Annotated in this window: 86 protein-coding genes and 1 pseudogene (1 of these 87 running past the window's edge); 53 read left to right on the top strand and 34 right to left on the bottom strand. The window is 43.4% G+C overall.

The genetic code is table 11. From position 1 onward, the window contains the following. The first annotated feature begins 320 nt into the window (after positions 1-320). Positions 321-1,523 carry a glycosyltransferase family 4 protein gene (locus CSH93_RS10630; RefSeq protein ID WP_164078350.1) on the top strand — a complete coding sequence of 401 codons (1,203 nt, stop codon included), beginning with the start codon at positions 321-323 and terminating at the stop codon, positions 1,521-1,523. Between the two features lie 29 nt (positions 1,524-1,552). On the opposite strand, the gene CSH93_RS10625 is transcribed toward CSH93_RS10630, so the two are convergent. Together CSH93_RS10625 and CSH93_RS10620 are read right to left on the bottom strand one after the other, a co-directional pair. Beyond that, positions 1,553-2,137: an arsenate-mycothiol transferase ArsC gene (locus tag CSH93_RS10625; protein ID WP_100643213.1), complete on the bottom strand. Its 585-nt coding sequence runs from the start codon at positions 2,135-2,137 to the stop codon at positions 1,553-1,555. Then, positions 2,134-3,276, bottom strand: a complete 1,143-nt coding sequence (locus CSH93_RS10620) for a glycosyltransferase (RefSeq protein WP_100643212.1) — start codon at positions 3,274-3,276, stop codon at positions 2,134-2,136. Before CSH93_RS10620 ends, CSH93_RS10625 begins: the two co-directional genes overlap by 4 nt. 152 nt (positions 3,277-3,428) lie before the next feature. On the opposite strand from CSH93_RS10620, the gene CSH93_RS10615 reads away from it, so the two are divergent. From CSH93_RS10615 to CSH93_RS10595, 5 genes and pseudogenes are all read left to right on the top strand, one after another. After that, entirely contained in the window at positions 3,429-4,541 is a 1,113-nt protein-coding gene (locus CSH93_RS10615) for a carboxylate--amine ligase (protein ID WP_164078349.1), read from the top strand. A gap of 12 nt (positions 4,542-4,553) precedes the next feature. Further along, positions 4,554-5,540, top strand: coding sequence for a polysaccharide deacetylase family protein (locus CSH93_RS10610; RefSeq protein ID WP_100643210.1), 987 nt, complete (start codon positions 4,554-4,556; stop codon positions 5,538-5,540). A gap of 39 nt (positions 5,541-5,579) precedes the next feature. Further along, on the top strand, positions 5,580-7,040 hold the full coding sequence (locus tag CSH93_RS10605; RefSeq protein ID WP_100643209.1) for a lipopolysaccharide biosynthesis protein: 1,461 nt from the start codon (positions 5,580-5,582) through the stop codon (positions 7,038-7,040). A gap of 400 nt (positions 7,041-7,440) precedes the next feature. Continuing rightward, positions 7,441-8,700: a glycosyltransferase family 4 protein gene (locus CSH93_RS10600; protein WP_100643208.1), complete on the top strand. Its 1,260-nt coding sequence runs from the start codon at positions 7,441-7,443 to the stop codon at positions 8,698-8,700. Between the two features lie 39 nt (positions 8,701-8,739). Beyond that, positions 8,740-8,982, top strand: a pseudogene (locus CSH93_RS10595) (integrase core domain-containing protein); the annotation flags it as partial. A gap of 253 nt (positions 8,983-9,235) precedes the next feature. On the opposite strand, the gene CSH93_RS10590 reads toward CSH93_RS10595, so the two are convergent. Genes CSH93_RS10590 through CSH93_RS10580 form a run of 3 tightly spaced genes read right to left on the bottom strand, consistent with a single transcriptional unit; the run spans position 9,236 to position 12,381 of the window. Continuing rightward, a complete protein-coding gene (locus CSH93_RS10590; RefSeq protein ID WP_100643206.1) occupies positions 9,236-10,489 on the bottom strand; it encodes a glycosyltransferase family 4 protein in 1,254 nt (417 codons plus the stop codon). Next, positions 10,479-11,645, bottom strand: coding sequence for a glycosyltransferase family 4 protein (locus CSH93_RS10585; RefSeq protein WP_100643205.1), 1,167 nt, complete (start codon positions 11,643-11,645; stop codon positions 10,479-10,481). The genes CSH93_RS10590 and CSH93_RS10585 overlap by 11 nt, the downstream gene beginning before the upstream one ends. After that, complete coding sequence (locus CSH93_RS10580; protein ID WP_100643204.1) at positions 11,623-12,381, bottom strand: sulfotransferase family 2 domain-containing protein; 759 nt, start codon at positions 12,379-12,381, stop codon at positions 11,623-11,625. Before CSH93_RS10580 ends, CSH93_RS10585 begins: the two co-directional genes overlap by 23 nt. A 418-nt stretch (positions 12,382-12,799) precedes the next feature. Between CSH93_RS10580 and CSH93_RS10575 the strand changes: the two genes are divergently transcribed. Both CSH93_RS10575 and CSH93_RS10570 read left to right on the top strand, forming a co-directional pair. Next, entirely contained in the window at positions 12,800-13,039 is a 240-nt protein-coding gene (locus CSH93_RS10575) for a hypothetical protein (RefSeq protein ID WP_100643203.1), read from the top strand. An 83-nt stretch (positions 13,040-13,122) separates the two neighbouring features. Beyond that, the gene (locus CSH93_RS10570; RefSeq protein ID WP_100643202.1) at positions 13,123-13,962 is read left to right on the top strand and encodes a sulfotransferase family protein; all 840 of its coding nucleotides are present in this window, start codon (positions 13,123-13,125) and stop codon (positions 13,960-13,962) included. On the opposite strand, the gene CSH93_RS10565 is transcribed toward CSH93_RS10570, so the two are convergent. Together CSH93_RS10565 and xrt are read right to left on the bottom strand one after the other, a co-directional pair. Beyond that, positions 13,946-15,040, bottom strand: a complete 1,095-nt coding sequence (locus CSH93_RS10565) for a glycosyltransferase (protein WP_100643201.1) — start codon at positions 15,038-15,040, stop codon at positions 13,946-13,948. The genes CSH93_RS10570 and CSH93_RS10565 overlap by 17 nt on opposite strands. Beyond that, positions 15,037-16,506, bottom strand: a complete 1,470-nt coding sequence (xrt, locus tag CSH93_RS10560) for an exosortase (RefSeq protein ID WP_164078347.1) — start codon at positions 16,504-16,506, stop codon at positions 15,037-15,039. The genes CSH93_RS10565 and xrt overlap by 4 nt, the downstream gene beginning before the upstream one ends. A gap of 154 nt (positions 16,507-16,660) precedes the next feature. On the opposite strand from xrt, the gene CSH93_RS10555 reads away from it, so the two are divergent. From CSH93_RS10555 to CSH93_RS10540, 4 genes are read left to right on the top strand one after another with little or no spacing between them, the layout of a single operon-like run. Further along, positions 16,661-17,809: a glycosyltransferase family 2 protein gene (locus CSH93_RS10555; protein WP_100643199.1), complete on the top strand. Its 1,149-nt coding sequence runs from the start codon at positions 16,661-16,663 to the stop codon at positions 17,807-17,809. Continuing rightward, a complete protein-coding gene (locus CSH93_RS10550; protein ID WP_100643198.1) occupies positions 17,806-19,008 on the top strand; it encodes a DegT/DnrJ/EryC1/StrS family aminotransferase in 1,203 nt (400 codons plus the stop codon). The genes CSH93_RS10555 and CSH93_RS10550 overlap by 4 nt, the downstream gene beginning before the upstream one ends. Before the next feature lies 1 nt (position 19,009). Beyond that, positions 19,010-20,332, top strand: coding sequence for a FemAB family XrtA/PEP-CTERM system-associated protein (locus CSH93_RS10545; RefSeq protein ID WP_100643197.1), 1,323 nt, complete (start codon positions 19,010-19,012; stop codon positions 20,330-20,332). Then, a complete protein-coding gene (locus CSH93_RS10540; RefSeq protein WP_164078346.1) occupies positions 20,329-21,324 on the top strand; it encodes a polysaccharide deacetylase family protein in 996 nt (331 codons plus the stop codon). The genes CSH93_RS10545 and CSH93_RS10540 overlap by 4 nt, the downstream gene beginning before the upstream one ends. Before the next feature lie 15 nt (positions 21,325-21,339). On the opposite strand, the gene CSH93_RS10535 is transcribed toward CSH93_RS10540, so the two are convergent. Further along, positions 21,340-23,595 (bottom strand): GNAT family N-acetyltransferase, encoded by a 2,256-nt coding sequence (locus CSH93_RS10535; RefSeq protein ID WP_100643195.1) that lies wholly within the window; start codon positions 23,593-23,595, stop codon positions 21,340-21,342. 4 nt (positions 23,596-23,599) lie between these two features. Then, positions 23,600-24,484: an XrtA system polysaccharide deacetylase gene (locus CSH93_RS10530; RefSeq protein WP_205663283.1), complete on the bottom strand. Its 885-nt coding sequence runs from the start codon at positions 24,482-24,484 to the stop codon at positions 23,600-23,602. Between the two features lie 105 nt (positions 24,485-24,589). Here CSH93_RS10530 and prsT point away from each other — a divergent pair, with 105 nt between their 5' ends. Next, positions 24,590-27,346 (top strand): XrtA/PEP-CTERM system TPR-repeat protein PrsT, encoded by a 2,757-nt coding sequence (gene prsT, locus CSH93_RS10525; protein ID WP_100643193.1) that lies wholly within the window; start codon positions 24,590-24,592, stop codon positions 27,344-27,346. Between the two features lie 22 nt (positions 27,347-27,368). On the opposite strand, the gene CSH93_RS10520 is transcribed toward prsT, so the two are convergent. After that, entirely contained in the window at positions 27,369-28,781 is a 1,413-nt protein-coding gene (locus tag CSH93_RS10520; protein ID WP_100643192.1) for a TIGR03013 family XrtA/PEP-CTERM system glycosyltransferase, read from the bottom strand. 149 nt (positions 28,782-28,930) lie between these two features. On the opposite strand from CSH93_RS10520, the gene CSH93_RS10515 reads away from it, so the two are divergent. Genes CSH93_RS10515 through CSH93_RS10500 form a run of 4 tightly spaced genes read left to right on the top strand, consistent with a single transcriptional unit; the run spans position 28,931 to position 33,796 of the window. After that, positions 28,931-29,560: an XrtA/PEP-CTERM system exopolysaccharide export protein gene (locus CSH93_RS10515; protein ID WP_100643191.1), complete on the top strand. Its 630-nt coding sequence runs from the start codon at positions 28,931-28,933 to the stop codon at positions 29,558-29,560. A 27-nt stretch (positions 29,561-29,587) separates the two neighbouring features. Further along, the gene (locus CSH93_RS10510) at positions 29,588-31,177 is read left to right on the top strand and encodes an XrtA system polysaccharide chain length determinant (RefSeq protein ID WP_100643190.1); all 1,590 of its coding nucleotides are present in this window, start codon (positions 29,588-29,590) and stop codon (positions 31,175-31,177) included. After that, positions 31,174-32,163 carry an XrtA-associated tyrosine autokinase gene (locus CSH93_RS10505; RefSeq protein WP_100643189.1) on the top strand — a complete coding sequence of 330 codons (990 nt, stop codon included), beginning with the start codon at positions 31,174-31,176 and terminating at the stop codon, positions 32,161-32,163. Before CSH93_RS10510 ends, CSH93_RS10505 begins: the two co-directional genes overlap by 4 nt. Before the next feature lie 16 nt (positions 32,164-32,179). Then, positions 32,180-33,796, top strand: coding sequence for an oligogalacturonate-specific porin KdgM family protein (locus CSH93_RS10500; RefSeq protein ID WP_100643188.1), 1,617 nt, complete (start codon positions 32,180-32,182; stop codon positions 33,794-33,796). 199 nt (positions 33,797-33,995) lie between these two features. Here CSH93_RS10500 and CSH93_RS10495 read toward each other — a convergent pair whose 3' ends face one another. The 3 genes from CSH93_RS10495 to hldE all read right to left on the bottom strand — a co-directional run bounded on the left by CSH93_RS10495 (position 33,996) and on the right by hldE (position 37,734). Beyond that, complete coding sequence (locus tag CSH93_RS10495) at positions 33,996-35,033, bottom strand: XrtA/PEP-CTERM system-associated ATPase (protein ID WP_100643187.1); 1,038 nt, start codon at positions 35,031-35,033, stop codon at positions 33,996-33,998. Positions 35,034-35,124: 91 nt separating this feature from the next. Further along, positions 35,125-36,102 (bottom strand): PEP-CTERM sorting domain-containing protein, encoded by a 978-nt coding sequence (locus CSH93_RS10490; RefSeq protein ID WP_100643186.1) that lies wholly within the window; start codon positions 36,100-36,102, stop codon positions 35,125-35,127. Between the two features lie 210 nt (positions 36,103-36,312). Next, positions 36,313-37,734 (bottom strand): bifunctional D-glycero-beta-D-manno-heptose-7-phosphate kinase/D-glycero-beta-D-manno-heptose 1-phosphate adenylyltransferase HldE, encoded by a 1,422-nt coding sequence (gene hldE / locus CSH93_RS10485; protein WP_100643185.1) that lies wholly within the window; start codon positions 37,732-37,734, stop codon positions 36,313-36,315. 43 nt (positions 37,735-37,777) lie between these two features. Between hldE and CSH93_RS10480 the strand changes: the two genes are divergently transcribed. Then, on the top strand, positions 37,778-38,083 hold the full coding sequence (locus tag CSH93_RS10480; protein ID WP_240615573.1) for a GIY-YIG nuclease family protein: 306 nt from the start codon (positions 37,778-37,780) through the stop codon (positions 38,081-38,083). Between the two features lie 5 nt (positions 38,084-38,088). On the opposite strand, the gene CSH93_RS10475 is transcribed toward CSH93_RS10480, so the two are convergent. Continuing rightward, positions 38,089-38,997, bottom strand: coding sequence for a DUF350 domain-containing protein (locus tag CSH93_RS10475; protein WP_100643184.1), 909 nt, complete (start codon positions 38,995-38,997; stop codon positions 38,089-38,091). Positions 38,998-39,107: 110 nt separating this feature from the next. On the opposite strand from CSH93_RS10475, the gene glnE reads away from it, so the two are divergent. Beyond that, on the top strand, positions 39,108-41,993 hold the full coding sequence (gene glnE / locus CSH93_RS10470) for a bifunctional [glutamate--ammonia ligase]-adenylyl-L-tyrosine phosphorylase/[glutamate--ammonia-ligase] adenylyltransferase (RefSeq protein WP_100643183.1): 2,886 nt from the start codon (positions 39,108-39,110) through the stop codon (positions 41,991-41,993). Here glnE and CSH93_RS10465 read toward each other — a convergent pair whose 3' ends face one another. Both CSH93_RS10465 and lpxL read right to left on the bottom strand, forming a co-directional pair. Next, positions 41,994-42,602, bottom strand: a complete 609-nt coding sequence (locus CSH93_RS10465) for a TcpQ domain-containing protein (protein ID WP_100643182.1) — start codon at positions 42,600-42,602, stop codon at positions 41,994-41,996. It lies immediately after the preceding gene. A gap of 53 nt (positions 42,603-42,655) precedes the next feature. Next, complete coding sequence (gene lpxL, locus CSH93_RS10460) at positions 42,656-43,582, bottom strand: LpxL/LpxP family Kdo(2)-lipid IV(A) lauroyl/palmitoleoyl acyltransferase (protein ID WP_420807253.1); 927 nt, start codon at positions 43,580-43,582, stop codon at positions 42,656-42,658. Positions 43,583-43,921: 339 nt separating this feature from the next. Here lpxL and CSH93_RS10455 point away from each other — a divergent pair, with 339 nt between their 5' ends. Continuing rightward, positions 43,922-47,014, top strand: a complete 3,093-nt coding sequence (locus CSH93_RS10455; protein ID WP_100643180.1) for a PAS domain-containing hybrid sensor histidine kinase/response regulator — start codon at positions 43,922-43,924, stop codon at positions 47,012-47,014. Positions 47,015-47,050: 36 nt separating this feature from the next. On the opposite strand, the gene CSH93_RS10450 is transcribed toward CSH93_RS10455, so the two are convergent. Continuing rightward, on the bottom strand, positions 47,051-47,311 hold the full coding sequence (locus tag CSH93_RS10450; RefSeq protein WP_100643179.1) for a DUF3081 domain-containing protein: 261 nt from the start codon (positions 47,309-47,311) through the stop codon (positions 47,051-47,053). 279 nt (positions 47,312-47,590) lie between these two features. Then, on the bottom strand, positions 47,591-47,743 hold the full coding sequence (locus CSH93_RS18280; RefSeq protein WP_100643178.1) for a transposase: 153 nt from the start codon (positions 47,741-47,743) through the stop codon (positions 47,591-47,593). 68 nt (positions 47,744-47,811) lie between these two features. Here CSH93_RS18280 and CSH93_RS10440 point away from each other — a divergent pair, with 68 nt between their 5' ends. Further along, the gene (locus CSH93_RS10440) at positions 47,812-49,170 is read left to right on the top strand and encodes an RNA-guided endonuclease InsQ/TnpB family protein (RefSeq protein ID WP_100643177.1); all 1,359 of its coding nucleotides are present in this window, start codon (positions 47,812-47,814) and stop codon (positions 49,168-49,170) included. 268 nt (positions 49,171-49,438) lie between these two features. Here CSH93_RS10440 and CSH93_RS10435 read toward each other — a convergent pair whose 3' ends face one another. The 3 genes from CSH93_RS10435 to CSH93_RS10425 are packed head-to-tail and all read right to left on the bottom strand — an operon-like array spanning position 49,439 to position 52,056. Continuing rightward, positions 49,439-49,978: an outer membrane beta-barrel protein gene (locus CSH93_RS10435; RefSeq protein ID WP_100643176.1), complete on the bottom strand. Its 540-nt coding sequence runs from the start codon at positions 49,976-49,978 to the stop codon at positions 49,439-49,441. A gap of 11 nt (positions 49,979-49,989) precedes the next feature. Then, positions 49,990-51,231, bottom strand: coding sequence for a hypothetical protein (locus CSH93_RS10430; RefSeq protein WP_240615572.1), 1,242 nt, complete (start codon positions 51,229-51,231; stop codon positions 49,990-49,992). Positions 51,232-51,246: 15 nt separating this feature from the next. After that, the gene (locus tag CSH93_RS10425) at positions 51,247-52,056 is read right to left on the bottom strand and encodes an outer membrane lipoprotein-sorting protein (RefSeq protein WP_205663281.1); all 810 of its coding nucleotides are present in this window, start codon (positions 52,054-52,056) and stop codon (positions 51,247-51,249) included. Between the two features lie 365 nt (positions 52,057-52,421). On the opposite strand from CSH93_RS10425, the gene CSH93_RS10420 reads away from it, so the two are divergent. From CSH93_RS10420 to cysD, 22 genes are all read left to right on the top strand, one after another. Next, positions 52,422-54,665 carry an acyl-CoA dehydrogenase gene (locus CSH93_RS10420; protein WP_100643174.1) on the top strand — a complete coding sequence of 748 codons (2,244 nt, stop codon included), beginning with the start codon at positions 52,422-52,424 and terminating at the stop codon, positions 54,663-54,665. A 211-nt stretch (positions 54,666-54,876) separates the two neighbouring features. Continuing rightward, on the top strand, positions 54,877-55,455 hold the full coding sequence (locus tag CSH93_RS10415) for a thymidine kinase (RefSeq protein WP_100643173.1): 579 nt from the start codon (positions 54,877-54,879) through the stop codon (positions 55,453-55,455). Positions 55,456-55,652: 197 nt separating this feature from the next. Next, positions 55,653-56,258, top strand: coding sequence for a CCXG family PEP-CTERM protein (locus CSH93_RS10410; RefSeq protein ID WP_100643172.1), 606 nt, complete (start codon positions 55,653-55,655; stop codon positions 56,256-56,258). 550 nt (positions 56,259-56,808) lie between these two features. Then, complete coding sequence (locus CSH93_RS10405; RefSeq protein ID WP_100643171.1) at positions 56,809-58,029, top strand: acyl-CoA dehydrogenase family protein; 1,221 nt, start codon at positions 56,809-56,811, stop codon at positions 58,027-58,029. Further along, positions 58,022-59,089: a phosphotransferase family protein gene (locus tag CSH93_RS10400; protein ID WP_100643170.1), complete on the top strand. Its 1,068-nt coding sequence runs from the start codon at positions 58,022-58,024 to the stop codon at positions 59,087-59,089. The genes CSH93_RS10405 and CSH93_RS10400 overlap by 8 nt, the downstream gene beginning before the upstream one ends. A gap of 5 nt (positions 59,090-59,094) precedes the next feature. Next, complete coding sequence (locus CSH93_RS10395) at positions 59,095-59,844, top strand: SDR family oxidoreductase (RefSeq protein ID WP_100643169.1); 750 nt, start codon at positions 59,095-59,097, stop codon at positions 59,842-59,844. A gap of 334 nt (positions 59,845-60,178) precedes the next feature. Continuing rightward, positions 60,179-61,819, top strand: coding sequence for a serine hydrolase (locus tag CSH93_RS10390; RefSeq protein ID WP_164078344.1), 1,641 nt, complete (start codon positions 60,179-60,181; stop codon positions 61,817-61,819). Positions 61,820-61,962: 143 nt separating this feature from the next. Then, the gene (locus tag CSH93_RS10385) at positions 61,963-62,745 is read left to right on the top strand and encodes a PEP-CTERM sorting domain-containing protein (protein ID WP_100643167.1); all 783 of its coding nucleotides are present in this window, start codon (positions 61,963-61,965) and stop codon (positions 62,743-62,745) included. Between the two features lie 123 nt (positions 62,746-62,868). After that, positions 62,869-64,191 carry a nucleotide sugar dehydrogenase gene (locus CSH93_RS10380; RefSeq protein ID WP_240615571.1) on the top strand — a complete coding sequence of 441 codons (1,323 nt, stop codon included), beginning with the start codon at positions 62,869-62,871 and terminating at the stop codon, positions 64,189-64,191. Between the two features lie 4 nt (positions 64,192-64,195). Continuing rightward, positions 64,196-65,671 carry a glycosyltransferase family 2 protein gene (locus tag CSH93_RS10375; RefSeq protein ID WP_100643166.1) on the top strand — a complete coding sequence of 492 codons (1,476 nt, stop codon included), beginning with the start codon at positions 64,196-64,198 and terminating at the stop codon, positions 65,669-65,671. Positions 65,672-65,694: 23 nt separating this feature from the next. Then, positions 65,695-66,843, top strand: a complete 1,149-nt coding sequence (locus CSH93_RS10370) for a PilZ domain-containing protein (RefSeq protein ID WP_100643165.1) — start codon at positions 65,695-65,697, stop codon at positions 66,841-66,843. Positions 66,844-66,857: 14 nt separating this feature from the next. Continuing rightward, the gene (locus tag CSH93_RS10365; RefSeq protein ID WP_100643164.1) at positions 66,858-68,222 is read left to right on the top strand and encodes an alginate export family protein; all 1,365 of its coding nucleotides are present in this window, start codon (positions 66,858-66,860) and stop codon (positions 68,220-68,222) included. Between the two features lie 8 nt (positions 68,223-68,230). Beyond that, positions 68,231-69,703, top strand: a complete 1,473-nt coding sequence (locus CSH93_RS10360) for a right-handed parallel beta-helix repeat-containing protein (RefSeq protein WP_100643163.1) — start codon at positions 68,231-68,233, stop codon at positions 69,701-69,703. Continuing rightward, a complete protein-coding gene (locus CSH93_RS10355) occupies positions 69,703-71,097 on the top strand; it encodes an SEL1-like repeat protein (protein ID WP_100643162.1) in 1,395 nt (464 codons plus the stop codon). The genes CSH93_RS10360 and CSH93_RS10355 overlap by 1 nt, the downstream gene beginning before the upstream one ends. Before the next feature lie 40 nt (positions 71,098-71,137). Beyond that, positions 71,138-72,556, top strand: a complete 1,419-nt coding sequence (locus CSH93_RS10350) for an MBOAT family O-acyltransferase (protein ID WP_100643161.1) — start codon at positions 71,138-71,140, stop codon at positions 72,554-72,556. Positions 72,557-72,563: 7 nt separating this feature from the next. Beyond that, a complete protein-coding gene (locus CSH93_RS10345; RefSeq protein ID WP_100643160.1) occupies positions 72,564-73,640 on the top strand; it encodes an alginate O-acetyltransferase AlgX-related protein in 1,077 nt (358 codons plus the stop codon). Further along, positions 73,627-74,265, top strand: coding sequence for an alginate O-acetyltransferase AlgF (locus CSH93_RS10340; RefSeq protein ID WP_100643159.1), 639 nt, complete (start codon positions 73,627-73,629; stop codon positions 74,263-74,265). Before CSH93_RS10345 ends, CSH93_RS10340 begins: the two co-directional genes overlap by 14 nt. Continuing rightward, positions 74,262-75,668, top strand: a complete 1,407-nt coding sequence (locus CSH93_RS10335) for an alginate O-acetyltransferase AlgX-related protein (RefSeq protein WP_100643158.1) — start codon at positions 74,262-74,264, stop codon at positions 75,666-75,668. The genes CSH93_RS10340 and CSH93_RS10335 overlap by 4 nt, the downstream gene beginning before the upstream one ends. A 6-nt stretch (positions 75,669-75,674) precedes the next feature. Next, positions 75,675-76,814 (top strand): alginate lyase family protein, encoded by a 1,140-nt coding sequence (locus CSH93_RS10330; protein WP_100643157.1) that lies wholly within the window; start codon positions 75,675-75,677, stop codon positions 76,812-76,814. 327 nt (positions 76,815-77,141) lie between these two features. After that, on the top strand, positions 77,142-77,486 hold the full coding sequence (locus tag CSH93_RS10325; RefSeq protein ID WP_100643156.1) for a DUF3718 domain-containing protein: 345 nt from the start codon (positions 77,142-77,144) through the stop codon (positions 77,484-77,486). Between the two features lie 176 nt (positions 77,487-77,662). Continuing rightward, complete coding sequence (locus CSH93_RS10320; RefSeq protein WP_100643155.1) at positions 77,663-78,961, top strand: mechanosensitive ion channel family protein; 1,299 nt, start codon at positions 77,663-77,665, stop codon at positions 78,959-78,961. 166 nt (positions 78,962-79,127) lie between these two features. Next, a complete protein-coding gene (cysD, locus tag CSH93_RS10315) occupies positions 79,128-80,048 on the top strand; it encodes a sulfate adenylyltransferase subunit CysD (RefSeq protein WP_100643154.1) in 921 nt (306 codons plus the stop codon). A 165-nt stretch (positions 80,049-80,213) separates the two neighbouring features. Here the strand turns inward: cysD and CSH93_RS10310 are convergent, their stop codons facing one another. Together CSH93_RS10310 and CSH93_RS10305 are read right to left on the bottom strand one after the other, a co-directional pair. Further along, complete coding sequence (locus CSH93_RS10310) at positions 80,214-83,252, bottom strand: efflux RND transporter permease subunit (protein WP_100643153.1); 3,039 nt, start codon at positions 83,250-83,252, stop codon at positions 80,214-80,216. 4 nt (positions 83,253-83,256) lie between these two features. Then, positions 83,257-84,336 (bottom strand): efflux RND transporter periplasmic adaptor subunit, encoded by a 1,080-nt coding sequence (locus CSH93_RS10305; RefSeq protein WP_205663279.1) that lies wholly within the window; start codon positions 84,334-84,336, stop codon positions 83,257-83,259. A gap of 320 nt (positions 84,337-84,656) precedes the next feature. Between CSH93_RS10305 and CSH93_RS10300 the strand changes: the two genes are divergently transcribed. Further along, the gene (locus tag CSH93_RS10300; RefSeq protein WP_100643152.1) at positions 84,657-85,262 is read left to right on the top strand and encodes a TetR/AcrR family transcriptional regulator; all 606 of its coding nucleotides are present in this window, start codon (positions 84,657-84,659) and stop codon (positions 85,260-85,262) included. A 266-nt stretch (positions 85,263-85,528) separates the two neighbouring features. Further along, positions 85,529-86,962: a DUF1996 domain-containing protein gene (locus tag CSH93_RS10295; protein ID WP_100643151.1), complete on the top strand. Its 1,434-nt coding sequence runs from the start codon at positions 85,529-85,531 to the stop codon at positions 86,960-86,962. A gap of 59 nt (positions 86,963-87,021) precedes the next feature. Here CSH93_RS10295 and katG read toward each other — a convergent pair whose 3' ends face one another. From katG to CSH93_RS10275, 4 genes are all read right to left on the bottom strand, one after another. Continuing rightward, complete coding sequence (katG, locus tag CSH93_RS10290; RefSeq protein ID WP_100643150.1) at positions 87,022-89,271, bottom strand: catalase/peroxidase HPI; 2,250 nt, start codon at positions 89,269-89,271, stop codon at positions 87,022-87,024. Positions 89,272-89,496: 225 nt separating this feature from the next. After that, positions 89,497-90,885 (bottom strand): MFS transporter, encoded by a 1,389-nt coding sequence (locus CSH93_RS10285; protein WP_100643149.1) that lies wholly within the window; start codon positions 90,883-90,885, stop codon positions 89,497-89,499. 69 nt (positions 90,886-90,954) lie between these two features. Then, positions 90,955-91,947 (bottom strand): LysM peptidoglycan-binding domain-containing protein, encoded by a 993-nt coding sequence (locus tag CSH93_RS10280; RefSeq protein ID WP_164078343.1) that lies wholly within the window; start codon positions 91,945-91,947, stop codon positions 90,955-90,957. Positions 91,948-92,065: 118 nt separating this feature from the next. Continuing rightward, entirely contained in the window at positions 92,066-92,548 is a 483-nt protein-coding gene (locus tag CSH93_RS10275) for a CreA family protein (protein ID WP_100643147.1), read from the bottom strand. Positions 92,549-92,739: 191 nt separating this feature from the next. Between CSH93_RS10275 and CSH93_RS10270 the strand changes: the two genes are divergently transcribed. Continuing rightward, positions 92,740-94,431, top strand: coding sequence for an ATP-binding protein (locus CSH93_RS10270; RefSeq protein WP_100643146.1), 1,692 nt, complete (start codon positions 92,740-92,742; stop codon positions 94,429-94,431). A 43-nt stretch (positions 94,432-94,474) separates the two neighbouring features. Here CSH93_RS10270 and hutH read toward each other — a convergent pair whose 3' ends face one another. From hutH to hutC, 3 genes are read right to left on the bottom strand one after another with little or no spacing between them, the layout of a single operon-like run. Continuing rightward, positions 94,475-96,001: a histidine ammonia-lyase gene (gene hutH / locus CSH93_RS10265; protein ID WP_100643145.1), complete on the bottom strand. Its 1,527-nt coding sequence runs from the start codon at positions 95,999-96,001 to the stop codon at positions 94,475-94,477. Then, positions 96,001-97,677, bottom strand: a complete 1,677-nt coding sequence (gene hutU, locus CSH93_RS10260; protein ID WP_100643144.1) for a urocanate hydratase — start codon at positions 97,675-97,677, stop codon at positions 96,001-96,003. The genes hutH and hutU overlap by 1 nt, the downstream gene beginning before the upstream one ends. Beyond that, positions 97,674-98,405, bottom strand: a complete 732-nt coding sequence (gene hutC, locus CSH93_RS10255; protein WP_100643143.1) for a histidine utilization repressor — start codon at positions 98,403-98,405, stop codon at positions 97,674-97,676. Before hutC ends, hutU begins: the two co-directional genes overlap by 4 nt. A gap of 103 nt (positions 98,406-98,508) precedes the next feature. Here hutC and hutI point away from each other — a divergent pair, with 103 nt between their 5' ends. Both hutI and hutG read left to right on the top strand, forming a co-directional pair. Continuing rightward, entirely contained in the window at positions 98,509-99,720 is a 1,212-nt protein-coding gene (gene hutI, locus CSH93_RS10250) for an imidazolonepropionase (RefSeq protein WP_100643142.1), read from the top strand. Further along, positions 99,713-100,654, top strand: coding sequence for a formimidoylglutamase (hutG, locus tag CSH93_RS10245; RefSeq protein WP_205663277.1), 942 nt, complete (start codon positions 99,713-99,715; stop codon positions 100,652-100,654). Before hutI ends, hutG begins: the two co-directional genes overlap by 8 nt. Before the next feature lie 10 nt (positions 100,655-100,664). Here hutG and CSH93_RS10240 read toward each other — a convergent pair whose 3' ends face one another. Further along, positions 100,665-101,369: a PepSY domain-containing protein gene (locus CSH93_RS10240; RefSeq protein WP_100643140.1), complete on the bottom strand. Its 705-nt coding sequence runs from the start codon at positions 101,367-101,369 to the stop codon at positions 100,665-100,667. A gap of 182 nt (positions 101,370-101,551) precedes the next feature. Here CSH93_RS10240 and CSH93_RS10235 point away from each other — a divergent pair, with 182 nt between their 5' ends. Then, positions 101,552-103,663: a methyl-accepting chemotaxis protein gene (locus CSH93_RS10235; protein WP_100643139.1), complete on the top strand. Its 2,112-nt coding sequence runs from the start codon at positions 101,552-101,554 to the stop codon at positions 103,661-103,663. Positions 103,664-103,854: 191 nt separating this feature from the next. Here CSH93_RS10235 and CSH93_RS10230 read toward each other — a convergent pair whose 3' ends face one another. Further along, the gene (locus tag CSH93_RS10230) at positions 103,855-105,294 is read right to left on the bottom strand and encodes a sensor domain-containing diguanylate cyclase (RefSeq protein ID WP_100643138.1); all 1,440 of its coding nucleotides are present in this window, start codon (positions 105,292-105,294) and stop codon (positions 103,855-103,857) included. Positions 105,295-105,664: 370 nt separating this feature from the next. Between CSH93_RS10230 and CSH93_RS10225 the strand changes: the two genes are divergently transcribed. The 3 genes from CSH93_RS10225 (at position 105,665) to CSH93_RS10215 (ending at position 109,898) form a co-directional block, all read left to right on the top strand. Beyond that, on the top strand, positions 105,665-106,936 hold the full coding sequence (locus tag CSH93_RS10225) for an APC family permease (protein ID WP_240615569.1): 1,272 nt from the start codon (positions 105,665-105,667) through the stop codon (positions 106,934-106,936). Positions 106,937-107,014: 78 nt separating this feature from the next. Next, positions 107,015-108,781 carry a PAS domain-containing hybrid sensor histidine kinase/response regulator gene (locus CSH93_RS10220; protein WP_124748964.1) on the top strand — a complete coding sequence of 589 codons (1,767 nt, stop codon included), beginning with the start codon at positions 107,015-107,017 and terminating at the stop codon, positions 108,779-108,781. A 67-nt stretch (positions 108,782-108,848) separates the two neighbouring features. Continuing rightward, the gene (locus CSH93_RS10215; RefSeq protein ID WP_420807252.1) at positions 108,849-109,898 is read left to right on the top strand and encodes a serine hydrolase domain-containing protein; all 1,050 of its coding nucleotides are present in this window, start codon (positions 108,849-108,851) and stop codon (positions 109,896-109,898) included. Positions 109,899-109,947: 49 nt separating this feature from the next. Here the strand turns inward: CSH93_RS10215 and CSH93_RS10210 are convergent, their stop codons facing one another. Then, a complete protein-coding gene (locus tag CSH93_RS10210; protein WP_100643136.1) occupies positions 109,948-110,646 on the bottom strand; it encodes a hypothetical protein in 699 nt (232 codons plus the stop codon). A gap of 376 nt (positions 110,647-111,022) precedes the next feature. Between CSH93_RS10210 and CSH93_RS10205 the strand changes: the two genes are divergently transcribed. After that, the gene (locus tag CSH93_RS10205) at positions 111,023-112,375 is read left to right on the top strand and encodes a serine hydrolase domain-containing protein (RefSeq protein WP_100643135.1); all 1,353 of its coding nucleotides are present in this window, start codon (positions 111,023-111,025) and stop codon (positions 112,373-112,375) included. Positions 112,376-112,483: 108 nt separating this feature from the next. On the opposite strand, the gene gcvP is transcribed toward CSH93_RS10205, so the two are convergent. After that, positions 112,484-115,343: the 3' portion of an aminomethyl-transferring glycine dehydrogenase gene (gcvP, locus tag CSH93_RS10200; RefSeq protein ID WP_100643134.1), read on the bottom strand. 44 nt of this gene lie beyond the right edge of the window; only the last 2,860 of its 2,904 coding nucleotides appear in the window; the start codon falls outside the window, past its right edge; the stop codon is at positions 112,484-112,486.

The following is a 115,343-nucleotide window of genomic DNA, read 5'->3' as shown; positions in this document are numbered from 1 at the left end:
TCCGAGCAATATACAAACCTCAACATATTTGTAATTTATTAAAAGTGAGAGTGAATGGTAATAAAACGAACGGTTACTTTATGGATTTTTTGTGCCGAATGCCCGTTAACTCTCCGCGACAATTTATAGAGAAAATCCTAGCGCTAAATTTTCCTATACGCGATGGTTTTTTTCCCCTACGATAAAATTGCAAACATATTGTAAATTAGTAACGGCTTGACATTAGCGCTTTCTTTTTGTAACTGATTCTCTGGATTCGGTCATAACATAGAAGCGTTGACTAAACATCAAGTCTCATGGAAACCAACGGAACGCTCGGTATGACGGAAACATTAAAAGCCAGTCAAAACAAAACTGAAAAGGTAACTGTTTTATTTATAGAAAACGGGATGAGCTTTGGCGGCGCGATGGTTAGTCTGTCTGAATTACTCAAGGGTAGTAACGTTCCGATTACTCCTGTGGTCGTATCTTTCGCGAAACGCTCTATAACTAAGCCGTTGTTTGAAAATAATCATTTCAGTTTACTCTCTCTCTTTAACTATAAAACGAAAGCAGTTTTCAATGAATGGGCTGAGAATCGCTTTAGGCTTTCGAAGATTCCGGGAATAAAAATAATCTCATTACTGGAAGTAGTAAACGACCTTATAAACATCAGCCTAGTTTACGCAATCGGAAAATGGAAAGGGGCCCAAATCGTTCATTGCAACAATAATATCAGCTCTTTCTGTTACAAAGTGTCTCGTTTACTAAAAGTCCCGCTAGTTTATCATTTTAGGGGACCTGATGACTTCTCTAATCTCCCCAGATCAGTAAAGCAGAATGCTGAATGTTATCTATCGGTATCCAAACATCTCGCCGATAAATTTTCAGAAAACATTGGTGTGCCGCGTGACCAATTTAAAGTACTACCCGATCCAGTTATAAGAGTCGGAAACACAAGGCATGAAAAGAAAGAAAGCAATTACCCTATTTTGATTCCAGCACGAATCGTCCCCTTTAAAGGACAGCTCGAGTTTATAGAATCGATTGCATCATTACTGAAAGAAGATAAGAGAATTAAAGTATGGCTAGTAGGTGACAGCGCTGACGGAGGTAATTACTATTTGTTTAAACTCCAGCAATTAGTTCAAAAGCTAAACCTTAAGGATCAAGTTGTTTTTTTTGGCTATCAACAAAATGTAAGCTCTTTTTATACCAAGGCGTTCCTCGTAGCGAACTGTAGTCTTGGGCCTGAGGGTTTTGGACGAACAATTATCGAAGGATTTGCTCATGGAATTCCAGCCATTTCTACGAACATAGGAGGCCCAAAAGAAATAATAATGCATGGGCGAAACGGATTCTTATACGAGGCCAACGATAAAAAAGGACTATGCTCAATAATCAGGGAACTGATAGATAACAAGTCATTACATTCCAGGCTATCGCAAAATGCCATAGCAGACAGTAAATTATACTCTGCGGAATCTCTCGGAGAAGAGATGTATAATATCTATATATCCCTATTGAAAAAAAATGCAAACTAAAATATCCATTCGTGAAAACTACCCTATGGCTAATTTGAACACCTTGCTCTTTTTGCTTTTTCAAATTTGAACCTTATCAAGCGCAGCGTTGCCTTTTCAATTTCCTTCATACATCGGTCGAAAAAAACCACATTAGTGTTGAATGGATCATGAATATAAACATTCTCCCAATCGGTCAAAAACCCCAACAACAGCTTGGGTGTTTCGGGAAATTGCGTTTCCAAATCTTCTAAATGGTTTGGCTCCATCACAATCAATAAATCCCCCTTTCGAGGCTCATAATGACTGATATTTTGCGACCGATGCTCTTCTATGGGTAAGCTCTGCTGCAACCCATATTGAAGTGTTTTTTCGAAAGCCTCATCCCCACCACGACAATGCAAACCAAAAGAAACGCTCTCAAAGCCTAATGAGCGCGCATAAACATCTCCAAGCGGGCTGCGGCAAATATTTCCGCTGCATATGTAAACCAGTCGATTTATCTCATTGTGGGTATTGAGGCGGTATTTAGAGTAAATTCCCAAACGCTGCAGTAATCCGTACCAATAGTAGCGCAGCAATCCCTTTTTTGATCCGTACCTATTGGCTATAAATAGAGAGGCTTTCTCCATCATAGAGTAGACTCCGTTTTATTTTCTGGAAATCGTTCACTTAACTTTTTGTAAATCATCAGATATTTATTCAACATTACCTCAATTGAAAAGGAATCATTTACACGTCTCTGAGCTTCTTGATTAACCAAATCACTTGATAGCGAGAAGGAGTTAACAAAAGATGCAACCGCGCCTGCAATTCCCTCTGCCGAGATATCAACAAGTAGGCCTTGCGACTGATTTTCAATTATCTCTTCGGGACCACCGCATTTAGTGGCAATCACCGGTAATCCAGACGCCATTGCTTCTATTGTACTGATTGAAAACCCCTCAGCATCTGACGTAAGAATAAAAGCATCGATATTGTGTAAGTATTCCGGCGTGTTTTTTACAAACCCCACAAAGTGTATATTGTGTAACCCTTTTTCATCAATCATTTGATCTAGCTTAGCTCTCAAACTGGCTTTTGGGTCACCTGCAATACAAAAAGCAACATCAATACCCCGATCTTGCAACAAAGCAGCAGCTTCAACCAAGAGATCGTAACGCTTAGCAGACCGAATATTACCAAGTGCCCCTATCAACGGAACTGAATTTTCTACACCTAACTGCGCTTTTAATTTAGAACTTTTAGGAAGGTCATATAGCGTTGTGTCAATTCCGTTGTAAACAATACTGGTTCTATCGGAAACAAGTAGCTGGTTTTTATCGATTGCTTTTTTTAACGCATTACTGACCGACACAAAATGAGAAATGCCTTTACGCATAAACCATAGCTTGGCAGTTCTAAAGCGTTCATTGGGTGAAATGTCGACCATACCATGATAGGTTGCTACAACAGGCGTTCCAGTTAACCACCCTACAATAGCGGCGTACACATTAGAACCTAATAAATGGCTTTGGAGCAAATCTACTTTTTCACCTCTAACGAGCTTAATGAGCCCCTTCAGTAGCCCAACATTGAAGCTTCCTTTGGCATCAATAATAATAGGCTCTACCCCTTTATCACGCAGCGTATTGGCAACATATCCCTCCCCTCTTATAACAGCAATGCTCCTAAAGCTTTCGTTGTTCAAGCGAGTAGCAAGCGAGATGAATACGTCTTCTGCGCCACCAGGCCCTGTGGTATCGATTAAATGGAGGATTGTAAACTTAGACAATTGAACACCATTCCATGAGTTTTTAAAAAATTTGCTAAATTCAGCTTGTAGTCAAGCATAACAAGCAATAACCTTGCTGCATACTAAGAACTTTAGATTTAAAAATGGACAGTATTGTTGTTCTTGTATTTGATGCCTCACAAAGGAGTGCATTGGCTTCGACAAGATCGTTAGGAAAAAAAGAAAACGTTAAGGTCATAACATGTGATAGCGAACCCGCGGCTCTCGCAGGGGAATCCAAATACAGCTCTCATTATATCCAATGCCCTAGCCCCAAAAGCGCCCCTGAAGCATTTGTTGAATGGGTCAAGAATGCGATAGCGCAATACAAGATCACCTGTTTATTCCCTGTTACTGAAATCAGTAGCCGTACCCTACTTGCGCACCGAGCAGAGTTTCATTGTTTGTTGCCGTTTGCATCTCTCGAAACGGTTTTACAGTTGAGCGACAAAATCAGCTTGATGAAATTGGCTGATTCTATTGGCGTTCCAATCCCGCAGACTCAATACTACAACAACAGTAGTGAACTAAATTTTGATGACATTACGTACCCTTGTGTCATAAAGCCAAGCTTATCAAGAGTGTTAAAAGATAAACAATGGGTTGAAACTCAGGTAAGCGTTGCCAAAAACAAAGAGGCATTAGCCAAGATCTTGGCTAAGCATAAATACATAGAACATTCTCCCTTTATGCTTCAAGACTTTATTGAGGGTCATGGAGCAGGAATCTTCACGTATTACCAAAAGGGCAAAAGCAAGGCGTTTTTTGCTCACAAAAGGCTCCGCGAGAAACCGCCACAAGGCGGAGTAAGCGTACTCAGTGAAAGTGTGAGCGTGGATCCTCAGATGAAACAGTATGCAGAAAAATTGTTAAATCATGTATCATGGCATGGTGCAGCAATGATCGAGTACCGAGTCAGCGCAAATGGAACGCCATTTTTAATGGAAATTAATACCCGATTATGGGGCTCTTTGCAGTTAGCAATTGACTCTGGCGTTGATTTCCCCAGCCTTTTGCTAGATGGAGAACTGGGAGTAGAGGTTCATGATATTGAGCATTTTAAGCAAGGACAGCAACTTAGGTGGTTATTAGGTGATTTGGATAACTTATATTTAACATGGAAGAGTAAAGACTATTCCTTTGTTAAAAAGCTTATCCATACACTAAAATTTATGCTTCCCAAGTTCATACACAGAAAGCACGAAGTCAATCGCTTTGATGATATGAAGCCATTTTGGTTTGAACTTAAACATTACTTCCATTAATTAAGAGTTATCATGCGCCTGCTTAAAGACCTTTTAAAAATAATCCCCACGTGGCTCGCGGCTACCGTTGGGTGGCGTACTCTATTAGCGGGAGATAAAACGCTTGTTATCTTAATGTACCATCGCGTGCTACCCAAAGATGACCAACGTTATCAATTTGAAGAGCCGGGTATGGTTGTCACACCAAAGACATTCAGAATGCACGTTGAGACGCTAGTCGATTCTAAGGTTCCTGTAGTCAGTCTTAGAAGTTGGCTTGAGAAAGATGCATCAAAAAGGCCTCAATTTGCTGTAGCGATTACATTTGATGATGGGTGGCTGGACAATTACGAGTTTGCATTCCCAATACTCAGAGAATACGATTTGCCGTCAACCCTATTTGCAGTAAGCCGGTTCTTGGGCCAACCCGCCCCATTCTGGCCCAATAAACTTCTTAGAATTCTTCTATCTAATTCCAAATGGACGTCAGAACAAATAGCCTCTATGCAAAAATTAATGCCTAACTTTAGCGGAGGCTCAATGAATAGAGAGAGTGCAGCGTCAATTATTCAATATCTCAAGCAATACCCAGACACTCAAATCCATGATGTATTAAGCGTGTTCTCAGATGAAGAATTGGCGATTGAAATGATGGATCTTAAGCAACTTACTGATGCTAAACAAAACCTTAATGTCGATATCGGAAGCCATACTTGCAATCATTTGAGATTAAAAGACTATTTACCAACCGCCACCCTAAAAGAAGAAATCTCTGAATCTAAAAAAGAATTAGAAGCCTGTATTCAAGACAATATTAATGGCTTCTGTTTTCCTAATGGCGATTATTCAGAAGAGGCACTTGCTCTCGTTAAGACAACGTATTCTTATGCAGTAACAACAAACCGGGGGCATAACAATAACGCAGAAATGTCGCCCTACGAACTTGTAAGAATTGGATTGCATGAAGATGTCAGTAATACGCCGACAAAGTTCAAAGCTCGACTTGCAAATTGGTTTTAATACCCACTTTAACTGTTCAAAAAGTAAGCAAATATTAAAATGCTAAACAAGCTTAATCAGAAACCTGTTTTCTGGTACACATCAGGCACAATATTACGACAAATATCGGCATTCATTATGTTGCCGGTTTATACCAATTACCTTACGCCGGCCGAGTATGGGATCGTCGGACTCCTAGCATTATTCCTGAGTATTTATGAACTATTTCTTGGCGCTAGGTTTGGCGTAGCCATCCCTAAGTTTTTTTATGATCAGAACGACACCTGCTATAGAAGAACATTAATTTCAACGGCGTTAACATTTACTATTTCGGCCAGTTGTCTTGGTGCGTTGATATTTGCATTAACTGCTGAGCACTTGGCCATTTCATTTTTTGAGCGTTCTGATTTATCCAATGTTTTCGCTGTTTACGGTGTAATGCTAATTACCAGTTCGATTGAATCGTACGGCCTGATATACTTGCGACTTAGAAAAAAGCCGTTTTATTTCTTTATTCTGTCCGTACTGAAACTAGCCTTGCAGCTTTCCCTAAACATATACTTCTTAATTGAACTTGAAATGGGCGTAGTCGGTGTGATTTACAGCGGCTTGATAGCCTCTCTGATTTTGGCTGGCATACTGGGCTTTCACACCTTTTCTTATGCAGGAATTTCCTTTAATCAGCAAATAGCCAAACGTCTTTGGGAGTTTTCATGGCCACTGTGGCTAAGTGGATTCGCTACTCTCTACATTACGTTTATCACCAACTTTGTCCTGAAATATTTCACGTCTTTAACAGAAGTAGGCTTGTATCATTTTGCGATGAAATTTGCCATGTTGATTAGTCTATTGTTTTGGGAACCTTTTAACCAATGGTGGCAGGTTCAGAGATTTGAAGTAGCCAGCCAAAAAGAAAACCCACAAAAAATATTCTCTGCTGCATTTATAGTTATTTTATCAGTTCTTTGCTGTGCTTTAATGGGTGTTAGTCTATTTTCTGGTACGGTGATAGATATTATGGCGAGTGAGAGCTTTGCACAATCAAAACAGCTTATTCCGCTTCTATGCCTGTCTGCTGTATTTAACAGCCTAAAAATATTTGTTCGGTTTTCATTGCTTAAATCTGGGTTGACGAAACTAATACCCAAAATAACATTTATGACCGCAATCAATATAACTATTTCATGTTCATTGGGAACATTATATTTTGGTCTTATTGGTGCTATATGTGCCCTTGTTATGGCACAAATATTAGAGTTTTTCGTTACATACGCGGTGGGTCGTAAGGCCTACGACATGGGGCTACCAATCGTGCTTTCAATCTCAACCCCAACAATTACCGTTGGTTTTGTAATGGCTACTCTTTATTCAGTCGAGTTGGCGGGAAGCAACATACTGATGCAAATAGCTTATCTCACTCTTGCTTCAGCTCTGTTTTGTAGTGCCCTTTTAGGTTACTTTTGGTTATTTAGCCCTCACCGGAAGGATCTCACGCAATTTGTTAAATTAGGGGGAAATTAGTTATTTATACCAAATTTGGAGTACAGCAATGGGGGCATTAGCATACAAATGGAAATGTTCGCTGTTAAGTGCTGAAAGACTAAAACATCTTATGATGAGTCCAAATATTTAAAGACGCTTACCCTCTGAATGTAATGTTTACCTGACTATTACGCACAACTGCTTAGACGCAAATTCATCTATTGTTACTCCAAATAATCCGAACTATTTCACAGCGCGGTTAGGTTACGATTATTGCATAGAGCAACATGCTGTATTACTCTCTTAGACTCTGGTGTAGAGTTCTACGGCTGTATCAGTTAAATGTATACTAACAATAGAACGTACGAAATTTGGTAAAAAATATTAAGCCTAGCCATTAGCTGGCTGTAATATCCTATCGGTATTAACAAACTCATCTATGAAAATTTTATGGTTGTCTCATTTAGTTCCGTACCCCCCTAAAGGTGGGGTTCTTCAAAGAAGTTATAATTTATTGAAAGAAGCATCAAAGTATCACGAAGTACATTTGTTCGCCTTCATTCAGAGGGATCTAATCAACACACATTTCGATAACTATGATTCCGGTTTAGAAACAGCGAAAAATGAGCTGCTAAAATTTTGTGAAACTGTATCCTTTTTCGATATACCGTGTGAACGCTACAAGTACGGAAAACAATTACTTGCTATTAAAAGCATTTTCAGCTCGAACCCATATACAATAAATTGGCTTAATAGCGACACCTTCAGACTTGAGCTAACAGCATTCAAAGGTGCTCACAATATCGAATTGGTCCACTACGACACGATCAGCCTCGCCCCTTACCTTCGTCTATTTAAAGATACACTGGCCGTTTTGGACCACCATAACATCGAATCTCATATGCTGTTAAGACGAGCAGAAAAAAGCTCAAATATTTTTGTTAAATTTTATATGTGGCAAGAGGGAAAGAGACTCGGTAAGTTTGAATCAACTTGGTGTCCTGAGTTTTCGCTAAATATTACTTGTTCAAGACTGGACAGCGATAGGCTTCGAACATTTATTCCATCTGCGGAAGTTACAGAGGTTGAGAATGGGGTCGATATTTCGTACTTTAAGCCTGAATGTGAATCAAATGGTTTTTCAAACTTAGATTCACCTCGGTTCATCTTTGTAGGCCGTCTGAACGCTTATACAAACAGAGCGGCGGTTAGATGCCTAGTTCATGAGATCTGGCCACTAATTCATACAAAATATCCTAATGCTGAATTGGATATCGTTGGTGCACACCCCCCGGAAGACATAGTTCGGAAATCAATGGAAAAAGATAGTGGAATCGTTGTTCATGGTTTTGTCGATGACGTTCGACATTACATTGAAAAAGCAGATATTTATCTCTGTCCAATCAGTGATGGTGGTGGAACTAAATTAAAAATTTTGGATGCGTTGGCGATGGGAAAACCAATCATATCAAATCCAATAGCCTGTGAAGGAATCAATGTTAGCAATGGTAAAAACGTGCTGTTTGCTGATAAGCCCAAAGATTACGTTGAATGTGTTCAACATTTGATTGAAACCCCCGATAAGTTCAAGGAGATGAGTAATAACGCGATAAGTCTCGTTAAAGAACAGTACTCTTATCTATCTATAGGAAAAAGACTTTCGCAACTTTATGAAAAGCTATCTTTTAAAGAAAGATAAACGTAGATTTAAATGGCTTTCATACTTTTTTAGGCACTTTTAACTCCTTCCATGAGTCGTAGAGGAAACTGCCATGACAATGGTGTTGCTGAGAGATTTTTCGCTACGTTTAAAAAACGGGTGTTCAGAAAGAAGATATATTCGACAAGAGACGAAGCGAAGACAGAGATATTTAACTTTATAGAAATGTTTTACGACCCCCAAAAACGCCATTCGCATACAGGCGGTGAATCACCTGCTAAATTCGAAGAAACGTATTTTTTAGAACAACAAACTGTCTAGTGAAAGCTGGGAAGTCCAGAGGTTTACAATTGGGGGATATATTCATAGCAATCGACGTTATTCACTGTTCGGAATTTTGTAAATATAGAGTAGATTAGAGCCCAAAACATAGCTTTAAAAGTCTACATAATTAAGAAGCGTTCATCTTTTAGTTAGTAACACAAAACAGTTAACCAAACTTAAAAAACGTACGCGACAATTAACTCTTGAACTTGATAAAATGCTATATATATCTTAAGACCGCATATGATTTTTAATCTCTCATTCTTATTTCTTGATAATGTTCGTTGAATTTCTTTCCAATGATATTTATGTCGTAATTTTGTTCAACATGCAGCCTTGCTCGCTCAACCATTTTTGTAAATAAATCGTAATTCTCTGCCACTTCAGTAACCGCAAGAGCGAGCGAGCTTGCATCCCTATCAGGAACAAGGATTCCTGTTTGACGATCAATAATACATTCTGGAATCCCACCGGTATTAGTTGCTATCACGAGTAGCCCTGAAGCCTGTGCTTCTTGAATTACAACTCCTTGAGTTTCTTCCCAACCACCCTCTGTTGAACTCAAACTTGGTAATATAAAAACGTCAGATTCGGCATAAATTTTTTTTATATCCTGATTAACTAAAATCCCATGAAAAGTCACCTGTTTTTCTATCCCGATTTCCTTAGCATAGTCTTTTAACTTCATCTCGTAACTGCCAGCCCCCACCAAGTGATACTGTACTTGAACACCTTTTCTCAAAAGTTGGCGAACAGCATCAAAAGCAAATTTGTGTCCTTTTTCTTTATCTAGTCTTGCTACCGTTAATAATTTTAGAGACCTACCTTCAAGCTGGCTTCTTTTGGAGAAGTGCCAAAGGGACAAATCTGTGCCTTGCGGAATAATTATAAAGTTACTACATTGAGCTCCGATATCTTCATATTGCTTACGAGCGAACTCGGTATTCACGAAAATGGCTCTCGCTGCGGAAGTATACTTTGCTCTTTCTTCTGAAGTTATAGTAGGAACTCCAGAAGGAGTAAGGCCATGAAATGTATGAACGAAGGGCTTACCCGTGGCTTTTATTAGCCTAACAAATTTTGAGCCTACAGGTTCACTGTGTGAATGGATAACATCAACATTTACATTGAACGAGGGAGATGCCAAGAAATCGAAAATCAACTGCTTAGTAGTAGCCTCTTCTCTCTTATAATGCTTCCAAACATCATTTCGCCTAATGCTCTTAAAAGCAGAAAAGTAAGTATTCAGTAAGGCCCATTTGTCGTTAGGTACAATTTGAGTAATCTCTAACAAGCCTTGGCTAATAATCTCAGAAGGAATTAAGCGACCTTCTGCTTGAGTAGCGATGATTCTATTCTCCCCTCCGAACTTTGCAATTTGTCTTAAATGATTTATTAACCAAGGCTGTGTAGCGATGGGAAAAGCTCTAGTAACAGTAAGAATATTTACTGCGTCAGCTTTTGTACTTTTCTGCAATGGATTGTAGAACGCACTAATTGTCATTATTTTTAATCACCTTCATGAACCCATTAATCAAAGAGCTGTGAGAATTCGTTAATGTGAATTTATCCGCTACAACTTCCCTTGCACTCTCGGCATTAGATGCAAGCTCGCTATTACTCTGAATATAAAAGGATATCTGTTGAACTGCGTCTTGAATATCCAAATCTTTATATATACGTCCTGTTTTACTGTGCTCTGTGGCATCACATACAGAAGGGTTATCAGGAACAATTACGGGCAATCCTGCGGCCATATATTCGATAACAGACAAAGAATATCCCACCTCCCCTTGGCTTGGTTGAAACCCAATGCTGCAATAAGGAAACAAATTCCAAACCTCGTTTACTCTGCCAGGAAATAAGCAATTATCATCTATATCAAGTTCTTTCGCACGCGCTATAAACTCTTCCAAATGAGGCCCGTCGCCACAAAAAATATATCTAATATTTTGGTGACCATTCTGTATTAGCTCCGAAACAACATCGAGAGCAAACAATATCCCTTTGTATTTATTCGCTCTTGCTGCCGTAATGATGGTAAATTTACCATCTTGCGGAAACCAATCGGGTAGTTGCCAATCCTCAGGTTTTTCATGCATTTGGATCCCATTTTGCACCGTAAAACACTTATTGGCATTTAAGCAGTTGGTTTTTTGTAATCGCCGCGTGACAAAAGATGTCGCCCCAAATGCTGCGTCGACCGATATACCGGGAAAGTTCGCACGAATATATTTAAGCAGCTTACGTATACCTTTGGCTTCGGTCCTTAATCCAGGCGTATGATCATGCGTAATAATATACTTCACCCCCGCGATTCGGTAACAGAGGTAGGCAAAGCTACTTACGCCATAATCAGAAAGGTAAATAACACGAATATTGTGTTGTTTAATAAAGTCACAATTGCGCTTAATGTCAGACCAACTTGATACTTCAAACTTATATTCAATTGGTGTGATGGGACTTTGTTCGATAACCCTAGGAAGCTTATTAAGTTCAGGGAATACTAAGTAGCTATCATGAGTGGATTCAAAACTCGAAGCAATGGCAGCCCAATAGCTTTCCATCAACCACCAAGCATACCCTACATCAGAGGGCCAATTGGCGACTAATAGAATACCGTCTTTTTTACTTTTCCTAGTCACTGACAAATTGTCCATTTAACACTTGCTTGCGGTCGTAGGTATCAAATTGATATCCGAAGTTACTAATATCAGTTGCATACAGTTTCGAAACTTTATCTATCGCAGCTTGATTATACACATCTTTATAACCTGCTCTCTTTGATGCGTTCTTATGCACTAGTTTCCTATCGCAGCCAATACGCTTTGCAATTACGTCAAAATCATCTGCAATGGTTTCAAAGTACGCCATATAGTCTATGATAGGTTTGCCTTTGGCATCACAGATAAAGTCGCTCTGAGGCCAAAAATGAATATGCGATTGCAACCTGTCTGTATTTAACCACTCTAGGACAAATACGTTAAAATCATCAATTCCATTTAAGTTCTCTTCTGCCCAACCTTTGTCATCCTCATTCCAGCCTCCTCCCTTTAAATAAGAAAAAGCCGAATACAATCTATCCCACGGGTTTCTGACAAACGCGAATTTAAAAAAATCATTGTATGTCTTCCGACCATAAAAAACGCGATACTGCCAGGCCTGGTAGTGGTATGGCAACGCATCAAATAACGTTAATGCGACCGAAGTACCAGCCGTTTTAGTAATGTGAACAAACACACATTGATTCTGGTCAAAAGGGGCAAGCGAAAAATCACCTTTAGGAGAGGGAGTTACTTTTGTGCGCAATTCTGCAATTTCGGCTTGATGACGTAATTTATAAAACCACAGACGCCACTCTTTGGGAAAACACTTCTGGTATAACTTTGCTATCACAAACTTACTTCAAAAAAATTCCATTATCGAGTATGTTACCTCAGCGATTTTGGTTATGCTATGGAAAACAAAAGGAATTCATTATGCCATCATGTTAGTGCCTCAACATCTCTTATCCATAGCTAAATATAGTAGCGGTGCGCGGTAGTATTTATTAGATAAACAATCCTCCCGACACTAGTATGCCCTGAAGGGGACAAGGTATTCAAAGGCTGGGTTATTTGTATATGCAAACCATACAGAGAAGCTCAATTGGGTCTGACTCTATGTACTTTTAAAAAATAAGCCAACCACACTTCGAGTATAATTCCTTAAATCCTTTTAAATCATGGTAACATCGCACATCAAACCTATTCATAAATGGCAATCTGTGTGCTCCAATGCGGGGTATGTGAAAAATGCTATAAGCTAGATCACAATGATGTTCGGGCAAAAAAGGGAAATGGGCATTAGCGAGGACTGTGGCTTTTCGCCAGTAAGTCAGCAACTTGGTTTGTCGTGTTTTTTCTTTTTTACGCTATTGAGTGAGTTGGACCATCGACTTAATGATCAATCTCTCGACAAAGCGGGAAGAGAATATGGTTTTATCGACCAATTTATTTACCCAGAAGACTTCTTGAACGCCATCAACATCGCAGGTATTGTGCTTAATGATTAAGAAGCGGCAAATATTATCGCACGTGGCGAGCAATTTATAATTGATAAATTTAATTATTCTGTAGATAGAGTTTTAGGATAAACATGGCAGGCACACGATTCAGAGCAGTTACAAGAGAGGCATTAGGGAACATTTTTAGAGAAGTAAAAATTGCCCTTAAGCCAATGCCTAAACCTGAAAAATGGGTATTTATTGTCGGTTGTTACAATTCTGGTACAACTTTACTCTCTGAATTAATGGGAAGGCACCCTAAAATATCAGCACTGCCCACAGAAGGTCACTTTATAACTGACCAATTTCAAAAAGACTATGATCTGGGCATTCCACGAATGTGGGTTGACCGCGAAGATATTTTTAGATTGGATGAGAGTGACGAAGGTCCGGATGTCGCGAGAATAAAGAAAGAATGGGGGATGCGGCTTGATCTCTCAAAACCTGTATTGGTTGAAAAGTCGCCTCCCAATGCAGCGAGAACACGTTGGTTTCAAAAGTATTTCGAGAACGCTCACTTTATTGGCATTGTCAGAAATGGATATGCGGTAGCTGAAGGAATATCAAGAAAGGGAGATCCCACATCCATTAAAGAGGGATGGCCGATTGAGAAGTCAGCATGGCAATGGGCTAGAAGTAACCAGATCATGCTGGATGATGCAGAGCATCTAAAGCACTTCCATTTATTAAAGTATGAAGATCTTGCCACGGCACCGCAAGAATCGCTCGACAAAATTGCTGCATTTCTTGGATTAGAGCCCTTTCCTGACCTATCTCAGCAGACGTTTTCCATTCACGAGAGGAAGGAAGGCGTTAAAGATATGAACGCAAGCAGCATTGCCAAACTGTCTAAGGAAGAGATAAGAAAAATAAACGACAAAGCGGCCAATATTCTATCTCGCCTGAATTATGACGTTATTCAGCCAGATTAGTTACGAGAGATTCATACACTTCACATACACTTCTAGCGTTTTGATGAGCCGTGAATTCTTGCGGTAATTCAGGTGGTTTTGTATCTCTGATACTGCGAATAGTTGACAACACAGCCTCTGTATAACCTCTTGTGGTGTGCTCAGATACCAGCCCCTCAGGCCATGCCTTTTGTAGCAGGGGTATTAAACCCCCAACCGCATGAGCAACTAACGGTTTATTTAGTGCCAGAGCCTCAAGCGCAGTCATCGGTAAGCCCTCATGGTCAGATGTCATTACAACCACATCCATTTGACTCAGCCGAGCGCGAATATCATCACAGTGCCCATGAAATGTTACGCTTTCAAGTATACCTAACGACTTTGCAAGACGCTTATGCTGTTCAAGTAATGGCCCATCACCAAATACATGAAAAGCAAACGCTGGTTCAACAGATCCTAATTCAAGAAGACATTTCGCCATTTCAAGAAATAAATCAACGCGTTTTACCGAGACCATTCGTCCTGCAAGACATACGTGAATTTTACCTGATGCAATGGGTGTTACAGTTAGCTGACTATCCTTAATAACGCTAGCTACATCAATGCCATTCATTAAGGTGTGGATTTTGCCTTTTGAAAACGAATGGCAGAGCTCTTCAGTAAGTGTATCTGATACAGAAATGATGCCTTGCTGAAGAAATCGTCCAACAAAATGATCGATTCCACGCTGTATCTTCTGCTTCCAATTTAATGAAAATTCAGAGCTACCATGTACGGTACGAACACAAGCCGCCTTAGCACTAAGCGCATTTGCAATACCGCCTAAAATGTTTTCCTTTTGCCTGTGGGTATGCACAACGTCTGGTTTAATACGGGTAATTAACCCCCTTACGCCATTCAATATTGTGAAAAAGCTTAAGGTTGACTCGTCTAATACTGCCACCTCTACACCGGCAGATTTCAGATCCGATTCTAGTCGACCGTGGTTGAGCAAAATGGCATACACTTGATGCTCTTTTACTAATTCCTTTAGCAGAGTGGACATCTGTACTTCGGCTCCTGCCCACAAATCTCCCGACGCAATGTGCAGTATTTTCATGGCTCAAAGGTAATCGATGTAAGCTGTTGAATTACAGGGCTTTTAGTCCAATCATCTACAGTGTCGCACTCTTTTCCACACTCCACTATTAGTACGACTGCATGGGCGGGTTTTGGTGTTAATGCCTGCTTTAGCTGCAAAACTTTAGTTGCAACGCCAGTGTTAGCAGTTTCCCCACCGACACTATAAAACCAAAACACTCTACCTCGCCCTTCAAGAATCTCAGCGGTATTTACAGCGCCATTTACAGTTTCTATCACACGCTCGTTAAATATTCCGATTGCTGGCCTGTTGGCGTAATAAATCAATTCTTTTCCTTGGGCCTGGCTCAAATAAGACGCGACTATAAGGTATTCATTTTTATCTGTGGACTGATTTTCAAACCCACGCAGAAGATCATGACCAAGGAATTGTCCGCCCCAACGTTCAAAACTTACATTCGATGCTTCGAAGCGCTCATATGCAGGCGGCAAATAAACCTCAGCATCTGTAGTGTTGGGCGAGTTATTTAATTTGAGTTGCATCATTGTAGGAAATACGATCAATGCTATGCTGCTCGCCATGAGAATAGCGGCGGCCTTTCTAAATTGCTGTGGCGCTACAGCCTTTTTTACTTCAACATGATCAGAAGAGCCATTAATACGCTTTGTATACCATTCCATAAATATGAAATAGCCAATCATGAGGACTGCGAAAATAACCCAGCCGAAAAATCCGTGCTCATTGACTAAGCTACTCTGCATCTTTGAGTGATACCCAATCATGACCAAGGCGAAGACGCGGATCCAGTTGCCCACCAATGACAACAAGATAATTAGGCTGACGGCTAAGATTTTATCTCGCGCACGCGTTAAATTCAGATACGAGTAAAATAACCCAATACTTAGTCCTGCGAGCATGTAATTGAGGCCTGCGCAACCATCGGCAATTCGCAAAATCCCATACGGTATTTGAATATCATAATCTTGTATGAAGGCTGTTATCCCTGCCGTGCGCACACCCAATGTCACGGCCCATGTTGTCATATCTTGCAGAGGGCTCAAGAACACATCCATGATAGGAATTGCAAGATAAAGCCCCAATAACGGCACCCAAATCTTGATAATATTCTTAACCCCAACACACGCTAATAAGAGGGTTAGTACGATAACGGGGATTACCATTTGTTGGAGCAGTAACACCTGTACTGCACTCGCTGCGATCCAAACTGCTCCTACCAATAAACCCAGAGGAATTGCTAAATAGGACGGTGCTATTCTCGCCCAGCCCCGTTCAGTGTAGAGCGCGTAAATCACGAACAGTACTAGGACGTATCCGTGCGAATAAGCTTGATTATTCTTAACCCAAATACTGTGTAACGACAGCAGCGTAGATTGAAAAGCCCACCCAACAAGCAACAACGACAAAACGATCGCTGCCAATAAGACTGGGGAAAAAGGCTGCTTATTTTTATTAAGATCCGACATTCCTTTTCCATTACTCCCTTTGCAAAAGGTAAAAGACATGCACTAAGCCTATACCCTCTAACGATAACAGATCGTTTAAAGGAGGCGAAAGGATTTCTTTTTTAATGCCAAAAGGATAGAGTAAAGGCTAATTCTCAGTGTTTTAGGGACTTGCATGGAAAGCCTATTTTGGATCTTTTTGGTTCTATCGATTTTTAGTTATTTTATTTACCCAATGGTATTAAAGTTGGCTGCTGTTGTGAAAAGTCATCCATCACACAGCGATTCCATTGGCACATCGAAGGAACTTCCCCCATTGACACTTATTGTTACTGCTTACAATGAAGAAAAGCGTATACGAGAGAAGATAGAAAATACGTTATCGTTAGATTACCCAGCAGATAAATTAACGCTAATTGTCGCCTCTGACTGTTCAAGCGATTTCACAGACGACATCGTAAATGAATACAGTGATCGAAATGTAAAACTGGTTAGAGCAACAGAGCGGTTAGGCAAAGAAAATGCACAATGGACGGCAATTCAGACCGTTGAAGGCGGGATAATCGTTTTTTCTGATACCGCTACAAAAATTGAACCCGATGGTTTGCTGAAACTAGCGGCTTATTTCGATGACCCCATTGTAGGCGCAATTTCTAGCGAAGATCGCTTTATCAGCAAAGATGGAAGCGTGGCTGGTGAGGGCGCTTATGTAAAATATGAAATGTGGCTTCGGCAGCGTGAATCACAGATTGCAGGCTTAGTAGGATTAAGCGGTTCATTTTTCGCTGCCCGTCGTGAAGTATGTCAAGAGTGGGATATCCACTCTCCGAGTGATTTTAATACTGCGCTAAATTGTGCTCGTTTAGGCCTAAAAGCCGTAACCGCTCCCGACGTACTGGGGTTCTACAAAGATTTGGCCGACCCAACAAAAGAATATGCTAGAAAGATCCGTACCGTTATACGTGGCATGACAGCACTTGAAAGACACCCAGACGTTTTAAACCCCTTTAAATTTGGATTTTTTAGTTTTCAAGTAATCTGCCACAAACTGCTGCGCTGGACTGTACCCTGGACTCTGCTAGGGCTTTTCATCGTCACACCCTTTTGTATTCAAGAGTCCTTGGGTATTTATTCGCTCGCCATGCTTGGGCAATTAGCGTTTTATGGCATTGCCATAGCGGCTCACTTTGTTGAGTCTTTGCGCAACAACTCGATTGTCAAAATAATTTACTTCTTTACTCAGGTAAATATCGCATTATTTGATGCCAGTATTAAGTTTCTGACCGGCACTCGTATGACGGTGTGGCAGCCATCAGCACGATGAGTCTATCTTTAACACCGCCGGTTGGCACGCCTGCAACGCTTAAGCGCACAACTCATGAGTCATTTGATTGCCTTGTCGGCGGTACTCAATATACTTTAGTGCAATCTGGCACTGCTGCACTTGCGCTGGCGCTGTTGGTAGCAAAGCGTCACAAAGCCGATAAGAATGAGGTTATTATTCCTGCCTATGGGTGCCCTGACTTGGTTGCCGCAATAGAATATGCGGGATTGGTTGCGGTCGTCGTAGATGTCTTCGCCTGTCCTTATAGCTACTGCGAAGAAGCGCTTAACAGCAGTTTAAATGAAAACACATTGGCCATTGTATGCCCTACCCTGTTGGGTATTAGAATGCCGATTAATGCGCTGAGAAATACTGTTGGCAATGAGCTCATCATTATTGAAGACAATGCGCAATGGCTGCCAAGCTCAACGGCGAAACCGGTTATTGAAAATAGCGGCCAAACCCGCTTTTTTGATGACAGTTTTGAGCCCATCGACATGTCGATCGTGTCGTTTGGCAGAGGTAAACCGGTAAACCTTCTCGGTGGTGGTGCTCTGTTTTTACACAATAGTTCTTTAACTACTGTATTCGAATCGCTGACGGATGCTTTAGGTCATGTCCAAATTGCGAAAAAAGCTTCTACGGACAATATCAGTCTAAAGTATCGACTAAAAGCTTCGCTGTTCAACTTCCTCTGTAGTCCATTAATATACGGTGCAGTGGCCAGATTACCGTTTTTATCTATAGGTGAAACAAAATTTCATCCGTTAATGTCTATAGAGGCTCTCGGAAATGACCAAAAGCAATTACTAGTCAGTGCTATCAAGGCGTACTTAGCCCATGAGCCGAAAGCTGAAGTTAAATTGAGAAAGTTAAAGCCCGACAATAAAATGGCAGAGCAAACACACAATCGACTATTGCGTTACCCGTTATTGTGCTTCTCAAAAACAGAGCGGGATGCATTGATACGAAAGTTAAGTCTGGCAGGAATTGGAGCTTCACCGTTTTATAATGCATTGCTCCCCGAGATAGACGACGTAGATAGTAAAGTTAAACGATATGCGGAAATTAAACATGCAAAAGTGCTTGCTGACAAAATGCTAACACTACCTGTCCACCCAGGGATAAGCACTAACCACGTAGACGTCATGATTTCGAATTTGGACAACGTATTGCCCACCAGCATGAGTGTGAATTGAAGTGAACGACAACAAACTAACTGATAACGAAATTCTGACTAAAAAAATAAAACAGCTTAAAAACCACAAAGGTGAGATTGCTGGCCAATTCAAAAACGTTCCGCGTGATTCAGAACAGTTCCTATCCTTAAAACGTGAAATGCAGGCTATCAGTGAAGCATTAAAAGACGCGGAGTCAAAACTCAAAAATTTAAAAAATCAGGATAAGCCGACAAAGTCAGAGTCTTCTACATCTGCTCATCCACCATTGCCAGAACAATTTAACGCTGCCGCCCAAACCCTAAACTGTCCGCTGTTTTTTGAATCTTACGAAATGAACAGCATACCAGACGCTTGGTGGACCTTCATTAAACGCCATTCGGCAAGCTTTTATCATTCAAAAGCATTTATGTCGCTACTACAGAAAAGTTTGCCCCTAGAGCCGTTGGTAATGCTTGCATTTGATGAGAATAATGAGATTGTGGGTGGACTCCCATTATTTATCACCGACAGCGCGATTTTTGGGCGATTTGCCACTTCAATCCCTCATGTAAATTATGGTGGCTCGATTTCACATTATAAAGATGTCTGTGTGGGCTTAATGCAGCAATTGCCCGTGCTGTGCAACGAGTTAGAACTCAAAAATATACAAGTTCGCAGCACTCAAAAATTGGGAGACTGGCCGGCATCAGAAAAGAAGGTGTCGATGCTACGGGTTTTGCAAACTGACATCGAAAGTTTTAATCGTTCAATAGGCGCAAAAGTCAGGGCTCAAGCCAAGAAAGCTGAAGTTATGAAGCCAACGATAAAATTTGGGTCTAGTGAACTTCTCAACGATTTCTATCGAGTGTTTAGCCAAAATATGCGTGATCTCGGTACGCCAGTTTACGCGAAACAATGGTTCAACGATTACCTACGGCAATTTCCTGAAAACTCAGAATTATGTGTAGGTTATGTCAATGGTGCTCCTGTTTCCTGTGGTTTTCTTATTTACCATAAAGATATGGCAGAAATTCCTTGGGCCTCAACGCTAAGAAAAGCCAACGCTTACGATATGAATATGTGGACGTATCGGCAGATTTTGTTACGCTGCATAGAGAAAAAGTGTCGTTGGTTTGATTTTGGACGTTCAACCGCGGATGCCGGTACGTTTAAATTCAAAAAACAGTGGGGGGCAAAACCAGTCCAACACTATTGGTACGATACTGACAAAAATGGTTTTAAGATATCGGAAGGTCTTAATCCAGATAACCCCAAGTTCAAACTAGCAATAACGATATGGCAGCGCTTGCCATTGTTTGTGACGAACCTTATAGGCCCCATGGTTGCGAAGGATTTAGTGTGATCAAAGCTACAGTTGCACAATTGCTCAATAAGGTACCCTATTCGATATATAGGACATTCCTTGGGGATTTTGTACCTGTGCTGATGTTGCATAGAACTAGAAGCGCGTTATCCCCAGACGGCCACGACCTTAACTTTTTGCGTCAATGTTTGGCTCATTTAAGAAAAGAACATTACAATCCGATTAGTCTTGAATCATTGATAAACATGGCTAATAACAACCTTGACATCCCTCCCAGGAGTATAGTCTTCACAATCGATGATGGTTTCAAAGACAATATCGTTGATACGGCTAGTGTATTTGGCGAATTTGATATTCCACTTACCTGTTTTGTTATCACTGACTTTATCGATAAGGGCTTATGGCCTTGGGATGATCAGGTTAAATTTGCGCTCTCAAGTAGCCACCTACAAAAATGTACTCTTTTCCTTCCTGATACCTCTGAGCTGATGTTAGAACAACAAAATAGTTCATTTCTGTATCTAAAAACATTTCTCAGAGACAAACTTAAAAGGCAACCTCAATCGACTATATATAATTGGATAAAAGATACTCTTTACCCATCTCTAGAAGTTGATGTGCCTGTTGGCCCCCCAAGCTCCTTTTTGCCTGCTTCATGGAATGACATCAATCAATTTATCAGCGCTGGCCATTTTGTTGCTCCTCACACTCAAAGTCATCGGATTTTATCCATGCTAACAATGGAAGAAGCGAGACGTGAGATTAACGATAGTTATTCATTACTGAAAGAAAAAGTGACTTCTGTATCTCCCGTGTTTGCTTATCCGACAGGGAGACAAGGTGATTTTACTGAACGGGACGAACAAATGTGTGCTGAACTCGGTTTGTCTGCAGCAGTATCAACTGTTCCTGGGTATTGGTCACCTAACTGTAATCAATACAGCATTCCACGGTTCTCATTTCCTACCCATTTTGAAGACTTCTTGCAGTATATAGGTGCGATAGAAGCCATTAAAGAAAAACTAAAGTAAGCAAGAAAGTAAGTCTTACCTTTTAAATAAATTTAGCTTCTTGATTACGCGGAACAAAAACATTTTTAACTGCAGTTTAATTATAAAAAATGTTGGCCCTTTATCCTTCGCATGCCATGTAGACCACACTATTGGTCCAGGCAGTATCCTACCCATTCGCGCAAATATTGAATATGAAGGTTCCTTGTCTTCCAAACGAGCCATAAAATCCCCCATTGCATTGACAAAGTAAATACCCGTAGATTGTTGCCAAACCAGAGGATTAACCTTTTTGCCCAATGCAAGCTCATATGTGGCAAGTACGTTATTGACATTGCACCGAGAGTCAAACCAATTACACATTCCTAACCTAGGATTCGTTTCTATATACAGATATTGTTGATGTTTCTTACAATACTTAAACTCCCACATCCCTGGCCCTCGATACTGCATTTCTTTACCTAACAGCTTTACTAGATCTTTAAGTTCCTGATTGTGTTCACTTAAGGCCAATGATGTCACGCCAAAATGAGAAGGACTCGTTCCCATCCGCCTGAATGTAAATGCGCATATCATATTATGATTCTCATCAAAAGTAGCATTGCACACCCAGAGGTTTTCATCCTCTCCTTCAATCAGTTCTTGCGCTACAAACTGGTCTAATTCGTTCGCATATTTTTTGTAAAATGTATCTAACTCATTAATTTTAATTACAATTAGGTTTTTTGCCTTTAACACTTTGTAGCCATTAAAGTCCTTTGGCTTAATGATTATCGGCAGTTTAAGAGCATCAAATGGCCTGCTGCCGTTTATTTCCCACACTGAATTCGGTATGGGGACCTTCGCTTGGTAGACTAAAGATAATTCCATCTGTTTGTCATTTAGAATGTGCGTCAAATTACCCTCAGGGAAAATTGCACGAACATTGGTGGGGAAATCGTTGTAACGATGTTCAACGAAATTTGCAGCTTTATCTGAACAAGTAAAAATGGGGATCGTAAAAGTGCACGAACGAGATACTTGATGAATTATAGCCAACACTTCAGATTCCCAACTATCTGAATCCATTACCGTATGAATTTCAACAGGCTGATTGCTATGCGCGCTTAAATCATTTTGTGAAGGACATATAGCCACAACGTCGATTCCAGCTGCTGTAAGCGCTCGAACTACGCCAAGGCCGTTTAATCCATTTGCTAGAACAATTGCTTTACCACCACTTAAGTCTCTTCTAACACTTTGACTGAGACGCAAGCGTTTTGCTTGAAGGTCATTATTTTTTCGCGCAAGCCACTTACGAATTAAAGTGCGGCTAAAACGTCCATAACTGTGAGGGATTGCCAAAACAGGACTAATTGCACTGGCACAACTAGCTACCCTAATTTTATACCCCTCCTCTCCGCGCAAAAAACTTAACGTATTTAAATTTAGTTGTTGTAACCCGCTCTGGACTTTACTCAATAAAATTAAGCCAACCCCCTTTGAGCGAAAATCTGTGTTAATCGCGGGGGCAAAATATTGTAGTTGTTGCCCTTGAATAAAGCTTATGGCACACGCCGCGAGGGTACCATCAACTCTTAATGTAGAGCACACGACCTTATCCGAAAGGGAATTAAACATAGCTAAAATAATCGGACGAGAGGCACAACTGTTAAGGCTAGATTCACCGTGATACTTTTTATGCAAGTCTAAAATTTCATTGATTACGTCATCCGACATGGTTTCTTGCATACTAAAATTAACAGTATGTTCCTGCGCTAGTTTTTTATCTCTCCTGCGAATATCACTCAGCAACTTTTTGTCAAAATTAGGCTCTTTACGGTGATGCTCAAATACATATTGAACGCCTGAATTGGCCACATCATAATCAACCGAAAGCAAGTTCAATAACAACTCGGTTGATGATTTTTGAGGAGGGAGATCTAACTTAATTAAATGATGCTTAAAATTTTGCTGCAAAAACTCGGCAAGCTTTGAAGCAATACTCTGCAGTTTGACATCCTTATCAATTAAAATCTCGTGAAAATCAGTATGTGCTTGACATAAGTGCTCTAACGTCGGGAAACGAAGACCTTGTTTATGACTCAGCAGTCTTTTCCGCAAGGGAACTGCCGCCTGCAAACGCTCGCCATCATGAATAACTAAGATAAAACCGGTTTGCTCTCTATTTAAATGAAAAGCTACCCATTCATAAGAAATGAAAACACTATTACTACAACTTAAGAAAATTCGATCCCATTCACTGTTCCAACCAGCTAACGCAGTGATGCTTTCTATGACTGCGATCTTCATCTTACTATGAAGAAGAATTAACGTTGGCTGCTAATAACCAATCACTGTACACAGGGTATTCAACGTCAGAGCCAAGGTAACAATCTCGCATCGTTTGCCAATTAAAATCTCGACAAAGTTTACTCAGCTTATTGGCCGCATATTTCTGATTTACATGGTGCCTGAATTGAGATTTAAAACCACCAGGAAGCCTAGGCTGCTCAGGATCAAACTCCCAAGGATGAGTATAGAAATTCGCTGTTCCATGTTCGCGAAGACCCTTGTTGAACAAATAATGGAATAAACCATAAGGTAACAAGCGAAAGTAACCACCTCCGCCAGCCGGTAATGTTTTTCCCATCCAATTACAGGTCGTAACGGGTATTTCTAGTAAACCGTTTGCTAATTTATAGGGTGTTGCAGGTGCATTAGGCACACCATACAAATCGTGATTAATCGGATACGAACTTGAGCTATATGTGTAGCCAGCGGCAGCGATTTCATCATGCGCCCACTCGTTATCATGACGAATAGAAAAACAGGGAGCTCTAAAACCTACTATTTCTTTTCCGCTCACTTGCTCCAGGATGTCCTTCGCTCTACGAATATCGTCTGCAAATTCTTGCCGCGATTGGCGAGTAATATGCTGATGCATAAAGCCGTGACTCGCTAACTCATGCCCCTGTTCAACAATTCGTTTGATAATTTGAGGACACACTTTTGCAACCCATCCTAATGTGAAAAATGTAGCCTTAACATTAAATTGGTCAAATACACCCAACAAAACATCCATTTGATGCTCAATACGTGATGTTTGATCTTTCCATGAAGATATAGATACAGTATCAGCGAAGGCTTCGACCTGGAAATACTCTTCCACATCCACGGTCATTGCACATAAAGATTTCAAAGCTGAAAAAATCCGTTCAAGAATAGGTTTATTTTGCTGTAGTATTACATCAATAGGAATTTTAGCCAAGCGCCGAGTAGTGCAGGCTAACTAAAGGAAAACGATATGCACAACGTTAAGACTCTTGCCCTCGCATGCTGTTTATTGCCAGCGCTTTATGCGTGTCAACCCACGCTAGACAGAACCCAAACACTTGCTCAGGTCCAGCAAGCGTTAAGCGCCAAACAATTTAATGAAGCCGAAATTAAACTAAAATCACTTTTGAGTGACAATGCAAACGATGCGGAAGTGCGCCGTATGCTGGGCTCAGTGCTACTTGAGCAAGGTAACTTCTCAGCAGCTATAAAAGAGCTTGAGCGAGCCATTGCACTAGGGGTTGATACTTCTGATGTTCACATCGATTTGCTACAAGCAAAACTGCGGGCAAATGAGTATGACGATATTTTAGCGTTTAACCCACGTGAAATTGCTTTGTCGCCTGCGGCGCTAGCTGAAGTATATGTACTTAAGGGCATTGCTGCGTTGCAATCTGAAAAGATAGAAGAAGCGCGTTCTTACCTCAACGATGCTATCGATTCTGCCTCAGACTCTCAATTTGCTTACCTTGGGAGAGCTTACATCGCATCGAGTGAAGATGATTGGGAAAGTGCTTTAACTGCAATTGAAGAATCAATCGGCATAAACCCTGATTTTGCAGAAGCGTACTTAATGAAAGGGCAAGTACTCAGCCATTTGGGTAGATCAGAAGAGTCTTTAGTCGCATATAAAACCTACTATGAGCTTAAACCGCAATCTCAAGAAGCCAAACTGATTTACGTGAATAGTCTCATTCAAAATAATCAATTTGATGAAGCGACACCACTGGTGAATGAGTTGGCGCAAAGTTTTGGAAAACATCCGATCATAAGTCAACTTAAAGGTGTTCTGGCGTATGTAAAGGAAGATTACGAAACCGCAAAGCGCCATACAGACGATGCCATACAAAGTGGACTCAGAACCCCTATATCACTGAGTATTAATGGTATTAGCGCGCATGAGTTAGGACTGTACGAGCAAGCCTATCGTTCGCTTAAAAGTGCAGAGCCCTATCTCTCCGCAGAGCACCCTGCGCGCAAGTTATTGTTCGTAACACAAACCCAACTAGGTTTCAGCAATGAAGCAGCGGAGGTGTTTAGCGGGACTCAATTTGACACCTCAGATGCCAATATCGTGTCTATGACCGGCTTATCATTCGCACAATCAGGTGAAACACAGGGGGCAGAAGAAGCGCTCAACATACTAAATACATTCGACAATCTTTCCGAGGAGAACTTAACTCGTAAAGGCATGCTAAGGCTTCAACTCAATGACCTTAGTGGAATAGAAGATCTGAAAGCCGCGTTAGTTAAAGCGCCGGAATTGGAAAGTGCTCAAGTAGCATTATTCGATGCTTATCTTCGCACACAAGACTTTACATCTCTGATTGAATTTGCAACTGATTTGCTCAATAAAGAGCCTAACTCTGTTGTCGGCTATAACATGTTGGCAAGCGGCCACTTGGGTATGAAAAACGTTGAAGAAGCCAGTAAAGCCTACGACAGAGCGCTTCAAATCGATCCTATCAATCCCCCATCGCTCATCCATAAAGCGGGCATATATGCTGAACAGCAAGACTATGCATCTGCAGCCAACACCATTGAGCCGCTAGTCATACAACGTCCAAGTTACTTTCATGGCTTAGCCGTTTATTATCAATATCTCGTTGATGCTGGTGAAAACGACAAAGCACTCAGAGCAGTAGAAAGAGCGAACACAATTGTCACTGATTCTGAAGAGCATAAGTTTCTGCTTGCGAGCATTTACTATTCAAGAGGCATGCTGTCTGAGGCACAACAGACTCTACTGAAGATAGACATTAATAAATCTCTACCCAACAACTATTGGCTGCTGCTGGTTGAAACCTATTTAAAGATGGACCAATGGGACAACGCCGAAGAAGTGCTGAAAAATTGGGTTGATACGACTCCGTTTAATGAATACGCACAAATTTACAGAGTGGCTTTTCTACAGTTATATGCAAAAGATGATGAGGTTCGAGTTGCATTGAGTGAAGCATTAGCAGCTTTGCCTCGTTCAAACACTCTGAAACTGTTGGAGGTTCAATTTGAAATCGAATCTGGCAACATAGCCATTGCGCGTTCAAAACTAAAGGAAGTCGAGAAAACCGAATCAACCGCTACCGCCTACGAAGGCATTGAAGCTTTTTTTGAGTTGATCGGGAACAAAGCGGATGACAGCACTCTCAGCCGCCTGCTGAAATTTTATGAAAAACACCCCACTAAATTCGCGGTAAAAGGGATTGTTGCTAACTATCAGCAACGTCGTGATAAACCAAGCATGCTAGACTTTTTGCAGCAGCGTATAACCGACTATCCGCGAGATTACTTTAGCCGCAAAATGCTCGCAGATGCGCTATTTACAACACAGCCTGAAACTGCGATAGAACATTACACACTACTTAACAAAGTGAACCCTAACGACCTATTGGTCATTAACAACTTATCTTGGCTTCTGTACGAACAGAACTTACTAGAAGAAGCCAGTGAAATGATCAATAGCGGATTATCCATTCGCAATGATGTGCCGTTTATTCTGGATACTGCGGCCGTGATTGAAAAGGCCAAGGGTAATCAGCAAGAAGCGCTTGATTTGTTTGCTAAAGCCTATCGCATTTCCCCTACGGCTGGGATTGCACTTCACTATGCCAGTGCACTCATTGATTCTGGAGACAAAGAACAGGCACGAGAGCTATTAAATTTGATCCCTGAAAATACCAATGCTCAGATCAAACAGCAAAAACAAAAACTTTTGGACGGTTTATAAATCTATTTGGACGGGGAAAGGGCTAGCGCCCTTTCCCGAATAGAACGACTTCAACCGTTCGTATCAATATCAACAAATCTAGTAGCAAGCTTTGATGCTTCACATAGTACAAATCGAACTTCAATTTCTCTAAAGAGTCTTCAACGCTTGCACCATAGGGGTAATTTAACTGAGCCCAACCCGCAAGGCCCGGTTTCACGTTGTGACGCTGATTATAGTAAGGCACTTCCTTAACTAATTGTTCGACAAACTCAGGCCTTTCTGGTCTTGGCCCAATAAAAGACATTTCGCCTTTAAACACATTAAATAATTGTGGTAACTCATCGATGCGGTATTTACGTATGAAAGCACCAATTCGCGTTACGCGATTGTCATTTTTGGTCGCCCATTTTGCACCATCTTTTTCAGCATCTGGACGCATACTGCGAAACTTCATGATAGAGAATAACTTGCCATTTAAGCCGACGCGCTCTTGCTTATAAAGGACTGGTGTTTTTGTGCGTCGACCGTCGTCTAAGTAGATAATAACCGCGGTCAGAAGCATGAAAGGCCACACAAAAAATAACACACAAAATGCCATAAACGCATTGATACTATAATCTAATGCATCTCTCAGATAGTTTTGCGAATGGAAACCGTTGGAGTATATAACCCAGCTTGGGTACATCAAATTTACCACAATCTGCCCTGTTTCACGTTCCATGAAATCCAGAAGATCGGTGACTTCTATACCTCTTAGACGACAATCAAATAAAACATCAATTGGTAATGTACCGCGGCGTTGATCACACGCAATCACAATTTCTTCAATGTCGTTATCCAAAATAAAGGCTTTAAAACGCTCATCTATCTTAACGTGAATAATTTTCTCGTTAACGATACCTTCTTCTCTGTTGTCTCCTGGGATAGGAATAAACCCTACTAACTCAAAGCCCAAACGGTCAACATCGCGACGCATGCGCTTTTCGATAATGGATGCTCGTTCGCCAGCTCCCAACACAATAATTCGTGTACGCCCTAAACCAAGCAAACCTAAACGATTTGTAAAGTAGCGAAAGAAAACCAGTGTAATAATGCTTAAAGACATTGCACTAGGGAGGTAATAAGGGTGCATATTCAACGAGCTAAACACCGCCCCTGTGGCGACTTCTACAACCAAATAGGTTAATGCGAAACTAACGAAAATCCGTCGAATGATCCCTCTGAAAGTCTCTCGAAGCTTGGCTTCATATAACCCTACAGACAAGGAACACAGTAATGCACAGCCTGTAATCAACATGACATTGACTAGAAGGGTTTCTAGCTTAGGGGCCTCAATAATTTCTAAGTAGGTCAAAAAGAAGCTAGCTATATAGCTGGTGTACGCTATTAACAAAGCTTCCGTTATCACTAATGCGTTCGAACGTTTATTTTGCCTATTTTTAGGAGCCGGCATCTAAAGATTCCCAGTAAAACTAAAGGATTTAGCATATGATAAACAAACTAATTGATATAGACTACGAATCAATGAAATAAAAATTAGGCAAAACGATTGTAAATTCGTTACCTTATAGACTTTGTGATTATCATTTCCTGGAAGAAATTATGAAGAATATCACTCGCTTAAATGCTCTATTGGCCGTTGCATTAACTACTTTATTAGCGGCTTGCAGCACGCCTATTTTACCTGAAGCTACGCCTCGAGCCTCCTTAACTACCGATGTTAACAATTACCAGTACCTAATCGGACCGGGTGATAATTTAACCATCTTTGTATGGCGCAACCCAGAAATCTCTGGTTCATTTATCGTTCGTCCAGATGGTAAAGTCACAACATCACTTGTGGAAGATATTGTGGTAGCGGGAAAAACACCCACAATGCTCGCAAGAGAATTAGAAGAGCAGTTGTCTACTTATATCAACTCTCCACGCGTGACCGTAAGCGTCAATAATTTCCAAGGGCCTTTCAGTGAGCAAGTAAGAGTCATTGGTGAAGCTACTAATCCGCAAGCAATCAATTACACGCAACACATGACGCTGCTGGACCTCATGATACAGGTTGGTGGTTTAACAGAGTTTGCTAATGGAAATCGCGCTAAACTCGTGCGCGTAGTTAATGGCCAACAAAAATCATTCGACATTGATATCGATGACCTTATTCGAAAAGGTGATATAGAAAAGAACGTTGATATCCTTCCGGGTGACATTGTTATCATCCCAGAAGCTTGGTTCTAAACTTAAAAGCAGTAACGGAAGCGCTTTATGCAGGATTTAAAAGGTACCCTAGATGATTTGCTAGATTACGTACGCGGCATTTGGATTAAAAAACGCTACGTGATGTTAACAAGCTGGTTAATCATTCCATTTGGGTTAGTCTACGTGGCTCTTATGCCTGACGTGTATCGATCAGAAGCAAAAATTTTCATCGATACAGGCTCTGAACTAGATACCGCTCTACAAGGGTTAACCTTTGAAAATAATTTAAATCAAAAGTTATTGATGATGGTGCAAACGCTCAAGAGCCGAGAGAATATTGAAAAAATAGCTAGGGGCGCCGACTTAGATATAACCACAGCAAATCAGCAGGAATATAACAACCTAATCACTGAGCTTTCGGAAGATATCGCGCTGATAGCCCCCGACCCCAGAGCAAGAGAAAACATTCTCACAATTGCTTATAGGCACCCGAATGCAAGCGTAGCAAAAAATGTTGTTCAGGAAACGTTGGACCTCTTTGTTGAGGGAGCTTTAGGTGAGTCTAGAGCAAGCAATACGACAGCGAATCGTTTTTTGGATGAGCAAATCCTCGAGTATGAAGCACGCTTGTCTCAATCTGAACAACAAATGGCCGATTTTCAGCGGAAAAACTCAGATCTTTTACCGTCATCCGGTACTTTTTACTCTCGATTGAGTTTATTCAGAGAGCAATTAGACGATACTCGTCTGCAGATAAATCAGTTAACAAAACAGAAAGAAACATTTATTGCACAATTAGAAGCTGAGCGAGCCAACATCGCAAGTTCAGGAGCAAACTTAGCCAGCGGTGCGCCAGCAATCCAAACACGTTACGATGCTAGAATTGCAGAGCTTGAAGCGAAACTTGATCAACTCAAAATACGCTTTACCAGCTTGCACCCAGAGGTCACTGAAACTCAGCGGCTACTAGACAGTCTTATACAGACACGTAATCAGGAAATCAGTGACTATCTATCTCAACAATCAACATCTACTGAAGCCATTCAGTCAAACCCGTTAAGCCTCGATATAAAAGGCGAAATTAACCGATTGGATGGTGAAATAGCATCACTACAGGTAAAAGAAGAAAATTTGATTGCTAAGATTAGCGACCTCCGCGCGAAAATTGATTTAGTCCCGCAAATTGAAGCTGAGCAAGTCGCATTAAATCGTGACTATGAAATTCTAAAACAGAATTATTTAGAGCTATTATCCCGAAGAGAATCCGCAGAATTATCGCAAAAAGCCGATGTCAGCGCTGAAGATTTCAAGTTTAGAATTATTGAGCCGCCGATGGTCCCGGTTAAACCCAGCGGTCCCCAACGTCTTATATTCTATACTGCTGTTGTGTTGGTTGGATTTGGTACTGGTATAGCCATTGCATTCCTCATTAGTCAGTTTGCCCCTTTACTATTTAGAGCTTCTCAAATTACTAGAGTCTCTGAGTATCCTGTTTTGGGGTGTGTTAGTCATTTAGATAGGTCTTCGATAGCCAAGGCCGCTCGAATGCGATTACTCGTGTTCTTATTGTCTTCAGGAACACTACTTGTTCTCTATGGCATACTAATGACCGCTGAGGTTCTTCAAATAGACTTAATTGGGAAGGTGATGTCATGAGCACAATCGAAAAAGCCTTACAAAAAAAACTTGAAGCTAAAAAGAAGCAACTAGAAGCTGAGGGTGCGTCTGTTGAAGAATCAAAGCCTGAAGAAAAGACTTCTTTGGAGAGAGCCGCGTCAGTAGCGAAGAGATCTGAAAAGCCTACTCTTAATAAAGAGCTCACTACAGGAAAAGAGGCTAAAGAACAGGTACCTGTAAAAAGTGAGAAAGTACCTAAAAAGAAATTATACGGGGATGTTCTAGAGAACAATGCCGCTGATATCAATATTGATTTACCGGCATTAGAGGCTCAGGGATTCGTATCCGTAGACTCTACTCGCAGACTCATTAATGAAGAATACAGAGCGATAAAGCGTAAACTCCTTAAGAATGCCTTTGGACCTCTGTCTAAGTCACTGAATAACTCCAATATCATTATGGTCAGTAGTGCAAGACCAGGCGAAGGAAAAACATTCACTGCTGTTAATTTGGCTCTTAGTATTGCAGCAGAAAAAGATAAGACAGTTCTGCTTGTAGATGCCGATGTACTTCGCCCAAATGTGACTAAAACATTGGGTGTAGAAGTTGGTGATGGTTTAATGGAGTATCTGCTGGATGAGAAACAAGATATTGCTGACGTCATGTATACGACCAATGTTGAAAAGTTGCGTATCGTTCCTGCAGGTAGAAGTCATCATTTATCGACTGAATTGCTCGCCAGCCAAAAAATGCAAGAAACCGTAGATGAAATCGCTTCTCGCTACCCAGATAGAATTGTAATTATCGATACCCCTCCCTTGATTGGGATTAATGAAACCGCAATCCTCACAAATTTTGCAGGACAAGCCGTAGTTGTATGTGTAGAGGGTAAATCGAGATTAACTGACATCGATAAGGCAACATCATTGTTAAACCCTGATATGGCGATTGGCTTTGTTGTAAATAAAGCGATCGTTTCAGTCGATGAAGACGCTGGATATTACGGTTATTACTACGCCAAATAAGAAAAGGACGACGATTGTGCGCAGAGTATATGTGTCTTTGGTATCACTTGCTGTTGTGTCTGGGCAATCCCAAGCAGACTTGGAGGTGTTTCCAACATTGACTACAGGTATCGTAGTTCAAAATGCTAAACCGCAAGAGCAAGATGCGCGCTCAGTCGAATCTATTACAATCGACCCCAGCTTAACAATAAATTATCAGACTGCTGACTTTAGCGGCAGTTGGACAATGTCCCATATGCATCTGATACGCGATGCGGATGGCGATAGTTTTAAGGACGACTTTAGTACGTATGACTACCAAGCATCGTTTAAGTTAATCGACGGACTTTTGGCAGTTAATGCACGCGGAGCGTTGGACTTACGTAACCTGACGCCTGGTGACTACCTGATTACGGACCGTTTTTTTAATCCTGAAGCCTTATCAAAAACCCGTACTAATAATGTTAGCTTAGATCTCAATGCTGACCAATTGGACTATATTGTAGTAGAAGGCAGTCTGTCATACTCGGACGTGGACTCTGAAGAACAAGCACTTTCAACCAGTAATCTGGCTGGCACGACATATTCAGCAACTTCAGTCCTTTCACAAGGCGACGCATTTGATAGCGCATTTTTCACCATCAAAACTGAGTATAGTCAAACCGAAAACGATGGTAATTCGTTGATTAGTAGCAGCCGCAAAAGCGACCAAACTAGCCGCAACATAGATGGCATATTCAACCATCGATTATATGGAGATATCGGGCTGGTTTTAAGAGGCAGCGATGAGGGGCTAAAATTTGACGGTGCAATCAATATCGATACACGCCGCAACTTTAATAGTTACGGAGCGGGGCTTTCCTACTCCCCAAGCAATAATCGCTACATTGCACTAACAGTAAACCAAGGTAATCGTGACGATGAAGACGAAACCTATTTAGGTGCGAATATTCGTTGGGCTTTTTCAGGTAGAACCCGACTCACCGCCAATATAGGTAGGCGTTATTACGGTGACTCTGGCAGTTTTAGTTTTGATTACAATACTAAGACCTTAAGAGCCTCTGTTAGATATAGCGAACAAGCAACAAACTTCTCCCGCTTAATTGCTAACAGTGAAGCACTTGGGTCCTTTGTTTGCCCCCCCAATAGTATTGATATAAGTACCTGTTATCAGCCCAGCTCTCTTAATCCTACTTTAGAGCCGGGTGAGCAACTTGTTGAATTTTCTGACAATGTTATTGAAGTATCTGACGAGCCGATATTAATCAAATCAACCAACGCCGTGATTGGTTATTCAAAAACACGCTTTTCCGGGGCTCTTGAGTTTAGGTATTCAAATCCATTTTATGAAGACAGTGGCAGAGAGCAAGTCACCTATACGACCAACCTTAATTTAGGTTACCAGTTGGGTAGCAAAACACAGTTGCAGGCTCAATTCACCTATATTGAGAGTAATAATAAAAGAGGCACTGACGGCATTGGTCAGAACTTTGATGATACGATTTATAGAGCAACCGGCACTGTTCGTTATCAATTAGCCCGTAATTGGACTGCCGAAACCGAACTGAGATTTATGGATAGAGATTCCAATACACCCGATAGAGTTGTCAGTGATAGACGTATCACTTTCAATCTAGAATATCGCTTCAAATAATTCACTCATAACCAGACAAGTAATTTCAGAGCGTTTTCTAACATTATTTGTAAAATAACGGTCAAATAGGATTGGTTTGTAATGCCCATCAAAAAAACCTAATCAAACTAATCCTCGCTACTAACTATCCCACTACATTTAAACCCACTATAGTTTTCATAAAACTAGGACTCAGAGAGTTCTGACTCTTACTCTCGGTTTACTCATCCTTCATCCGAATATACGTCTTATACTTCTTCTTCAGAAGTTTATCGATATACTGAGTCAGCTTAACCTTATGGCTGATGGCACTGTCTAAGGCGTCCACAAGCTCATTGAGCATGGTTTTATAGTATTCGACGTCTCTTATCTCAGTTCCAGTGTCTGTCATGCTCTGAGGGCCACTCACTTCGTCTTTTAATGATTTAGCAACTGGTGGCTCAGGGTTAAACATTTCTTCTTTGACTTCGTTCACAACGGCGTCTACGGCGTTTTCATCAAGCTTGTCTAACTCTTCTAAGAATCCGTACAACAATATTCTGTCCATTAGGGTATTGATCTTACGCGGAACTCCAGTTGTGAAAGCATGAATACGGCTAAAGGCTTCATCTGAAAACAATGCGGAACCATTCCAACCCGCATTATGCATACGGTATTCGATATACTCGCGACATTCTTCAACGGAAAGCGGCGCTAAATGACAGGATGCCACAATGCGCTGCCTAAACTGCTCCATATTCGGTGCACGCAGTATTGGCTGTAGCTCTTCCTGCCCGAGCAGGAAACTTTGCAGCAGTGGCTTACCGGCTTTTTGAAAATTAGAGAGCATACGTAGCTCTTCAATGGTTTCTAACGGCAGGTTTTGTGCTTCATCGACCAAAAGTAATGCGCGTTTGCCTTGCTTGCTTAGCCCTTCTAAAAAGTCTTCAAGCGCTTCCAACAGGTCAGTTTTGGTTTTGTTAGCGACATCAATCTCAAATTTAGACGCCACCATTTTAACCAACTCATCAGGATTTAGTTTGGGCGTAACGATTTGTGCAGCAACAATGTCGTCTTCTATATCAGCTAATAAGCTATTCGCGATTGTCGTTTTACCGGTACCAATGCCACCAGTAATAACGATAAAGCCTTCGGCTTGAGAAAGGCCATACTGCAAATATGACATAGCCCGTTTGTGCCACTTACTGGCGAAGAAAAAAGCAGGGTCAGGGGTCAGCTGGAAAGGCTTCGATGTCAGGCCGTAATGAGACTCGTACATGCAAACTCGTTATTTTATTTAGCACAAAAAAGAAGCGCTAGCTTACAAGGCTAGCGCTTCATGATCAATCAAGTTGGAAAGAAGCTTTTGCTTACTTTTTGCGTCTACGCAATGCGATTAGACCAAATGCAGTACCAAACAATGCTAGCAATCCAGGCTCTGAAACTACAGTCGCCATTGGGTCACGCGCCCACACGTTAATGTGAGAGATACCTTGCATGCTACCGTTACCATTGTCGAAATCACCCATGTTGAATGTTCCGCCAAGAGTGTATGGAGTCAGGAAGTTAAAAGCTGTGTTACCACCTAACGCTTCGTTAGTGAAGATTTCTTTAAAGTTAAAATCATATACGATGAATTGCGTAGCTGACTTTAATGAAATAGCTAAGTGGTCAAAGGTAGAGCGACCTAATACAGCTTGCACCTCTTCAACAATCGAAGTAGAAGTTGTCAACTGCCAAGAGCCTTGTGTGCATGAATCATTTGCACCAGCGATACAGCTAAATTTAATATTCAATACATCTGCAATATTTAACGTTTGGCCTTTGTTAGTTACAGAACTATAACTCATACCTAATGGGTTTGAATCAGATGCAGAAGACGCTAAGTGGATCCAGCCTGGGTCTGTAGCGTTACCGTCGTTATCAAGATCTAGGTAATCGTCTGGTGTGATAAAAGCACCACCCGCAAAAAATGGAGAATCAAAAAACTTGTTTTGTTCACCATTCAATAATCCATCACCTTCTTCACCCAAGTTTGGATCAGGTGAACTCAAACCGCCCTGGTCATCATTACCCAAGAAACCCGCGCATGCAGACGCGTAATAGCCTACTGCATCGTCGTTAGGATCGTTCGGAGTCACATCGTCAGGTTGGTGCTGAAGTAAATTGTCTAGGTCAGCGATGTTAACAGTTGACATGTCTACGACGTCTGGTGACTCCGCCACGGCAGTCAATGTAACGTTTTCAACGTTACAGTTCACCGATGTTGGTGTACTAATCTGACCAGCATACACGTTGCCTGCGAACAATGCTGTTGTGCCTAGTGCTAATCCAATAATTTTTTTCATAAAGTGTCTCGCGTTTATAGTCCGTTACTGCTTTTCAAAATTTTTGTGCGATTTTAATCGCAGGTGATAATTGTTTTTATTTTTTGGTAACCACCTTCACTATACGTAGATAAATGCACAAATCGGGCCAACAATTAATTCCCATTAGTTTCATGGACTTATAAATTTACCAAAATAAATTCGATTATTTATGTAAAAAAATCCGACAACTCAGGCCCTATCTACAATTTGTCGAATAATGCCTGTTGTTGAAACGCCCTCTTCAAATAATAGCACTTTTACTTCCCCACCGTTGGCCAATACCTCTTTACCACCGGCAATGTCTTCAATTTTGTAATCGCCACCTTTCACTAAAATGTCAGGTAAAATCTCACTGATTAAGCGTTGCGGTGTATCTTCACTGAATGGCACAACCCAATCCACGGCGGATAACCCTGCTAATACAGCCATGCGACGGTCAACGGTATTGATAGGTCTACCTTCGCCTTTCAATTTACGCACGGAATCATCTGTATTGACCGCCACAATCAAACGATCACCTAACTTTGCAGCTTCGGTCAGATATGCGACATGGCCTGAGTGTAAAATATCAAAACACCCGTTGGTCATAACAACGCGTTCCCCACGCTTTTTAGCTGCCATCACACTCTGCTTTAACTGTGACTCTGTCATCACGCCGCCATCAGGATGAGCTTCATCACGCAGCGCAACGGCAAGTTCTGTGGTGGACACAGTAGAAGTCCCCAATTTACCGACAACAATGCTAGCGGCTATATTGGCCAGTACACACGCGTTTGCTATCGTTGCGCCGGCTCCAAGGCTTACTGCTAGTGTTGAAATGACCGTATCGCCAGCGCCCGTTACGTCATAAACCTCGCGCGCTTTAGCCGGTAAATGCAAAGGTGTACTCTCTTGCGAAAATAGCGACATCCCATGCTCGGAGCGGGTTAATAGTAAAGCGTCTAAAGACAATTGCTGGCGCAAGGCCTGCGCTTTACGCTCGATGCTCTCTTCATCGCTTACTTCACCCACCACATGCTCAAACTCACTTAAATTAGGGGTTACCACGGTAGCACCTGCATATTGGCTAAAATCATTGCCTTTGGGATCGACCACGACCGGAATATTCTTTTCTTGAGCAAGCGAAATAAGCACTTGTGCCTCACTTAAACAGCCCTTAGCATAATCAGACAAAATGACCACATCAACGTCGGAAAGTGTTGCTTGGTAGGCTGCGACCAAATCACTCTTTTCTACTTCTGCAAAGGTTTTCTCAAAATCCAAGCGCAGTAATTGTTGATTGCGGCTAATGATTCTAAGCTTGGTGATGGTGTCAAATCCCTTTACACGGGTGAACTCACATTTTACATCGGCCGCACTGAGCTTATCGGACAAAACCGATGCAGCGGCATCGTCACCCGTCATCCCCAACAGCGTGACTTTTGCTCCTAATGACGCGGCATTTAATGCGACGTTGGCCGCCCCACCAGGCCTGTCTTCGGTATCCCCGACTTTAACCACTGGCACGGGCGCTTCAGGCGAAATCCTTGCTGTTGCACCTTTCCAATAACGGTCCAACATTAAATCTCCCACAATGAGGATCCGCGCTTGACTAAAATCTGGTAAATTCATGGGCTTACACATTTGAAAACAATAGTTGCCGCAGAGTATACCAGTGAATAAAGAAAAATCAGCCTCGAAGCCCGAACCACATCACTGGTGGGTGTATATGATTGAGAATAATCGAGGACACTTATATACCGGCATAACAACCGACGTTGAAAGGCGCTTTAAGGAGCATTGCAGTAACAGCGCGAAGTCTGCGAAAGCATTGCGTGGTAAAGACCCCCTCACGCTTAAATTTAGCCAAATGATTGGCAATCGCTCGCAGGCCTCAAAAGTAGAGATATGGATAAAAAAACAAACCCGCACAACCAAATTGGCGATTATTCGCGGGCAAGGATCGATTCCGTCGTTATAGATGCGTTATGAGTAGGTAAACACACCGACTACGATAAACGCTATACCCACACTCAATACACACTGTATCGCGGCAACACCAATGTTGTGTTGCTGATCCACTTCTTGAGACCAATTCAAACCGGCTAACACAACGCGTTTAGCAACGGTTACCAATATCAACAAACTAATGGCTAATCCTAAACTCGCGATTAACCATCCGGTGACATTGCTGACATAAGTTTGTGCATCGTATTGCAAGAGGATCGACGCGGTAGAAACCACTAACGCAGTCCCGATCAAATTACCTGAGTGCTCAATCGCCGCCGCCATATGACCTTTGCATAATACTTTTTGGAATGAATCATTCTGGTTGTTGCTGGCAAAGCGCATTTCATAAAAACGAGTCATTAATAGCAGCACCACCAACACTACGATAAAACCTGAGGTTATAGCGATAATGGCATTCATGTCAGTCCCTTGTACCCACTGCAACATGCTTTTGAGCATGATCGCGCTGGCAATCGCACTGGAAGCGTCAACTAGCGCTACGCTGACATTTTTTTCATCGATCATTTTATCTTTGTCTAATCGGTTCAGAACCAGTTTGTCATGAGAAAAGCGTCCAAATCTCACCAATGCAATACCAATCAAACCGAATAATAACATGCCCACTGCGGCACTCTCATAACCTTGCCCTACATGGCGCCCTACCACGGAGCCTAAAACTATACACAATGACAACATGCGCCCAGCCATGCTGATCCCAAAGGCAAAATTGTCCTTGTTGCCTAATTCGTGCGTCACGCTTATTCCGGTGACGCGGCCAGACAACCAGCGAACGAGGAATAGCAGTATCAAAGCGATACTTAAATCAATCGACAAGTAAATCCATAAATCTGCGGGTAATGGGTTTAACTTTACCAATGTTTCCATGATGACCTTTGCTTATCGCAACTGCGAAATTGTGGGTTTTATTACTGTTTCCCACTGATTGAATATGACACACTGGCATCCAATCGCATCGTGGGCTTTGTTTTTTAATTATGCCAACCAATTTTCCAAATGACACAAGTTTAGCGCAACAATATCATGAAGATGTAAAGTGGTTAGAGCAATCCTTATCAGGCGAATACGTCTCTCACGACATACAAGCAATGGCACGGCTGTTCAGTTTAAGTAACTTTGTCCGACGTGTTTGCTATCAATTTCCGAGTGCCGTAGATTTTATTTCACGACATCAACACAACGAAAAGCTGGCAGGTGATAACGCCACAATTTCTGCTGAACTCGAGCAATTGCTGAGCGACACGGTTGGTAATCCGAGCAACGAATCAGACTTATTAAAACTGCTGCGTGTATTTCGCAGTTGCATGCTTGCCACCATAACGGCGCGTGACCTTGTGCAGAACCAACCCATTCAGGTCTCCTTACGCCAAGTTTCGTTGCTGGCTGATGTATTGATAATGGCAGCCTATAACTGGCAATACGCACAACTTAGCGCTCGGTATGGTGAGCCTGTTACTTCACAAGGCCACAAACAGCCATTATGCATACTTGCCATGGGAAAATTAGGCGGGCAAGAGCTCAACTTTTCCTCTGATATTGATTTGATTTTCGCTTACCCTGAAAAGGGCCATACATCGGGCGGGCGGAAATCCATTGAAAATCAGCAGTTTTTCACCAAATTGGCACAACGCATTATCTATTCACTCGATACGGTCACTGCTGATGGCTTCGTCTATCGCGTCGATATGCGTTTAAGGCCTTTTGGCGATAGTGGCCCATTGGTTGCCAACTTTTCTGCCCTCGAAGACTACTATCAACAACAGGGTCGCGATTGGGAACGCTACGCAATGTTAAAAGCGCGCGTTGTTAACCCTGCATCAGAATATTCTCAGCAACTCATGGAGCTGTTACGCCCTTTTGTCTATCGACGTTATGTAGACTTCACTGCGCTTGAATCTTTGCGCAGTATGAAGCAGATGATTGAGAAAGAAGTGCGACGGAAGCGCTTAGTCAATAATATCAAGCTGGGCTCTGGCGGCATACGCGAAGTCGAATTCTTTATTCAAAGCATGCAAATTGTTCACGCCGGTAAACACCCTCTTTTGCAAACGCCTGCTTTGGAGGAAGCGAGTAGAGGCTTAGTAACCTGCAATTTACTCGATGAAATTGAAGCCAAAGAACTACTCTCTGATTACTACTTTTTACGCAAGGTTGAACACTGTCTACAACAAATAAATGATGAGCAGACCCAGCAGCTACCCGATGAAGTAATTAATCAACAGCGACTTATTAATATGTTGTCGTTTCGACAATGGACAGATTGTTATCAAGCTATTGAACAAGCGCAGTTGCGCATCAATCAATGTTTTCACCAACTGATGGAAACACCGGAAGAGTCTATCGATCAGACAGATCCTATTTATGCGTTAAGTGAAGATTTGTGGGCGCTAGAACTCAATGAACACGATTGGCAGCGACTATTAAGCCCATATGCCGATAGTTCACGGGTCCTACAACTGTTTAATGATACTGAAAACTTAAAACAACGCTTAAGCAAAATTCCGATGGGACAGCGCGGCGTAGATGTACTTAATCGCTTAATGCCTGCCATTTTGTTCGATATTTTACGAGACCAGACGCATCGATTCTCCTTAACCAATATCAGTACCATCATTTGCAGTATTGCAGGGCGTACCGCATACCTCGATTTACTGCTGGAAAACCATGCTGCGCGTCATCAGTTGTTTGTGCTCAGTGCTGAAAGTGAGTGGATCAGTGCTCAGATTTCTCGCTTTCCATTACTGCTAGATGAACTGCTAGATCCCACCTATTTAGCAAAACGCCCAAATAGTATCGATGAAATACGGGCTGATTTTAGCAGTCAATTGCAGCAGTCCTTATTACGCGTTGACCCTGACGATCTTGAAGCATTAATGAACAGCTGGCGGCAATTTAAATTGTGCCAGCAGTTGATCATAGCGGCATCTGACGTATGCCATACGTTACCCACTAATGCGGTCAGCGATCACCTAACCGCGTTAGCCGAAATACTGTTAGATAGCGTGATCCGCAGTGCTTGGCGCGACATCAGCTTACGCTATGGAGAGCCTGAAGGGAAAAGCGTTGAGAATTCTGGCTTATGCGTTATCGCCTATGGCAAGTTTGGCGGATTAGAGTTGGGCTATGGTTCTGACCTCGATTTAGTCTTTTTACATGATGCTGCGCCCAGTACCCAAACTAATGGCGCAAAACCGGTCAGCGCCACTCAATTCTACGTTAAGCTGGTTCAACGCATCATGCATGTTATGAGTACGACCACGGTACTTGGCAACATTTACGAAGTTGACTTACGCCTTCGACCAAATGGCAATTCGGGTTTACTCTGCAGTCACATTGATAGTTTTACCGAATATCAACAAGAAAATGCGTGGACGTGGGAGCATCAAGCGTTAGTGCGGGCGCGTCCGGTGTGGGGACCTGCAGCCCTACAGCACGCGTTTTTACGCATTCGAAAAACCATTCTTTGCGCTCCTCGTGACCCCAACACAGTCCTTAACGATGTCAAAGAAATGCGTGAAAAAATGCGCGAACACTTACTGAAAAGTTCAGATTCTGGGGTTGATCTTAAACAGGCCCACGGCGGCATTACCGATATCGAGTTTATGACGCAATATTGGGTGCTTAGTCAGGCACACTTACACCCTGTCTTAACCGATTGGCCAGATAACTTACGCATAATCGACTCTGCCGTGCAAGCTCATGTTATTCCAGAGGAAATGGGAGAGAAGTTAAAGAGTGCTTATCTTGAAATGCGCCAAGCAATACATCAAACCAACCTGCAAAGTCAGTCATTCACACCTGATACTCAGGCGTTAAGTGCTCACAGAGAATACATTCAGACACAGTTTGCCGAATTGTGTTAACTAGTTAGCAACCACACAATTGGCTTTAACGTATTCTGACTCTGTTGCAGTTATAACAAGGGTGCGCTGCTTAGGGCATACATATCCGCGTACATCACCGATAAAATTACTATCAATCGCATTAGATATTTGTTTGACGGCACTGGCGATAGTGGTATCCATTTGGAACTGATGCTTCACCACAAAGTCCTGATCAAGGTCCCAAATAACCTGCATACCCTCTTGCTGGGCAAAACTGGAAATGGCTTCCCGCAATGTACTACCCGCCTTAAACGTCCGGTACTTTTTTTCACCCACCCAACGACCACTGACCGGTCGGGCTTCACTGGTCATGTATTCTAAACGAGCATCCAAGGGCTGTTCATCTTGGGCTACTTCCATAACGAAGTCTCCGACATCTTCCTTGATAGGATCATTAGAGCTCATGCGGAAATCTTGATAAAACTTACTTAATCCAGCGGCTACGGAGCGCTTAGCTGGCGCGCCTTCAGGCTCGGGGGCTTGGACAACTTCATCTTGCAGAGTAACCACAAACACAGCGATAACAATCAATGCGATTGCCAACCCCAAGTGCTTTACCCAAAACAATGTGTTTGATGTTGTCTTCATTAAACCTACCAATTCCGCTGAACATATAGCAAGTACTTACCAACAGCAAAAGTCTATTTATACAAACTAGGATCATCTTCGTGGGGGCGTGTTTTAAATCGTTTATGCATCCACAAATAACTTTCCGGTTGTTCTCTAACGATATTCTCTATCTGCTTATTCAAATCCGTCAAAGCCTCTACATCTTCTTTATCGGCAAAATCGGGCATTGGTGGATAAAATTTTACTGTATAGCCTTTTGATGTGTATTGTGGTGCTATCAATAGCGGAACACAATTTGCCCGTCGCGCGAACATTAATGTCGCTGTGGTGGTAGCTGCATCCTTTACTCCACCAAAGGGTACAAAAATACTTTGCCCTCTCCCATAATCTTGGTCAGGTAAATACAAGCAAAGTTCCCCTTCTTCAAGCGCCTGTATTAAAGCTTTGGCATTGCGCTTGTGGATCATGTATTTGTTCGAACGATTGCGCCCATGATATTGCATGTAATCAATTAATGGATTGTTGTGCTTTCTGTAAAATCCTACGCTTGGATGCTGATAACCCAATACTCTGCAGCCCACTTCCAAATTCATATTGTGGATCGCCAAGCCAAATACACCTTTCCCTTGTTTCAGGATAGCTTCAACGTGTTCATAACCTTCTACGCTACCCATACGTTTGATCCGCCACGCAGGTGCCCACCAGCCCAATGCAGTTTCGAAAATCGCCATCCCCGCACATTGCAAATGCTGTCTAAGTAAAACTTCTCTTTCTGTTTCATTCATATCCGGGAAAGTTAACGCAAGATTTTGACGCGCAACATCAACGCGCTTGCGAACCAATTTGCTTAGTAACCATGCATTGAACTTAGCCAGCTGACGCAACACGGGTAACGGTAGCCAGCTGATAAGGTAAAGCAAAATGATACCTATCCACACCAACCAAAATTGCGGGAGCAAAAAACGCCATTGAAATGAAGGAGCTTTAACTTTAGACACAAACACAACTAACTGATGAATTTAGTGCAAAGAATATCATGTGATGTCTTGTGTTCAAAAGGTTCACAAGAAATAGGTCCTTGAGTTCACTGAAAGCGCGACTAACATCAGGCTCGTTGCACAAAGCGTGAAGTAAAAGCAATGTCTCAATTATGCTGAAATGGTTCCCGCAATCAAACCACGAAAACCAAAGCCGCCGACGCAAAGGCAGTTAATTCCGATGCGCCTTTAACAACTCATTCTGCACCTTGCAATTTAGTCTATACTTCATTCAAATAAGGCGGTGAGGACTATTTATCACTGTCTGGCCCATGATGTACTGGAAAGGAATCATTTGCTTTGGATACAAAGCTACTTAACGAAATCGTAGAAAAAACTGCTTGTGGCATTTTAGTCGTCGATCCGCAAGGTATCGTGCTATTTGCCAATAGCTACGCGCATACCATGTTCGGATACGAGCCTGATTCACTGGTAAAAGCGAACATTGAACAGTTGCTCCCCGTAGAGTTTCGTAAAAGCCATCTTCAACACATCACATCGTTTTTTGCCAAAGGGCGCGCGAGAGAAATGGGGAAAGGCAATAGTTTTCCCGCATTACACGCAGATCAACATATTTTCTATATCAGTGTGAACTTGACCCCTTCACACAATGGCCAGAACGTTATTGTTACGGTGACGGAAACAACTAAACACCACCAGCGAGAAGAAGGACTTACCAGTGAAAAAAATCAACTCTCAGCTGACAAAGAACGATTGCAGTTACTCTCGCAACAATCCAATAGCGCTCTGTTTATTACTGATGACACACTGAAGATTACATGGGCAAACGAAGCATTTTCGCGCCTAATCGAATTATCTGATGCCAACTATCCAACCATATTAGATTTAGCCGGAAGGAATACTGGGCTAACTGAATTAGGCCGAATTCAACAAGCCATGAATATTAAGAGTCATTATTCAGGAGAGCTTTTACTCTATGCACAGTCTGGACGAGAATTTTGGGCCATAGCCGATTTCCAGCCTTATCAGAGTAATCAAAATGAGTGTGGGTTTATTGGCTCATTAACGGATATTACCGAGCACAAGCAACTAGAACGAAATCTGGTTGAAACCAGTAATTTGCAGCGGGCAATGCTAAATAGTGCACCTATATTTCTGGTCTCAACCAATTCTGCAGGCATTATAACCTTAGTTAATCAGTTCGCGACTCAATCGCTGCAATGTCATGCAGTTGACCTCGTCGGTCAAACGACGCCGTTTGAATTACTCAGTAAAGACGCCCTGCTCGCTTTAAAGGAACACTTAAACCTAAGCCCCAGTGCTGATACCCCTGACCTTCTGTTTGCTTTAAAGCGAGCCGTTGTTTTAGAACCAATGACTCTCGACACATCATTCAATGGCTCAAACAACCATAGTATTGAAGTTCAATTAACAGTGACATCCATTGCGGGTAGTAACCAAGATGATGTAGGCCTGGTCTGGTTAGGGCGCAATATATCCGAACAACGGGCTGCTGAGCGGGAAGTATTTAGAATTAACCGTTTGTTGGAGACAACCGGGGAGATAGCGCGACTTGGCGCATGGGAATTAGACATTGTAAATAATAGATTGTGGTGGTCTGATGAAGTCTATCGCATTCACGAATTACCGATAAATAGCGAAATTTCCGTCGATAAAGCGATTCACTTTTATGCACCTGAAGCACGAGATACTATCGCCAATGCGGTAGATAAAGCGGTTAAACAAGGGCGTTCATGGGATGAACAATTGCCCCTTATCACTGCAAAAGGCAACCGGATCTGGGTCAGGGCTGTGGGTTATGCGGAATATAAAAATGCTCAGCCGGTTCGACTTCACGGCGCATTTCAAGACATTACCGAATTAAAAGAAGCTGAACAAAAAGCATTAGCTGCTAGTGCAGCCAAAAGCCAGTTCCTTGCCAATATGAGCCACGAAATACGTACCCCTCTGAACGGTGTTTTGGGCATCAACCAGTTATTGTCAAAAACGGAGCTTTCATCTAAACAACAGGAATATACAAACCTTATAGCCGCCAGTGGCACTAATTTGCTGTCTATCATTGATGACATTTTGGACGTATCCAAAATTGAAGCCGGAAAGCTCACGATCACGGAACAAACACTTGAGCTCCAGCCTTTGATCATGAATATCGTGGACAACACTCGCGCTCAAATAAAAGAGCGGCAACAACCGGTTAGGGTTGAATATCATATCGATGACGAGTTACCTGCGGCGATAAGAACCGACCCTGTCAGGATCCGTCAAATCATAATGAACCTGATAAGTAATGCGCTCAAATGCACCGATATGGGCGTTATTAGTCTGAATGTTGAACACAATGACAACGACATATTATTTTCCGTGTCGGATACTGGTATCGGTATACCAGAGGACGCTATCTCAACGCTATTTGATAAGTTTACTCAAGTCGATGGCAGCTCGACTCGTTCTCGGGGAGGTACTGGCTTGGGTTTGTCTATCTGTAAAGAGCTCGCCGTTTTACTCGGAGGGAATATAACGGTCGAGAGCCAATTGGGTAAAGGTTCAACCTTCACCCTGCATATCCCGTTAAAGGCAGGACTAGGCAATTCAGTGCATCAGCACACGATTAATCTGTTGTTACTGTGTAACGAACCCACTGTGATCGCGCAATGGCAAGAGTTGGCGTTAAGTCACCCTCTCAACTTAACTGTGCTTAATTCTGCACCCCAAGCAATACAATGGATAAAAGTTCAAATTGCTGACAACAATCATTTCAGTATGGTGATATATCAAACCTTAGAAGGCATGGCTGGAGTTGAACTTATCAAAACACTCTCGCATAAAGGGTTATTGCAAACAGAGTCTTGTATTTTTATTGACGATGACGACATGGTTTCCAATAACGCTATTTGCAATGAGTTAGGGATACGACACTGTTTTAACTCCGGTACGCCTTTAGTGGACATTCTCCGCACATTAGATTCGTCTGAACAACCCCATTCGCTGGACGACGCTGCACATAGTGCTCTGTCTCACATGCGTGTATTACTGGTTGAGGATAACCCTATCAATCAAGTGGTTGCGACAGAGATGCTTACCCAACTGGGTGTACAACATGCGCTTGCTGTAAACGGTCGTCAGGCGCTAGAGCAACTGATTACTGATATAGACACCTTTGACGCCATCTTGATGGATTGTCAGATGCCGGAAATGGATGGGTTTGAAGCAACTTCTCGTATAAGACAAATGGATGTCGAGAAAGCACTCACGATCCCCATTATTGCGCTTACTGCAAATGCACGACAAGAGGACATCCAGGCATGTTTAGCCTGTGGAATGAACGCCCACTTGGCTAAGCCTATATTGTTCGAGGAGCTGAAACGCGCACTCGAACAAGCTATGCAACCAGTCAATCACTACGATATTTAGCGTCTATTTAGAATGCCCGGCACAACCTTTATACTGCTATTCGTATGACGCCTCGATATGTTTCAATTTGCGCTCGAAATCTTCCATGTGTTCCGATTTTTCATAATCAAAATGATATTGATTGTGAAACCCAAAGCGCAACTTCACCAATGCGTCTTCAATGAAAACCGTATAACCGTCGAAATCTGTATAGGCTTTAACACCATCAAGTAGATAGGCATCATCAGCTTGCTCACCATGCTGTTTAATTTTCTCAAACACCGATAATACAAAACGACTGTCAATTTCGTTCTTCATATCCTCTCCATATGTGTATTCAATACTGACCGTAGCAATCTAGGTGATTTTTTACCAAGTCAAGACGGGCAGTCTTGTGATTTGATGTACTTTCTGATTTTTTTCTATTGTGGCTCATCCGCTACTAATACAGCAATATGATAGAGACCAAAAATGCTTACCCGATCGAAACTATTTAATTCTACCACAGTGACGCTCTCTTAACCTGCGGCTAAAAACCCCTTTAGCTTCTTTGATAACGGAATAAACAGCAATAGTAGGTGTAATTTGTACCATAAATTACACATGGTCAGGCTCGCAATTAAGTTCGTGTAAAACCACCTTGTTAGAAAAGCAAACATCCCGCATCAAGTCTTCGCAAAAAGCTAACGCTTCCGAGTTAAAAACTGGACGTCTGCATTTTGTAACGAAAACCAAATGCAAGACGTTCATGCTTTTACTTGACCTTGTGGCTCGTCACGCTATATTACTGTTTATATATACAGTGCACATTTAAGTTTATGATAACGGGGATTAAATTTCAGGCAAAGCCTACTTTGGAGCAAGTAAAAACATTGCGCCAATGGCAAGGCTGCCAGAGATTTATTTGGAATGCGAAATGCGATGAAGACCTTTATCTAAGAACTTTTGCTAAAAAATACCTACCTGTTGGCACTTACGCAGAGCCTAATCAATCCTACTCCCAATATAAAGATAAAGCGCTTTCCCCTTGGTTGTATGACTGTCCAAGTCAAATACTAAGGAACGGGACTACAAATTGGTACAATACGTACCGAAAATTTATTAAGGGAGTCTGCGGTAGACCAAAACATAAGCGAGCATCAAATCAAGGTAGCGTTCATTTAACAAAGGAACTTTTTAAGCTTTTTAAAGAAGATAACCGCTGGGTGTTAGAGATAGGCACTAAGTCAAAACCGCTAGGCATATTAAACGTTAAGTTCCATCGTTCGTTTGAAATCCCAAAATCCATATACATCAAACGTAATCATGACCGCTGGTCGGTGTCTTTTTGTTACGAGGATGGTGTTCTAAATGATTATCTTCGCGAAGATCATTTTAAGCACTTAAAAGGCGAAACGAGAGAGCAGCTAGAAAGTAAAGTAATTGGCATAGATCGCGGCATCAAAAGACCTGTTCAATTTGGTGAAAAAGAGATTAATTATACGCCAGAGCAAATTAAGAAAATGTGCGGCCATGAGCGCCACATCAAACAGTTGCAAAGAAATCTGGCTAGGCAACAAAAAGGTTCGAAGCGATATTCAAAAACAAGTGCGAGGATTGCTCGTAAGAAATCACAGCAATCTAATATTCGCCATGACTTTGCCCATAAAGCCAGTCATCAAATGGTGAGCAGCAATAAGTCGGTGCTTGTGTTCGAAAACTTAAAAACAAAAAATATGAGTCGAAGTGCAAAAGGCTCAGCTGAGCAACACGGTAAAAATGTAAAGCAGAAATCAGGGCTTAACAGAGGCATCTTAGAGGTAGGCTGGCACATTATCCAATCATTTACCGAATATAAAGCAGAGAAAGCGGGTAAGGCTGTTTTCTATATCTCCCCCTATAAAACCAGTCAGGAGTGTGCTAATTGCGGCCACACTCACGCAGACAACAGAAAGAGTCAATCTCTATTTAAATGTACTCTGTGCGAATATACTGACAATGCTGATAATAACGCGAGCGCGGTTATTAAAAAGCGAGCAATTAATCTTATTTTGGACTCTGGAACAGAGTTGTCGGACAAAGGCTTATTAAAGCCATCATCTGATATCGGACGCGAATTTGGCAACAAGACACAATCAAAACCAGCGATTGTGCGTGCTAAGAAACGTCAAAAAAGACAACTGAGCTTTGCGGCTTAGTTAGAAGCTCGTGAATTCATTCACAAGTAGTTCACTACATGCAAACATCGAATCATTACACAGTATATGACAAAGCACACGCCTTGGTGAATTTACCTGCATTCTCAAATAAAAATGTAGCGCTAATCTTGTCTGCTATTGCGTTAACAATATTCTGCAACAATTTGGGGAGTAGAAGTAGAAGTAGAAGTAGAAGTAGAAGTAGAAGTAGAAAAGAATAAAGCCTTCATATCACTTCACACGCAATATGAAGGCAACTTAGCTGTGCTTAGTTAAAATTGTAGCGTAACCCTACATAAGCAGCACTCGATTGAAAGTCATCTTCACCGCCAATATATTCAACTTCAAATCTAACCATGGTATTTAAGCCCACAAACCAGTCAAAGCCTACACCCACAATACCAGCCATTACGCCGTCATCATACGGCTCTATAATATCGTCCAATACGCGATTGCCAGTTAAGTCAGCCCGCATAACACCCACACGATAAAATAACTCTCCATCTTTCGAGCCAGCTTTACCGAGCACTGAAACAAAGAGCGCATCACCTTCAAGGCCGTTCATCGGATCAGTAGCATTTGCGGCATCATCAGCTATGCGCTGGAATCCACCTTCAACATACCATTGCGGATGAAACTGATGCCCCAAGGCTAGTTTATAGGCAACACCGCCGTCTGAATATTGGGCGAATTCAGAATCCGCATAACCAGCGCTGATCACGCCATACATGCGCTCTGTCGCAACGCTGTTGAATGAGGTTAATAGTGCTAATGCGGCTATTTTGCAGCACGCTAATTTACGCAACATAATCAATTCCTTTAAAAATAATATTCCAGCGTTAATTGAATAAAGTCTTCTCTGCGAATATAGAATAGCGGATCATTCATCACATCGCTGGCAAAAAAGTATCCATCAAGCTTCCAACGCCATTGATCAGTGATCCGGCTAGACGCTTCAATGAATCCAGTATAACTGTTGGCATTCTCTAAGTCCTGCACGATACCGATGAGAAACTCGGTTCCATCCACGTCATTCACAATAATACGGAATCCAACCATTAGATCATTTTGACCAAACACAAAGGCCGTTTCTTCACGCTCATCGTATTGATATTCCATCAACCAACCTAAGTCGTATTGAGTCCCAAACACACCTACTTGGGTATACTCAAATCCTGCCACAGCAGCAAAGAAGTCATCTTTAACCTGAGGTTCTAGCCCAACCGGCACATTATCTTGGTCATCTTTACGGTATATACCCTCGAATTTGAATAACCACGCATCAACCACTGCTAAGGCATCGATCCCCACTTGCTGGATCTGTGAGTAATACGGTTGGAATTTCACTCGGCCTGTATCAACGTCTATCGATGGTGCAAGATAAGGATCCCGGTTTGTGCCGGCAAAATATGAAACACCTAAATCAACGCTACCGAAAGTTTGTTGCCAACGTAGCGCGTAGTCCAGATGAGATTGTTCATCTTCTGAAGCATAAAGAGGGTTATCGGTATCAATCAGAAACGGTGGGGTCACACGGCCATCAAGACCAGCAAACGTGCGCTCTCTGAAATACGGTAAAACAAAGGCAGAAAAGCGACCTTGCTCAGTAAAATACGAGAAGCTTAGCATCGGTTGACCCAGCTTATCTTCGCCATCGACTGACTCAACAAAATCGGTTTGATTGATCACATCAACTAAATGTAGCGATTCCGTTTGCCCCCAGAAGACTTTACTTACGCCCGCCAGAAACTCCCAATCTTGCGTCATATGCAGCCAGTGGAATTCGCGCATATCCGCATGCGTGCGTTCGCTATCATGCTGGTCAATTCGTGCAAACGGTTTTATGACTAAACGGTCATCACCTTCATTCCAACTGTAAAAGAACTCTGGTTGTACATAAATAGATCCTTGCGTGCGCTCCTGTGCATCAAGCAATGAATCTTCTAAAAAATAGCGTTCTTCTATGCCTGCCTCACCGCTTATTTCAAACTCACTAGCCAACAGCGGCGCTGAAGTGATTGCAAGCATCATAAAGGTGGTTTTTAGCATCCTAGCAGTCATTAATAGTTGACCTCACTAACGCACATTTCTGAGTTTGTTGCTATCGAAATCATCGTCTTGCAAGCCGACATCGAATTTCAAATCATCAACCAGCAGAACGGTACTCTTATAAGTTTGCTCATTAAACATTTCAGATTTCATCGCTCGCCAGTATTTGTCTTTATACAAACGGTAATCTTCTAAGGTGAGGATTTTGAGCAGAGCATCTTTTCGATCATAAAACTCTATTTGATGAACGTAATAGTGCTCTTGGTCAATCCACACTTTCTGGCGCGTATAACCTGAATTTTCATCCTGAGGGATCTGTTCAACAATAAATGTCTTTCGCCCATCTAAGGTGTCATCGCCAACATAATTAAAGGTGTATTTTGCCAATTCAAACGATGTCATATCTTCAAAGGCAAACTCACTGCCCATAAAAGGACCTGACTTGTTCTTAGAGTTAATACGCTTTACACGCTTTAAGGCAGGCAAGTATATCCACTGTAAATCAGGCTCTAACGCTTTACTGAAACTCAAAAAAGCCGTGCCGCTAACATCTCTCGGTACATCAAATATGGTTAGCGCTTTATCGCCGTCATTGGGTACTTCCAAAGACTTAACCCTTATTTCGCGAACAGACTCCTGCCCTTGCGCATTACGTAAAATCATACGCATAGCCGCTTCAGAGTCTCCCCACCCCGTATCGGCGGCTTTACGTTGTTTTGAGATTTCTAAGCCTCTTGCTTCATCCGCAAAAGAAATAGCACTGGTTCCAAGCAAAAGTACGCCACCCAGCAAAGCTACTGCTGCTCTGTACTTATTTGAGCTCATGATTTTGATCATTCTGATCTCCTTCAGAAAGTGCAAACCACGCATTAAATTTATCTATTAATAATAACGGCATAAGTCCAATTATGCTGAGCTTTTACTGCTTATTTGGTATTTAGCATGCAGCAAGGGTGTAAGGATTTAGACCTTTTTGTTACTTAAGCCCTCTAATGCGTAAACAAAACTTCACAAATAGGTATCAGCAGCAATACTTGCGTATTTTATTTCATACGGACACATTTATTAAAAATCAACAACTTATATTTAATTTCGTTCATTTTTTGATAACAAATGGTGATCAATTCATTAGCAAGTTTTGATCTTCTAGAAAATTGGAGTAGTATGTAATCACAACTGGTCAGATGAGCGGATGAGTGAAAATGAGCATCAGAACAAGCTTAAAAAAAGTATTACCTCCAATTTCAATAACCGAGCAAGAAGCGCTTGACGCGGGTGATGTTTGGATTGAATCATCGATTTATCGTGGTAAACCTGACATGCAGGTACTACGTAACATTCCAAAAGCGACGCTTAGCGCCGACGAACAGGCTTTCCTTGATGGCCCTGTTAAAACGTTAATGGCGATGGTTGATGATTTTGAATTGCAAAACAGCGACCATATTCCACAAGAAATTCTTACGTTCCTTGGTGAGAACAAATTCTTCTCAATGATCATTCCAAAGAAATTTGGTGGTCTTGAATTCAGTCCATATGCAAACTCTACTATCGTAGCGACTATAGCAGCGAAAAGCGGCGCCATTGCGGTAACCGTTATGGTCCCTAACTCTCTGGGTCCTGGTGAGTTATTAATGCACTATGGCACAGAAGAGCAACAGAACTACTGGTTACCGCGTCTGGCGGTAGGTCAAGACATTCCTTGTTTTGCCCTAACCAGTCCAGAAGCGGGCTCAGACGCAGGTTCTATTCCTGATGCGGCGATAGTTACAAAAGGTGAATATAACGGCGAAGAAGTTATTGGTTTGTCGGTAACCTGGGACAAGCGTTACATCACCCTTGCGCCAATTGCGACAGTATTAGGCCTTGCCTTTAAAGTATTTGATCCAAATGGATTACTGGGTGACAAAGTTGAACTTGGTATCACCTGTGCGCTTCTGCCAAAAGATCACCCTGGTGTTGAATTGGGCAACCGCCATGATCCAATGGGCGTGCGTTTTTACAACGGCACTACCCGTGGTGAGAACGTATTCATCCCAATGGATTTCATCATTGGTGGCCAAAAGAACATCGGTCGTGGTTGGCAGATGTTGGTAAGCTGTCTTGGCGCAGGTCGAGGTATTTCATTACCAGCGATGGGCGTTGCGTCAGCACAATCAGCATTTAAGTCTACCGCTGAATACTCATTTGTACGCGAACAATTCGGTGTACCAATCGGTCGTTTTGAAGGTATCCAAGACAAGCTTGCAGACATTGCTGGTAAAACGTTCCTACTCGAGTCTATGCGTGTACTAACCACCGAAGCATTAGGTTTAGGTTTGAAGCCTTCTGTTATCACAGCGATGGCCAAGTACCACATGACTGAATTAGGTCGCGACGTATTGAACTCGGCCATGGACGTTCAGGCAGGTAAAGCCATTCAGCGCGGTCCTCAGAACACCTTGGCAAGCGGTTACTCAGCATTGCCAATCGCTATCACAGTAGAAGGTGCAAACATTCTAACGCGCAGCCTGATGATCTTCGGTCAAGGCGCAATGCGTTGTCACCCACACTTGAAAGAAATGGTTGATTTGATCCACAGCGACGACAAGTCAGCCGATGGCGAATTCAACAAAGTTCTGGCTAAAACAGTTAAGTTTAGTGTTAAGAATGCACTGCGCAGTAAAGTTAACGCGTATTTACCATTCCTTCGTAGCACTGAATCTGCTTTACCTGAAGTACGTCAGTATGAAAAACGTTTAAATGCATTGTCAGCGAAACTTGCTCCTCTTGCTGACTTATCATTACTCGTATTAGGCGGTGACCTTAAGAAAGCTGAGCTATTGTCTGCCCGTTTAGGCGATATCATGAGCTATCTGTATGCCTCAATGGCAGCCATCCGCTTCTATGAGCAGCGTGTAGAAGATCGCAAGCAAGCGCAGCCTTATTTTGAATATGCCGTGCAGTGGTCATTGCAACAAGCTGAGAAAGCCTTGGTTGATTTCATTGGAAACTTCCCGAATACAGCAACTCGTTACTTGATGCGCATGTTAACCAACACCTACTCAACAGCAGTAAGTCAGATTTCTGATGATCTGGTGAGAGAGTTGGCGGCAGCTTCATTGCAGGATAGCAGTATTAAAGCGCAACTTACGCACTTGGTGGTTACTCAACCTGGTGATGGTAACGATATCAACGAGCAAGCGTTTAAAGCGAAGCACGCTGTTATGCCATTATTGGGTAAAGTGCAAAAAGCATTGCGTAAAGCACCAGTGGTACCGTTTATCTCTTTCGAGAATGCGGTTAATACATTGCTAGAAAAAGGTGAGCTGACGCAAGACGAGCATGCTGCTTTGTTAAGCTATGATGCGAAACGCAAGCTTGCAGTGCGCGTTGATGAATTCGACTTTGACTTAAACCTGCTCCAGCCAGGTGAAACGAAAGTGGATAGCGCGGCAAACGCTGCATAACAAGTTCACGTTAAAGTAAAAACAAAAACGGCTCTATTTAGAGCCGTTTTTTTATCGAAAGTCACTGGCGAAACCTCGAGAACACTGCAAAACGATGAAGAGGTGTCGTTCACAGCCAAACCAGCTAGCCAAATTCTACGGCGCATAACTCCTCTCGCTGGATCGTTGAAACTTTTCCCGTATAATCCCTGCAAAAAAAAGACCAAAGACCATGGCCCAACTCTATTTCTACTATTCCGCGATGAATGCGGGAAAATCCACATCGTTACTGCAATCAGCCTATAACTACCAAGAACGCGGCATGCGTACGCTCATTTATACAGCCGCTTTTGATGATCGTTATGGCATTGGTAAAGTCAGCTCGCGTATAGGATTGCAAGCAGAAGCAAGATTGTTCAACGCTGAAACTAATTTATTTGCGGATGTTCAACAACAACTGCAAGATGGCCGCATCGACTGTATTTTCATTGACGAGGCACAGTTTCTCTCACGCCAACAAGTGAAAGATTTAATTGATGTGGTCGATGAGCTGGATATTCCTGTGTTGGCCTATGGGCTTCGCACAGACTTTGCCGGTGAAACTTTCCAAGGTAGCCACTACTTGCTTGCTTGGGCCGATAAGTTATTTGAATTAAAAACTGTCTGCCATTGCGGCCGCAAAGCTAACTTTGTCGTTCGCTTGGATGAACATGGCAACGCTGTGCGCGCAGGCGAGCAAGTGCAGATAGGTGGAAATGATCGATACGAATCCATGTGTAGAAAACACTTTAAAGCATTAATTTGGGATTAAGCAGGAGTTTCTCCTGTTTATCTTAACGAGAAGAAGACCAATTCATAACAGCAAACGTGCATTTTCACTCTGTCAGCTATTTTTACACTCTAAAAACCTACATCTGTAATTAACTGTAATATATGAGAATTATTTTAGGCATGAAAAATGCTTGGGACTGTTAAGTCAATTACATTCTAAGATTTTGGAGTAAAAGAGTGTTTAAGAAGTTTTTTGCAGTATTCAGCCTAATTGTAGCGACCTCATTCAGTGCGCAGGCTTCACTAATTACCGTTGAACATGCAGATGTTAACGTTGGTACTTTTAATGCTGATTTAGCTGCCATCTGGGCGGGTTTGTCTGCTGGTGATATCACATCTGACAGCATCGATACAGCAACTCTGTTATATAACGGCAGTGCGAACAACCAAACGATTTTCAAAATGACAATCACCGTGCCTAACACGCGTGACATTCTGTTCAACCTTTTTGCTGGCTTAGACGCGGGTTTTGGTGCAGAAGTATTTGTGAACGGTTCATTGTTGACTGAACGTGAAGAAGACCTATGGTGGGGACGCAGCTGGTCAAATGGTGATGTTATGTCAATTGAAGGCTTAAACTTCCTAGTCGGTTCAAACGAAATCGTTGTTTATTGGGCAGAAGGCTCAAACAGCGGCGGTAACAGCTTTGAATTCTCAGTAGACGGCGGCGATCGTTTAGTTTTGTCTACTTCAAACCTTTACACTGCAGTACCAACGCCTTCAACATTAGCGCTTTTTGGCCTAGTGCTATTTGGCTTAGGTATGTCTCGCAGAAAGCTTTAATCGAATATGCTTTAAGAAAAAAAGGCCGGCATCATTGCCGGCTTTTTTGTCTTTGAATGTCCCGTCCTGAAATACGTTGACATAAAGAGGACTTCTTTATGAAAACATCAAACAATTCAATTATTAGGATTGGTCAGAATGATAATGAATGAACGCTTCCACTTTTACCACCCATTCAAATTTGCCCTGCCTTATCTTTAATTTCAGAAATCCGGTCAACAGCTTTCGTGTAAAAGATAAGCCAACGCAGAGCGAAATTAAATGAAGCATTAAAACGAACCCAGTATTGATGTTCTTATCAATGTTCATACTAAGGACTGCCACTAGAGAATTGTCGCAAATGCGACACTTCAAAAAATACCCTTCTCAAAATATTCGGCAACACAAATTAAATGACATTAACTATCAATCAGTTAAATAAAAATTAACAAGCTCATCCTATGGCGTTCATAATCCATTCGCGTTGAACATTTATCATTACAAGTAATTTAACTAACCCGTATCCATAGAATATCCTTATAACACTATTCAGCATACCCGTGAGGTTATTATGGACTTTAGTTACAGCGCCCGATGTGAAGACTATCTAGCTCGCGTCAAAACCTTTATGCAATCGCATGTAGAGCCAATTGAAAATGAAGTGTATGACTTCCTGCATGAGCACAATAATCATGGTGACTGGCGAACGTGGCAACTGCACCCGAAAGTAGAAGCGCTAAAAGAAAAAGCAAAAGCTGAAGGATTGTGGAACTTATTTTTGCCCGATGATGAACTAGCCCAAGGACTAAGTTGTTTAGAGTATGCACCATTAGCTGAACAAATGGGACGCTGTTTATTTGCGCCTGAAATATTCAACTGTAACGCGCCGGATACTGGCAATATGGAAGTGCTTTATCACTTTGGTGATGAGGCCCAAAAAGCGCAATGGCTGACACCGTTATTAAATGGCGAGATCCGCTCAGTGTTTGGTATGACTGAGCCGCAAGTAGCATCATCAGACGCAACGAATATGCAAGCTGATATTGCCATCGGCGATGACGAAATCGTCATTAATGGTCGTAAATGGTGGTCGACAGGACTGGGACACCCAAATGCTAAAGTCACTATTTTTATGGGTCTGTCTAACCCTGAGAATGACCGTCACAATCAACATAGTATGGTTATCGTACCACTCGACACACCTGGGATTACTATTGACCGTATGCTGACGGCTTATGGTGACTACGATGCCCCTTATGGTCATGGTGAAATGGTATTTGAAAATGTGCGCGTCCCCCGCAGTAATTTGTTAGTAGGCCCTGGCAAAGGCTTTGCCATCGCCCAAGGTCGATTGGGACCTGGCAGGATCCACCATTGCATGCGCGCCATTGGCATGGCAGAAAAAGCGTTAGAACTTGCCATTAAGCGTGGCTTGTCGCGGGTCGCATTTGGTAAACCATTACTTAAGCTTGGTGGGAATGGCGAACGCATTGCTGACGCGAGAATGCTCATAGAACAGGCGCGTTTAATGACGTTAAATGCAGCTTGGAAAATAGATAATTTCGGCGTTAAACATGCCATGGTCGACATATCGGCAATTAAGGTTGTTGTACCCAATATGTTGCAGCAAGTGGTCGATATGGCGATTCAGATCCACGGTGGAGCTGGAATGTGCAATGACTTCCCATTGGCGAGATTTGCTGCCGGGGCTCGCGCATTGCGACTAGCTGATGGCCCAGATGAAGTACACAAAGGTATGGTCACGCGACTAGAATTGAAGCGCTATGCCTAGTCCTCTGATAGATACGGCAGGTACTGTCCGACAGGGAGAGGAACTGGATTTAACGCTACTGGTGCCATGGTTAAGTCAACACGTTGATGGACTGACCGGCACGCCAAAGGTCACTCAATACAGTGGCGGCGTATCGAATTGGACTTATTGTCTGACGTTTGATGATAGAGAACTGATCTTACGTCGAGCCCCAGACGGCACAAAAGCTAAAGGTGCTCACGATATGAAACGTGAGCACGACCTTCAGCGCGACTTAAAGCCTGTATTCTCACAGGTGCCCAGTATGTATGGTTATTGTGAAGACCCTACAGTTATTGGCAGTGATTTTTACGTCATGGAGAAGCTTAACGGCATCATACCGAGACGTAACTTACCAAAAAGCCTGCACTTATCGGAAAATGAGGTATCACGCTTATGTCAAAACGCTATCGATACCTTAGTCGCATTACATAAAGTCGACTACGAAAAAGCCGGCCTTTCTCATCTGGGCAAAGGCGCTGGCTACACTCAAAGACAGATTGAAGGCTGGAGCAAACGATACCAACAAGCTCGCACGTGGAATGTCCCTCGAGCAAAACGTGTTATGAGTTGGCTAGAATCAAACACGCCGACCAGTGAAGCCTTGTGTATTACCCACAATGACTTTCGCTTTGATAACCTTGTTTTGGATACGCAACAGCCAACAACTATAATTGGAATCTTAGACTGGGAGCTCGCCACTATTGGTGACCCCCTTATGGATCTGGGCAATACGCTGGCGTATTGGGTTGAAGCGGGTGATGATAAGCTAATGCAGACGACGCGTAAGCAACCCACTAATTTGCCTGGGATGATGTCTCGTCAAGAGGTAATTGACTACTATTGTGGCGCAACAGGACACAAGGCGAGCGACTTTGCATTCTACGAAGTGTATGGACTATTTCGTCTTGCCGCTATCGCGCAGCAAATTTACTTCCGATACCATCATAAACAAACACGCAATCCGGCATACAAACACTATTGGTTTTTCGTTCATTACCTGATCCGCCGGTGCAACAAAATTATAAAATCAGCAGGATAATTTATATGCAGCGACAAAATATTATTATTACAGGTGCAAGCTCAGGCCTTGGGCGAGGAATGGCAATAGAATTTGCCAAAATGGGGCGCAATCTTGGACTTTGCGCACGACGGATTGAACGTTTAAACGAATTGAAACAGGAACTGCTGGCGATTAACCCCAACATAACAGTGATTGTAAAACCTCTCGATGTAGACGATCACGACGCTGTTTTTTCCTGTTTTAATGAATTTCGGGACGAATTTGGACAATTAGACCGCGTGATCGTCAATGCGGGTATGGGAAAAGGTGCCTCTGTTGGTACAGGTTATTTTTACGCCAATAAACAAACGGCCATCACAAACTTTGTCTCAGCGCTTGCACAGTGTGAGTCCGCCGTCGGTATTTTTAGAGAACAAAATGAAGGCCACCTGGTTACCATATCGTCGATAAGTGCGGCTCGAGGATTCCGTCGAGCTTTGACAGTTTATGCCGCCACCAAAGCGGCATTAACGTCTCTGACTGAAGGGATTAGAATTGACCTGATGAACACACCCATAAGTGTGTCCACCATTCACCCCGGTTTCATTCGAAGCGAAATTAATGAAAAGGTGAAAGCCACGCCTTTTATGGTTGATACAGAGACCGGCTGCAAAGCTATCGTAAAAGCAATTGAGAAAGAATCGGCAAACAGCTATGTGCCTGCATGGCCATGGGCACTTTTTTATCGATTAATGAAAATAGCACCACTATCTATGCTGGCTAAAATGAGCTGACATTTCACACTACACTGCGGTCGATTATGTGTTTATCTATCTATTACTCATCATCATTTAACCAATGTTAAATTGATTGGATTTGAGGCAGCAATCGATTCTCCTGACAAAGCACAGCACAATGCTGTGCTTTTTTGATCCACATGCTGCTTTTAACGGACTGACTTTACCGACAAAACATTTAGCTTTAGAGAATAGACAGACAATCTAAGTGCAACCATACTATTGCTAATTGGAGCGATATTTATGCAGTACATGTCTAGATCACATTCAAGGGCGTTCGTTGTATCCAGCCCAATCCATGTTCCCTTTGCAAGCAGTTAAGGGCCGTATCATGAACGTTTCAACAAGAATTCAGAACGTATTATTCAGCTTGGTTCTAGGCTGTGTAGCATTGCCACTTTTTAACGCTTCAATTGCACTGGCAAAACCAACCACAGCAAAAAGAAATCTAGAAACAACATTAGAAAACGTCATACCAAGAGCGCTTATAGCGTTCAACACTCCAGGACTATCAATAGCTATAGTCAACAGCGAAAAAGTGCTCTATCAAAAAGGGTTTGGGTTCCGCGATCTCAATTCTTTGTCACCCGTAACAGCTAGCACTTATTTCCGTTTAGCTTCAACCAGTAAAGCCTTTACCGCTACGTCAGTCGCAATGCAAGTCGCTCAAGGCAAGCTCAATTGGGATGACCGCGTTATCGATCACTTGCCCGAATTTCGCATGTATGATCCTTACGTAACCCGTGAAATGACGGTTCGAGATTTACTTACGCATCGCAGCGGATTGGGTGCATTTGCAGGTGACGCAATGCTGTGGCCAGAACCAGCGTCTTTTAGTCGCACAGAAATAGTCAACAACCTGCGTTTCTTAACGCCTCAATATAGCTTTCGTGCCCAGTATGCATACAGCAACGTAATGTATATCACTGCTGCAGAGGTTGTTGCTAAGCTTGTAGAGCAAGACTGGAGCGAATATGTGGATACACACATTTTTGCGCCTCTTAATATGCAGTGCTTCGCAGGAGATGTTCCAGAGTCAGCGCTACAGCAATCCGCGCAACCCTATGGCTTTCACTCAGAAATCGGCATTTATCCGATTCCGCGCAATGCTATTAAGCGACAAGCACTGGCATCGGCTGCGGCTGGCGGTTTGGTATGCAACGCAGCAGAAATGAGTAAGTGGCTTCAGTTTATGTTGCAATTGAATAAGTCGGGCGCTGCACCTGTAGATGTCTCAATAGGCATTGATAAAAACCATCCACTCATCTCTTTTGAGCAATTAAATACTTTATGGACACCGCAGACACTATTGCCAGTCGATGACTTTGACAAAGAGTGGGACGAAACTGTCCTGAAAGCCTATGGCATGGGATGGCGCATTAGCAATCTTAAAAACCATAGGGTCATTTCTCATACCGGCACGCTATCCGGCTTTCAGGCATATGTGGCATTACTTCCGGAACAAGACATTGGGGTTGTCATCTTAAATAATGGATCTAATTCAGCATTACGAAGCGCTGTGATGCAAACCGTACTGCGCTATTTTTTACCTAACGTTGAGCAGCATAATTGGGTAGAGGTATTTCAAGCTGAAAGAACAAGACGTGAACGGGAGTATAAAACCTCTCACGGTGAACCTTCAGGCTCGGGCCAGGTATTTTTAGATCCGGTGGCTTATACCGGTCATTTTCAAGATGTGTGGTTTGGCAAAATGCATGTCGTCGCACATGACAACATCATGCGCATTAACTCAGAGCGCATGCCTACCCTTACCGGCACGTTGCGTCCTTTTGATAATCATACGTGGGTGATTGAATGGGATAACCAAAATGCCGCAGATGACGCATTCATTCATTATGCAATTGATGAACACAACCTTGTAAGTGGGTTCCGTTTAACCCCTTTTGACACTGAACCTCAGACCAATCATGAATGGCGAGATATGTATTTTGAAAAAATAACTCTGGAATAGCATTTATTTGAGGTATAATCGACCGATACAAAGGTATGAAAAAAAATAACAAAAAATAGCGATATTGGCGGAAAATGCCATATATCAGCACAGACCTTTAGCGGTATCATCTTCGGTAGAGTCATAAGAATTAGGTAGTAAAGATGTACAAGGTCATCGCTTTTGCGCTATCAATAATGTGTTTTTCAACACACGCAAGCCTGTTGCTTACGTCCCCAACTGGGTATGGCAACTTAGGGGCTGCGATCCCCGATTTCGGTGGAGCGGTAATCGATATTGTCGGTAATAATAATAATCGCGTCGTTAGTTTTATTTCAGAAAGAGAACTTGCCCATGTTGGTCTAACAACAGATTCTTCAGGTTATGTCGAAACCGCTATCGGTGCTTTGGCGTTTAATGAAGAGATGCTAGATGCGTTAGCAGGCGGTATTTCTCAAATTGCGATCCGCCTGACCATGTGGGACGGTGACAATGATCTTTTGAACGGTGTTGAAAATGGTTTTCACGCCAACAAGAACTTCTTATTCGTGAATGAAGCCGAGTTCGGAAATTTTTCAACAGTCGAGACCATTGCATTTGAACGTTTTGGTGTTAGTCAAGTAGCGACGCCTGGCACTACTGGATTTATCAGTGACTACACGAGCGTGGGTTGGTTTTGGTCTGATAGCGCATCATTAGTGGGAGGCATTTGGGATTCGATTACCTCTACAGGCCTGTTCTCTATGAAATTCGTGATTTCAGGGGCAGCGCCGGGCCATAAAAACTTCATTTCCTTTTCTGACCGAGATGATCGACTAGAGACTCAAGTTAAATCATTCACAGAAATTTCTGTACCGGAGCCAAACAGCATATTGCTTATGCTATTTGTTGTCGCGTTGTTCGGAATAACAGCACTCAAAACTAGAAAACACAATTTACCATCGTAATATTCTTAATATAGCCGGTAAAAAGGAAGTCGCATCAGACTTCCTTTTTTTTTGCCTATGCTTTACTACTCCGTCATTTCCATGAATACTACTCACTAGGGTCAAAGTAAGAATGCGCATAAAATGATAAAAATCAGCGTTGTAGGCATGGGGTATGTCGGGTTAGTATCCGCAACTTGTCTGGCTAATGATGGCAATAAGGTTATCGGTGTTGATAATGATTCATCCAAGCTAAACCTTATCAAAGAAGGTCGTTCTCCAATTGTAGAAAAAGGCCTTGCTGAAATGCTTCAAAGAGAAGTCCTAGAAACTGCTAACCTAAGCGTAACCTCAGATCTTGAAGAGGCTGTAGAACAAACCGACATTTCATTTATATGTGTGGGAACGCCTTCAAACAAGCAAGGTGGTTTAGACTACATATACATTGAGCAGGTGTGCGAAGAGCTAGGCAAAGCATTAGTCCAAAAAGATGCCTATCACCTTATTGTCATCCGCAGCACCGTTTTACCCGGCACCTTAATAAACATCGTTAAACCCATCATAGAGAAGTCTTCAGGTTTAATTGCAGGTAAAGATTTTGGTCTTGCCTCCAACCCTGAATTTTTGCGTGAAGGGACAGCCATTCACGACTATCAAAATCCTCCGATGACGGTGATTGGAGCACTAGACGAACGCTCAGCTTTGACACTGGAAGAAGTCTATTCTGATACGCCTTGTGAATTAATACAGTTGCCAATTGAATCTGCTGAATTGGTTAAATACAGCTGCAATGCTTGGCATGCCACAAAGGTCGCATTCGCCAACGAAATAGGCAGTTTTGCCAAAGCATTCGGCGTTGATGGCCGCGAAGTTATGAATGTCTTATGTAAGGACAAGGTGTTAAACATATCTGAATACTACATGAAGCCTGGTTTCGCCTTTGGTGGTTCATGTTTACCGAAAGATTTACGTGCACTTGACCATGAAGCACGAGGACAGCATATTCAGCTTCCCCTACTGCACGCTGTGCTGGAAAGTAATCGCAAACATATCTACAAAGCCGTCAGTCATATACAGAAAATCGGCAAAACACGTATTGGTTTGCTCGGACTGAGCTTTAAAGCGGGAACCGATGACTTACGAGAAAGCCCTCTAGTAGAGCTAGCCAGTATATTGACGGGTAAAGGATACGATCTGCAGATATTTGATCCTAATTTGAATGCTAGTATTGGCCTGAATAGCGACTCCCAAGACTTCTCAAGGTATATCCCATTCCCTTACTTGTTGAGACTGTTAAGCCAAAACTTACAAGATGTAGTTGATTTCGCAGATCTAATTATTATCGGAAATCCAGAACAAGATTTTAAGAGCGTAATAGAGAATTTACCGCCAGATAAACAGCTTTTAGATTTGGCAGGATTAATGACCTCTACGAGCACAGAGAATCTTCAAGGTATATGTTGGTAAAAGAATGCTAAATACCGCTTGGACAACATTCATCGGCTGGCTGCTATGGTTTTCAATAGTAGGGATGCTTGCGCTCGCTGTTCCACCGGGTACTTTTATTGCCGATCACCCCAATTTTATTTTTATCATTGGTGCTTTAGGTATTTGGCGCTACAGCGTCGGGATCATGCACTACCTCCGCGGCATGATATTTCTCTACATCGTATTTCCTGGACAACGTAAGCGAGCGCTGAAAGCCATTGAGGAAACGCCGCCATCCCACATTTACCTGATGGTGACGAGTTTTCGGATTGACTCAATGACCACGGCTAAAGTGTATTCAGCTATCATAAAAGAAGCGATTGAGTGTGGTTATCCAAGTACCGTAGTTGCCTCAATTGTTGAAATGTCTGATGAAATCCTAATAAACAGTTTGTGGGACCAATATTCTCCGCCGCCACATGTTGCACTGAAAATTGTCCGTATCCCGGGCACAGGCAAACGTGACGGCCTCGCGAATGGTTTTAGGTGTATCGCTAAAGATTTACCGGATGAAACTGCACTAGTGGCTGTTATTGACGGTGATACCGAGCTCCAACCCGGCGTTATTGCTCGCAGTGCCCCCTACTTTTCGCTTTACCCAAAGGTTGGTGCTTTAACCACTAACGAAACCTGTCAAGTGTTAGGCTCTTATGTTATGAGTCAATGGCACAAACTACGCTTTGCTCAGCGTCATGTGAATATGTGCAGCATGAGTTTAGCTAAACGTGTGCTGACGCTCACAGGCCGTATGTCAGTGTTTAGAGCCTCTGTTGTCACACAAACCGATTTCATCAATGACGTTGAAAATGATCACTTGGATCATTGGCGCTTAGGTACATTCAAATTTTTAACCGGCGATGACAAGTCCAGTTGGTACTCACTTATGCGTCGAGGTTGGGATACCTATTATGTGCCTGATGCCACGATCCATACATGGGAGCACCCACCCGATAAGAACTTTTTCCGTGCCGCCAAACAATTGATGTTCCGATGGACGGGGAATTCTCTTCGACAAAATTATCGCGCTACACGTCTAGGCTTAAGACGTTTGGGCGTTTTAACCTATTATGTACTTTGGGATCAGCGGATCTCAATGTGGACCAGTTTAGTCGGCCTTACCGCTGCGATAGTGGGTGGACTGAAATATCACTTTGCAATATTGGTAATGTACTTATTGTGGATAGCCATGACGCGTACATTTGTCACATTCTTGCTTATTTTTTCTGGTCACAAAGTAGGCCCTATGTACCCCGCACTGCTCTATTTCAATCAGATATATGGTGCATTAGTAAAAGTCTATGTGACGTTTAGATTGGATCGCCAAAGTTGGACACGACAAAAAACCAAGAGCAAAGAAAGCGACGATCCTTTCCAAAAGAAATTTAATATTTACTCAACTCGACTTATGACATTTGGCGCATTTTGTTTGTTTTTCGCATTCATTTTGCGCCTGGTATAACGTTGCGATTATAAGGTAACAACATGAGCAATCAGTCAGATTCAAATAGCATGGTTCACGAGACGGAAACTCAGAGACGCCATTCTAGAGTTAAAATTCCAAGCAAATTAACCCTCAAAAGCCAAGACGCCGCTGACCAGCAATTTGAATTGCTTGATATCAGCGCCAGTGGCTTTGCGATTAAAGCCGATTCTCTGGAAATGCAAGCAGGTGATTTTGCTGAAGGGACGTTGACGTTTAAGTTTGACAGTCTGGAAATTGGTCTCGATGTGAAGTTTCAAATCGTGGCCAAATATGGCGACAAAGATGCTCGATATGGCTGTGAGTTCCATGAATTAGGGCGCGAAGAAATTTCTACGATCCGTACCATCATCACTAAATTCCTAAGTGGTGAGGTCACCAACGTCAATGATATCCTGACCACATTATCGCGTGAAAACTTTTCAAAGCAGCGCACGGATGTCAGCAAGGCGTTATCTGGTACTGATAAAGTGAAAGCCGTTATTTTTACCGGCATTTTCGTTTTCCTCAGTCTACTTGCCTTCAGCTACGTGATTTTTAATATTCATCAATCCTTCTTTGTTATAAAAGCCGACACAGCGGTCGTTTCTGCACAAACGAGTGTGGCGACTGCTCAAAGAGCGGGCAACATCACGTTGCAAGTAACTCCCGGTCAGAAGGTTGTCAAAGACCAGCCTCTTGCTGTTGTTGAATCACCCTTACTCGTTGACACCAGCAATGTAGCGGCGGCCGCAGGTATCGAAGATACAGCTCTGAACGAGCTACTTAACAAAACCGTTCCAAGCGTGATCAAAAGCCACTGTGATTGTGAAGTCGTTGAGTTGACGGTGAGCAATGGTCAATATGTCACGCAAGGCCAAACAATTGCGACATTCGGTGATGGTTCCACTTCCGCCGTCGTGCTTGCTCGATTCAAACACAGTGACCTAAGTGATATTGCTGTTGGCACTCAAGTGTTTATCTATTTAGAACCGGGTCAAGAACCCGTCAGCGGTGTCATTAATAAACTGGAAATTCCAGAAAATATTCGCCTAGAAGAACATAAGGTACACAGTGTATTGGCTACGATAATCCCTGCCGAGCATATTCCATTATCTTATTTAAGACGACCAGTTACCGTGAAAATCGGCGAACTCGATGCGCTCATGTAGTAAGAGTATAGGCCGTGAACATTAGAACATTGTCTGTCAAACATCGCTGTTTAAGTATTGCTGTAGCAGGAGCCCTCGCTTCTGCCTCTACTGCAGTGCAAGCTTATGACATAGAGCCTTGGGTGCGAGGCTCGGTAACATCACGAGACATTAGCCACCGACCCGGCAATACAGAGATTGATCAAGACAGCTGGTTGGCTGAAGCCAGAATTGGCGTCCGTGATACTCTGCCATCGCATTGGTCTTGGTTTGTTGACGTGCGAGCACTGGCGGCTAGCGACAATACGTTACTGCAAGACCAAGAGGCTGACATTATTCGTACCGATGGCAGCAGCGACTCTTATTATTTGCAGCTTCGAGAAGCATATATTCGCTATAGTGGATTAACTCGCTACCCCGAAGAGTACCTGCAAATTGGCCTACAAAGGTTATCTGATGACGATGGTTTATGGTGGGATGCCGATATAGAGTCCATTACTTGGCAAGGCAATACGACACAACTTGATTGGCTTGTTGCGTTTGGTAAAGAGTTTGACACTTACAGAACCGACGCCGAGTTGTTTGCGATAAATGATGATGTATTACGATTGTTTGCTAGCGCTGACTGGGATTGGACGGCGTATCACAGTGTCGGTATTTCATATATGAAGCAGGATCAAAGTACCGATTTAGATGCTACATATTTTGAAGACACCTCAATCGGGCGCAATGCAGATCTTGATTGGTATGGTGTTAAGCTCATGTCAAATTGGCGAGAGCGTCAAGCACCTCAGTCTTTCGCCTATAAAGTAGAATGGATATCGCAACAAGGAAGCTCGACCTATGTGCCAAGTACAGGTCAGCTAAGAAATATTGACGTGTCGGCAACAGCTCTAGATGCGGGGCTACGATACGACACAAAGCAATGGTCATTTGGAGTCACGCACACAAGAGGCTCAGGCGGGATCACTGGCAATGATTCATCTAATTTTAGTCAAAGCGGATTACATACGAATAGAGGCCGGTACTTCGGCGGTAGACAACGCTTAATTCGATTCAATGAAGCACTACGCGCTGACATTACCAACCTTACTCACTCGGCAATATTTGTTACCTGGCAGCCAAACGTGAATTGGGAAACCGTACTCCTGATTGGTGATTATCAAAAAACCGATAGTCAACACGACATATACTCATTAGGGCGAAGAATAGAAACTGTATCAGGGAGCTCAGATATAGGCATGAGCACCGATCTTAATGTGACCTACTACCCCAATGAAGGGCATCCATTTAATTTACACCTTTTGCGAGTTCGCATGGGCTATTTTGAACCCGGTGATGCGATGGTTAATGACAGCAGTGACTATCGAATAACCCTTGATGCTCAATTCTGGTTTTAGGTAACAACATGAGAGCGATTTTTATTATTGCACTGCTAGCTAGTCTCTCAATCAGCGCTAGTGCTGTTGAAGTCGAGTCAGTGAATATTCCCGTTGGCGCTAATATTCACCCGCAAGTACCTGATGAGCTCCTTGCATTGTCAGAGTCCTCAGCCCAGTCATCGACATCACGTGGCAAAAGCAGCCTCATTCGCCTCAGTGAAAGCAAAGATATTCTCAAAGCCATATATTCAGCCAACTTCGCACGCTTTGCTGATATGCAGAATCAGATCCCTTTGGGGATCTTAATTGAAGAGGGAGATGTTAGCCTTTCTAGATTGTCGAAACAGTTTCCCCAATGGGTAATCGCTGAGAACACGACGAACACCTATTTAGCAAAACTCCCCATTATTATTGATGTCGGCGCACAACTATCGCTTAATAACAACGATACGCTGAAACTATCCCAAAACCATGGCAGTTTCATTCATAATAGCGGCACGCTCAATATCATTGGTGCCAAGGTCTCCGGTTGGAACGAAACGAACAATCAGACGAGCAAATTCAATGGTGATCCTAGCCATTTTAGGCCTTTTATCATTGGCTTCGGTGGCAGTAAGACATACATATCAAACGCCCATATTGAGTCGTTAGGATATGATGAATCGTCTAGCTACGGGCTCACGATAAGAACAGCTACGGCTGCAGCATTGAACATGTTAAATGCTGCAGAGCGCAGCATCGCAGAAAGAGCACCGTCAATAATCATTAAAAACTCAACAGTCATGGATCTGTTTACCGGTATTTATCTCTCCGGCGCAAATAACAGTGCAATAGTGGACAACCGCTTTGAGGGTAACACCAGCAATGGGATCCATGTTCATCATGATTCGAGCTATATACTCATAAACCGTAACAGCGTGTTGGGAACCAAAAACAAGCACGGAATCGTCATTTCGAGCGGCGTGACAAATAGCTTTGTTACACGAAATTCAGTTCAAAATAATGCCAAATCAGGCATCGTCATTGATAAGTTGAGTATGCATAATCTCGTTGCATACAATGATATTAGCCACAACGGCAGCGATGGTATTTCTGTATACGAATCAGACAGTAATCGATTGTATGGAAACAGAAGCTATCAAAATGGTGGTCATGGCATTCGCGTTAGAAGTGCACAATCAACTCTGATACACCACAACATATTACTGGCGAATCAAGGCGCTGGTGTATACCTGCATTTAAAACATGCGAATGATAATGCTCCCCCTATTTCAAACAATTTTGTATGGGGAGAAATTATTGGTGGGTTAATGGTGGAGAATAGCAGCGGTGCTATTTACAGCGAACAAACCTTTGAACTTGTGATTGGCGAGATTCGTGCTGAAAACAATGGAAGTAGAGCATTTCGTGGTGATCTAGAACTGTTCGAGGCAGCAATTATTAATGCTTCTTGGCGGGATGGTACGGCCGCGAAAATTCTGAATAAGGATAGTCAATAATGCGATCTTATTTCCTTGTCCCGGGCATAAAAAAGGTCACACAAGCTTTGGGGCAGCTTTCCATAAATAAACGCCTACTGCTGGCGTCAATTTGTGTACTGAGCGGATGCGTCACCACAGCTGATACTCAAGTGGCCAGAACAGCGTTAAAAGACGAGCCAGCATTCAAACAGAATGAAGCATTGCAAGAGCTTACCTTTCTCGCAGACAAAGGATATCTTGATGCCCAACTCATTCTGGCGGAATATGCAGCTCAACGTGGTGAATTAACTGATTTCGACAAGATAGAAGCGTTATTCGAACAAATGATGCGGGTTTCAGATAGTTACCAAAAACGTTACTTAAACTGGCTATATAACCTTGCTAAGTTCAGTCCAGAGATCCAGCAAAAAGCAAATGATTTACTGTGGCAGCGCATGCGTACTCACGGTGATGTAGGACCACAATTAATGCGGTTGGGCGCCAGTACAGAGGATTCTACAGCTCCCGTTGTTGACGATATTTTGGCACTAATGGACGCACATGATCAGTCAAGCAGCTCGGATAAAATTAAAGTCTTAGCTGAATTAGAAGATTTGACTGATAAAGTTGAGCTAATGCTAGCGCTGTGTGAACCAAGCTCAGATGAAGCTTATTTGTGTTTGCGCAGCTTGGCCCGGCACGCTAAACGTCACCAGCCAGATACCCTAGCCGCCATGGCTGTAAAAATTAATCAAACCTATCTGCAAGGTCGGTTGGATGAACAAGAGATCATCAACTTACTGAAACTCATGGCTTCATCAAACGAACAAGTCGGTGCTGGCTCTCCACTGCTTGCCTATCAAGCAGCACAAAATGCAATTGAACAATCACCGTCGGTTTTTCTCGCCTACGCCGAGTACGAAATGAGCGGACAAGTGGTTTTCACAACAGACCAACTAGTGCAAGGTTTGACCTCAGTTGCTGAAAAACAGCCAGAAGCGAATGTGCTATTGGGTCGCTTGTTTATGGAAGGGCGCAGAAGCGTAGAATACCCAGAAAAAGCACTATCCTATTTAGAAAAAGCATTGCCTACCGCTGATGCATCATTCCACTTAGGCCGCTTATTGATTTCTGGAAAGCTGGGTTATGCTGTACTCCAAGAAGGTATCAATAAACTTTTATTAGCTGCTAGAAATGGCGAATATCGAGCTTATAGAGAATTGTTTCAACTTTTTGTGAACGGTGAAGGTATTAAACCCAACCCTCTCTACGCCCATGTTTTTGCCAAAGTATACGAACAAATGGGTTACACACTATCTGATTATGACCAACAACAATTATTAGTCAGCCAGCTTTCAACTGAAGATGCAGATAAAGTTCAAGACCTCGTTAATGAAGAACTAAACGCTATTGTGAGGTCGACAGATGCGTAGTTCAGGGCCATACAAGATATGGTCTGTGAGGTGAACAAGCATGGTATTCTCCTCTAGTATTTTTCTATTTTTTTTCCTGCCACTGTTTTTAGCTTGCTACTATTTAACACCTCTAAAATATCGTTCTCTCACCATTCTAGTCGGCAGCTATGCATTTTACGCATGGTGGAGAGTTGATTTTGTATTATTATTTTTTGCTGTAACCCTGTGGAACTACTATATCGGCAAAGCCATTTATAGCTCCCTTCTTCAGCATAAGGATAAGGCTAAAAAGGTCCTGACGATTGGCCTAATTGGAAACCTGTCAACGCTCGGCTACTTCAAATACGCCAATTTTGGCGTTGAAAACTTCAATAATTTATTAATTTCTATTGGCAGTGAGCCCTTATCGCTATCTCACGTGATCCTGCCAATTGGTATTTCATTTTATATTTTCCAAGCTATAAGTTACCTCATAGATGTCTATAGAGGTGATACCCCACCCTGTAAGCGTTTCATGGACTTTGCAGCTTTTATTGCCTTGTTCCCTCAGTTAATTGCTGGACCGGTATTACGCTATAAAGATTTGGCTGGCCAATTCCAAGACCGTATTCATGACTGGGGATTATTTTGTTCCGGGTGCTTTCTGTTCATGCAAGGGTTTGCTAAGAAAGTGCTCATTGCCGATTCTGTAGCTCCCCTCGCCGATGCAGCCTTTGCTGGACAAGCCATCACGATGCTGGACAATTGGATTGGTATTCTAGCTTACAGTATCCAACTCTATTTCGACTTTTCAGGGTATAGCGATATGGCCATTGGGCTTGGCTTAATGATGGGATTTCGTTTTATACAGAACTTCAATCAGCCCTACATTAGTCAAAGCATCACTGAATTCTGGCGGCGCTGGCACATTAGTCTTTCGACATGGTTAAGAGACTATTTGTATATATCCCTAGGTGGAAATCGTAATGGTACGATAATGACCTATCGCAACCTATTCCTCACGATGCTATTGGGAGGATTATGGCATGGTGCTAATTGGACTTTCATCGTATGGGGAGCATGGCACGGCGCTTTACTCGCCATTGAACGTTTTACGGGGCTATCGAATTACACAGGGTTCTCGTTTATCCGTTGGGGCATTACGTTAGTTGCCGTCATGATTGGTTGGGTATTTTTTAGAGCAGAATCAGTCACTGACGCTGTTGATATGATTGCAGCGATGTTTACATTTGATAGCTCAGGCATAAGCACTGTTTTTGCCGTTGATCTGAACAAATGGGCTCTCGCAATGTTGTTAAGTGGTATTGCGATTATACTAGTGCAAGGCTTACGTCAGCACAGCGACCTGATTGAGAGCATGCTCAGCGCTGAAGGTGTCAGAAGGTTTTCAGTTTTATTAAAGGCCCCAGTTTTTCTGCTCGCACTAACCAGTTTAGTTGCTTCTGATTATTCACCATTCTTATATTTTCAATTTTGAGTGAGCCATGATGAAGCATAAAACCACAATCACTATATTCTTCATATTGCTGCTCAGTTTGACTGGCATTACAACCGCCATACGCGTATCACTGCCGCTTTCATATTCCTTAGATGACATATTAACCGGCGTTGCAACAACTGAAATTGAGCATGCGTTAACACAACAAATCCCCTTTAAGGAAATTGTCACTCAGGCCTGGGCTCGTGCTAATTTTGCTTTATTCAATGAAGGCAAATCCGGTGTAATTGTAGGGCAGAACGGATGGCTATTCAGCCGAGAAGAATACTTCTGGCCCTATAGTGCCGAAAACAATATCAACGCCAACCTTCAATTTGTGCAACACATTCAACAGCAATTGTCAGCGATAGATATGCAGCTTGCCGTGATCCTGCTCCCTGAAAAGGTTTCAATTTATGCAGAATATGCGGCTATCAGCAGTCCACTTTCACAAAACAACCTCTATGAACAGGTTGCTCAGACACTAACAGAGTCGTCCATACAGGTCATTTCTGGCAAAGAAGCGTTAACCAAGCCTCTTTCTCAGCAACAAACATTTTTAAAAACAGACACGCATTGGACCCCGTTTGGGGCCCAATCTGTGGCAAATGAAGCTGCCAAAAGGCTGCCTTCATGGCATGGGGATCAAGTATTTACTACCGAGCTTAGCCAAACGGAGTCTGTTCTGGGTGACTTACTGAACTTCATACCCGCCGGCGACAAGTGGCTAAAAACAAGGTTCACGCCTGATGAGATCAATATTAACGTGACTAGCCTAGCGGCGGCTGAATTCGACTCTCTGTTTGACGATGCCGCTCCAATATCAACTGCACTCGTTGGCACGAGCTATAGCGCTGATGCTCGCTGGAATTTTCATGGTTACTTACAACAGGCACTTGAGCTAGAGATCATTAATTACGCTAAATCCGGTGATGGTCCTTTTACACCGATGCACAACCTTATCAATACGAATGAATTGCAAGCTCAAGGAATTACACATATCTTGTGGGAAATTCCTGTAAGATATTTTATTCAAGAATTACCCACTGCGATTTCGGTAGAGTCAGATTATGAGAAGCTTTAAACCTACAATCCACGTTATTTTCTTAGTCTTGGCATCCTTAATCAGCCTGCGTGCAGCAGCCGAGGATGAAGCGCTATATGGGAAGGCCCCACCACCCGATGCAGTATTTTTCCGCGTATTAAATCTTTCAAATCAGGTATTGGATGTACAGCTTGCTGGATTGAGCATGATCAAGCTTGAGCAACAAGCTTTATCACCCTATGGATTTGCTTCTGCCGGAAAAGCCTCATTGTTGTTGAATAACACACCGTTATCGCTCCCCGGTGCAGCGAACAGCCAGTACACTCTAGTATGGAAAGGGCCAACGTCTGCGGTCCAAGTATTCGAAGAAACCCCTTTTAACAACAAACGGCAGGCAAGAATCGCCTTATACAATCTCACTGATATACAAACCATCACATTAAAAACAATAGATGGAAAACATGTGATAATAGAAGGCGCCTCACAACCAGCTGTCGCTAAGCGCGATGTAAAGGCCATAAAAATTGCTACTGCTGTACACAGTAGCAGTGAGCAAATTGCAACGTCAGAGCCGTTAATGTTAGTAAGAGACGCAGTAACAAGCATTTTTGCAATACAGTCCTCCGACACCATTTCGTTACTTGTTACACAGAGCGACCAATGAGTATTCTTAAAGTCTTTTTGCTGATAGCCTCGCTTACATTTTCAACCCTTGTGTTGGCAAATCCACCTACCTACAAGATAGAGGAATTTGCCAAAACCTGTGATGCTATTCATGATGAAGCCAATTACAACACTGAGTTTTTGCGTAAACATTGGCGCATATTAGAGGGGCAAGGTAATTGGCTTGCCAACACACAAATGGATTTCCCTGATTATGACAGAATAATTAGTAAGGAATCTGTTGAAGAGCTAAATCGCCTAAAAGAGCTATTAGGTCAATATAACACCCAATTAATGATTGCCTATTTACCCGCAAGGGGATTGGTATATCCCACCGAATTAAGTGCCGATACTGCACAATTTGATGTAAGTATCGCGAGAAAAAAATACATATCGATATTACAGACCTTGCGTAAGAGCGAAGTTTTGGTACCTAACCTGGAAGCTTTACTTAATTACAAAGAAAAAGCCCCATTGTTTTTCGAGAAAGACCTTCACTGGTCCAATGAAGGCGCTCGAGAGACTGCTCGCTTAATCTCAGAACAACTGAAAACATTAGATTTCTATGACTCTTCACCTTCGAAAAAATACGAAACCACCTATAATGGAGTTGTTGAAAATGATGAGAAAATAAAAAAAGCGGTCGCTGAAATTTGTGGTTTTACCTTTGCCCCCACATATTCAAAGACATACATAACGACTGAGCGTTTAACACAAAGTGATACTTCTTTCGACATTTTTGACGAAGTCACCGATGAAATTGTTCTACTTGGAACAAGTTTCTCTGCCTTAACTCAATTCAATTTTATTGGATACCTGCAAGAGTATTCAAATACTTCAGTATCAAACTACTCTTTGAGTGGTGGTGGTTTAATTGGCTCTTGGGTCGACTACCTTAAATCAGGTGATTTTCACACTCAGCCGCCCAAATTGATTATTTGGGAAGTTCCTGGGTGGAGAGATTTTGAACCTCGTTTTTTTCATACGTTTATGCCACTTTTCTTTGATACATGCGCTAATGAAGATACGGAGTTAAGCGCATCAAACCTCTTGGCGCGCCCCCAAATACCACTTAACAATGCTCTTTTCAGCGCAACGGGAACGAAAGCCACAGCACAAAATTTAATGGTAAAGGTGCAAGCAGAATCACCCCATGTAAGGTCGTTACAAACTCGTGTATGGTTCAAGAATGGTAGTAGTCGAACGTATACACTTCGGCATGCTTCCAGAACCAAAAGTGACGGACAATTCCAAATGCTGCTGGGCAAAAACCACAACTACCCCAACGAAAAGGTTATTGGTGTCGATATAGAAGATATTCAATTCTATGAATCGGCTGGTGAAAACCCAGAAGCTCGTCTAGCAATAAAGCTTTGTAAGAGCGCCATTCCTTACAGTGACTGAGCGTAAATGTATTGGGTAAAGGTCTTTCGCCTACTACCTTATATCTTAGCCTTGGTATTGATATACGCTGTTACAGGCTGCAAGCCCAACCCTGTCAGTCAGGCGCTCCCTGAACATCTGCTCGCTCCGCCAAGTTTTTATAAGCCGACAACATTCAATCGCGAAGAGCAACCTACAAATTGCATGACGTTCCCTCCGTATACAGAGCGATTAAACTTTCCCAGTCGCTATGCCGGGAGCGGATCCAAAAGGGATCAGGTAAACCCAGAGAGTACCCAAATATATTTAGAGAAAACCAAACCTATCTATGACTTTACACAGTGGATAGCCAACACATCAGATGCGTTATATAGCGGCAAAAGTAGTGCGTACGAATACACCTGTCTTATTAATAATTTGCACGCTTGGGCTCAGGTGAATGCGCTTTTGAATATTGCAGACAAAACCGGAACGGCCGTTAGAAAATGGTCTCTGGCAGCACTTTCGAGTAATTACTTTAAACTGATGGGACTGCACAAGACTGATCAAGCATTAATCAATAAGCGAAATGATATTGAGAAATGGTTATATACTCTCGCATGGCAGGTTAAATCAGATTACACCGAACGCGATCCCAAAAGGGTCAATAACCACGATTATTGGGCAGCTTGGGCTGTCATCGTCACAAGTGTATTGTCACAAGATAAAAAATTGTATGAATGGGCCGAAGGTGTTTTTGACGATGCCATGAACAGAATTGATGACGACGGATTCATATCAACAGAATTACGACGAGGCTCACGTGCTGCCCATTATCACAATTTTGCACTAGCCCCACTAACAGCAATGGCTGCTTTTATAAATGCTAACAATCGCTTGTCTCAAGATGCCTCTAAAAAAATTACCCTAGCCGTTGAAATCGCTTTAACAACCCTCAACTCAACTGCTGCATTTGAACAAGAAACCGGTGAAAACCAGGTCGATCCGCAATTACAGCGAAGCGGACGATTAGCTTGGTTACCCATTTATTTATCTTTTGCGCCAGATAAAAACTCTCTTGCTCTTCAACACCCTACTACGCAAAGCGGTAATTCTCGTTTAGGCGGCGATACATACGCTCTGTACATGCCAGATCTCAGCCCTATAGAGAGTGGCAAACCGCTATAAATACATATTCAAAACGTTTAGATATTATAAAATTCAAACATTTACGTTCTCTTCCAAAGATGAATTCAGCGGTAAAAGTGGTTAAATCCGTTTAATTTTTAGACTCTTTTTTAATTATATTTGAGCTTTTAAAGCAAAAAAGCATATAGGATTCATATTTAATCAATAATTTCAAATACTTACAATTATTACAGACTGTTAACATATTGTTTTACCTAGCTTTTACGCTACGCATACAAACATACAACAACATTTCTTTGGTTTATGCGGCATAAGTAAAGTGCCTGGTGCGCGGTGCACCAGTGTTACCCTTATGAGGAAACAATTATGAAATCAGTACTCTCAACGTTAACCCTAACAACGGTATTAGCATGCTCAACACTTACAGGCAATGCCCGAGCACACACAAACGAAACCGAAGTAGCAAAGCCGCTTAGATTTATCGGTGATGTTCGCTATGCAGGCTTTTGTAAAGCGGTCATTGAAGATAATGTTACATCCATAAAGCGCCATGCTCGTCTCAACGTCGGTGAAGTGGCACCTAGCCGCCAAGAAGTATTGCGAGCGGTATCTGCTGACAACGGTGTAACCTGCAATGGCAAGACGCTAATTGAGTTCTCGCTGGAAAAAAATGCAACTGAGGTGTACTCGTTTCTAGTTGCCCAGCGTTAATTCAAAATGCAGTTCCATTTATCTTTCATCCACGTAGTCAAGGGCGAGTGCGATACTCGCCCTTAGTTTTGTTTCGATATCGCAAACTCTATACTAGCCTTTTAAACCGATTACGCTTAGATTGAAAGGAATTCGACGTCGGTATTTAGTTACCTACATCACTTAGAGTATGAGTAATGGAACAGATAACATCTTTGCTAACGGAGCTACAGCAAACCGCTGAAGCCGCAATCAACAGCCCTCACTTTGTTTTACAGCTGAGCACTATTGTCGGCATTTATCTTTTTGCCTTTTTGTTTGCGCGGCGGATCACCAGCAAAGTAGCGCTATTTAATCTGGAACCCGAAGAAGGTACTCATACACTGCAGTGGATCGGGTATAAATTAGGTAGCTTAGTGTTTCCACTCAGCGCGATTATTTTGCTCAAACTCTCTACCGTTCTGAGTCATCAGTTCCACCTATCTGGATGGCTGCTGCAAGCTGCACTCACAATCGCCGTCATTTTGGTTTTGAATTCCTTTATCAGAGCATTCGTTGCCAGTGGCACAGTTGCGACATTTATGCGCTGGATAGGTTTACCGATTGTCTTTTTCCATATGATCGGGGTTTTGCCGGACATTATTGAAGCGCTGTCAGAAATACGATTCTCTGTAGGCAACATTGATATATCTGCCTATGGCGTTGCACGCGTCATTATATTTGGCTCGTTACTGTTCTGGCTTGGCAGAGCATCCAATGTTGTCGGTAAGGACATTATTCGCAACCACAAATCGCTGGATGTCAGCACCAAAGAAGTGTTCGCCAAAATGTTTGAGGTTGCACTCTTCTGTGTGATTTTCGTCTTGCTGCTCAACATTATGGGTATCAATCTCACAGCACTTGCAGTATTTGGTGGTGCGGTAGGTGTAGGCTTGGGGTTAGGTTTACAGTCCATCGCCTCAAACTTCATATCAGGCATTATAATCTTGTTGGATCGTTCACTGACCGTAGGCGATTTTGTTGAACTGGATGACGGTAGCAAAGGTTTCGTGCGTGAATTTAAAATGCGTTATGCCGTGCTTGAAACCTATGACGGCAAAGACATATTGGTGCCCAATGAAAAGTTTATTAATTCATTGCTGATCAACTGGACTCACAAAGATCCCAAACAACGCTATCGCATCGATTTTTCAGTCGCCTATCACACTGACATTCGCGCCATGGTTGATATTGTCAAAGAAGCTGTGGCGCAACATCCTCAGGTGATCAGTGGTGAAGAAGTCCCCTTTGAAGAGCGTCCTGATTGTGAAATTGACAGCTTTGGCGATTCAGGCGTTAACATGTTTGTCGAATTTTGGATGTATGGCATAGATGACGGCAAAAATCGTGTAGGTGGCGACTTATTGTTGATCGTATTTGAAACACTACGTGAGCATGGTATCGAAATTCCATTCCCACAACGTGAAGTTCGAATGTTGGAACCAAAAGCCAAGTGAAAGGACGACTCAGAATGCCTGTATTAGCCATGTTCAGTTAATACAGGCTATATCTGCAGAAACCGAGCCATCGAATAATTCTGTCAATTGACCAAACAATCGCGACTTTTAACTGACATTGTGACAAATTAACATCCTTGAAAACGTTCTAGCTCACGATACTGTCATGCCTCAATTGAACAACTTAGCTTTGCTCGAAGCTGAAGCCATATATATTCTGCGAGAAGTAGCTGCGTCATTCGAAAAGCCTTGTATGTTCTACTCTATAGGGAAAGACTCTACCGTAATGCTACATTTAGCACGCAAGGCCTTCTACCCTGCTAAAGTTCCTTTCACGCTTCTACATGTGGACACCACTTGGGAGTTCGGAGAAATGGGGCAATTCCGAGATGCGCTAAAAGACAAACACGGTCTCGATATTATTGTTCATGTCAACCAAGAAGCCCTTGCCGTGGGGATCCACCCGATTGCCTCGGGGTCTGTTAAATACAACGATTTCATGAAAACCATTGCGTTGAAACAAGCCTTGGATACCCACAAATTTGATGCTGCACTCGGTGGTGCTCGTCGAGACGAAGAAAAATCCAGGGCTAAAGAACGCGTTTTTTCAATTCGAAATGCCAATCATCAATGGGACCCCAAACAGCAAAGACCAGAGCTGTGGTCCACATACAACACACAAATCAACCAAGGCGAATCAGTCAGAGTCTTCCCACTTTCAAACTGGACAGAATTAGATATTTGGCTCTACATATTGCAGGAGCGTATTGATATCGTACCGCTTTATTTCGCAAAACCACGTTTAAGTTGGATAGATGACGAAAGCCAACAAATTCTTGCCTTAGATGATGAACGCATGCTGCCGTACTTGTCTGACACGGAAAAGCAAAGCCTACAAGAACGTTGGATTAGATTCCGGACCTTAGGCTGTTACCCGCAAACGGGGGCGACACTTAGTCATGCAGACACGCTGGAAGCTATCGTCGCAGAAATGATTGTAAGCAAAACGAGTGAACGAGAAGGTCGCTTGCTAGACAAAGATCAGACCGGCTCAATGGAAAAGAAAAAGCGTGAAGGCTACTTCTAATCATACAAAGGACACTGGGTTAACACTTTTATTTGTCCAGTATCTGACGAGAAAAAATCACCTTTTAAGTTTGATCCGCTCACATAAATGAGCACAGTTACTGAAGGTCTACGTTGGGTATAGTCACTAGACGTATAGCTGTATACTCAACGTGAACACCAACCATTATTGCCGGTAACTCACCCGATAGAAAATACTGTAAAACACGGGTACAGCAATCAGTGTCAGCACTGTAGCAAATGCGAGTCCGCCCATTATTGTCACCGACATATCAGCGAAAAACGCATCAGACAACAATGGCGCCATTCCTAAAATGGTGGTTATTGCAGCCAATGCTACAGGCCGTAACCTTGATGCACTGGCAGTAAGAATGGCAATATTCGGCGCGCGCCCTTCAGCGATCTGCAAATCTATCTCTTCTAACAGCACAATGGCATTCTTTATCAACATACCAAACAAGCTCAAGAAACCTAGCAAGGACATAAAGCCAAACGGCATATCAGTAGCAAGCAGCCCGCTCACAACACCAACTGCTGCCATCGGCACGATCAACCAAATAATCAATGGCTGTCGTACCCGACCAAACAACAACACTGAAATCAACAACATGACCAAGAACCCGACCGGAAGACCAGTACCCAATGCCTGCTGTGCATCTCGAGAGGACTCGTATTCGCCGCCCCACTCCAATGAATATCCATCAGGTAATGGAATCGCCTCAATGCGAGGCTGAATACGTGCAAACGCTTTTCCTGCAGTTTCATTGAAACCAGGCTCTGCCAATACTGTTATGGTTCTTAATCGATTACGGCGGTGAATTTGCGTTTCTTCATTGACTAATTCGAGCCCCTCAGACACCTGATGGAAGGGGATATATTCTCGCTGTCCTGAACTCCATACCTGGCTATTCTCTATTGCATCGACCTCAGGTACATTGAGTCCTGCCATCTTTGCGCGGATAGAATAGCTATAGTCACCATCCTGTAAACGCCCCAACTCAACACCTATCGATGCATACTGAATGGCTTGGGTAAAATCTGTGCGTGAAACACCCGCGATCCCGGCATTAAACGCATCGAAATGCGCATTTAGCGCCATACCTTTCTCTCGCCAGTTATGACGAATATCGCGGATCTGCCCATCTTGTAACATAACGGCTTCCGCCTTAGCGGCCAACTCTCTTAGCACCTCAGTATTAGGGCCAGAAAAACGAGCGGCTATCTTAGCACCACCACCCGGTCCGAATTGCATCCGCTCGGTATAAAAATGCGCATCCAAGTCAACATTGGACAAACGAGCAGATAAGTCCTTTATTAAACCGTCAATCTGATCACGTGACTCCATCTTGACGAGGAAGAAACCGTAGCTTTCATTGGGCTGCTGCGGGCCATACGTTAGGGTAAAACGATCGGCACCACGACCGATAAAACTGGTTACTGACACTACATTTTCGCTATCAAGAAGTAGAGACTCAGCTTTTGCCACAACATCTGCTGTTTGTCGTATGTCCTGGGATTGCGGGCCCCAGTAGTGCACAAAAAACAGTGGTGCATTGGATGCCGGGAAGAAGCCCTGCTTAACCATACCAAAGCCGGCATAAGCCACCAAAGTAATCGCCAGCAGTACTGCAACGGTAAGCCAACGTAATTTCAGCGCTGCCGAGAGCACTTTTAAATACCCGGTATATACGACGCCATTACTGGTATCAGACTCTTCTTCAGTACCTACTTTGTAGAAATACTTACCAAATAACGGCACAACGGTCGCCGCAAGCACCCAGCTCAGTAGTAAAGAAACCATAACAACGGCAAACAATGAATACAAAAACTCACCTGTTGCATCATCTGACAATCCGATGCCGGAGAATGCCGCAATGCCAATAACCGTGGCGCCAAGCAATGGCCATTGGGTGCGCTTGACGATAAAGCTAGCCGCTTCAATCGCAGACTTACCTTGACGCATACGCAGCATCATACCTTCAGCCACTACAATCGCATTGTCGACTAACATGCCCATGGCGATAACCATTGCGCCTAAGGAAATCCGCTCCAGCTGCAAACCCATTAACCACATCAGCAACACGGTGCCCATAACCGTGATAAGCAATACAGAGCCAACTACCATGCCACTACGCCAACCCATAAATGCCATTAAGGTGAGCGTTACCACGGTAACTGACAAAATGAGGTTATTGATAAACCCTTGTACCGATTCGTCTACCAGTGCAGCTTGATCATATATGGGCGCCAGCGTGATGCCAGCCGGCAATTCATTGAGTAATTGCCCAACTTTGGCGTTTACCCGCTCACCAACCTCTACAATATTGACATCATTCAAAGCTGACACGGCCAACGTAATCGCTTCATGTCCTTGGTACCTAATCAGCACCGGTTGAATGTCGAGAGGCTCAAAACGCAGTTCCGCTACATCTCGAATTTTAATAGAACGGCTAGTACCGGGAACCACCAAAGACAAGTTATATATTTCATCCAATCGGTCGACAGGATTCTCTACCAGCAAACGCACTTTTTGCCCCTCAACCTGAATACGTCCGCCATTAAACGGTTTTAGGTTGTCCGCTAATAGATTGGTCAAATCAGGAAAAGAAATACCAAAACCGGCCAACTCAAACGGGTTAATATAGGCAACTAGCTGTTCTTGACGTACACCACTTACTTGAACCTTCGCAACCCCTTCAGTCACTAAAAGTTCTCGCCTGATTATGCGAGCAAATTCGCGCAGTTCATTTGGCGAAAATTCTGGCGCACTTAGGGCGTAGTACATGCCATAAACATCACCAAAATCATCATACACATTGGGTGTTCGCGCACCGACCGGCAGGTTCTTCTCGACATCACGCAGGCGTTTCCTCAATTCATCCCAGATCTGCGGAAGCACATCCGAATCGAAAGTAGACTTCACCTCTACAGTGATTTCCGATACCCCTGGTTTAGAAATTGACTCCAATTGATGCAATTGCGACATTTGCTGAATGGCTATTTCGAGAGGCTCGGTGATTTCATGCTCAACCTTTTCAGCACTGGCCCCCGGAAATTGCGTTACCACTTGCACTTGTTTGATGGTAAATGCGGGATCTTCCAAGCGTCCAATAGAGCCGAGTGCAAATATCCCCCCCACTAACAGAACCAAAATCATTAGCCAAACATTAACCGGATTTTTAATAGAGTAGCGCGCGATATCCATTCGACTACTCCGCTGTATACGGTTTAACGACTAAGCCATCACGCATTTTGGCGCCACCTGCAGCAACCACTTGTTGACCTAGTGCAATATCCCCACTGACTAATGCGTAGCCACCTTCAATCTGCAGAACATTGATGTTAATGCGGTTAACCGTTGAATCAGCCTCGTTGAAGCGCCAAACATGGAACCCTTCGGTATCGTTGCCCTGCAGCGCCGTGAACGGAACTAATACGCCAGTATCAAACGTCTTATAGCCTAGTGTGACTTTAACAACTGCTCTGGCCCCGGGCGTTAAGCTACTATCGCGTCCATCAGCTGCAAACACGACCTTGTATGTTTGTGTTATCGGATCCGGCTGCGTTGCGTGTTCAACATATTGCAGCACATATTGTTTGTGCGGCGCGGAAACAATGCTAGCACTCGCTTCAACGGGTGAACCTTTTTGATAACTGCTAAGTAAACGTTCAGGCACATTAATATTGAAATAAAAACGCGATACATCTTGTATTTTGGCAACGGTCTCGCCCGCACGTACATAACTATTGTTTTCAACGATACGCTCAGACACCTGCGCATCAAAAGGTGCCGTTAGGGCTGTATAACTCAGATCTTGCTGCGCTTTATCACGTGCTATGACGGCCAGTTCCCAAGCTGTTTTGGCGTCGTCCAATTGCGCTTGTGAAGACAACCCTTTCTCGAAAGTTGACTTTGTGCGGGCTAAATCTCTCTCAGCTTGATCCAAACGTGCTGTCGTTTCACGTAGTCGTTGTTCAAATGGCGTTTGATCAATCTTCGCTAAGATTTCTCCTTGCTTGACCTGAGTACCTGTAAGCAAATTTTCCATTACCAACCTACCCGAGACTTCAAAGCTAACGTCCAAGGTTTTCACCGCTGAAACCTCAGCTGGAAAGGCTCGCTCCGTTTGATTTGGATTACTGATTGTCGCGGCCAGCTTTACAGCTTGCACCGGAAGTTGAGCTCTTTCGGCTTTAGATTCATCCGTGCAGGCTGATAGCGTTAGCATAGACGCTGCCAGCACTAACATAGCGATAAGTCGACGTTGTGGTAAAGATCTATGACTCATTTTAATCCCATAAGCAGTAGCGTGTTATATCTCATGTCAGGATTGCGAAATTGCACTTACATTCAACTCAAACATCAATTGGCCTGGATATCTAACATTGCACGAACACATTTATAAAATTAAGCCTAGCCGAGGAAAGCACTCTTGCTATTGTTAATCTCAATAAATTGTAGTTGCTTTTGCAGATACTCCGGCATCACCTGAATGACAAGGAAACGACACCCAAAAGTAAACTATACCGTGTAGTTTAGTCTAAAAATTTGAAAAGTAAACTGATCAGTGTAAAGATAAACAAGATGTATGACTGAATCGACTTTGAGATGACAACCAAAAAACGCAGTGAAATAAAACGAGAGGCGATTCTTGAGGGAGCAAGACGCGCGTTTCAACAATTTGGTGTAAGTCATACCAGCATGGACAAAATTGCTGAGCTTGCTCAGGTATCAAAGCGAACGGTATACAACCACTTTCCAAGCAAAGAATTATTAGTCACGCATATCGTTAAAGATATTTGGGGGAAAAGCGTTCTTGGTTTTGATGCCCCCTACGATCCCAATCGTGATCTAAAGTCACAATTAATGAACTTGGTAGACAACCAACTCAGTTTGATGGGGCAAGCAGAAATGCTTGAACTTACGCGGGTTGCATTGGCACATTGCTTGTATAGTCCAGAAAACTTTGAAGATGAAATTGCCGATTTCTTTGATCAAGAAACCGCGATGATCCGTTGGCTCAAGCATGCAATGGAAGACGGTAAACTCAAACGTGTTGAACCGCGAGTCGCCAACGAGCAAATTTTGAGTCTACTCAAAGGGCAAGCACTATGGCCACAGTTATTACATGCGATGCCAGCATTGAATGCAGAACAAAAGGCCGTACTAGCAGAACAAACCGTGGATATGTTTCTTAGCTACTATCAATTGTAATTCCAATACACTCTGAAAACGCCCTCTGTTCAAAGAGGCGCGACATCCTATCACTAGAAGCGCCAGCGTAACTGCATTATGTAATGCGTAACGTGCCGGGGCAGTCCCCAGCGCGCCAATGCCACAGTTCCAACTTGTCCACACTCATTTTAAGTCTTTACATAACTTTACACTGTGCTGACAGCACTTGACCTGCCCTCCACTACTATCCAATACGACTGATTAATTTGCGTAATACATCCCCAAATAGAGTAAGAGGAACTACGATGAAACATTGCCATATTACCGCTGTGTTGCTGCTAGGGTATCTCACAGGATGCAGTGGAAGCGGAACTGAAAATATTGCCGCAAGTGAAGTTTCAAGTGCACCGTTCGAAACGGAACTGCAGCCCATCAGCATATCATCAGGGCCACCCAGCATAACCTATGACGCATTTGCGGAAATCAACTTCGACTCCACTGATGCCGATTACTATCAATGCAAGCTAAATGACCAAGACATCGTTAATTGCGAAAGTCCTTTGTTACTAATCGGACTAGAAGTAGGTGAGCAATCACTCTCTATTAAAGGTTTTAATAACAGCAATTCAGCAACAACTGAAACCCAATTGGAATGGGAAATAGTGAGTGTATTCTCATCCACTGATGCAGAGTCCCATCACTCTGATGTAGTGCCAACCAATGTAGTGCCTAGCCCAACGGCTGACAATAGCTGGCGGGGCATATTTAGGATCAACTGTGACTTTTCACACTCCAGTTACGACGACCCCATTGTGTATTTCGGTGAAGGTGACGGAGCTCATTTACACCGCTTTTACGGAAACTTATTAACCGACGAAAATAGCGACATATTGCAACTTTTCACTACTGGCGAGTCGAGTTGTCAGGGGAATACTTTGAATCGTTCGGCCTATTGGACGCCCGCCTTGCTTGCCCCCCAATACACTGCTGATGGTTCGCGCGCATTAGACGAAAATGGTCAACCTGCTTGGCAAGTGGTTCCAGCAGTCGTGGGCAATGACGATGTCGCGCATGAAATTTTTTATTACTCAGCCGGTGTTGATGATTTAAATGCCATTCAACCCATTCCTTTAGGCTTAAAAATGATTGCTGGCAACAGTAAAACAATGCCCGGCATGGAACAAGACAGCGCCATTGTTCGATGGCACTGTCAAAGCTGGGGATCCAGCGATGCACAAAACCCACGCTGGAGTGCATCAATTCCTGAGTGTGAGGCCCCTGACAGAGTGCGCATGGATATTTTCTTTCCGAGTTGTTGGGACGGCGTTAATCTTGATTCAGATGATCATCAATCTCATTTAGCCTATCCTGCCGATCAGGGAGGGCAATTAGGAATGGCCTGTCCCGAGTCTCACCCTGTACCCATTATTCGAGTTAGCTTTCATTATGCCTTTGGAGTAACGCCTGAGGTTTACGATCCGGCAACCAAAAGTAGCGCAGGCTGGCGTTTAGCGTCAGATATGTATGAGGTAAGTGAGAATTCACCGGGCGGTTTATCGCTGCATGCTGATTGGTTTAATGCGTGGCAACCTGAAATATTGCAAACCATTATTGATATTTGTATTCAGGGCCAGCTTGATTGTCACGATGGCAACATGGGCAATGGATTCAGATTATCGGGAACACAACCCGGTACTCAGTTTGAGCCGCCAATTGTGAACCGAGGTATGGGATATTAAACAAAAAGGCCGCCTCGAACACGACAACGAGGCGGCCTTTCGCTTTTAACCTAGATACCTTATCGACCTAGATTCATTACCTTAGTCCAAGCTGCGATGAAATCATCCACAAACTTTTTCTTAGATGTATCAAACGCGTAAACTTCAGCCACGGCACGCAACTCAGAGTTACTGCCGAAAACAAGGTCTACCGGTGTAGCTGTCCATTTCACTTCACCTGATTTACGTTCAACACCTTGATAAACGCCATCTTTATCAGTCTTTTGCCATGCATATGACATATCCAATAGATTGACAAAGAAATCGTTGCTCAGTGTGCCAGGCTTATCAGTAAACACACCGTGCTTAGCACCTTTGTAGTTCGCGTCCAACGCACGCATACCACCTACCAGCACTGTCATTTCAGGCACTGTAAGGTTCAATTGGTCTGCTTTATCGACAAGGCTATCGGTTGGCGATTCAAATGCCTCAGCGGCGTCGAAGTAGTTTCTAAAGCCATCCGCTTGAAGCTCAAGTAAAGAAAACGACTCAAGGTCCGTTTGCTCTTGTGTTGCATCGCCACGACCCGGCTTAACTGGAACTTTCACATCAAATCCAGCGTCTTTAGCAGCCTTTTCGATAGCCGCCGCGCCACCAATAACAATTAAGTCAGCCATAGAGACTTTTCCTTTAAAGTCTTTCTGGATGTCTTTCAATGCATTGATAACCTTAGTGGTTTCTTCTGGGTTATTCACTTCCCAACCATTTTGAGGCGCTAACGCTAAACGACCACCATTAGTACCACCGCGCATGTCTGAGTGACGATAGCTAGCCGCTGAAGCCCACGCGGTGCGCACAAGTTCTTGAACGCTTAAGCCTGACTTCATAACAGCTTTTTTCAGTTTCGTTACATCACGATCATTGATCTTAGAGACACTCTTCTGATCAATTGGGTCTTGCCAAATCAACGTATCTTTCGGTACTTCTTTACCCAAGAAATTGCTAGGAGGTCCCATATCACGGTGAGTCAATTTGTACCATGCTTTGGCAAAGGCTAAACGGTATTCTTCAGGGTCCGCCAAAAAGCGCTCAGCAATTTTGCGATACTCTGGATCATATTTAAGCGCTAGGTCAGCAGTCGTCATAACAACCGGGTTGCGCTTTCCTTCAACGTGAGCATCAGGGGCAGCAGTATGCATTGCTTCATCTTTAGGGATCCACTGAATTGCACCTGCAGGGCTACGTGTTTGTACCCATTCGTTGTTTAACAAATTACTCAAGTACAACGACGTCCATTTGGTTGGCATTTGTGTCCAAGCGCCTTCTAAACCACTGGTTACAGTGTCTTCAGAGTGGCCTTTACCACACTTGTTTTTCCAACCTAAGCCTTGTTGCTCAATCGGTGCAGCACCAGGCTCCGCGGACATACAATCAGAAGGTTTATGTGCACCGTGCATTTTACCGAACGTGTGACCACCAGCGACCAATGCTACCGTCTCTTCATCGTTCATGGCCATGCGGCCAAAGGCAACACGAATATTTTTGGCCGACCCCATTGGGTCAGGCTTACCCTTTGGACCTTCTGGATTTACGTAGATAAGACCCATGTGCGTCGCACCAAGAGGACGTTGAAGTTTTCCGTCACGCGCTTCCCGGTCACTTGCTAGCATTTCAACTTCTGGGCCCCAGTAAACCAAATCAGGTTCCCAATCGTCAGCACGTCCACCGGCGAATCCATAGGTTTGGAAACCCATGTTTTCTAATGCAACGTTACCCGCCAATACCATTAAATCAGCCCACGATAACGCTTCACCGTATTTTTGCTTGATAGGCCAGAGTAAACGGCGAGCCTTGTCAAGGTTGCCGTTGTCAGGCCAGCTGTTGAGTGGGTCGAAACGTTGTTGACCACCACCAGCACCACCGCGGCCATCCAAGGTACGATATGTACCTGCACTATGCCATGTCATACGAATAAAAAATGGACCATAGTTGCCAAAGTCAGCTGGCCACCAATCTTGGGATTCAGTTAAAACTGCATCAATGTCTTTTTTAACCGCGTCCAAATCCAAGCTTAGAAATGCTTTACCATAGTCAAAATCAGCGCCATAAGGATTAGAGCGACTGTCGTGGTCGCGCAACGATGAAAGGTCAAGTTGATCTGGCCACCAAAACTGGTTTGACTTTGGTTGACCCGCTTTTACGGAGCCTGAGCCCATTGGCCCTTTCGGTTTAGATATTTCTGCTTTTTCCGCAAATGTTGGTGCTGACGCGAGCATCATGCTCACAACACCGGCAATAGCCGTTTTCATAAATAGGCGTTGCGATTTCATTGTCCTAATTCCTCTATATTTAAATCTGCAAATGTTTTCATTGTTTTATTTTGAAATAAGTAACCCAGACAAAATAGCACTCTAGGTTGCAGACCAATTTCTTTGGCGCATTGGCAAAATGCCAAAGCAAATTAGTTGGTTAAGTATAGGAACGAATGTAAGAAAATGTGTCTTAAATTAAATCGATTGAATTAATCTAAATATTTGATTTAAGCCGAAAAGCCCTTATTCGTCGGGCTGAACAGACGTTTTTCGTCCTCGAACTGAAGAGGTTATCGCCGCAATAATGACCCCTAACAATGACAATCCAAAGGCAAAAGACAGTGCCTCGACAATATCCTCCGCGTTTGCGCTTGCCAGTGCTTGAGCACCAATCATCGATTGGATAATAAGATTCACGATACTCATGCCAAAGAGGTTCCCAATGGTACGTGACAAGTTCATTGATGCAGACGCAACGCCCACCTCTTTTTCGTCAACGGCTCCCATGATGGCGTTGTTGTTCGGCGTAGAAAACAAGCCAAAACCCGCGCCCATCGCAATCAATGCAGCACTTATGACAAACGTACTGGTTAACACATTTATTTGACTGAGCAGAACAAAACCGACACCTACAATAATGCAACCTAGCGTTGCCAAAATACGGGGTTCAAACTTATCCGCCAAACGGCCTGCAAAGGGTGCCACTAATGCCATAGCCATGGCTTGAAGAAGAAGCACTTGGCCCGCATGAGAGGGTGACAACCCTTTGACATATTGCAAATAAAGGCTCATCAAAAATGCCACTGCAAAATTACTACCGTACATAAAGAAGGACGTTGTCAGCGATAAACTAAAAATCCGACTTTCTTTAAACAGTTGCACTCGGATGAGGGGGTGTTCGCGCCTGCGCTGATGCATGATAAAAGCGAGCAAGCTAAGTACTGCACCTGCCATTAATAGTGCACCACTGAATGAATTTAGTTGACTCAGTCCTAGCACTAATGCAAAAGAAAACGCTATAAACAGTAGCGTGCCGCCAATATCAAAACGCTCTTGCTTACTACTCTTCCATTCTCCGGGCAGCTTAAGCAACATAAATAACGCCAGCGCCAACATGGGAGGTGCTTGAAAGTAGAACACCGCTTGCCAACCCCAGTGCTCCGTAAGCCAACCACCAATAGCTGGCGCGATGGTTAGCCCGACATACACAAATGCCGCCACAATCCCTAATGCTCTACCCCGCCTTTCTGACGGTGTCACAGAAGACACAATTGCGATCCCTGTACCAAATATCATGGCACCGGCTATGCCTTGCAGAAAGCGCCACAGCAATACTTCGTCTATGCTGCTAGCAAACCCACACAGTATCGAGGTAAGAGCCGTAAAAATAAGGCCTAATGTATACACCTTTTTACGCCCATACATATCTGCAAGCTTGCCAGCCGGCAACATGAAGGCAACATTGCTGAGTAGATATATCGTGGGTAACCACGCGACTTTGTTTGCATTAGCCTGCAGATCTGCCGCTAAATCAGGGATCGCAACATTAACGGCAGCCATCCCCATAGGTGTGATTAAGTAGCCACAACAAACAGCGATCAAAGCAACGGTAGTTGGCGTGAAAGACTTCACAGTTTTCTTATTGAGGAGAATTTACGCGCAGAATAGCACAAAATCACTGTGCTTCCGCGCGCTAAAACGTTAATTACTGATAATTAAACGCGTTCCTATACTGATATCATAAATATCCAGCGCTGAATTAAGGCGTCGCAACTCATCAACGCTAACGCCATATTTCTTGGAGATACTGTAGAGCGTCTCGCCTTTTTCAATGTCATGTGTAACTGCATTAGTATCCAGTCCTTCAACTGATTTCTGTTTTTTCTGCTGTGTGTTTGAAGGTGACTTATCATTACCATCGATTGGCAAGTTGGATATCTGTGACAATGTTCTTCCCTTTAGCGCTTCTTGACTATCTGGATAGAGACTAATCAATACCGCAATCACTTCACCCATCGCTTTTGGATTATTGGCATATCTCAAATATTCAATTTCCTGCCAAAGGATCTCTGCGCTGACTATCTCGCGCTTTTGTATGAACATTTGATATTGCTCAAACGCCGCCGACCGGTTTTCTTTGGCAAGTAATACTCTTGCAGCGAATAAATGCAGAAAAGCTTCACTATTGTCCGAGACCATGGCGGGATTAAATAAATTCACCAATTCATCAAAACGCTCTTGCCGCAGCAAACACATTATTGCCTGCTGTATTGAAAAATCATCTGGTTGGGAGCCATCCCAGTGTTGAACTATTTGCTCCAGTGTGTGGAATCTATTTTGGCTACAAAGAACACTGATTAACGACGGTTGAGTCTGCTTAAAAACACTATCAGTGCCCAATGAATTTGCCATACTCAACGCAGCTTCAGCTTCATCCATGCTTCCTTCCAAAAAATGCAACTCGGCTTTGGATAAAAATAATGAAGACGTGAAGTCTTGCTGCGGAATAGTCGCCAGTAACTCTCTTGCCTTTTCCACATTGTTATTTTTTAAGTAAGCATTGATGAGTGACTGGACTGTTTTAGTGGTCAGGGGTTTTGCAATATTTTTTGCCGCCGACTCGTTGCTGTGTGGATTTGCACACCCATTAACAAACAACCCTACACACAATAGCAAGAACAGAATCTTCCCCATAAACATTTGTTTACTCGTCCTCATTTGATTAAGCATTACTTCTCTGAATTACGCTGTGCTGTCGTATTATGAGTAAGTGACATAATTTCGTCCATCAGCTGATATGAACATATTTTTCCTACACTCCTTTTGCTGATGGGATAACGTAGGCGTCTGTCCCCCAAAGTGGCACTGTAGACAAGCTATGCTTAAAACTCCCCGACGTTTCCTTTGTGCTATAGGACAAATAAATCAACGTTTGCGCATCCGCATCAAAAATACGGCGTACTTTCATATTCTTGAAAAAAATACTTTTTGATTTTTTAAACACCACCTCGCCGGAATCTGAGCGATCAATTTTGGCCAGCATATCAAGCGTAATGGATCCTGTTTGTCGACAGGCTATGGCACTATCGGATGGATCTGAAAAATCCAAATCAGCCTCTATACTGGAGATATGGCAGGTAACTCCGGGAATAAGTGGATCCGTTAACGCATCCACTTTTATATCTTTGGTGGTAAATACGCCAAGTGATACATCACCCACCTCACTGTCACTGCACCCAAACAATAGAGCTGTGCATATTCCAAACATTAGCTTTTTATGAATAGCCGAAATCATTGTAATCCCTCATCTATGGCACATTTCCTCTTTATCATTCAATGATATTAAAACATTGTAAAGCTGCATCGTTGAACTTAGCTTGACTTTAAGTATGTTTTGTTACGCTGGCAAAATCAGTGAATAGTTGTAAACCCTTTCATTAGCAGCAATACTCAAGTCAGTTATTGCCGCGTTATTTAGCCTTATATATGCATATAGATAGCGATTCATTGAAGCACGCCTATATCACCTCAATGTTGAGGGCGCTGATTTTGCTGCTCATTCCGCTCATCAGCATCATTGTTTACTTCAACTTTGTGTCTGAATTCCGTCCGCTAGGTTTAATCGTTTTAGGCTTAATATTTAGCTTTGTGCTCGCAATTTACTTAGCACGGGCGTACTTAAGCCCCAATGCATTATCGCTTAGCTTAAGTGCGCTGTTGATGGTTGCCGGCTGGATGAATTGTTACAACAATGCAAGCATTGCACACGCAGGGATCGCCGTCTTAGTGAGCACTTTCACCATAGCCGTTTATACAAGAACGTGGGTACGTTGGCTATTTATACTACTCACTAACCTAGGCTTGTATTTGAGTTTCAATATCGCCTTAGACTTCGACTATGTGATGGGCGCTGATCGCTGGCTAATCGTCACCGCTGTTGGACAACTGATTGTATTAAACGGCATCAGCTATTTGTTCACTAAAATAGAATTCATGTTTGAGAAAGAACATCAGTTACGCTTGGAATCAGAAGCCTCAGCTAAAGCAAAAACGCGCTTTTTGGCGAATATGAGTCACGAAATTCGCACGCCTATTGCCGGCGTTAGCGGTTTACTCGACACCTTTGATCAATCTAACCTGAATGACAATCAGCGCAGCAAATTAAGCATGGCAAAACAAAGTGCGACGCTGTTATCGCAAATCGTCAACGACATATTAGACTACGCCAAAATCGAGGCTGGTAAACTCACTATCTCACCGGTCAATTTCGAACTTAGCGAGTTTTTCACTCACACAACGGCTCTCCTTGAGCAGGCCTTTCAACAACAAGGCAACCAGCTAATCCTCTCGATTGAACAAACCGAAGGCATTTGGATCGAAGGTGACAAAACGCGCTTACAACAGGTACTCATTAATTTACTTAGCAATGCGAACAAGTTTACTCAGCAAGGTGCAGTTAGCGTTATGGTCTCGGTTCGTCAATTAGAGGATGCTTATTCGTTGAAATGTAGCGTAAAGGATACGGGTATTGGCATGACGCAGGAACAAATCGGGCAGCTTTTTCAACCCTTTCATCAACTCGACCATAGCAGCACAAAAAAAGCACAAGGTACAGGACTGGGATTACTCATATGTAAACAAATACTTCGCTTAATGAACGGCTCTATTTCAGTTAAAAGTGAAGAGGGTCAAGGCTCAGAATTTTCCTTTTATGTCACCTTACAAAAGGGCATGGCGCCAAAGCGCAAAGCGACAAAGAATAAGCCTTTGGATATATCAGGATGTAAAGCACTAATTGTTGAAGATAACTTCATCAATCAAACCATTGTTCAAGAAATGCTATCTCAGCATAACGTCACAACCGATGTGGTTGAAAACGGTGAAGAAGCCATCGGATATTTATCAAAAGCTCCTCAAAATAGCATCGACATTATTCTGATGGATTGCCAGATGCCGGTAATGGATGGGTTTGAAGCAACGCAGTTGATTCGTTCAGGTAAAGCTGGCCATCATTGGCAAGCTACGCCGATTGTTGCGCTCACAGCAAATGCTCTCAAAGGCGATAAAGATCAATGCCTTGACGCAGGTATGAGTGACTATCTATCCAAGCCTATTGAAATCGAACAACTGGTTTCAACCATCGCTAAATATTACTCGCCCGTTTCAAACGTAGAATAAAGGCCAGAACTTGTCGTTGTGCAAGCTCTGGCATCTTTGATACTTATGATTTGAGTAACGACAATCCTGTTGCGTCCATTAACTGATGCTGCTTGATAAGCTGTTTGGCAGCCTCAATATCCGGCGCAAAATAACGGTCTTTGTCATAAAACGTCACTTCATTTCTAAGCAGTGCCATCAATGACTGTAAGCTATCACTGGTTAAGAGTGGCTTGCGGAAATCTAAGCCCTGACACGCAGCCAACCACTCGATGGCCAAGATCCCCGCAACGTTATCAAAAATGTCACGTAAACGGCGCCCAGCAAAGGTAGCCATAGAAACGTGGTCTTCTTGGTTCGCCGATGTTGGCAATGAATCAATAGATGCGGGGTGTGCCAACGTTTTGTTTTCACTTGCTAAAGCAGCGCAGGTTACTTGTGCGATCATAAAACCGGAATTAACCCCACCATTTTCGACTAAGAATGGTGGTAACCCGCTCAAATGAGTGTCGATCATCAATGACATACGACGCTCAGACAATGAACCGATCTCAGATATTGCGATGGCAAGCATATCCGCTGCCATTGCAACCGTCTCGGCATGGAAGTTACCGCCTGACAGGATATCGCCACTGTCAGCAAACACAAGAGGGTTATCGCTTACGCCATTGGCCTCAGTGACAAGTACCTGCTGCGCAAAACGCATTTGTTGCAAGCTTGCGCCCATCACTTGTGGCTGGCATCGCAATGAGTATGGATCTTGTACTTTTTCACACCCTTTGTGGGAGTCCCCAATCGTTGAGGTCGCTAACAATTCTCGGAAAGCTGCCGCTACGTCTGACTGTGTTTGGTGACCTCGAACCGCATGAATACGATCATCGAACGGTACGCGAGAGCCCAATACTGCATCAACCGTCAATGCGCCGATACCGATAGAGCTGTATAGCGCGTTTTCAGCGTAAAAGAGTCCCTGCAAAGCAAAAGCAGTTGACGCTTGAGTACCATTAAGTAACGCTAAACCTTCTTTAGGTGCCAAGGTAATAGGCTCAAGCCCTGCAATTTCCAGCGCTTTTGTCGCTGAAATCCGCTGTCCTTGATGGAATGCCTCGCCTTCTCCTAACAATACCGCACTCATATGTGCCAATGGCGCTAAATCACCGCTGGCGCCAACTGAGCCTTTCTCAGGGATCGCAGGATACACCTGAGCATTGTATAAGCTGATTAACGCTTCAATTACCGACAAACGAATGCCCGAATAACCACGCGCCAATGAATTGATTTTCAATAACATCAATAAGCGAACCGTATCTTCACTCATGAAATCACCGATACCTGCTGCGTGAGAGAGCACAATACTGCGTTGCAACAGCTCTAACTCAGAAACATCAATACGTGTGTTCGCCAATAAGCCAAACCCTGTATTAATGCCATAAACCGTGCGACCTTCTTTGATCACATCCAATACCGTTTGCTCGGCTGCATTAATGCCCTCTTTAGCCTCATCAGCCAAACTCAATGGCACATGTTGGCGATGGACTGCACGCAGATCTTCTAGCGTTAACGTGCCCGGATATAAAATTAACGCATTCATTATTTGTCCGCTCCATCTAGCATAGGCAAATCTAAGTTGTGTTCACGCGCACACTGTTTCGCAATGTCATAACCTGCATCAGCGTGACGCATAACGCCCGTAGCAGGATCGTTGTGCAATACGCGGGCAATACGCGCATCAGCCTCTTCACTGCCGTCACACAAAATGACAACACCGGAATGTTGGCTAAATCCCATACCTACGCCACCGCCATGATGCAAACTGACCCACGTTGCGCCACCAGCTGTGTTGAGTAATGCATTCAATAGTGGCCAATCTGATACCGCATCAGAGCCGTCCAACATGGATTCTGTTTCACGGTTTGGCGACGCTACCGAGCCTGAATCAAGATGATCGCGTCCAATAACCACCGGTGCACTCAATTCTCCATCACGCACCATTTGGTTAAATGCGAGGCCCAATTTTTGGCGCTCGCCTAAGCCAACCCAACAAATGCGTGCAGGTAACCCCTGGAATTGGATCCGCTCTTTGGCCATATCCAACCAATTGTGTAAGTGCGGGTTATCAGGGATCAGCTCTTTCACTTTAGCGTCAGTCTTATAAATATCTTCAGGATCGCCTGACAATGCAGCCCAGCGGAAGGGACCAATCCCTTGACAGAACAACGGACGGATATACGCTGGCACAAAACCAGGGAAGTCAAACGCGTTAGCAACGCCTTCCTCAAGCGCCATTTGGCGAATATTGTTGCCGTAATCTAAAGTGGCCGCGCCAGCGGTTTGTAATCCCAGCATCGCTTTGACCTGCACTGCCATAGATTGCTTCGCTGCTTTAACTACCGCTGCCTCATCACGCGCACGCATCTCTGCAGCTTGCTGCATCGTCCAACCCTGTGGCAAGTAACCATTGAGCGGATCATGCGCACTGGTTTGGTCGGTCACCACATCTGGGATGATGCCTCGGCTTAACAATTCAGGGAAGACGTCAGCAGCATTCGCCAACAGGCCGATGGAAACTGGGGTTCCTTCAGCTTTCGCCGCATTTATCATCCCCATTGCTTCATCAATCGATTTTGCTTTCTTATCCAGATAGCCCGTCTTAATGCGAAAATCAATACGGCTTTCGTCCACTTCAACTGCCAACATAGAAAAACCAGCCATCGTTGCGGCGAGAGGCTGTGCGCCGCCCATGCCACCTAAGCCACCGGTGAGTATCCAACGCCCCTTGGCAATACCTTCAAAATGCGTCTTTGCTACGCTGACAAAAGTTTCATATGTACCCTGCACAATGCCTTGCGAGCCGATGTAGATCCACGAGCCTGCCGTCATCTGGCCGTACATCATCAATCCTTTTTTATCGAGTTCATTGAAATGTTCCCAATTTGCCCAATGTGGAACAAGGTTGGAATTCGCAATTAATACGCGCGGTGCATTTGAGTGGGTAGGAAATACACCAACGGGTTTGCCCGATTGAACTAATAGCGTTTCATCATCATTCAGACGCGTCAGCACCTCGACAATTTTGTCAAATGATGCCCAATCCCTTGCAGCTCTGCCGATACCACCGTAAACCACCAGATTTTGAGGGTGTTCAGCAACTTCAGGATCTAAGTTGTTCATTAGCATGCGCAATGGCGCTTCAGTTTGCCAACTTTTCGCAGTTAATTTGTTGCCACGCGGTGCGCGGATCTCTCGTGTCGGATCAAAACGCTTCATGTTCTCTCCAATGTAGGGTTAGTTGTGGCTTGAAAGTCCAAATGACCTCCCAAGCGATATCGATGGCCGGGGTGATAAAGCACAGCATGGCTAACCACGCCCCGCGCAGAAAAAGTTCGTCGCGCAATTTTCAAGCACGGATCAGACGGACGGATTTTTAAGGCTTCCGCAATCTGCAGGGTAGGTAACGTCGCTTCAACGCTGTTGTCAGCTTGGGTGAGCGGTGCCACCTGACTCAAATAATGGTTGGCGGTTTGTTTGGAAAAGTCTTGTGACAGGTAGTCAGGTGCCCAAGCAGGATTCACCCACCGCGCTTCGTACTGCACCGGCATATTGTTTTCGCTGTGCACCACGATGCTGTGATAGACCGCATCGCCCGTACGTACATCCAGCCAAACTGCAATATTTTCATCGGCAGGTATGGCCTCTAAGCGCACGATGTGATTGGAATATTGATGACCACGCTGTTGAATTTCATCGCGGATACTGCGGATCTCAAGCATCGAGCTCATGGGTCTATGATCAGAAACAAAAGTGCCCAATCCCTGACTGCGCATCAATATACCTTCGTCAACCATCTCGCTCAGTGCGCGACGTGCAGTCATACGACTGACGCTATGCTGCAATGCCAACTGGTTTTCTGACGGCACCTGATCTCCAGGGCGCATGTCGCCATTCTCTATAGCTGTGATCAGCAAAGACTTTATTTGTACATAGCGTGGCTGCATAAGCGTTTGCGTGTGTCGTCTATTTTAGTTGTGTGCATACTACTTGTATATACAAGTATACACAAGTACACTGACAACATTCTGTTTACGCCTTAATAACACTATGCCTTGCACTTATGACACGCTGATCACCAACGTTAAAATCGCCTCCATGCAGCATAATGGAGAGCCTTATGGTCGACTATCCGAAACAACGGTTGCAATAAAAGATGGCAAAATAGCTGCACTGTTTGACAGCAATAGCTCCGACATTGACGCCATAGAAACTATTGATGGAAAAGGTCAATGGCTATTACCTGGCTTTGTCGATTGCCATACCCATCTCGTGTATGGCGGCGATCGTGCCGGCGAGTTTGAAATGCGTTTGCAAGGCGTAAGTTATAAACAAATTGCTGAACAAGGTGGCGGCATTAAAAGCACAGTAAAAGCAACGCGCGCAGCAAACGAGCAGGTATTACTAGCCAGTGCGCTGAAGCGCGCAAAACGCTTAGCAGAAGAAGGCGTCACTACAATTGAAGTAAAGTCAGGTTACGGCCTAGACGAAGAAACAGAATGTCGCATGTTAGCGGTGGCCAAACAGTTAGAATCACATTTACCGCTGAGTATTGTGACGACCTATCTCGGCGCTCATGCTTTACCCCCAGAGTTTCAGAATGATGCCGATGGATATATTGACTACATTTGCACTCACGTATTGCCCAAAGTAGCGCAGGAAAACGCGGCAAATGCAGTGGATGTATTTTGTGAATCTATTGGTTTTGATCTTGAGCAAACTGAACGCGTATTCAAGGCAGCGCAACAGCATGGGTTAGCCGTTAAGGCGCATGTTGAACAGCTCAGCGACATGAAAGGAGCAGTATTGGCCGCAAAATACAATGCGTTATCGGTTGACCATATTGAGTATCTTTCGCCAAATGATATACAGCATCTAGCCCACAGTGGCAGCGTTGCCGTGCTATTACCCGGCGCATTTTACTACTTGAATGAAACCCAAAAGCCTCCCGTTGAAGCCTTACGTCAGCATAGTATTCCAATGGCTGTTGCCACCGACTTAAACCCTGGTAGCTCCCCTATTGCTTCATTATTAACGGTGATGAATATGGCCTGTGTGCTGTTCGGCTTAACGCCAGAAGAATCTGTGCGTGGTGCAACTGTTCATGCTGCTAAAGCGCTGGGCCTGAATGATCGTGGCGTTATCGATATCGAGATGCAAGCCGACTTAACCCTGTGGGATATTGATACACCTGCAGAGTTGGTCTATACGATTAATGGGCATCGTCCAACGCACATATGGCAACGAGGTAAACATGTTTAACTGGCAAGGTCGTGTAGACACTGAAGATGGTGAACGTGGCCAACGCTGGCACCAAAAAGTAACGATGGATGGCAACCAGCAGGAACGCTATAGCGTTGCACTCGTTGGGCTTGCATGTGACCTTGGGGTTGCTGCAAACAAAGGACGAACAGGCGCGGCTCAAGGGCCTGATGCGATCCGAGCCGGCATGGCTAACTTACCCTGGCATTGGCAAGCAAACCTTGTTGATTACGCAAACACTGTTGCCGAGCGAGATTTAGAGGATGCTCAACTGGCATATGCACAGGTTATTGCGAATGCCATAAACATACATGATCTTGTTATTGGCTTAGGCGGCGGTCACGAAATTGCCTGGGGCAGCTATCTTGGACTAGAGCGCACGCTTGATAAGTCTGCCCAATCCCGGGTGGGAATCATTAACTTTGATGCCCACTTTGATTTACGTCGCCCCGCCCCACACACGAGTTCTGGCACCCCTTTTAGGCAAATTGCTGAACACCGGCTAGCACAAGGACTTGCGTTTGATTACGCTTGTTTAGGCGTATCCAAGGCAGCTAATACCCCTGCATTGTTTGACTTTGCTGATACATCTGGCACGCGCTACTTACTTGACACCGATTGTGAAATTGACGCCGCCAAAGCGTTATTGTTGCCGATGTTAGAACAGGTTGATCAACTCTATGTCACCATTTGTTTAGATGCCTTTTCCTCGTCTGTTGCTCCCGGTGTTAGTGCGCCCAGTGCGTTAGGCATTGAAGTGTCTTTCGTGATCAAACTATTACGCTGGCTCGCCATTCAACAAAAAGCCTTGGGCTATCGCTGGCAACTGTGTGATATTGCTGAAATGAATCCATCGTTAGACGTCGATGGGCGTACCGCCAAATTGGCAGCTCGCCTTGGATTTGAGATAGTCGACAGTCACCTCAGCCGTTGATGTGTAACGTTTAACGACGCCGCGGTCGCAACAAACGTTTTCTCGCCCAACTGACAACTAATACCATGCCTGTTACCGTGAAAAACAACGCGGTAACAGCACTGGCGATCAGCAGCGGATTATTGAAATCGTCACGGGTTTCATAATCCATAATGTGCAGCATCCAAAAGATATCAAACAAACGCCACAAGTCGCTGCGCACTTTTAATACTTCTCCTGTCACAGGATGTATGTAAAACGACGTATGGATCCAGTCATTAAAATCGACTCTGTAGGCAGGTGCATTCACGCCTGCGGCTTCTGCAGGAATTGACTGCAATAGTTGGATTTGCTCAATTGCGCCGTCTCCTGCATATCGCGCCTGAGCTTCCTGTTCAACAACCGTTGGCGCTAATACTTCTGCGCTATGCCAAGAGCCTTGTGAAAAAACCAGAAATTGCGCTTTACCCGAAAAGTCAGTTACTTTGAGAAGTGTTTGGTCAACGCCATGTACCCACGCCATCGATGCATAATCGGCTATGGAGATGCTTTGTTCTAAGCTCTTTGCTTGATGTGATGGTACCGATAAAGGCTGAGACACCTCATTGAGCAATGGTTTACCGTGCACCCAGGGCAATGGAACGGCGCTCATATACAACCCGCCCGCAATCCATAACAGGACTTGAATACCAATGATAAGCCCAATCCACTGATGCCATGTCCGCCAGATACGCATTTTTCACCCTAAACTGAGTTATTTTGATGATTCGCTAACAACCTTAACCTGTCTGGAGAATAAAGAAAATACACGACTTGCCGATGATTAGCATTGCAACCGTGTCGAAATGTTCTATAACCAATACAAGACTTTTCGACGCTACGCCCGTCATATAAACCCAATTTTCAGGATGTTACGGCATGCTTTCTAGTACCAGTTCTATCAAAGCTCAAATGATGTTGTATTTTATTGGCACCGTTACGGCGCTTGCCGTTGTCTACGGCGCGTTATCGATATCAAGTTTGACGTCATTGTCTGAGCAGCAAGTGGAACTGAATGAAGCAAGGCTAAAGGATTCTGTTGTGGCATCGATGAAGGATGCCGGTCATCTAGCATCCAATAAGGTCACTGAACTCGTAACGGAAAGCTTTGTACCGGCCATAAGCTTGGCCAATACGCTTGCATCAACAGCACATCCGAATGCTTCTTTGGACCGCGAAATGGTTATGACCATTACAGCGGCGGCGCTTGAGTCAAGTAACACCATCAGTGCAATGTACTCACAATTTGAACCCAACGGTTACGACAACAAAGACAATCAATGGCGCAACAACACCCGTCATTCAACACCAACCGGTACGCTTGAAATCTATTATGTCAAAGAAAGCGGCAAGGCGGTGCTATACCCTGTTGACGATCCACAAGAGAAATATCTGTCTGAGCAAGATGAAAATGGGATACGTGAGGCAGAATGGTATCTGTGCAGCCGCGATACCCGAGCAAACTGTGCACTTGATCCATACCTGTATGAAATCGAACCTGGCAACGAAGAGCTGATGACCACGCTTTCGGCACCGATATTGGTCAATGGTCAGTTTCGTGGGATCGTAGGTGTGGACATCAACCTCCCTATCGTACAGCAATGGGTAGAGGAACAGGCAGCACAGCTATTCAATGGTAATTCACATATCACCCTCGTAAGTCAACGCAACTTAATTATCGCATCCACACAGTTTAAGTCAGATTTGACCCAATCCATTAGCTCTGTCAGTCAGTCAATGAATAAATTGTTAGCTGAACGCAGTGATTTTTTTCAATTGGACAACGAATGGGTGGTTAAAGTACCCGTGAATATCCGACAGGCAGACACGACGTGGACATTGTTAGTCAGTGTGCCCAAAAACGTTGCCCTCGCAACAGTTAACGAAATGAAAAGCAATGCAGAAGACAATCTGTACAGCACAACGATTAAATTAGTCACCTTCTCAATTTTGTCATTAGCTGCAGGGTTTGCCGTTGCATTCTGGCTAACCAAGTCTATATCCAGTCCCATCCGACGCGTGTCTGAATCAATTGCAGAACTGGCCGACCGAGAGGGTGATCTCACGCAAGTGGTCGAAATCCGCAAGCACAAAGAGCTCATCACTCTCGCAGATGGTTTTAATCGTTTCATGAAGAAGCTAGCTGAAATGATCAGCGTATCAAAACAAAATGTGACTGAGCTATCAGGACAATTCGAAGGGCTTCATCAGATCTCAAATGAGGTAGAGAAGGACACTCAATCGCAACAGTACGAATTAGACAATGTCGCAACGGCGGTTACCCAAATGGCAGCGGCAGCCAGCGAAGTGGCGAGAATTGCGGCGACAACCGCGAGCGGTAGTGGCCACGCGGCGAATTTATTGCAAGAAACCCAAGCGATTCTGCAAGATAGCGTTGAACGCGTGACCGAATTAGCCAAAGCCATCAACACCTCATCAGAGCAAGTGAGCCAAGTGGCTAATCGCAGTGCTGATATCACCAGTATCGTCGTCACTATTCAAGGCATCGCAGAACAAACCAACTTACTCGCACTAAATGCTGCTATCGAGGCTGCTCGAGCTGGTGAGCAAGGCAGGGGATTCGCTGTTGTCGCTGATGAGGTTCGTAACCTTGCGGCGCGCACTCAATCCTCTACACAAGAGATTTCATCCCTGATTGAAAACTTACAATCAGATGTTACCACTGCCGTGACAATGTTAGAGCAAACGCATGGTTCAGTCTCGGGCACGGTCGAGAAGACTACGGGTAGTTTCACCCGCCTCACGGAAACGCTGGAAAGTGTAAATGAAATTAGCCACGGGTCCGAACAGGTTGCCAGTGCGGCGCAAGAACAAAGCCTAGTGTCGGAAGATATCAATAAACGCTTGGTGTTAGTCAGTGATAGTAGTAAACAGCTAGCGGACTTGGGGAATCAACTTAAAGACAAAAGCTTACAATCAAAATCATTGATTGGCACCATAACAGAACAATTAAGCCGCTTAAAAGTTTAACGCTTAATCATCGCTTGATACTGAGTCAGGTGCAGTAAAGCTTTTAACCGTAGGAATTTTAAGAGTCCTAATCACCTGGACCGCAGGAAAGCTGGTGTAGATTCGATTCAGGCCTGTCGTACGTTGAAGGAAAACGATTAATTCGCTGTTGTACACTCAAGATTTAAATATCAATTTTAACGTTTATCAAATCAATTCCATTTACCTATCGCTCGATGTTTACCTTGTGATTTAGCCGTATACAGCGCTTCATCGGCTCTGGCTAATAAAGCGGGTTTACTGTCATTCTCAATACACATGGCAAAGCCAATACTGGCTGTTACAGGCAATTCTAAAGCAAAATCATGCTCATCAATGATAGCAATTATCTTGTCGGCAAATTGTTGGGCACTGGAACGCGTTGGCTTCTCAGCAATGATAATAAACTCCTCGCCGCCCCATCGACCAAATAGATCGGAATCGCGAATATGCTTATCAATGGCTTGTGCAAATTCGACCAATATTCGGTCTCCTTCCAAATGACCAAAGGTATCGTTAATCACTTTAAAATCATCTATGTCGATCAAAAAAACGGCGAATGCGGTGTTTTGCCTTTGAAACCTGTTCAATTCGATCTGCAAAAAATCTTCGATACGGTATCGATTCCATACCCCCGTTAGTGGATCATGCTGGTACAGGCTTTCTAGCGTTTTTTGTTGCTGTTGTAACTGCAATGTCAACGCTTGCTTTTGATGCACAACTAACGCTATGCCAATGATTACACATGAAAGGATGCCAACAAATAATTGTAATGCCAGTAATGGTGGCATCAGCTCGGTGCTTGCAAAGGGGCCTAAATTTCTTTCGGTCGCGATCACAGCAATACCCGCAACAACGACTTGCACGATGTATACTGCCCGTTGCCCGGTGTTAAGCGTTAGTGCGAATGCTACAGGCGTTAAAACGACCACCGTCATGACCGCCCACAGAGGGAATTCAACTAACTTAAACACCAGCGCCGTGAAGAGCGAAAAGGTCACGATGGAAAAAAGCGTCGACAAGTAAAACTTATAAACACTGGATAACGGTTTAAAAAATAAAGACAGTACTAGCGGAGTTAGCAGCAACACACCAACACCGTCACCTACCCACCAATTCATTAACGCATTGACGTAATCTGAAGCTTGAATAAACGAAAATAAATAGAGCCCTGTAATACCAAATAATGCACTAACTAGCGCACCGATAACGGCACCAAACAGTCCAAATGCGATTAAATGACTTAACGAATTAAACGGAAGCTTATCATCGGTAAAGCGTCGAATCATAATCGCAGCGCTCACAATGGCCAGTACGTCACCAATGCCATTAAGCGTTGCAGCCCCAATCGCTGAGAACGCATTTTCGAGGGTAAAGTAGGCTGAAATATTACCTACAAACGCGCCTAGAAAAACACCAAAGGCAACCCTATTACCAAGCAGAAGCGCAAACGCTAGCATAACCCCCGATGGGATCCATACAGGCGTTACATTGCCCGGTTCGATGGCAAAATGCTGGCTTAACATAGCGCCTAAAACATAACTAAACGCTACCACTATGGTTAGCGGCACTATCGAAATATGCGTAAAAGAAAATGTATTTTCTGAGTTCAATCTATGCCGTTCCCTGTTGTACTACTCGGCTGTCGACAACCACAAACTGACGTTACTTTAAGCGTAGCACAGGAAATTAAAAGAGCAGGAAATTTGTATAGTTTACGCGTGTTTAGCACAGACAATAACGGCTTTATCAGTCGGCAGTAGTTCCGTCAGCCATCATAAATACTTTTCAATTTTATCATCTGAGATATAGAAGTATCGCAACAAGTCATTTAAGGTGAAGTGTGACTTGCTGGTGTAACCTGCTGGCGTGACCTGCTGGTGTAACCTGCTCTAGAGATCCTGAATCTATTTATAGCAGTCATTTTCTAAAACCTAAATCGCACTAATTAAGTCTATTTAACGCATCAATTAGGAGAAATAGATGGGCCTAGAAACATCAAAATATCGCCGTGACATGGGGACGCTTGGTGTTCTTTTTATTGTGGTCAATGGACTTATTGGCGCAGGTATTTTTGGATTGCCTGAGGCACTCCATGCCGCAGTGGGCACGTTTTCCCCCTGGCTGCTGCTAATTGGTGGCATATTGGTGATGGCAATCGTCATTTGCTTTGCTGAACTCACAAAACTGACCGAACGTTCCGGTGGCCCACAACGCTACGTCGGTGATGCTTTTGGTGATTATCCAGGGTTTGTTGTGGGGTGGACGTTTTTCGCTGCGCGTTTGATTAGCCAAGGTGCAAATGTATTAGTGCTAGTGGCTTATGCTGCAGCGTTGTGGCCCGTTGTGGGGCAAGGGGCTCCCAAAATAGCACTTATCGTCGCAGTATTAGGTGGTATCACATTTATCAACGTGATTGGTATCAAACGCGTTGTTGCCGTATTGGGAGCCATGACCTTGTTAAAGCTACTCCCTCTACTGGTGCTCATGTTCGTTGGCATAGGTGCAGTGTCGAGTCAGGGGCCAGTTGCGCTACCGGAATTTACCGCTGTCGAAGGGATCGCCTTAGCGGCACTGTATGCCTTTGTTGGTTTTGAAAATGCGACCATACCCGCCGGCGAAACCAAAGATCCAAAACACTCCATGCCACGCGCCCTACTACTCGGCATAGCAGTAGTCACTATGATTTATTTCGGCCTGCAGTGGGCCTATAGCCATAGCGTAGTTGCAGGAACATCACCATCTGCACCGCTAACATCTCTCGCGGGTGAATATGGCGGCGATGTTGGTGCTATGCTCATTGCTGCAACCATAGTAATCAGCGTTCTAGCCAACCTCACCGCAGGGCATACGTCGGCAAGCCGAATGCCACCGGCACTCGCTGACGATGGATTGTTGCCTGATTGGTTCGGTAAAGTGTCTCGCTGGGGCACGCCCGCGAACTCAATCGTTTTTTATGGTGTTGGAGCCGTTATTTTCTCGTTGTGGGATAACTTTTTAGCCCTTGCTGCTGTCAGTACCTTAGCGCGCATATTGGCATATGTTGGTTCGATTATAGCTTTACCTAAACTGCGAAAACGTGCAGGAATGCCAGCCATTACCCTCCCTCTCCTATTTGCGGCCCCCATTGCGCTAACATTAAGCGTATGGGCAGCCACGCAAACTAACAGCACGCAATGGCAAGCGCTCGGTGGGTTTGCGTTAGTGGGAAGCCTGTTATTTTTTGCTGCTCGCAGAAAAAGAAGTAATGATTAATTTCATTGTTTAGCAGCCTTTTTTAGCGGTTGTACTACGCTAGTAGTAACAAAAACAGGTTTCTACTCTCTACACGCGGTGAAAAAGCAAAAAACGCAACTTAAGACGTACTTCATCATATTGGTCGTCGTTTTCCTCTCGGAAGCGGTTGTGATGTCTTTGTTGTCGTTCTTTACCTTTAGCAGCAGCCTATTTGAAGCTTTTTTAGACTCAGCATTACTCACACTGATTGTTGCCCCTATTATTTATCATTTTCTGATAAACCGTTTGGTCAGTTCCAACAGAGCATTAGTCGATGAACTTGCGCAACAAGTCGAAAGTCTGAATGTCGCAGCCCTAGTCTCTGAGACAGACAAAAATGGTGTTATTACCTATGTGAACGATAAATTCTGTGAGCTATCGGGCTATTCCGAAAAAGAGCTGATCGGTAAAACGCACCAACTGATCAATTCACGCAAGCACCCCGTAGAATTCTTTCAAAACATGTGGCAAACCATATTGTCTGGCGGAGTTTGGCGAGGAGAGGTATGTAATCGCCAAAAGAATGGAGAATTATATTGGGTTGAATCTACCGTCTTTCCCAAATATGACGCAAAAGGTGAAATCGTGGGGTTTGTGTCAATTCGCCTAGACGTTACCGAACAAAAAGATACAAAGCTTCAATTAAAAGAGGCTCTGGCAAAATCTGAGGCTCTGGCGAAGGCTAAGTCTCAATTTCTAGCCACCATGTCGCATGAAATTAGAACTCCCATGAATGGCATCATCGCGATGTCCGAGTTACTGGGGAAAACAAACCTGACGCCAGAGCAAAATTCAATGTTGTCGACCATTAGAGCCAGCGGCAACAACCTTCTCGTGATTATTAATGACGTTCTTGATTTCTCAAAAATTGAAGCGGGAAAGCTAGCATTAGATCTTCATGAGTTTTCTCTCGAGGTTTTAATCAACGACTTACTGTTTCTGTTTTCTTCTCAAGCATCGCAAAAAAATATCGATATTCAAAAACACCTATCATCGGCGATACACGATAACTTCGTGGGAGACTCAACACGGCTTATTCAGATCCTGTCAAATTTTATGTCCAATGCTATCAAGTTTACAGAACCTAATGGCAAGGTAACTTTCACGTTGCTATCAAACGAGATTGAGGAAACCAAGAGTGAATTAACATTTACGATAAAAGATAATGGAATTGGTATACCACAAGAGCAACAGGAGAATTTGTTTACTGAATTTACCCAAGCCGACAGTTCAATATCGAGAAAATACGGTGGTACAGGGTTAGGTTTGGCCATTTGCGCCAGATTAGCGACGCTAATGGATGCATCAATAGACATCAAAAGCGAACTGAATGTAGGTACTGAAATATCGTTAACTCTCACGTTAAACAAAGCTGAGCATACGCCATTACAACAAGATACTTCCCTAGCCGATGATGTTGAAGACGCGCATTGTGCCGAAATGTATCCGCACCGCATTCTCGTAGCCGAAGACAGCCTTATCAATCAAGAGATTGCGATTCTTATGTTCCAAACGTTGGGTTATGAATGTGACGTAGTGATTAATGGCAAAGAGATGATTGACGCGTGTACAGGCGAGCAGGGCTGCCCGTACAGTATTATATTTACTGATATTATGATGCCTGAGGTAGACGGCATAGAGGCGACCATTGCGTTAAAAGCGGCACTCGGTGAATCATGCCCGCCTATCATTGCAATGACCGCAAATGTATTGCCAGAAGATCAGGAAAAGTACCGCCAAGTCGGTATGGTTGATTTTGTCCCCAAGCCCATGCAATTGCAGAAAATCAAACTAACTTTGATGCAACACGGACGCACTGTTTAGTGATTTAAACGTCGATTCAGTTTAATGTATTGCGGCCTATATCAAATAGCCATTAAGGAAAGTGAGCTTGAAAAAGAAATTGATTTTAATGCTGAGAATATCGCTTTTGGCTATCGGTATCGGTTCACTTGCTTTTGTACCCTGGACATTCATACTGGCTTGGCTTTCTCCTCTACCCGATACAGTACAGCAACAGGTAGAAAAGGTATTTGATTACGAACTGGATGGCATCATTGTTTACGTTGACCGGCCTGATGCAAAACCACAACTGTTCACAGCAGGTTGGAAAAACAGAGAGAATAAAACTCCAGCAGACCCTAACGCCTTATTCAAAATTGCCAGTATCAGCAAACTATACATCGCCGTAGCGGCTACTAAATTGATTGCTGAGGAACGATTGTCATTGGATACCACACTGGCTTCATTCTTTCCTGAATATGCCGTTCGAATAGAAAACTCAAACGCCATAACACTACAGATGATGATTGGCCACACGAGCGGCTTAACCAACTACACCGATCATCCAGACTATCCGTGGAGTGATTTGTACAAACATACTGACGAGGTTGTGCAGCTGATACTCGACCAACCAGCTTACTTTAGCCCTGGCAGCGACTATGGCTACTCTAATACCAACTATTATTTTCTCGGTCGGATTTTAGACAATACACTCGGCTATAGCCATCATCGCTATATTCGCGAACAGATAGTCGAACCTCTGGGCCTGCTAGACACCTACAGCTTATTAAATGAAGTAAACCCAGATGATGTCACCAGTGGTTACTTTGTTGGCTTTGAGCCCGATCTTAAGATGAATAATCATGTGCATGCTGGCGGCTCAATGATTGCCACTGCGAGTGATGTGGGCGTATTTATCCGTGCGCTGAATAATGGCGCACTGCTGTCTGAGAAAGAGCAAGCAATATACAACAGTCTATATCCGCTTGGTCACACAGGCTCACTGCCAGGTTATTCTAGCCAAGCGTGGTACCACCCCAATATTGATACTGTCGTAGTCCAACTCGTTAACACCGGCGGCGGTATGACTTGGAGCTTTACAGAACTTATGTATAGCCGCATCGTCGATATTATTACCGAACAAGCGGCTAACCAGTAATAGAACAAATCGAATCAACAGCGCAGTGCTGTTCTATTCCAATTAACATTTACCCTTGTTGAAGCCATCCAACGATATTCGACATTAAGGCTGTTTTTGCGACTAATTCTGTCACAGGTCCCATGGCCATTATGGGTATTAAGCCGACAAGGTAAGCAGGATAAAAACGCTTTTTATTTATCCAATCGAAGAGCATCCCCCCAAAAAGGAATAGTAGCATCACAAGTGACACAACGATTGCGCCCTCTACCTCTAGCACAAGTGCAATGCGTCCTACGCCAGGCGTCCCAATTGACAATGTAGCCGCAAACATTAAACGACGATGCCACTCTGTCTTCTTGCGCATCAGCAAACCCAAGCCAATAAGAAAACCAAAAACGAGTAGGTTTAGCCAGTCAAGCGCAAGGAAGAACTCTGGCGTGAAAAACGGTGGAGTGCGCCCTACCACCACGGTGTAAGGTAAAAATACGGCACCACTTACTAACATCCAAAGGGCTAAACCTGCCCCTACACGCCCCATGACGCGGTGATTGCTTAACTTATTTGAATAGATAGAGTATGTTTGACTAAGGTATAACGCCAACCAAGCCATAAAGGTGAGTGCATGAAGATGAACCCACCAAGGTGAATCAAAAGTAGAACGGCCTGTTAGGATAAATAAAACAAACCCCATAATCACCACTGCAGCATAGGCAATAGCGGTGAAAAAGAAAAATGTTGCCTCTTTACGTTCGGCCACGGCAGTCATGTAGTTCTCCTTTTTTGCATACAGCATAGTAGAGAGACTGACATACGCCAATTTCATGAAACATCGAAATATATTAGCTAGAGTGGCAAATGCCAGCCAACGTATGCGCTATATCTCTGCAGAAACGTTCAGCGTCATTGCACGAGTGCCCTATCATTTTTTCAACACTAAGGCTCCTTATTGAATCTCAGGAACTAATTACAATCCGCTCTTTTTAAGCTTCACATTTTTAACATGATCCCATTTGCAAAGTGTTCTGCTTGCGCTAAAAAGCGAACGATTTGACAACACCTTATAAGAAAATTAATAGAACATAAGCCCTAGCAAGTCACGAATGTAACCCACATTACTCTGAACAGAAATTAGGAGATTAATAATGAAAATATGCCTTACTCTTATTACAACCTTAATCGTGTTAATTGGCTGCGGGCAAATGGAGCAAACCCATACCGAACAGCAAAAAACGCCAGAACATATTCAAAACACTATCAACAAGAATGAAATAAATGAAATTCTAGACCGTTACAAGCAACAGTATGGCTTTATGGGCAGTGTCGCCATACGCCAAAATGACGAGCTCGTGTATACATATGTCACGGGATATAGCGATTATGAAAATAACAAACTCGCAACAGTCAATACGAAATACCGGATAGGTTCAATTACTAAGTCCTACACTGCGGTATTGATACTGATGGCAGTCGAAGATGCAAAACTATCTTTAAACCATACGCTTAGCTCCTTTTTCCCACAAATAGTTAATGCTGACAAAATAACCATACAGCAAATGCTAGACCACAGCAGTGGTATTCCTAGTTACACAAAAGAAGACAGTTTTAGAGACATTTACAGTGTTGGTATAACTGAAGAAAGCATGATCAACTTCATTCATTCATTAGGTAGTGAGTTTGAGCCTGGAACAAACACGTCATACAGTAATTCTAACTATTACTTGCTAACGTTGATCTTAGAAAGAGTTTTTGGTCAGTCCTACTCCGAACTTATTGAAAACAAAATATCAGCGCCACTGGCATTGCAAAGAACTTATCATGGCGACTCGCTTTCCGGAGAAAGAGATGAGGCCTTTTCCTATCACAATGAAAATGAAATCGTACGTTATGAAGAGGCACACCCCTCTGTATTAGCGGGGGCTGGTGGTATCGTTTCCACACCGACAGAATTGGCAAAATTTTACGTTGCACTTTTTGAGGGAGAGATCATCGCTCCAAGTACGCTAAGTACTATGTTAGAGATGAACAATAACTTTGGCTTAGGTATCCAAGCCATGGGATACGCAGGCAAAACAAGCTATGGTCACAGAGGCCGGATTGATGAATTTAATTCTCTCGCTTTATATAACCCTGAAGAGAAACTAAGCATCGCCATCATAGATAATTCTAGCTTCAGTGAAGTTCCCGCTATAGCAAAGGATATTCTTCATTCATATTTTTCAGACATCAGCGTTCCTATTTCTGAAGAGGAACTAGAAAAGTTCGTCGGAGTGTATAAATCTCTAAACCCCAATGAGCATGATACTGTGTTCGAAAAAGAAGGTAACAAGCTCATACTGGTTATCGCTAACGAATATAGAAATGAATTAATCTACAAAGGTAATAACACTTTCCTCTTTGATCAGTCCTACGCCCCCTCTTTTGATTTTATATTTTCAGAGGATGGGAAAAAGTTTAAACATAAGCCCAATGGCGAATACCGAGCCATTAAACAGTGATTACAAACCTTTCTATACAAGATAAAAAAAGCGAACCTAGATTGGTTCGCTTTTGGGGGTCTATGTCTTCAAAATATTACTTACTTTTACAGTCTAAATCGTAATAAGTTACTCACCATCCCCACGATACATATCCATACTTGGGCATGAACAGATCAGGTTGCGGTCACCATAGACATCATCAATACGGTTTACGCTAGGCCAGAACTTATTCTTCGCTACAGCAGGAACAGGGTATGCTGCGAGCATACGATCATAACCGCGCTCCCAGTTAGGGTCGCAAATATCAGCCAGCGTATGCGGCGCATTGTGCAATGGGTTGTCTGTTGCATCCCACTCACCGCTTTCCACTTTAGCGATTTCCTCACGAATGTGGATCATAGCTTCAATGAAACGATCCAGTTCAACCTGAGCTTCTGATTCAGTAGGCTCGATCATCAGCGTACCCGCAACTGGGAAACTCATAGTAGGCGCGTGGAATCCGTAGTCATTTAAACGTTTTGCAATATCCATTTCTGAAACGCCTGACGCTTCTTTAAGTGGGCGCAAATCGATAATACACTCATGCGCGACGCGACCGTTACGGCCCTTATACAATACCGGATAATGCCCCTCTAGTTTCTTAGCAACATAGTTAGCGTTAAGAATGGCTACTTCTGTAGCTTTCTTGAGGCCTTCGCCGCCCATCATTTTGATGTACATATAGCTAATCGGCAAAATCGAGGCACTGCCCCAAGGCGCAGCAGATACCGCACCATTGCCTTCACCAGTAGTGTCTAGATTAACTACCGTATGGTTTGGTAGGAACGGTTGCAAATGTTTCTTCACGCCGATTGGCCCCATGCCAGGACCACCACCACCGTGGGGAATACAGAAGGTTTTATGCAAGTTCAAGTGGGATACATCAGCACCAATATAACCAGGAGAAGTAATACCCACTTGCGCATTCATGTTGGCACCATCAAGGTAAACCTGACCGCCGTGTTCATGCACAATTTCACAAATCTCACGAATGGTTTCTTCATAAACACCGTGTGTTGATGGGTATGTGATCATTGCACAAGACAAATTATCAGCAACATCGGCAGCCTTCTTACGCAGGTCATCAAGATCCACGTTACCGTCTTTGTCACAGTTAACCACGACCACTTTCAAGCTTACCATTTGAGCCGATGCTGGGTTTGTACCATGGGCAGAGCTTGGGATCAGACACACGTTACGGTGACCTTCACCACGGCTAACATGATAACGCTGAATCGCCAATAGGCCTGCATATTCGCCTTGAGCCCCCGAATTCGGTTGCATGGATAATGCGTCGTAACCGGTGATATTGATCAACCAATCACTCAACTCATTGATCATGTCAGCATAGCCTTGCGCCTGCTCGATTGGTGCAAATGGGTGCAGATTACTGAACTCTGGCCACGTGATCGGGATCATTTCCGCGGTAGCGTTCAACTTCATGGTACAAGAGCCCAATGAAATCATTGAATGATTTAAGGCCAGATCTTTGTTCTCTAAACTCTTGATATAACGCAGCATTTCAGTTTCAGAATGATACTGATTGAATACATCATGCGTTAAAATCTCTGACGTACGTAGCAACTCTGATGGGATAGACACCGAACCCTGTGTGGTTACTTCAGCATCCAATTGCTCAATATCAAGTCCATGTCCTTCACCTAACAGCACATCAAAAAGAGCCACGATGTCTTCGCGAGTTGTGGTTTCATCTACGGTGATGCCCACAGCATTAGTTAGATCGGCACGTAAGTTGATGCCTTTAGCACGCGCACGGTCAAGCACCGCTTGCTTGTTGTCAACTACCACGCTGATAGTGTCAAACCATGTGCTGTGCATTAAACCGACTTCTTTCTGGCTTAAGCCTTTGGCTATGATATCTGCCATTCGGTGGATGCGTTCCGCAATAGTTTTTAACCCTTGAGGACCGTGATAAACCGCATAGAAAGAGGCAATATTAGCGAGTAATACCTGAGCTGTACAAATATTGGAGTTCGCCTTTTCACGACGAATATGTTGCTCGCGAGTTTGCAACGCCATACGCAACGCTGGATTACCGCGCGTATCTTTACTTACGCCAATGATTCGGCCTGGTAATGAACGCTTATATTCGTCACGAGTCGCAAAAAATGCTGCGTGCGGACCGCCATAGCCCATCGGTACACCAAAACGTTGCGCACTGCCGAACACCACATCTGCGCCCATTTCACCCGGTGATTTAAGCAATACCAAGCTCATAATATCAGCTGCTACCGCCACAATACCCTTTTTGCTTTGCACTGCACTGATGAGATCAGAAATATCAGTGACTTCACCCGTTGTACTCGGGTACTGCAGTAACGCGCCAAACACGTCAACATCAACAACGCTCTCAGGGGCGCCTGTAACCACTTCAAACCCAAACATCTCAGCGCGCGTCTTCACAACGTCAATCGTTTGTGGATGCACATTATCTGCAACAAAGAAGGTATTACACTTCTTATTTTTACTTACTCGTTTGGCTAGCGCTAACGCTTCAGCTGCTGCAGTTGCTTCGTCCAACAATGAGGCAGAGGCCAGAGGTAGACCGGTTAGGTCAATCGTGACCTGCTGGAAGTTAAGAATAGCTTCAAGGCGACCTTGCGCAATTTCAGGCTGATAAGGCGTATACGCTGTATACCAACCTGGATTTTCAAGCACGTTACGCAAGATAACATTCGGTAGGTGCGTACCGGTATAACCCATACCGATAAAAGAACGAAACACCTGATTCTTGCTAGCAACCGCTTTCAATTGTGATAACGCATCCACTTCGCTTTCAGCTACGCCAACATTTAACGGTTCTGGCAAGCGAATACCCGCAGGTACTGTTTGCTCGATTAAGTCATCTAAAGATGTTGCACCAATGGTTTCTAGCATGTGTGCAATTTCTTGTTGGCCGGGTCCGATGTGGCGTCTAACGAAGTCC

The sequence above is a fragment of the Neoalteromonas facilis genome (genome assembly GCF_002807665.1).
Classification (GTDB): Bacteria; Pseudomonadota; Gammaproteobacteria; order Enterobacterales; family Alteromonadaceae; genus Alteromonas_E; species Alteromonas_E facilis.
Note: the sequence above shows the minus strand (reverse complement) of the source record. Positions and strands in the feature narration are given on the sequence as shown.

What these genes read in the sequence shown, in the direction of transcription:
- CSH93_RS10430 (WP_240615572.1), bottom strand. Translation starts at nt 51,231, where the DNA reads ATGACTGCTAGGATGCTAAAAACCACCTTTATGATGCTTGCAATCACT.
- CSH93_RS10590 (WP_100643206.1), bottom strand. Translation starts at nt 10,489, where the DNA reads ATGACAATTAGTGCGTTCTACAATCCATTGCAGAAAAGTACAAAAGCT.
- hutU (WP_100643144.1), bottom strand. Translation starts at nt 97,677, where the DNA reads ATGAAGCGTTTTGATCCGACACGAGAGATCCGCGCACCGCGTGGCAAC.
- CSH93_RS10395 (WP_100643169.1), top strand. Translation starts at nt 59,095, where the DNA reads ATGCAGCGACAAAATATTATTATTACAGGTGCAAGCTCAGGCCTTGGG.
- CSH93_RS10340 (WP_100643159.1), top strand. Translation starts at nt 73,627, where the DNA reads ATGAGAAGCTTTAAACCTACAATCCACGTTATTTTCTTAGTCTTGGCA.
- CSH93_RS10600 (WP_100643208.1), top strand. Translation starts at nt 7,441, where the DNA reads ATGAAAATTTTATGGTTGTCTCATTTAGTTCCGTACCCCCCTAAAGGT.
- CSH93_RS10420 (WP_100643174.1), top strand. Translation starts at nt 52,422, where the DNA reads ATGAGCATCAGAACAAGCTTAAAAAAAGTATTACCTCCAATTTCAATA.
- CSH93_RS10490 (WP_100643186.1), bottom strand. Translation starts at nt 36,102, where the DNA reads ATGAAAAAAATTATTGGATTAGCACTAGGCACAACAGCATTGTTCGCA.
- CSH93_RS10570 (WP_100643202.1), top strand. Translation starts at nt 13,123, where the DNA reads ATGGCAGGCACACGATTCAGAGCAGTTACAAGAGAGGCATTAGGGAAC.
- CSH93_RS10550 (WP_100643198.1), top strand. Translation starts at nt 17,806, where the DNA reads ATGAGTCTATCTTTAACACCGCCGGTTGGCACGCCTGCAACGCTTAAG.
- CSH93_RS10335 (WP_100643158.1), top strand. Translation starts at nt 74,262, where the DNA reads ATGAGTATTCTTAAAGTCTTTTTGCTGATAGCCTCGCTTACATTTTCA.
- CSH93_RS10425 (WP_205663281.1), bottom strand. Translation starts at nt 52,056, where the DNA reads ATGATCAAAATCATGAGCTCAAATAAGTACAGAGCAGCAGTAGCTTTG.
- xrt (WP_164078347.1), bottom strand. Translation starts at nt 16,506, where the DNA reads ATGTCGGATCTTAATAAAAATAAGCAGCCTTTTTCCCCAGTCTTATTG.
- CSH93_RS10440 (WP_100643177.1), top strand. Translation starts at nt 47,812, where the DNA reads ATGATAACGGGGATTAAATTTCAGGCAAAGCCTACTTTGGAGCAAGTA.
- CSH93_RS10300 (WP_100643152.1), top strand. Translation starts at nt 84,657, where the DNA reads ATGACAACCAAAAAACGCAGTGAAATAAAACGAGAGGCGATTCTTGAG.
- CSH93_RS10380 (WP_240615571.1), top strand. Translation starts at nt 62,869, where the DNA reads ATGATAAAAATCAGCGTTGTAGGCATGGGGTATGTCGGGTTAGTATCC.
- CSH93_RS10330 (WP_100643157.1), top strand. Translation starts at nt 75,675, where the DNA reads ATGTATTGGGTAAAGGTCTTTCGCCTACTACCTTATATCTTAGCCTTG.
- CSH93_RS10630 (WP_164078350.1), top strand. Translation starts at nt 321, where the DNA reads ATGACGGAAACATTAAAAGCCAGTCAAAACAAAACTGAAAAGGTAACT.
- CSH93_RS10360 (WP_100643163.1), top strand. Translation starts at nt 68,231, where the DNA reads ATGAGAGCGATTTTTATTATTGCACTGCTAGCTAGTCTCTCAATCAGC.
- CSH93_RS10450 (WP_100643179.1), bottom strand. Translation starts at nt 47,311, where the DNA reads ATGAAGAACGAAATTGACAGTCGTTTTGTATTATCGGTGTTTGAGAAA.
- CSH93_RS10575 (WP_100643203.1), top strand. Translation starts at nt 12,800, where the DNA reads ATGATGTTCGGGCAAAAAAGGGAAATGGGCATTAGCGAGGACTGTGGC.
- CSH93_RS10370 (WP_100643165.1), top strand. Translation starts at nt 65,695, where the DNA reads ATGAGCAATCAGTCAGATTCAAATAGCATGGTTCACGAGACGGAAACT.
- CSH93_RS10495 (WP_100643187.1), bottom strand. Translation starts at nt 35,033, where the DNA reads ATGTACGAGTCTCATTACGGCCTGACATCGAAGCCTTTCCAGCTGACC.
- hldE (WP_100643185.1), bottom strand. Translation starts at nt 37,734, where the DNA reads ATGAATTTACCAGATTTTAGTCAAGCGCGGATCCTCATTGTGGGAGAT.
- hutC (WP_100643143.1), bottom strand. Translation starts at nt 98,405, where the DNA reads ATGCAGCCACGCTATGTACAAATAAAGTCTTTGCTGATCACAGCTATA.
- CSH93_RS10465 (WP_100643182.1), bottom strand. Translation starts at nt 42,602, where the DNA reads ATGAAGACAACATCAAACACATTGTTTTGGGTAAAGCACTTGGGGTTG.
- CSH93_RS10405 (WP_100643171.1), top strand. Translation starts at nt 56,809, where the DNA reads ATGGACTTTAGTTACAGCGCCCGATGTGAAGACTATCTAGCTCGCGTC.
- CSH93_RS10385 (WP_100643167.1), top strand. Translation starts at nt 61,963, where the DNA reads ATGTACAAGGTCATCGCTTTTGCGCTATCAATAATGTGTTTTTCAACA.
- CSH93_RS10235 (WP_100643139.1), top strand. Translation starts at nt 101,552, where the DNA reads ATGCTTTCTAGTACCAGTTCTATCAAAGCTCAAATGATGTTGTATTTT.
- hutI (WP_100643142.1), top strand. Translation starts at nt 98,509, where the DNA reads ATGCCTTGCACTTATGACACGCTGATCACCAACGTTAAAATCGCCTCC.
- CSH93_RS10510 (WP_100643190.1), top strand. Translation starts at nt 29,588, where the DNA reads ATGCAGGATTTAAAAGGTACCCTAGATGATTTGCTAGATTACGTACGC.
- CSH93_RS10555 (WP_100643199.1), top strand. Translation starts at nt 16,661, where the DNA reads ATGGAAAGCCTATTTTGGATCTTTTTGGTTCTATCGATTTTTAGTTAT.
- CSH93_RS10345 (WP_100643160.1), top strand. Translation starts at nt 72,564, where the DNA reads ATGATGAAGCATAAAACCACAATCACTATATTCTTCATATTGCTGCTC.
- CSH93_RS10565 (WP_100643201.1), bottom strand. Translation starts at nt 15,040, where the DNA reads ATGAAAATACTGCACATTGCGTCGGGAGATTTGTGGGCAGGAGCCGAA.
- CSH93_RS10435 (WP_100643176.1), bottom strand. Translation starts at nt 49,978, where the DNA reads ATGTTGCGTAAATTAGCGTGCTGCAAAATAGCCGCATTAGCACTATTA.
- hutH (WP_100643145.1), bottom strand. Translation starts at nt 96,001, where the DNA reads ATGAATGCGTTAATTTTATATCCGGGCACGTTAACGCTAGAAGATCTG.
- katG (WP_100643150.1), bottom strand. Translation starts at nt 89,271, where the DNA reads ATGAAATCGCAACGCCTATTTATGAAAACGGCTATTGCCGGTGTTGTG.
- CSH93_RS10280 (WP_164078343.1), bottom strand. Translation starts at nt 91,947, where the DNA reads ATGGGGAAGATTCTGTTCTTGCTATTGTGTGTAGGGTTGTTTGTTAAT.
- CSH93_RS10515 (WP_100643191.1), top strand. Translation starts at nt 28,931, where the DNA reads ATGAAGAATATCACTCGCTTAAATGCTCTATTGGCCGTTGCATTAACT.
- CSH93_RS10270 (WP_100643146.1), top strand. Translation starts at nt 92,740, where the DNA reads ATGCATATAGATAGCGATTCATTGAAGCACGCCTATATCACCTCAATG.
- CSH93_RS10210 (WP_100643136.1), bottom strand. Translation starts at nt 110,646, where the DNA reads ATGACTGCCGTGGCCGAACGTAAAGAGGCAACATTTTTCTTTTTCACC.
- CSH93_RS10390 (WP_164078344.1), top strand. Translation starts at nt 60,179, where the DNA reads ATGAACGTTTCAACAAGAATTCAGAACGTATTATTCAGCTTGGTTCTA.
- CSH93_RS10295 (WP_100643151.1), top strand. Translation starts at nt 85,529, where the DNA reads ATGAAACATTGCCATATTACCGCTGTGTTGCTGCTAGGGTATCTCACA.
- CSH93_RS10520 (WP_100643192.1), bottom strand. Translation starts at nt 28,781, where the DNA reads ATGCCGGCTCCTAAAAATAGGCAAAATAAACGTTCGAACGCATTAGTG.
- CSH93_RS10505 (WP_100643189.1), top strand. Translation starts at nt 31,174, where the DNA reads ATGAGCACAATCGAAAAAGCCTTACAAAAAAAACTTGAAGCTAAAAAG.
- CSH93_RS10400 (WP_100643170.1), top strand. Translation starts at nt 58,022, where the DNA reads ATGCCTAGTCCTCTGATAGATACGGCAGGTACTGTCCGACAGGGAGAG.
- CSH93_RS10375 (WP_100643166.1), top strand. Translation starts at nt 64,196, where the DNA reads ATGCTAAATACCGCTTGGACAACATTCATCGGCTGGCTGCTATGGTTT.
- CSH93_RS10605 (WP_100643209.1), top strand. Translation starts at nt 5,580, where the DNA reads ATGCTAAACAAGCTTAATCAGAAACCTGTTTTCTGGTACACATCAGGC.
- CSH93_RS10585 (WP_100643205.1), bottom strand. Translation starts at nt 11,645, where the DNA reads ATGGACAATTTGTCAGTGACTAGGAAAAGTAAAAAAGACGGTATTCTA.
- CSH93_RS10225 (WP_240615569.1), top strand. Translation starts at nt 105,665, where the DNA reads ATGGGCCTAGAAACATCAAAATATCGCCGTGACATGGGGACGCTTGGT.
- CSH93_RS10535 (WP_100643195.1), bottom strand. Translation starts at nt 23,595, where the DNA reads ATGAAGATCGCAGTCATAGAAAGCATCACTGCGTTAGCTGGTTGGAAC.
- CSH93_RS10610 (WP_100643210.1), top strand. Translation starts at nt 4,554, where the DNA reads ATGCGCCTGCTTAAAGACCTTTTAAAAATAATCCCCACGTGGCTCGCG.
- CSH93_RS18280 (WP_100643178.1), bottom strand. Translation starts at nt 47,743, where the DNA reads ATGAACGTCTTGCATTTGGTTTTCGTTACAAAATGCAGACGTCCAGTT.
- CSH93_RS10325 (WP_100643156.1), top strand. Translation starts at nt 77,142, where the DNA reads ATGAAATCAGTACTCTCAACGTTAACCCTAACAACGGTATTAGCATGC.
- CSH93_RS10625 (WP_100643213.1), bottom strand. Translation starts at nt 2,137, where the DNA reads ATGATGGAGAAAGCCTCTCTATTTATAGCCAATAGGTACGGATCAAAA.
- CSH93_RS10355 (WP_100643162.1), top strand. Translation starts at nt 69,703, where the DNA reads ATGCGATCTTATTTCCTTGTCCCGGGCATAAAAAAGGTCACACAAGCT.
- CSH93_RS10275 (WP_100643147.1), bottom strand. Translation starts at nt 92,548, where the DNA reads ATGATTTCGGCTATTCATAAAAAGCTAATGTTTGGAATATGCACAGCT.
- CSH93_RS10240 (WP_100643140.1), bottom strand. Translation starts at nt 101,369, where the DNA reads ATGCGTATCTGGCGGACATGGCATCAGTGGATTGGGCTTATCATTGGT.
- CSH93_RS10205 (WP_100643135.1), top strand. Translation starts at nt 111,023, where the DNA reads ATGAAAATATGCCTTACTCTTATTACAACCTTAATCGTGTTAATTGGC.
- hutG (WP_205663277.1), top strand. Translation starts at nt 99,713, where the DNA reads ATGTTTAACTGGCAAGGTCGTGTAGACACTGAAGATGGTGAACGTGGC.
- CSH93_RS10475 (WP_100643184.1), bottom strand. Translation starts at nt 38,997, where the DNA reads ATGGAAACATTGGTAAAGTTAAACCCATTACCCGCAGATTTATGGATT.
- cysD (WP_100643154.1), top strand. Translation starts at nt 79,128, where the DNA reads ATGCCTCAATTGAACAACTTAGCTTTGCTCGAAGCTGAAGCCATATAT.
- prsT (WP_100643193.1), top strand. Translation starts at nt 24,590, where the DNA reads ATGCACAACGTTAAGACTCTTGCCCTCGCATGCTGTTTATTGCCAGCG.
- CSH93_RS10350 (WP_100643161.1), top strand. Translation starts at nt 71,138, where the DNA reads ATGGTATTCTCCTCTAGTATTTTTCTATTTTTTTTCCTGCCACTGTTT.
- CSH93_RS10320 (WP_100643155.1), top strand. Translation starts at nt 77,663, where the DNA reads ATGGAACAGATAACATCTTTGCTAACGGAGCTACAGCAAACCGCTGAA.
- CSH93_RS10305 (WP_205663279.1), bottom strand. Translation starts at nt 84,336, where the DNA reads ATGAGTCATAGATCTTTACCACAACGTCGACTTATCGCTATGTTAGTG.
- CSH93_RS10415 (WP_100643173.1), top strand. Translation starts at nt 54,877, where the DNA reads ATGGCCCAACTCTATTTCTACTATTCCGCGATGAATGCGGGAAAATCC.
- CSH93_RS10310 (WP_100643153.1), bottom strand. Translation starts at nt 83,252, where the DNA reads ATGGATATCGCGCGCTACTCTATTAAAAATCCGGTTAATGTTTGGCTA.
- glnE (WP_100643183.1), top strand. Translation starts at nt 39,108, where the DNA reads ATGCCAACCAATTTTCCAAATGACACAAGTTTAGCGCAACAATATCAT.